Annotated in this window: 112 protein-coding genes, 1 tRNA gene and 3 pseudogenes (1 of these 116 running past the window's edge); 69 read left to right on the top strand and 47 right to left on the bottom strand. The window is 64.7% G+C overall.

The genetic code is table 11. From position 1 onward, the window contains the following. From ACVW17_RS01080 to ACVW17_RS01060, 5 genes are all read left to right on the top strand, one after another. Positions 1-158 carry the 3' portion of a peptidoglycan recognition protein family protein gene (locus ACVW17_RS01080; protein ID WP_456750075.1) on the top strand. It extends 463 nt beyond the left edge of the window, so 158 of the gene's 621 nt are visible here — the last part of the coding sequence; its start codon lies beyond the left edge, outside the window; it ends in the stop codon at positions 156-158. 348 nt (positions 159-506) lie between these two features. Further along, positions 507-1,337 carry a L,D-transpeptidase gene (locus ACVW17_RS01075; RefSeq protein WP_456796684.1) on the top strand — a complete coding sequence of 277 codons (831 nt, stop codon included), beginning with the start codon at positions 507-509 and terminating at the stop codon, positions 1,335-1,337. Positions 1,338-1,720: 383 nt separating this feature from the next. Next, positions 1,721-1,867 carry a hypothetical protein gene (locus tag ACVW17_RS01070; RefSeq protein ID WP_456750073.1) on the top strand — a complete coding sequence of 49 codons (147 nt, stop codon included), beginning with the start codon at positions 1,721-1,723 and terminating at the stop codon, positions 1,865-1,867. Between the two features lie 37 nt (positions 1,868-1,904). Further along, positions 1,905-2,528, top strand: coding sequence for a PAS domain-containing protein (locus ACVW17_RS01065; protein ID WP_456750072.1), 624 nt, complete (start codon positions 1,905-1,907; stop codon positions 2,526-2,528). A gap of 46 nt (positions 2,529-2,574) precedes the next feature. Then, on the top strand, positions 2,575-3,090 hold the full coding sequence (locus ACVW17_RS01060) for a GAF domain-containing protein (protein WP_456750071.1): 516 nt from the start codon (positions 2,575-2,577) through the stop codon (positions 3,088-3,090). 221 nt (positions 3,091-3,311) lie between these two features. Here the strand turns inward: ACVW17_RS01060 and ACVW17_RS01055 are convergent, their stop codons facing one another. Beyond that, a complete protein-coding gene (locus ACVW17_RS01055) occupies positions 3,312-3,722 on the bottom strand; it encodes a lysozyme inhibitor LprI family protein (RefSeq protein ID WP_456750070.1) in 411 nt (136 codons plus the stop codon). Positions 3,723-3,928: 206 nt separating this feature from the next. Here ACVW17_RS01055 and ACVW17_RS01050 point away from each other — a divergent pair, with 206 nt between their 5' ends. The 6 genes from ACVW17_RS01050 (at position 3,929) to ACVW17_RS01025 (ending at position 8,617) form a co-directional block, all read left to right on the top strand. After that, a complete protein-coding gene (locus ACVW17_RS01050; protein ID WP_456750069.1) occupies positions 3,929-4,855 on the top strand; it encodes a hypothetical protein in 927 nt (308 codons plus the stop codon). Between the two features lie 147 nt (positions 4,856-5,002). Continuing rightward, complete coding sequence (locus ACVW17_RS01045; protein WP_456750068.1) at positions 5,003-5,308, top strand: hypothetical protein; 306 nt, start codon at positions 5,003-5,005, stop codon at positions 5,306-5,308. A 39-nt stretch (positions 5,309-5,347) separates the two neighbouring features. Beyond that, positions 5,348-5,716, top strand: a complete 369-nt coding sequence (locus tag ACVW17_RS01040; protein WP_456750067.1) for a hypothetical protein — start codon at positions 5,348-5,350, stop codon at positions 5,714-5,716. A 28-nt stretch (positions 5,717-5,744) separates the two neighbouring features. After that, a complete protein-coding gene (locus ACVW17_RS01035; RefSeq protein ID WP_456750066.1) occupies positions 5,745-6,203 on the top strand; it encodes a hypothetical protein in 459 nt (152 codons plus the stop codon). A gap of 309 nt (positions 6,204-6,512) precedes the next feature. Then, a complete protein-coding gene (locus tag ACVW17_RS01030; RefSeq protein WP_456756286.1) occupies positions 6,513-8,282 on the top strand; it encodes an adenylate/guanylate cyclase domain-containing protein in 1,770 nt (589 codons plus the stop codon). A gap of 44 nt (positions 8,283-8,326) precedes the next feature. Further along, a complete protein-coding gene (locus ACVW17_RS01025; protein WP_456750065.1) occupies positions 8,327-8,617 on the top strand; it encodes a DUF1330 domain-containing protein in 291 nt (96 codons plus the stop codon). 103 nt (positions 8,618-8,720) lie between these two features. Here ACVW17_RS01025 and rpoH read toward each other — a convergent pair whose 3' ends face one another. Together rpoH and ACVW17_RS01015 are read right to left on the bottom strand one after the other, a co-directional pair. Then, positions 8,721-9,617, bottom strand: a complete 897-nt coding sequence (gene rpoH, locus ACVW17_RS01020) for an RNA polymerase sigma factor RpoH (RefSeq protein ID WP_139481257.1) — start codon at positions 9,615-9,617, stop codon at positions 8,721-8,723. Between the two features lie 216 nt (positions 9,618-9,833). Beyond that, complete coding sequence (locus ACVW17_RS01015; RefSeq protein ID WP_456756285.1) at positions 9,834-10,814, bottom strand: RluA family pseudouridine synthase; 981 nt, start codon at positions 10,812-10,814, stop codon at positions 9,834-9,836. A 60-nt stretch (positions 10,815-10,874) separates the two neighbouring features. Here ACVW17_RS01015 and ACVW17_RS01010 point away from each other — a divergent pair, with 60 nt between their 5' ends. Further along, on the top strand, positions 10,875-11,210 hold the full coding sequence (locus tag ACVW17_RS01010) for a hypothetical protein (protein WP_456756284.1): 336 nt from the start codon (positions 10,875-10,877) through the stop codon (positions 11,208-11,210). On the opposite strand, the gene ACVW17_RS01005 is transcribed toward ACVW17_RS01010, so the two are convergent. Then, complete coding sequence (locus ACVW17_RS01005; protein WP_456756603.1) at positions 11,197-11,391, bottom strand: hypothetical protein; 195 nt, start codon at positions 11,389-11,391, stop codon at positions 11,197-11,199. The two genes, ACVW17_RS01010 and ACVW17_RS01005, sit on opposite strands and share 14 nt — an antisense overlap. On the opposite strand from ACVW17_RS01005, the gene ACVW17_RS01000 reads away from it, so the two are divergent. Beyond that, positions 11,363-12,010, top strand: coding sequence for a QcrA and Rieske domain-containing protein (locus ACVW17_RS01000; protein WP_456750064.1), 648 nt, complete (start codon positions 11,363-11,365; stop codon positions 12,008-12,010). The genes ACVW17_RS01005 and ACVW17_RS01000 overlap by 29 nt on opposite strands. Before the next feature lie 70 nt (positions 12,011-12,080). After that, positions 12,081-13,811, top strand: coding sequence for a methanol/ethanol family PQQ-dependent dehydrogenase (locus ACVW17_RS00995; RefSeq protein ID WP_456750063.1), 1,731 nt, complete (start codon positions 12,081-12,083; stop codon positions 13,809-13,811). A 129-nt stretch (positions 13,812-13,940) separates the two neighbouring features. Here the strand turns inward: ACVW17_RS00995 and ACVW17_RS00990 are convergent, their stop codons facing one another. From ACVW17_RS00990 to ACVW17_RS00980, 3 genes and pseudogenes are all read right to left on the bottom strand, one after another. Next, positions 13,941-14,213: a hypothetical protein gene (locus ACVW17_RS00990; RefSeq protein WP_456750062.1), complete on the bottom strand. Its 273-nt coding sequence runs from the start codon at positions 14,211-14,213 to the stop codon at positions 13,941-13,943. Positions 14,214-14,267: 54 nt separating this feature from the next. Beyond that, positions 14,268-16,584: pseudogene (locus ACVW17_RS00985) on the bottom strand (molybdopterin cofactor-binding domain-containing protein). A 1-nt stretch (position 16,585) separates the two neighbouring features. Next, a complete protein-coding gene (locus ACVW17_RS00980) occupies positions 16,586-17,038 on the bottom strand; it encodes a (2Fe-2S)-binding protein (protein ID WP_212011495.1) in 453 nt (150 codons plus the stop codon). A gap of 541 nt (positions 17,039-17,579) precedes the next feature. On the opposite strand from ACVW17_RS00980, the gene ACVW17_RS00975 reads away from it, so the two are divergent. Further along, positions 17,580-17,654, top strand: a tRNA-Glu gene (locus ACVW17_RS00975). Between the two features lie 58 nt (positions 17,655-17,712). Here ACVW17_RS00975 and ACVW17_RS00970 read toward each other — a convergent pair. After that, entirely contained in the window at positions 17,713-18,447 is a 735-nt protein-coding gene (locus tag ACVW17_RS00970) for a hypothetical protein (RefSeq protein ID WP_456750060.1), read from the bottom strand. Positions 18,448-18,485: 38 nt separating this feature from the next. Further along, positions 18,486-18,800, bottom strand: coding sequence for a hypothetical protein (locus tag ACVW17_RS00965; protein WP_456750059.1), 315 nt, complete (start codon positions 18,798-18,800; stop codon positions 18,486-18,488). Positions 18,801-18,803: 3 nt separating this feature from the next. Here ACVW17_RS00965 and ACVW17_RS00960 point away from each other — a divergent pair, with 3 nt between their 5' ends. After that, entirely contained in the window at positions 18,804-19,406 is a 603-nt protein-coding gene (locus ACVW17_RS00960) for a hypothetical protein (protein WP_456750058.1), read from the top strand. A gap of 19 nt (positions 19,407-19,425) precedes the next feature. Here ACVW17_RS00960 and ACVW17_RS00955 read toward each other — a convergent pair. Then, positions 19,426-20,722 (bottom strand): annotated as a pseudogene (locus tag ACVW17_RS00955) (MFS transporter). Positions 20,723-20,817: 95 nt separating this feature from the next. On the opposite strand from ACVW17_RS00955, the gene ACVW17_RS00950 reads away from it, so the two are divergent. Then, positions 20,818-21,414, top strand: coding sequence for a TetR/AcrR family transcriptional regulator (locus tag ACVW17_RS00950; RefSeq protein WP_456750056.1), 597 nt, complete (start codon positions 20,818-20,820; stop codon positions 21,412-21,414). Positions 21,415-21,649: 235 nt separating this feature from the next. On the opposite strand, the gene ACVW17_RS00945 is transcribed toward ACVW17_RS00950, so the two are convergent. Next, the gene (locus tag ACVW17_RS00945; RefSeq protein ID WP_456750055.1) at positions 21,650-22,027 is read right to left on the bottom strand and encodes a hypothetical protein; all 378 of its coding nucleotides are present in this window, start codon (positions 22,025-22,027) and stop codon (positions 21,650-21,652) included. Positions 22,028-22,059: 32 nt separating this feature from the next. Then, a complete protein-coding gene (locus ACVW17_RS00940) occupies positions 22,060-22,617 on the bottom strand; it encodes a DUF3990 domain-containing protein (RefSeq protein WP_456750054.1) in 558 nt (185 codons plus the stop codon). Positions 22,618-22,918: 301 nt separating this feature from the next. Here ACVW17_RS00940 and ACVW17_RS00935 point away from each other — a divergent pair. Beyond that, positions 22,919-23,101: pseudogene (locus tag ACVW17_RS00935) on the top strand (BrnT family toxin); the annotation flags it as partial. A gap of 88 nt (positions 23,102-23,189) precedes the next feature. On the opposite strand, the gene ACVW17_RS00930 reads toward ACVW17_RS00935, so the two are convergent. Beyond that, positions 23,190-23,603 (bottom strand): hypothetical protein, encoded by a 414-nt coding sequence (locus ACVW17_RS00930; RefSeq protein ID WP_456756602.1) that lies wholly within the window; start codon positions 23,601-23,603, stop codon positions 23,190-23,192. A gap of 832 nt (positions 23,604-24,435) precedes the next feature. Next, entirely contained in the window at positions 24,436-24,537 is a 102-nt protein-coding gene (locus ACVW17_RS00925; protein WP_456750053.1) for a DUF3606 domain-containing protein, read from the bottom strand. A gap of 426 nt (positions 24,538-24,963) precedes the next feature. Here ACVW17_RS00925 and ligD point away from each other — a divergent pair, with 426 nt between their 5' ends. After that, positions 24,964-25,887: a non-homologous end-joining DNA ligase gene (gene ligD, locus ACVW17_RS00920; protein WP_456750052.1), complete on the top strand. Its 924-nt coding sequence runs from the start codon at positions 24,964-24,966 to the stop codon at positions 25,885-25,887. Positions 25,888-26,124: 237 nt separating this feature from the next. Here the strand turns inward: ligD and ACVW17_RS00915 are convergent, their stop codons facing one another. From ACVW17_RS00915 to ACVW17_RS00905, 3 genes are all read right to left on the bottom strand, one after another. Next, entirely contained in the window at positions 26,125-26,619 is a 495-nt protein-coding gene (locus ACVW17_RS00915) for a ferritin-like domain-containing protein (protein ID WP_456750051.1), read from the bottom strand. A gap of 618 nt (positions 26,620-27,237) precedes the next feature. Then, a complete protein-coding gene (locus ACVW17_RS00910) occupies positions 27,238-27,504 on the bottom strand; it encodes an HGGxSTG domain-containing protein (protein ID WP_456750050.1) in 267 nt (88 codons plus the stop codon). Further along, on the bottom strand, positions 27,501-28,163 hold the full coding sequence (locus ACVW17_RS00905; protein WP_456750049.1) for a hypothetical protein: 663 nt from the start codon (positions 28,161-28,163) through the stop codon (positions 27,501-27,503). Before ACVW17_RS00905 ends, ACVW17_RS00910 begins: the two co-directional genes overlap by 4 nt. Before the next feature lie 437 nt (positions 28,164-28,600). On the opposite strand from ACVW17_RS00905, the gene ACVW17_RS00900 reads away from it, so the two are divergent. Then, complete coding sequence (locus tag ACVW17_RS00900) at positions 28,601-30,922, top strand: molybdopterin guanine dinucleotide-containing S/N-oxide reductase (RefSeq protein WP_456750048.1); 2,322 nt, start codon at positions 28,601-28,603, stop codon at positions 30,920-30,922. Between the two features lie 102 nt (positions 30,923-31,024). After that, a complete protein-coding gene (locus ACVW17_RS00895) occupies positions 31,025-32,065 on the top strand; it encodes an alpha/beta fold hydrolase (protein WP_456750047.1) in 1,041 nt (346 codons plus the stop codon). On the opposite strand, the gene ACVW17_RS00890 is transcribed toward ACVW17_RS00895, so the two are convergent. After that, positions 32,058-32,564 carry a winged helix-turn-helix transcriptional regulator gene (locus ACVW17_RS00890; protein WP_456750046.1) on the bottom strand — a complete coding sequence of 169 codons (507 nt, stop codon included), beginning with the start codon at positions 32,562-32,564 and terminating at the stop codon, positions 32,058-32,060. The two genes, ACVW17_RS00895 and ACVW17_RS00890, sit on opposite strands and share 8 nt — an antisense overlap. 209 nt (positions 32,565-32,773) lie before the next feature. Here ACVW17_RS00890 and ACVW17_RS00885 point away from each other — a divergent pair, with 209 nt between their 5' ends. From ACVW17_RS00885 to ACVW17_RS00830, 12 genes are all read left to right on the top strand, one after another. Continuing rightward, positions 32,774-33,412: a DsbA family protein gene (locus ACVW17_RS00885; RefSeq protein WP_456750045.1), complete on the top strand. Its 639-nt coding sequence runs from the start codon at positions 32,774-32,776 to the stop codon at positions 33,410-33,412. A 117-nt stretch (positions 33,413-33,529) separates the two neighbouring features. Next, on the top strand, positions 33,530-35,014 hold the full coding sequence (locus ACVW17_RS00880) for a class I adenylate-forming enzyme family protein (protein WP_456750044.1): 1,485 nt from the start codon (positions 33,530-33,532) through the stop codon (positions 35,012-35,014). Between the two features lie 53 nt (positions 35,015-35,067). Next, the gene (locus tag ACVW17_RS00875) at positions 35,068-35,805 is read left to right on the top strand and encodes an SDR family oxidoreductase (protein ID WP_456750043.1); all 738 of its coding nucleotides are present in this window, start codon (positions 35,068-35,070) and stop codon (positions 35,803-35,805) included. A gap of 12 nt (positions 35,806-35,817) precedes the next feature. Next, positions 35,818-36,999 (top strand): acyl-CoA dehydrogenase family protein, encoded by a 1,182-nt coding sequence (locus tag ACVW17_RS00870; RefSeq protein WP_456750042.1) that lies wholly within the window; start codon positions 35,818-35,820, stop codon positions 36,997-36,999. Between the two features lie 77 nt (positions 37,000-37,076). Beyond that, entirely contained in the window at positions 37,077-38,207 is a 1,131-nt protein-coding gene (locus ACVW17_RS00865) for an acyl-CoA dehydrogenase family protein (protein ID WP_456750041.1), read from the top strand. Between the two features lie 14 nt (positions 38,208-38,221). Further along, entirely contained in the window at positions 38,222-39,412 is a 1,191-nt protein-coding gene (locus ACVW17_RS00860) for an acetyl-CoA C-acyltransferase (RefSeq protein ID WP_456750040.1), read from the top strand. A gap of 21 nt (positions 39,413-39,433) precedes the next feature. Continuing rightward, positions 39,434-40,444 carry an NAD(P)H-dependent flavin oxidoreductase gene (locus ACVW17_RS00855; protein WP_456750039.1) on the top strand — a complete coding sequence of 337 codons (1,011 nt, stop codon included), beginning with the start codon at positions 39,434-39,436 and terminating at the stop codon, positions 40,442-40,444. Between the two features lie 11 nt (positions 40,445-40,455). Further along, entirely contained in the window at positions 40,456-41,229 is a 774-nt protein-coding gene (locus ACVW17_RS00850) for an enoyl-CoA hydratase-related protein (RefSeq protein WP_456750038.1), read from the top strand. A 40-nt stretch (positions 41,230-41,269) separates the two neighbouring features. Further along, on the top strand, positions 41,270-42,430 hold the full coding sequence (locus ACVW17_RS00845; RefSeq protein WP_456750037.1) for an iron-containing alcohol dehydrogenase: 1,161 nt from the start codon (positions 41,270-41,272) through the stop codon (positions 42,428-42,430). A gap of 25 nt (positions 42,431-42,455) precedes the next feature. Next, positions 42,456-43,262, top strand: coding sequence for a glutathione S-transferase (locus tag ACVW17_RS00840; protein WP_456750036.1), 807 nt, complete (start codon positions 42,456-42,458; stop codon positions 43,260-43,262). A 33-nt stretch (positions 43,263-43,295) separates the two neighbouring features. Continuing rightward, positions 43,296-43,997, top strand: coding sequence for an SDR family NAD(P)-dependent oxidoreductase (locus ACVW17_RS00835; RefSeq protein WP_456750035.1), 702 nt, complete (start codon positions 43,296-43,298; stop codon positions 43,995-43,997). A gap of 52 nt (positions 43,998-44,049) precedes the next feature. Beyond that, positions 44,050-45,252 (top strand): ABC transporter substrate-binding protein, encoded by a 1,203-nt coding sequence (locus tag ACVW17_RS00830; protein WP_456750034.1) that lies wholly within the window; start codon positions 44,050-44,052, stop codon positions 45,250-45,252. Between the two features lie 100 nt (positions 45,253-45,352). Here the strand turns inward: ACVW17_RS00830 and ACVW17_RS00825 are convergent, their stop codons facing one another. Further along, positions 45,353-46,912 (bottom strand): glucosamine inositolphosphorylceramide transferase family protein, encoded by a 1,560-nt coding sequence (locus ACVW17_RS00825; RefSeq protein ID WP_456750033.1) that lies wholly within the window; start codon positions 46,910-46,912, stop codon positions 45,353-45,355. A 12-nt stretch (positions 46,913-46,924) separates the two neighbouring features. After that, entirely contained in the window at positions 46,925-48,250 is a 1,326-nt protein-coding gene (locus tag ACVW17_RS00820; RefSeq protein ID WP_456750032.1) for a glycosyltransferase family 4 protein, read from the bottom strand. Positions 48,251-48,324: 74 nt separating this feature from the next. On the opposite strand from ACVW17_RS00820, the gene ACVW17_RS00815 reads away from it, so the two are divergent. Beyond that, the gene (locus ACVW17_RS00815) at positions 48,325-48,570 is read left to right on the top strand and encodes a hypothetical protein (protein WP_456750031.1); all 246 of its coding nucleotides are present in this window, start codon (positions 48,325-48,327) and stop codon (positions 48,568-48,570) included. A 17-nt stretch (positions 48,571-48,587) separates the two neighbouring features. Here ACVW17_RS00815 and ACVW17_RS00810 read toward each other — a convergent pair whose 3' ends face one another. Further along, entirely contained in the window at positions 48,588-49,934 is a 1,347-nt protein-coding gene (locus tag ACVW17_RS00810) for a lipopolysaccharide biosynthesis protein (protein ID WP_456750030.1), read from the bottom strand. A 510-nt stretch (positions 49,935-50,444) separates the two neighbouring features. Here ACVW17_RS00810 and ACVW17_RS00805 point away from each other — a divergent pair. Next, positions 50,445-51,632 carry an FAD-dependent monooxygenase gene (locus ACVW17_RS00805; protein ID WP_456750029.1) on the top strand — a complete coding sequence of 396 codons (1,188 nt, stop codon included), beginning with the start codon at positions 50,445-50,447 and terminating at the stop codon, positions 51,630-51,632. A gap of 26 nt (positions 51,633-51,658) precedes the next feature. Here the strand turns inward: ACVW17_RS00805 and ACVW17_RS00800 are convergent, their stop codons facing one another. Further along, the gene (locus tag ACVW17_RS00800; protein WP_456750028.1) at positions 51,659-52,789 is read right to left on the bottom strand and encodes a GNAT family N-acetyltransferase; all 1,131 of its coding nucleotides are present in this window, start codon (positions 52,787-52,789) and stop codon (positions 51,659-51,661) included. Between the two features lie 500 nt (positions 52,790-53,289). Here ACVW17_RS00800 and ACVW17_RS00795 point away from each other — a divergent pair, with 500 nt between their 5' ends. Further along, on the top strand, positions 53,290-54,102 hold the full coding sequence (locus tag ACVW17_RS00795) for a WecB/TagA/CpsF family glycosyltransferase (RefSeq protein WP_456750027.1): 813 nt from the start codon (positions 53,290-53,292) through the stop codon (positions 54,100-54,102). A gap of 22 nt (positions 54,103-54,124) precedes the next feature. Here ACVW17_RS00795 and ACVW17_RS00790 read toward each other — a convergent pair whose 3' ends face one another. Further along, positions 54,125-55,336: an amidohydrolase family protein gene (locus ACVW17_RS00790; RefSeq protein WP_456796683.1), complete on the bottom strand. Its 1,212-nt coding sequence runs from the start codon at positions 55,334-55,336 to the stop codon at positions 54,125-54,127. 133 nt (positions 55,337-55,469) lie between these two features. Here ACVW17_RS00790 and ACVW17_RS00785 point away from each other — a divergent pair, with 133 nt between their 5' ends. Continuing rightward, positions 55,470-56,756 carry an MFS transporter gene (locus ACVW17_RS00785; RefSeq protein ID WP_456750025.1) on the top strand — a complete coding sequence of 429 codons (1,287 nt, stop codon included), beginning with the start codon at positions 55,470-55,472 and terminating at the stop codon, positions 56,754-56,756. 68 nt (positions 56,757-56,824) lie between these two features. Here the strand turns inward: ACVW17_RS00785 and ACVW17_RS00780 are convergent, their stop codons facing one another. The 5 genes from ACVW17_RS00780 to clpB all read right to left on the bottom strand — a co-directional run bounded on the left by ACVW17_RS00780 (position 56,825) and on the right by clpB (position 62,052). Continuing rightward, entirely contained in the window at positions 56,825-57,016 is a 192-nt protein-coding gene (locus tag ACVW17_RS00780; protein WP_456750024.1) for a hypothetical protein, read from the bottom strand. An 81-nt stretch (positions 57,017-57,097) separates the two neighbouring features. Continuing rightward, the gene (locus ACVW17_RS00775) at positions 57,098-57,913 is read right to left on the bottom strand and encodes a family 1 encapsulin nanocompartment shell protein (RefSeq protein ID WP_456750023.1); all 816 of its coding nucleotides are present in this window, start codon (positions 57,911-57,913) and stop codon (positions 57,098-57,100) included. Next, entirely contained in the window at positions 57,906-58,964 is a 1,059-nt protein-coding gene (locus ACVW17_RS00770; protein WP_456750022.1) for a Dyp-type peroxidase, read from the bottom strand. The genes ACVW17_RS00775 and ACVW17_RS00770 overlap by 8 nt, the downstream gene beginning before the upstream one ends. 120 nt (positions 58,965-59,084) lie before the next feature. Beyond that, entirely contained in the window at positions 59,085-59,351 is a 267-nt protein-coding gene (locus ACVW17_RS00765) for a DUF2171 domain-containing protein (protein ID WP_456750021.1), read from the bottom strand. An 88-nt stretch (positions 59,352-59,439) separates the two neighbouring features. Then, positions 59,440-62,052 (bottom strand): ATP-dependent chaperone ClpB, encoded by a 2,613-nt coding sequence (clpB, locus tag ACVW17_RS00760; RefSeq protein ID WP_456750020.1) that lies wholly within the window; start codon positions 62,050-62,052, stop codon positions 59,440-59,442. A 564-nt stretch (positions 62,053-62,616) separates the two neighbouring features. On the opposite strand from clpB, the gene ACVW17_RS00755 reads away from it, so the two are divergent. The 5 genes from ACVW17_RS00755 (at position 62,617) to ACVW17_RS00735 (ending at position 65,779) form a co-directional block, all read left to right on the top strand. Next, the gene (locus ACVW17_RS00755; RefSeq protein WP_456750019.1) at positions 62,617-63,963 is read left to right on the top strand and encodes a hypothetical protein; all 1,347 of its coding nucleotides are present in this window, start codon (positions 62,617-62,619) and stop codon (positions 63,961-63,963) included. Positions 63,964-64,049: 86 nt separating this feature from the next. After that, positions 64,050-64,232: a hypothetical protein gene (locus ACVW17_RS00750; protein WP_456750018.1), complete on the top strand. Its 183-nt coding sequence runs from the start codon at positions 64,050-64,052 to the stop codon at positions 64,230-64,232. Positions 64,233-64,354: 122 nt separating this feature from the next. Beyond that, positions 64,355-65,257: a DnaJ C-terminal domain-containing protein gene (locus tag ACVW17_RS00745; RefSeq protein ID WP_456750017.1), complete on the top strand. Its 903-nt coding sequence runs from the start codon at positions 64,355-64,357 to the stop codon at positions 65,255-65,257. Next, positions 65,254-65,529 (top strand): chaperone modulator CbpM, encoded by a 276-nt coding sequence (locus ACVW17_RS00740; RefSeq protein WP_456750016.1) that lies wholly within the window; start codon positions 65,254-65,256, stop codon positions 65,527-65,529. The genes ACVW17_RS00745 and ACVW17_RS00740 overlap by 4 nt, the downstream gene beginning before the upstream one ends. Positions 65,530-65,554: 25 nt before the next feature. Beyond that, positions 65,555-65,779, top strand: coding sequence for a hypothetical protein (locus ACVW17_RS00735; protein ID WP_456750015.1), 225 nt, complete (start codon positions 65,555-65,557; stop codon positions 65,777-65,779). Positions 65,780-65,841: 62 nt separating this feature from the next. Here ACVW17_RS00735 and ACVW17_RS00730 read toward each other — a convergent pair whose 3' ends face one another. After that, positions 65,842-66,075, bottom strand: a complete 234-nt coding sequence (locus ACVW17_RS00730; protein WP_456750014.1) for a hypothetical protein — start codon at positions 66,073-66,075, stop codon at positions 65,842-65,844. A gap of 60 nt (positions 66,076-66,135) precedes the next feature. Continuing rightward, positions 66,136-67,872, bottom strand: coding sequence for a YbaL family putative K(+) efflux transporter (gene ybaL / locus ACVW17_RS00725; RefSeq protein WP_456796682.1), 1,737 nt, complete (start codon positions 67,870-67,872; stop codon positions 66,136-66,138). A 114-nt stretch (positions 67,873-67,986) separates the two neighbouring features. On the opposite strand from ybaL, the gene ACVW17_RS00720 reads away from it, so the two are divergent. The 17 genes from ACVW17_RS00720 to ACVW17_RS00640 all read left to right on the top strand — a co-directional run bounded on the left by ACVW17_RS00720 (position 67,987) and on the right by ACVW17_RS00640 (position 87,686). Further along, entirely contained in the window at positions 67,987-68,652 is a 666-nt protein-coding gene (locus ACVW17_RS00720; protein ID WP_456796681.1) for an HAD family hydrolase, read from the top strand. A gap of 8 nt (positions 68,653-68,660) precedes the next feature. Then, positions 68,661-69,614 carry a sugar-binding transcriptional regulator gene (locus ACVW17_RS00715; RefSeq protein WP_456796680.1) on the top strand — a complete coding sequence of 318 codons (954 nt, stop codon included), beginning with the start codon at positions 68,661-68,663 and terminating at the stop codon, positions 69,612-69,614. 355 nt (positions 69,615-69,969) lie between these two features. Beyond that, positions 69,970-71,283: an ABC transporter substrate-binding protein gene (locus tag ACVW17_RS00710; RefSeq protein ID WP_456796679.1), complete on the top strand. Its 1,314-nt coding sequence runs from the start codon at positions 69,970-69,972 to the stop codon at positions 71,281-71,283. A 135-nt stretch (positions 71,284-71,418) separates the two neighbouring features. Then, a complete protein-coding gene (locus ACVW17_RS00705) occupies positions 71,419-72,291 on the top strand; it encodes a carbohydrate ABC transporter permease (protein ID WP_456796678.1) in 873 nt (290 codons plus the stop codon). A 4-nt stretch (positions 72,292-72,295) separates the two neighbouring features. Then, a complete protein-coding gene (locus ACVW17_RS00700) occupies positions 72,296-73,126 on the top strand; it encodes a carbohydrate ABC transporter permease (RefSeq protein ID WP_456750008.1) in 831 nt (276 codons plus the stop codon). 15 nt (positions 73,127-73,141) lie between these two features. Next, the gene (locus ACVW17_RS00695) at positions 73,142-74,149 is read left to right on the top strand and encodes an ABC transporter ATP-binding protein (RefSeq protein ID WP_456750007.1); all 1,008 of its coding nucleotides are present in this window, start codon (positions 73,142-73,144) and stop codon (positions 74,147-74,149) included. Between the two features lie 160 nt (positions 74,150-74,309). Beyond that, entirely contained in the window at positions 74,310-75,083 is a 774-nt protein-coding gene (locus ACVW17_RS00690) for an SDR family NAD(P)-dependent oxidoreductase (protein WP_456750006.1), read from the top strand. A 117-nt stretch (positions 75,084-75,200) separates the two neighbouring features. Further along, positions 75,201-76,853, top strand: coding sequence for an FGGY-family carbohydrate kinase (locus ACVW17_RS00685; RefSeq protein ID WP_456796677.1), 1,653 nt, complete (start codon positions 75,201-75,203; stop codon positions 76,851-76,853). A gap of 12 nt (positions 76,854-76,865) precedes the next feature. After that, positions 76,866-77,804, top strand: a complete 939-nt coding sequence (locus ACVW17_RS00680) for a carbohydrate kinase family protein (protein ID WP_456796676.1) — start codon at positions 76,866-76,868, stop codon at positions 77,802-77,804. A gap of 82 nt (positions 77,805-77,886) precedes the next feature. Next, entirely contained in the window at positions 77,887-79,317 is a 1,431-nt protein-coding gene (locus ACVW17_RS00675) for an amidase (RefSeq protein ID WP_456750003.1), read from the top strand. Between the two features lie 76 nt (positions 79,318-79,393). Continuing rightward, complete coding sequence (locus tag ACVW17_RS00670; protein WP_456796675.1) at positions 79,394-80,344, top strand: ABC transporter permease; 951 nt, start codon at positions 79,394-79,396, stop codon at positions 80,342-80,344. Continuing rightward, positions 80,341-81,237, top strand: a complete 897-nt coding sequence (locus ACVW17_RS00665; RefSeq protein WP_456750001.1) for an ABC transporter permease — start codon at positions 80,341-80,343, stop codon at positions 81,235-81,237. Before ACVW17_RS00670 ends, ACVW17_RS00665 begins: the two co-directional genes overlap by 4 nt. Positions 81,238-81,239: 2 nt before the next feature. Beyond that, positions 81,240-82,238: an ABC transporter ATP-binding protein gene (locus ACVW17_RS00660; protein WP_456750000.1), complete on the top strand. Its 999-nt coding sequence runs from the start codon at positions 81,240-81,242 to the stop codon at positions 82,236-82,238. Beyond that, positions 82,235-83,257: an ABC transporter ATP-binding protein gene (locus ACVW17_RS00655; RefSeq protein ID WP_456749999.1), complete on the top strand. Its 1,023-nt coding sequence runs from the start codon at positions 82,235-82,237 to the stop codon at positions 83,255-83,257. Before ACVW17_RS00660 ends, ACVW17_RS00655 begins: the two co-directional genes overlap by 4 nt. A 56-nt stretch (positions 83,258-83,313) precedes the next feature. Continuing rightward, positions 83,314-84,804, top strand: a complete 1,491-nt coding sequence (locus tag ACVW17_RS00650) for an ABC transporter substrate-binding protein (RefSeq protein WP_456749998.1) — start codon at positions 83,314-83,316, stop codon at positions 84,802-84,804. Between the two features lie 418 nt (positions 84,805-85,222). Further along, on the top strand, positions 85,223-86,932 hold the full coding sequence (locus ACVW17_RS00645) for an outer membrane protein assembly factor BamB family protein (RefSeq protein WP_456749997.1): 1,710 nt from the start codon (positions 85,223-85,225) through the stop codon (positions 86,930-86,932). Between the two features lie 184 nt (positions 86,933-87,116). Then, positions 87,117-87,686, top strand: a complete 570-nt coding sequence (locus ACVW17_RS00640) for a c-type cytochrome (RefSeq protein ID WP_456749996.1) — start codon at positions 87,117-87,119, stop codon at positions 87,684-87,686. Positions 87,687-87,884: 198 nt separating this feature from the next. Here ACVW17_RS00640 and ACVW17_RS00635 read toward each other — a convergent pair whose 3' ends face one another. Then, positions 87,885-88,799: an ankyrin repeat domain-containing protein gene (locus ACVW17_RS00635; RefSeq protein WP_456796674.1), complete on the bottom strand. Its 915-nt coding sequence runs from the start codon at positions 88,797-88,799 to the stop codon at positions 87,885-87,887. Between the two features lie 97 nt (positions 88,800-88,896). Further along, entirely contained in the window at positions 88,897-89,814 is a 918-nt protein-coding gene (gene bla / locus ACVW17_RS00630; RefSeq protein WP_456796673.1) for a class A beta-lactamase, read from the bottom strand. A 100-nt stretch (positions 89,815-89,914) separates the two neighbouring features. On the opposite strand from bla, the gene ACVW17_RS00625 reads away from it, so the two are divergent. Next, positions 89,915-90,889 (top strand): LysR substrate-binding domain-containing protein, encoded by a 975-nt coding sequence (locus ACVW17_RS00625; RefSeq protein ID WP_456749993.1) that lies wholly within the window; start codon positions 89,915-89,917, stop codon positions 90,887-90,889. A 188-nt stretch (positions 90,890-91,077) separates the two neighbouring features. Here the strand turns inward: ACVW17_RS00625 and ACVW17_RS00620 are convergent, their stop codons facing one another. From ACVW17_RS00620 to ACVW17_RS00590, 7 genes are all read right to left on the bottom strand, one after another. Further along, a complete protein-coding gene (locus tag ACVW17_RS00620) occupies positions 91,078-92,046 on the bottom strand; it encodes an ABC transporter ATP-binding protein (RefSeq protein ID WP_456749992.1) in 969 nt (322 codons plus the stop codon). Beyond that, positions 92,043-93,023, bottom strand: coding sequence for an ABC transporter ATP-binding protein (locus ACVW17_RS00615; protein ID WP_456798920.1), 981 nt, complete (start codon positions 93,021-93,023; stop codon positions 92,043-92,045). The genes ACVW17_RS00620 and ACVW17_RS00615 overlap by 4 nt, the downstream gene beginning before the upstream one ends. Continuing rightward, the gene (locus tag ACVW17_RS00610; RefSeq protein ID WP_456730724.1) at positions 93,020-93,937 is read right to left on the bottom strand and encodes an ABC transporter permease; all 918 of its coding nucleotides are present in this window, start codon (positions 93,935-93,937) and stop codon (positions 93,020-93,022) included. The genes ACVW17_RS00615 and ACVW17_RS00610 overlap by 4 nt, the downstream gene beginning before the upstream one ends. After that, the gene (locus ACVW17_RS00605) at positions 93,903-94,859 is read right to left on the bottom strand and encodes an ABC transporter permease (RefSeq protein ID WP_456749991.1); all 957 of its coding nucleotides are present in this window, start codon (positions 94,857-94,859) and stop codon (positions 93,903-93,905) included. Before ACVW17_RS00605 ends, ACVW17_RS00610 begins: the two co-directional genes overlap by 35 nt. Before the next feature lie 231 nt (positions 94,860-95,090). Further along, positions 95,091-96,881, bottom strand: a complete 1,791-nt coding sequence (locus ACVW17_RS00600) for a peptide ABC transporter substrate-binding protein (RefSeq protein ID WP_456749990.1) — start codon at positions 96,879-96,881, stop codon at positions 95,091-95,093. Positions 96,882-97,271: 390 nt separating this feature from the next. Beyond that, positions 97,272-98,690, bottom strand: a complete 1,419-nt coding sequence (locus ACVW17_RS00595; RefSeq protein ID WP_456749989.1) for a M20 family metallopeptidase — start codon at positions 98,688-98,690, stop codon at positions 97,272-97,274. A gap of 129 nt (positions 98,691-98,819) precedes the next feature. After that, positions 98,820-99,911: a mandelate racemase/muconate lactonizing enzyme family protein gene (locus ACVW17_RS00590; RefSeq protein WP_456749988.1), complete on the bottom strand. Its 1,092-nt coding sequence runs from the start codon at positions 99,909-99,911 to the stop codon at positions 98,820-98,822. 149 nt (positions 99,912-100,060) lie between these two features. On the opposite strand from ACVW17_RS00590, the gene ACVW17_RS00585 reads away from it, so the two are divergent. Genes ACVW17_RS00585 through ACVW17_RS00575 form a run of 3 tightly spaced genes read left to right on the top strand, consistent with a single transcriptional unit; the run spans position 100,061 to position 101,423 of the window. Continuing rightward, a complete protein-coding gene (locus ACVW17_RS00585) occupies positions 100,061-100,729 on the top strand; it encodes a metallophosphoesterase family protein (RefSeq protein WP_456796672.1) in 669 nt (222 codons plus the stop codon). Beyond that, positions 100,689-100,931 (top strand): hypothetical protein, encoded by a 243-nt coding sequence (locus tag ACVW17_RS00580; RefSeq protein WP_456796671.1) that lies wholly within the window; start codon positions 100,689-100,691, stop codon positions 100,929-100,931. The genes ACVW17_RS00585 and ACVW17_RS00580 overlap by 41 nt, the downstream gene beginning before the upstream one ends. Before the next feature lie 42 nt (positions 100,932-100,973). Further along, positions 100,974-101,423, top strand: a complete 450-nt coding sequence (locus ACVW17_RS00575; RefSeq protein WP_456749986.1) for a hypothetical protein — start codon at positions 100,974-100,976, stop codon at positions 101,421-101,423. Between the two features lie 53 nt (positions 101,424-101,476). Here the strand turns inward: ACVW17_RS00575 and ACVW17_RS00570 are convergent, their stop codons facing one another. From ACVW17_RS00570 to ACVW17_RS00540, 7 genes are all read right to left on the bottom strand, one after another. Beyond that, the gene (locus ACVW17_RS00570) at positions 101,477-101,689 is read right to left on the bottom strand and encodes a hypothetical protein (RefSeq protein ID WP_456749985.1); all 213 of its coding nucleotides are present in this window, start codon (positions 101,687-101,689) and stop codon (positions 101,477-101,479) included. A 309-nt stretch (positions 101,690-101,998) separates the two neighbouring features. Beyond that, positions 101,999-102,373, bottom strand: coding sequence for a response regulator transcription factor (locus ACVW17_RS00565; protein WP_456749984.1), 375 nt, complete (start codon positions 102,371-102,373; stop codon positions 101,999-102,001). After that, entirely contained in the window at positions 102,370-103,236 is an 867-nt protein-coding gene (locus ACVW17_RS00560; protein WP_456749983.1) for a S1C family serine protease, read from the bottom strand. The genes ACVW17_RS00565 and ACVW17_RS00560 overlap by 4 nt, the downstream gene beginning before the upstream one ends. Positions 103,237-103,331: 95 nt before the next feature. Further along, complete coding sequence (locus tag ACVW17_RS00555) at positions 103,332-103,454, bottom strand: hypothetical protein (RefSeq protein ID WP_456749982.1); 123 nt, start codon at positions 103,452-103,454, stop codon at positions 103,332-103,334. Between the two features lie 88 nt (positions 103,455-103,542). Next, positions 103,543-104,256: a response regulator gene (locus ACVW17_RS00550; protein WP_456749981.1), complete on the bottom strand. Its 714-nt coding sequence runs from the start codon at positions 104,254-104,256 to the stop codon at positions 103,543-103,545. Beyond that, the gene (locus tag ACVW17_RS00545; protein WP_456749980.1) at positions 104,249-105,904 is read right to left on the bottom strand and encodes a sensor histidine kinase; all 1,656 of its coding nucleotides are present in this window, start codon (positions 105,902-105,904) and stop codon (positions 104,249-104,251) included. The genes ACVW17_RS00550 and ACVW17_RS00545 overlap by 8 nt, the downstream gene beginning before the upstream one ends. Before the next feature lie 307 nt (positions 105,905-106,211). Continuing rightward, on the bottom strand, positions 106,212-106,790 hold the full coding sequence (locus tag ACVW17_RS00540; RefSeq protein ID WP_456749979.1) for a hypothetical protein: 579 nt from the start codon (positions 106,788-106,790) through the stop codon (positions 106,212-106,214). Positions 106,791-107,230: 440 nt separating this feature from the next. Between ACVW17_RS00540 and ACVW17_RS00535 the strand changes: the two genes are divergently transcribed. The 6 genes from ACVW17_RS00535 to ACVW17_RS00510 all read left to right on the top strand — a co-directional run bounded on the left by ACVW17_RS00535 (position 107,231) and on the right by ACVW17_RS00510 (position 111,337). After that, entirely contained in the window at positions 107,231-108,865 is a 1,635-nt protein-coding gene (locus ACVW17_RS00535; protein WP_456749978.1) for an outer membrane beta-barrel protein, read from the top strand. Positions 108,866-108,926: 61 nt separating this feature from the next. Further along, complete coding sequence (locus ACVW17_RS00530) at positions 108,927-109,670, top strand: outer membrane protein (protein WP_456749977.1); 744 nt, start codon at positions 108,927-108,929, stop codon at positions 109,668-109,670. 39 nt (positions 109,671-109,709) lie between these two features. Continuing rightward, positions 109,710-109,877 (top strand): hypothetical protein, encoded by a 168-nt coding sequence (locus ACVW17_RS00525; RefSeq protein WP_456749976.1) that lies wholly within the window; start codon positions 109,710-109,712, stop codon positions 109,875-109,877. Positions 109,878-109,885: 8 nt separating this feature from the next. Then, entirely contained in the window at positions 109,886-110,143 is a 258-nt protein-coding gene (locus tag ACVW17_RS00520) for a hypothetical protein (RefSeq protein ID WP_456749975.1), read from the top strand. 4 nt (positions 110,144-110,147) lie between these two features. Beyond that, positions 110,148-110,879 (top strand): enoyl-CoA hydratase-related protein, encoded by a 732-nt coding sequence (locus tag ACVW17_RS00515; protein WP_456749974.1) that lies wholly within the window; start codon positions 110,148-110,150, stop codon positions 110,877-110,879. Positions 110,880-111,121: 242 nt separating this feature from the next. Beyond that, a complete protein-coding gene (locus ACVW17_RS00510) occupies positions 111,122-111,337 on the top strand; it encodes a hypothetical protein (RefSeq protein WP_456749973.1) in 216 nt (71 codons plus the stop codon). Positions 111,338-111,366: 29 nt separating this feature from the next. On the opposite strand, the gene ACVW17_RS00505 is transcribed toward ACVW17_RS00510, so the two are convergent. Next, positions 111,367-112,425 carry an AraC family transcriptional regulator gene (locus ACVW17_RS00505; RefSeq protein WP_456749972.1) on the bottom strand — a complete coding sequence of 353 codons (1,059 nt, stop codon included), beginning with the start codon at positions 112,423-112,425 and terminating at the stop codon, positions 111,367-111,369. Positions 112,426-112,631: the final 206 nt, after the last annotated feature.

Genomic DNA, 112,631 nt, shown 5'->3' with positions numbered 1-112,631 from the left:
CCCAGATCGCCGCCTGGCGCGTGCTGGTGCGCGTGCTGCGCGCGCGCTACCGCATTCCGCTCGACCACGTCTATGCGCACAACTGGATCGACTTCAAGGATGCCCGCTACTGCGAAGGTTGCGCGCTTGCGACCATGGCGCGGGAGTGGGGCGAGTAGTGTCATGCTTGGACAGGGTCCGCTCAGCTCAGCAAACAGCCGTCATCGCCCGGCTTGACCGGGCGATCCAGTATCCAGAGGCAGCCGTTATATTACTCGCCCGCCCTCTCTTGACCGCCGCGGCGTACTGGGTCCCCCGCTTCCGCGGAGGACGACAGTGAAGTTGCTGAGAACGCTACCACAAAAGCGAAAAGGCCGGCGTCGCTGCCGGCTTTCGTGTCTGCTAGCCCGGACATTCTCCTTCAGCGTTAACGACGCTTAACGATTTCCAGCCCGAGCGACATCGCTTCGAAGTTTGTTAGAGTTTGCTGAGTAGTTCTCCAGGCACAGGGGAATCTGGGGAAAGACATGGGTCGGCGGGCCAAACGCGGAAAGACAAAGACCGAGGCGCTCGCACTGCCGGTGATGGGGCGAGTTGCAATCGGCGTCATCGCCGCTGCTGCATTGGGGTATGGTTTGCTGTGGCGCCCGGCGAGCGTTCAGCCGACACGCAAGCCGTCGGCGCAGCAGGCCGCGGTGCCGTCAACGCCGGCTCACGCATCGACTGCGGTTCGCGTCGCGGCGCCGGCCCCGGCTCCGGTCCCGGTCCCAGTCCCGGCGCCTGCGCCCCTGGTCGAGCCGCCCAAAGCCGCTGATGGTCCCGGAAAATTCGTTCGACAGGTGGTCGACTACGCCAGCCGTCAGACGCCGGGAACCGTCGTCATCGATACCGGAAACACGTTCCTCTATCTCGTTCTGAACGACAGGCAGGCGATGCGCTACGGCATCGGTGTCGGCCGCGAAGGGTTCACCTGGTCCGGCGAACAGACGGTGGCCCGCAAGACGGAATGGCCGGATTGGCGTCCGCCGCCGGAGATGCTCACGCGGCAACCTTATCTGCCGCGGTTCATGGCAGGCGGACCCGGCAATCCGCTTGGCGCCCGGGCGATGTATCTGGGCGAGACCGAATATCGAATTCACGGCACCAACAAGCCCGATACGATCGGCAGGCGGGTTTCGTCGGGCTGTATCCGGCTGACCAATGACGACGTCACGGACCTTTATGAGCGGGTGAAGGTCGGAGCCAAGGTGATCGTGCTGCCGGCAACCTCAGCCCATCGGCCATCCGAGGCCGCGCCGTCCGACGCTGCCCTCCGGTCGCCGTCGAACCGGCCCTTGGCAGCCAACGCGCAGATGTAGCTCTTGAGGCTCATGCGTATACACGGCCCCGGATGGGCGGAGCCAACGGGTCCGCGCAGCGCGCGGCCCGATGACAAACTCCGCGATACCCATCATCTCCCCGGCAAAAGATTGATGGTTGTCGCCTCGCTTCACCCATTATACGGACCAATGATGACCATTGTCCGAGAGTTCGACGGAATGGCGATGGACATAGTATCGAATGGGAAATCGAGACCGCAGATATTGGTCTATGCTGTTCTTGGCAGTTCCGGTGACAGGTCCGCTCCGGGATCGAACGAACTTGGAGCCACATATTCGACGCGCTGGATTCCACCATCCATGCAGAGCGCGATGCCGTAGCGGTGCGGTCAAGATTTGAAAAGCCGTTCGAGCCTACCTGCATGGCCAACGAATTCTCCAGCTACGTTGCGATGATTGAACTCGTCGGCTCGCTGGATCTGCATCTTCGAATGAGCGGTTCCGTGGCAAGTGAGAGCGGTAATTCTACGGTGCCGCCTTCGATGGTCGAAAAAAGCGATGTGGGCTAAAGTTGAGTTGGGGGCAGTCTGAGCGCACAGGTCGACCATGACGACTAAGCAACCGAACTTCCGTTCGCCGAAGGCATTGATGGCCGGCGCACAAGATGCATGGCATCGGCTATTCGAGCATTGCCCCGTCCCGATACTTTTGCTCACGCCCGACCTGAAGATTGTCAACGGCAATGATGCCTATCTGGGCGGCGTCTCTCGCTCGCGAGATACGCTTGCCGGTTTGGACATGTTCGATGCCTTCCCCGACAATCCACATCTGACACACGCGGACGGCGTTGCCAATCTGGCGGCGTCGTTTGGGAAGGTCCTTCAGGAGAAACGTGGGCAGGTCATGCCTCTCCAGAGATATGACATCCAGCCTGAGGGGCGACCGTGGCAGGTCCGCTATTGGCATCCCAAGAACTGGCCGGTGCTTGATGACGACGGCTCAATCGTCGCGGTGGTCCATCACGTCACCGATGCAACCACCTCTGTTCTGGCTAGAAAGTCCGAGAGAGCGGGTCCGCCTCCTGCTTCGTCAGAAGCCCTCTTGCAATCGGCCGACCAAGCCATTTTCGAAGCGCGCGAAACCGCGAGACAGACCCGCGAGGCGATCTTGGTGTCCCGCGCGCTGATCGAGGAAAGTTTGCCGTCTTCGATGCTCCGCGGCCCAAGCTAAAAGGCGCGGCCGAATTCGACGCGAGGTTTGGCTGAGGGCTTGATCGATGCATGACGTTTCCGAACTGCCGCTCCTGCAATCAGCGCTGAACGAGGCCTTGGCCATTACAGGTCAGGAGCTCGGCAACATTCAACTCATCGACTGGAAGATGGGTCACCTGGAGATCATGGCTCAGCAGGGCTTTACCGAAGAGTTTCTCGACTGCTTTCGTCGTGTAACGATCCGGGACGGGTGTGCGTGCGGTCGCGCTCTTTTCAATCGGCAGCCGGTCGTTATCCATGACGTCACGCTGGACCCACGATTTTTCCCGTTTCGGAATGTCGCTGAACGGGCCGGTTTCAAGGCTGTACAGTCAACCCCGCTTCTCACCAATTCTGGCGCTCTTGTCGGGGTCCTCTCGACACACGGCCCACATGCTCCGAGTGAAGAGCAACTGGGTTCGATCAGAAGCTTGGCCATACGAACAGCTCACAGCATACTTCGCGCGCGCGCCGAGAAATCCAGTTTTCCGGATTTGGACGGCTTTGCCATGCGTCGGCGGCTGCAAACGGTGCTTGCATAACCGCAAACGACGCCCGACTAACCGCGTCGAACGATCGGAACCGCTGCCCTTAGCCGACATGGCCAGGAGCGCCTCTTGACACCATGTCAAAAGCCAGCCGTAGGACGGGTGGAGCGCAGAGCAATACCCATCAATCTTCTGCTGCGAGGTGAGATGATGGGGATCGCGGAGTTATCACCGGGCCGCGCGCTGCGCGGACCCATCCGACAGATGCAGTCATCTCAGCGGCTGAGGCGCTTCCGATCAGCGTGCGTTGCCAGGGCGCGTTCCAATTCGCGGGTGCGTTTGGCGATGTCATCCAACTCGAAGCTCTGCGACGTCATGAAGGCCCCCGAGCCCGCATCAGGGTCGCTCGCGAGACGGCGGGTTTCGCTCAAGTGATGAGAGAGCCAGGCCTTCTGCTCTGCCTGCAGCCTCACGCGCGCTCCGCCGCTTTCTCGCTGCAGCAGCAGTTGGTAGGCAGCGTTCAGCCGGGCATCCCATTTGTCGATCTCGGCTTTACCGCAATCGAGCATCTTGCTCGAAACACCGTCCGAACGCTCAACGCATGCCGCCATCTCGTCGTCCGATTGCGCGTGGGCGCACGCAGCGATGAGCACGAGCAGGCCGGCAAGGCCATATTTGAAGGTCACGGGAGAGGGCGCCTATCGTTTAACGACGCGCGATGGCGCAATGATTTCGTGTCGCTTTTGCGGCGACGACGAAGTAGCCCGTTGGAGCCAACGGGTCCGCGCAGCGTGCGGCCGCGTAGCCCCATTGCATAGCGGCCAGAACTGCAGGAAGGCATTGCCCAGCTAGCGGTGGTCTTATACCATCGGCAAGGTCAAGGGGGGCAGCCTTGGAAAGAGACGAACTTGAGCGCCTGGCGGGCCGCCGGTTGCGGCTGAGCTTCGAGGAGATCGTAAACCATCCTCGGCTGCCGGAAGCGCGGCGCGCCTACATCGCGGCCTTTTGCGACTTGTACGAGGGTGATCCGTTCCTGGTTCGCCTGCTGCTCCAGGCCGGCCGATTCCTCGTTTTTCTGAGCGCAGCGGTGCTCGAAGCCGCACAGGATCCGGCCCGCCGCGAAACCTGGTTCACGGTCACCGCGCTGAAGCGGCAGCTCAATATGCACGGACACGCGAGTGACCGGCAGGTGGATCATCTGCTGGCACGGCTGTGCGAGGTCGGATTCATCTCGCAGAGCCGAGCGCCGGCCGACCGGCGTGTGCGACTGCTGGCGACCACGGACAAGCTGCGCTCGCATCATGCCGAGTGGCTTGCGACCCACTTCGTGCCGCTTGCCAAATTGTACCCCGATCACGACTACAGCCCGGTTCTGTCCCGAAATCAGGCCTTCAATGTCACCCACTGCCGCGTCGGCCTGCCGTTCTTTCCGGTCTCCGTTCGCCTCATGATGACGCTACCGGATACGATGCTGTTCTTTTCCCATGCCGCGGGGCCGCTGATTCAAAATGCGGTCCTGAAGGCTGCCATGGATGCGGGCGATCCGACCGCGGCCATCCCCTACATGGATGTGGCGGAGCGCTTCGGCGTTTCACGAACTCATATCCGCAACCTGATGAACGCCGCGCAGGCGGCCGGTCTCGTCAGGATCCTTGGGCGCGGCGGGCGGAGCATCGAGATCACGCCGCGCCACTGGGTGAGCTACGATCGTGGCCTTGCAGTTGGAATGTACCTGCACGACGCGGTCAACCTCGTCGCGATGCGCGATTGGACCGAGACCCAGCGCCGCTCCGCCGCTCGCCTGTTGACCGTGGGGTGACTCTGTTCGCAGCTTTTCCCGGTGCCTTCGATAGGCGCAAAGTTTTCCGACTGCGTCTCGCTCGGAAAGGCTAGATTTATCTGCGGTCCGACCTTGCCCCCATGGGCCCGTTTATTTTTCAGTTTCATTGCTTGAGGAATTTTTTTGATGACCGAAATCGATAGCGGCGTGCACGGCTCCACTGCGGGGCCGCTCCGTTCGCTTGTATACGCCTTGTTTATTGCGATCATGGCCGCTTTTGGCCTGTACGCCGTCTTCGTCGCAGGTCCTGCCATGCGCGCCGCCGCACACGACGACCTCGTGAGGAGGGTTGCTGACGAAGATCGCCAATTCTGCGGAAAGTTCGGAATCGGCGCGGGCACAGACACGTTCGCTGCATGCAGGGGAGAGCTGTCGATTGTCCGGCAACGGCAGGTCGATCGCGACAACGCCGCCGCCCAAGGTCTGCTTTAGCGCTTCAACCTCGATATTTCTTCCGCAAAGGATTTGTCTATGGTCAAACGTTCGATGTTTGGATTGGGAGTTGCCGCGATCTGGATCGGTTCGGCCTCGGCGCAGGAGGCTCCTCCCTCCTATCAGGCCGATCCGATGGTCTATAAGGTCATCTTCGAAGATCAAAGCTTTCGTGTAATCGCGGCGACCTGGAAGAAAGGCACAACGGACAAGCCGCATTCGCACCCGCTTCCTTTCGTGGTCTACGCGCTCGATGATTGCGCCGTGCGGGTCCACAATCCGGACGGCACGACGCGCGAACTGAAGAACAAGGCCGGAGCGGCCAGCGCGGGGCCCATCACTGCCTCGCATACGGCTGAAAACGTCGGCGACACGGACTGTCGAGCGCTTCTGGTGGAGCGAAAGTAATCCGGCCATGAGACACTGGACTTGCATCATGCGTTACCGGATCGCTCCGATCGTCATCACCCTGGCTGCATTGCTTGGCGCAATCGCGTCGCCGGCACGGGCCGACGAAACGACCGATACACGAGAGCCCGTGCAGCGAACCGACATCGAGAAAGCCTTCGTGCTGGAGCAAATGCGGCTGTTCCTGGCCTCCATCGTGGAGGTCGAGGAAGGGCTTGGCTCGGGCGATCTGGATCTGGTCGCGCGTGAAGCAGCGGCGCGCGGTCGCAAGGCCAATGCCGCGCTGGTCCGGCCGGCGACCCTGGCCGCCAAGGAAAGCGACGCCTGGAAGGCGATGATCGGCTCGGTCCGGAGCGGCTTTGACCAGATCGCTGAGCAGGCGGCTGCGCGCGCGCCGGCGGCAAAAATCAACAAGACGCTTGCCGACACGATGAGGAATTGCGTTGCCTGCCATCAAGCCTATCGCATTTCCGCGGAAGCGCGTTAGGCTCGGCGGTTGAGATCGACTTGTTGTCCATAGCCGGCTTCGGCGGGGCAATGTCCCTCGGTTGGGACATCGGCACGAAGCGTGGCGGCATCTGCGTGCCGGGCGCGGCGTCCTGCGCCGCGCGGTACTGCCGGTTGCCTCGCCGATCGCAGCGCTTCTGACCGCCGGGGGTTGGATCGCTCCCTTCCGAGATGCGGTGCTGAAGCGGTCCTGATCGTCGTATGAACGGGCTCACACGCCCGAAAGGTCGGCCGCGGTATTTTGCAATCCGGTACCTCCGTATATGCTGGCGGGAGCCTTCCCGGAGTGATGCTGTTGGCAGAACGCCTCGATCGGAGATTGTCGGCAATTCTGGCCGCGGACGTGGCCGGCTATAGCCGCCTGATGGGCGCCGACGAAGAGGGGACGCTGGTGCAGTTGCGCGGGCATCGCAACGGCGTCGTCGAGCCCAAGATCACCGAGCACCGCGGCAGGCTGGTCAAGACCACTGGAGATGGCATGCTGGCGGAGTTTGCCAGCGCCGTGGACGCCGTGCGCTGCGCGGTCGACATCCAGCTCGCAACGGCGAGCGCCAATCTCAGTGTCGCCAGTTCTAAACGTGTCGAATTTCGCATCGGCGTGCACGTCGGCGATATCATTTCCGAGGACGGCGACATTTTCGGCGATGGCGTCAACATCGCCGCGCGTCTGGAGGGTCTTGCCGATCCCGGCGGCATCTGCGTCTCAGCGAGGGTGCAGGAGGACGTCGACGGGCGGCTCGACGTCACGTTCCGCGACGGCGGCGAGCAACAACTCAAGAATATCGCGCGTCCAATTCGGGTCTACCGCATCCAGTTTGGCCGGGCCGAGACGGCCGCGGCGCCGGCACCCATGCTGGCGTTGCCGGGCAAGCCATCTGTGGTGGTGCTTCCGTTCCAGAACATGAGCCCGGATCCCGATCAGGACTACTTCGCCGACGGGATGGTGGAAGACATCATCATGGCGTTGTCGCGCTTCAGCAGCCTGTTCGTGATCTCGCGCAATTCCTCCTTCACCTACAAGGGCCGTGCGGTTGACGTGAAGCAGATCGGACGCGAACTCGGCGTCCGCTATGTGCTCGAGGGCAGTGTGCGCAAGGCGGGACAACGCGTGCGGATCTCCGGCCAACTCGTGGACGCGATCACCGGCACTCACCTTTGGGTCGACCGTTTCGAAGGTACGCTGGAAGATGTGTTCGACCTCCAGGACAAGGTGACGTCCCGCGTGGCCGGTGCGCTCGTTCCGACCATCCGCCATGCCGAGATCGAACGCGCCAAGCACCGGCCGACCGAAAGCACCGATGCACACATGACCTATATGCGCGGCATCGGCTCTCTCTATCAATGGACCAAGGCCGGTATTGAAGAAGCGCTGAAGCTGTTCCATGAGGCGATGAGGATCGATCCGGACTTCAGCATGCCCTACGGCATGGCGGCAGTCAGCTATGTCACGCTGCGGTCCACCGGATGGGTGGGCGACCTTGCCTCGCTCGTGCCAAGGGTGCACGAGCTCGTTGCGCGGGCGCCCGAGGTCGGCCGGGATGATGCCTTCACCCTGGGATCCTGCGGCTTTGCCGCAGCCAACATCCTGGGCGATCTCGACACCGGTGCGGCGCTGCTTGATCGCGCCTTGGCTATGAACGTAAATCACGCGCTGATGTGGGCGCAAAGCGCGTACGTGTGCGCTTGGCGTGGCGAACCGGAACTGGCGCTGGCTCACACCGAACGCGCGCGTCGCCTCAGCCCGGTGGATCCGCAGACCTTCACGATCGACGGCGCGGCGGCGCTGGCCCATTTCATCGCTGGCCGGGATGAAGAGGCACTGGCCGTCGCCGAGATGGCCCTGCGACAGAACCCGTTCTTCTCGCCGGCGACACGCATCGCGCTGGCAAGCGCCGCGCTGCTGAACCGGACCGAGCTGACCAAGAAATACCTCGCCCAACTCAAGCTGCTTGACCCGAATCTCTCACTCTCGAATCTGGACACCCGTGTCGGCGTGCGGCGACCGGAAGATATCGCGCGCTTCGGCGCGGGCCTGCGCAAGGCGGGCTTGCCGGAGTAGACAGGGCAGAGATGGCTTTCAACTCAAATGGATCGAGGAATGCAATGGCGGCTTATGTCATCTTCGACGTGGATATTCGTGAGCCCAGGCAATACCAGGAATTCATGTCTGGCGTGAAGCCGGCCCTGGAAGCGGCCGGCGCCAAATATCTTGCGCGGGGCGGAGCTCACAAAGTCTACGAAGGAGATTGGGAGCCGCGTAGGATTGTGCTGTTGGAATTCCCGTCGGTCGCGGCCTGGGAGTCGTTTTACAACGGCGCAACGTATCAAGGACTGAAGCGCCTGAGAGAGGGTTGCAGCTCGGCGCGTTTGGTCAGCGTGGAGGGCCTCGGCTGACGGCTCCGCCATGGGGTTGGGGTGTGCGCACCGAGCACCGCCTTGCAAAAACAAAAAAGCCGGCGTTGCCGCCGGCTTTCGTGTCTGTTGGCTCGCCGCGCGCTTAATGCGCGGCTTCGAGCGCTGCTTCCTGCCGGGCGATCGTACCCTTGACGGCCGACTGCACCTTTTCGAAGGCGCGGACCTCGATCTGCCGCACGCGCTCGCGTGACACGCCGAACTCGGCGGCGAGGTCTTCCAGCGTCATCGGCTCATCCGCCAGGCGCCGCGCCTCGAAGATGCGGCGTTCGCGCGGGTTGAGCACGCCGATCGCACCGTTGAGGGCCTGGCGGCGATGATCGAACTCCTCGCTCTCGGCCATCATGGCTTCGGCGTTAGGCGAGTTGTCGACCAGCCAGTCCTGCCATTCGCCGGCTTCGCCGTCGTCGCGGATCGGGGCGTTGAGCGACGCGTCGCCGCCGAGGCGGCGGTTCATGTCGACCACGTCCTGATCTGTCACGCCGAGGCGCTTGGCGATCAGCTTGACCTGGTCGGGGTGGAGATCACCCTCTTCCAGGGCCGAGATCTTGCTCTTCGCCTTGCGCAGGTTGAAGAACAGCTTCTTCTGGTTCGCGGTGGTGCCCATCTTCACGAGCGACCAGGAACGCAGGATGTACTCTTGTATTGACGCCTTGATCCACCACATGGCGTAAGTGGCGAGACGGAAGCCCTTCTCGGGCTCGAATCGCTTCACCGCCTGCATCAGGCCGACATTGCCTTCCGAGACGACCTCGGAGATCGGCAAGCCGTAGCCGCGATAGCCCATGGCGATCTTGGCCACGAGCCTGAGATGGCTGGTGACGAGTTTATGCGCCGCGTCGCGATCGTCATGCTCGCGCCAACGCTTGGCGAGCATGTACTCCTGCTGGGGCTCCAGCATGGGGAACTTGCGGATCTCGGCGAGGTAACGTGAGAGGCCAGATTCTCCATTGAGAACCGGCAACGTAGCTGTACGGGCCATTCGAGCGCCCTCCAGTGGTTCAGGCCCCCGATAGCGGCGGGCCCGGCAGGTGGCCGCTGGGTTAAAGCCGGCCATGCTGCGATGTTCCGCGCTGGATATTCAGCGCAGGTGCAACATACACCAAACGGTCCGTGATAGGGAAGGATTGCTGACGTCACGTCCCCGTGTGGCAGCTATAACCTGTTGTCATGACGAGCTTTTTCTGGGAGGGGTGCGTCATACCGCCGCTGCCAGCGCCCGTTGCAGGAGAAGCAAATCCTCCGGCAGAGGCGCTTCCCAGTGCAAAAGTTCCCCGGTGCGGGGGTGTTCCAAAGCCAGCAGATAGGCGTGCAGCGCCTGCCGGTCGAGGGCGGTAAGTGCGTCCTTACCTTCCGGCCCGAGATGGCCGGCCTTGGTCTTGAAATGCGGGCCGTAGACGCTGTCTCCCAGCAGGGGATGGCCGAGATGGGCGAGGTGGACCCTGATCTGATGGGTCCGCCCGGTCTCGAGCCGGCAGGCCAGGAGCGAGGCGACCGGCTTGCCATCGCGGCCGGCAAAGCTCGAGAGCACCTCGAAATGGGTGATCGCCTCGCGGCCGCCCTGGCGCACCGCCATCTTCTCGCGGGCGTGCGGGTGGCGGTCGATCGGCGCGTCGATGGTGCCGTGCGGCCGGTTCGGCACGCCCCAGGCGAACGCCATGTAGCCGCGTTCCATCGGGCCGGTGCGGCCATGGTCGGCGAATTGCGCGGTCAGTGACTGATGGGCGTGGTCGTTCTTGGCCACCACCATCAGGCCGGTGGTGTCCTTGTCGAGGCGGTGCACGATGCCCGGCCGCTTGACCCCGCCGATGCCGGACAGGCTGGTGCCGCAATGCGCGATCAGCGCATTGACCAGCGTTCCGGTGGCGTGGCCGGCGGCGGGATGCACCACCAGGCCCCTCGGCTTGTCGATGACGATGATGTCGTCGTCCTCGAACACGATATCGAGCGCGATGTCCTCGCCCTTCGGCTCGGCGGGTGCGGCCTCCGGGACGTCGATTATGATCGTATCGCCCCTGATGACATGATAAGCGGGGTCGCGGACGACGGCGTCCTTGACGGTCACGGAACCGGCGAGGATCAGCGCCTTCAGCCGGGACCGCGACAGCTCCGGAGTGCGCTGTGCGAGCACGCGGTCGAGCCGGGCCGAGCCCTCGTCGCCGGCGACGATGACCTCCAGCTTCCGACCGCCATTCGAAGAGACCTGCTGCGACGTAACTTGCAAAGATAGAGCCTTGTGATGACCGACACCGCTGTGACCGAACCGACCCCCGACCAGGCCGCGCTGATCGCGCGGGTGCGGCGCATGATGCTGATCGCGGGCCTGACCTCGGCATTGGCCGTGGCCGTCGTGTTGATCGCCATCGGCTACCGCCTTTATCGCAGCGAGGGAAGCCCTGTTTCGGTCTCCGATGTCACTGCTGCGCTGCCGAAGGGCGCCCGCATCGTCGCAACCGGCGTCGCCGGCGAGCGTTTGATGGTCACACTCGATATAGGCGGTGCAACAGAGATCCGCACATTTGATGCAAAGACGCTGAAACCTGCCGGCAGGCTGAGCTTCGTCAACGAGCCCTGACGCTCGCAATCGCGAAGCCGCGGCGCTTCGATCGACCAAAGGCTGCAACCAAAAGCTGCAAATCATTCGCTGCATATTTTTTGCGCCTGCGTTCGCGCATCGAGAAGGTGTGCCGCCATCTTTTCGGCCGAGTTGCACGTTCAGCTTGCGCCATGCCGCGATCCAACTCCAACGCTTCCATCGAACAATCCGGTGAATCCGATGCAGCAGGGGCGTGCACCGACCCGACACGCCGTGCGCTGTTGACCGCGCTTGCGGGCTGCGCCTGTCTCGCCGCGATCGAGCCCGCAGCCGCCGACGATGACGAACAGCCCGGCGCCAGTGAGCGGCCGCAAAAGGCCGACGTCCTGGTGCGCGCCGAAGGCGACAAGGCCGGAGAGGTCATCAAGTCGGATGATCTGAAGCTCGGCGGACCACCGCTTCGTGCCTGGCCGCAGGATCCGAAGACCAACGTCATCCGCAAGGGTTCGCGGCTCAACGAGGTCGTGCTAGTCAAGCTCGATCCAAACGAGCTCGACGATGCCACGCGCGCCCACGCAGCCGACGGCATCGTCTGCTACTCGGTCATCTGCTCGCATGCCGGATGTCCGATCACCGCCTGGGTGAAGCAGGATCAAGGCGACAAGAACGTTCTGAAATGCCTCTGTCACAACTCCGAATACGATCCGCGGCAGAATGCGCAGGTCGTGTTCGGGCCGGCGCCACGTCGCCTCGCGGCATTGCCGCTGACGGTGGCCGACGGCGCGATCACGGTCGCAGCGCCATTCGTCGGGAAGGTGGGTGCTCAGCAAGGAGGATGAGGCCGCACCGGGACTTCTGCATGACCTAAACAAAACTGAAAAATAAAACAGAGCAGGGAGGTAGCATCTGATGACAAGCAAGCAGTGGTTACTGTCGAGTTGTGTCGCATTCACGTGCCTGATGTCGACCTACGCCGTCGCGGGGCCGATCGAAAACTACAGTTCGGTGACGTCAGCGCGTCTGGAAAATCCCGAACCCGGCAACTGGATGCTCTATCGCCGGACCTATGACGGACAGGGCTTCAGTCCGCTCACTGAGATCAACACGTCCAACGTCAAGGACCTCAAGCCGGCCTGGACCTTCTCGACCGGCGTGATCGAGGGCCACGAGGCGCCGCCGATCGTCAACAACGGCGTGATGTTCGTCGCGACTCCGATGGGGCAGGTGATCGCCCTTAATGCCAAGACTGGTGAAGAGTACTGGCGCTACAAGCGGCAGCTGCCCGACGATCTGTTCCAGCTGCATCCGACCAGCCGCGGCGTCGGCCTGTGGGAGGACAAGCTCTATCTCGCGACGACCGACGACCACGTCGTCGCGCTCGACGCCAAGACCGGCAAGGTGGTCTGGGACACCAAGGTCCAGGACTACAAGAAGGGTCAGTACATGACGCTGATGCCGTTGATCGTCGACGGCAAGGTGATCGTCGGCGGCTCCGGCGGTGAGTTCGGCGTGCGCGGCTATGTGGTCGGCTTCGATGCCAACAGCGGCAAGGAGCTGTGGCGCACCTTCACCATCCCCGGCGAAGGCGAGCCCGGGCACGAGACCTGGAGCGGCGACGACTGGAAGTCGGGCGGCGGCTCCGCCTGGATGACCGGCACCTACGACAAGGACACCAAGACGGTCTATTGGGGCGTCGGCAACGCCGCGCCGTGGCCCGGCTCGATGCATCCCGGCGACAACCTCTACACCAGCTCGGTGCTGGCGCTCGACCCCGACAGCGGCAAGATCAAGACCCACTTCCAGTATCACCAGAACGATTCCTGGGACTGGGACGAGGTCGATGCACCGATGCTGATCGACATGCAGCGCGACGGGCGATCGTTCAAGAGCCTGGTGCATCCCGGGCGCGACGCGATCTTCTGGGTGCTGGAGCGCAAGCCGGACAAGATCAACTATGTCGCCGGCTGGCCGTTCGTGAAGACCAATGTCTGGAAGGGTGTCGAGGCCGAGACCGGCCGGCCGATCCTCGATCCCGACCACAAGCCGGTGCTCGGCAAGCGGGTCGAGTTCTGCCCGTCGCTGTGGGGCGGCAAGGACTGGCCGTCGGCGGCCTATAGCCCGAACACCAAGCTGGTCTATGTCCCCGCCAACGAGAACTTCTGCGGCGGCTTCACCGGCGAGAAGCAGCCCCTGGTTCCCGGCCAGCTCTGGCTCGGCACCAAGCCGGAGGACATCGGCCTGATCCCGGCGCCGAATGCCGATCATTTCGGCGAGTTGCAGGCGTGGGATCCGGCCACCGGCAAGAAGGTCTGGCAGCACGACTACAAGACCTCGCAGCTGTTCGGCGCGGTGACCGCGACCGCGGGCGATCTGGTTCTCTCCGGCGGCACCAACGACCGCGCCTTCCGCATCTTCAACGCCAAGACCGGCGAGCTGTTGTGGGAGCAGAAGACCAACTCCGGCATCATGGCGATGCCGATATCCTATGAAGTCGACGGCAAGCAATACATCGCAGTCCAGTCGGGCTGGGGTGTCGACGCGCAGCGCATCCAGGACGCGCTCGCCGGCAAGGTTGCGGGCTTCGAGAACAACGTCCCGCAAGGCGGCGTGATCTGGGTATTCGCGCTCGACAAGAAGTAGGCGCGCGAAGAGAGCTTCGGTTCTGATCAGGTCAGAGCCGGAGCTCGAGAGCGCTTTCAACCGACAGGGGGCGATGCGATCGGGAAGCGGCGGCTGGGGAGACCGCCGCTTCCCGGTCCGCGCTTTGCGTTATTTACCCTCTCGCTCGACCTTGCTTTTCGCGTCCTGGTTCATCTGCTTGATCTTGGGATCCTTGCTGGCCTCGCCGGTGGTTTGGTCAGCGGTCGATGGCGGGCCGTTGCTCGGCTCCGACGTCTGGTCGGGCAGCACCCTGGCCGGCCGCGTCGCAGTTGCGGGCGGTGGCGAAGTGGTTTGCGCAAGTGCGGTTTGTGCCGCAAAAACAATGACGCCCGCGGACAGGATGGCCGCGAGCGTCCCGAATGGTTGAGGTGGGGTTCTCATCGATCTGCTCCAGTGGACCGATGAGAACGACCCGTCCCGCCTAACGTTCCAGCCTCAAATCTCCAGCTGCTTGCCGATCGGCAGCGCGCGGATGCGCTTGCCGGTGGCGGCAAAGATCGCGTTGATCAACGCTGGCGCAAACGGCGGCACGCCGGGTTCGCCGACGCCGCTGGGTGGTGTATCCGCGCCGGGCGGCACGATGTAGACGTTGGTGATTGCAGGCGACTCGTCGATCCGGATCACCGGGAAGTCGTCGAAATTGCTCTGCTGCACCTTGCCGTCCTTGAAGCTGATCTCGCCGTATTTGGCGAGGCTCAGCCCCATGATCGCAGCACCCTCGATCTGCGAGTGGATCCGTTCCGGATTGACGTAGGTGCCGCAATCGATCGCGGTGTCGACCCGTGGCACCGTGAGCTTGCCCTTGTCGTCGACCGCCACCTCGACGATGGTCGCGATGTAGCTGACGAACGAGCGATGCACCGCGATGCCGAGACCGTGGCCCTTCGGCACCGTGCGTCCCCACTCGCCCTTTTCGGCGACCAGCTCGACCACCTTGCGCAGCCGCGCGGTGTCGATCGGGTAGCTGTCATAGGGCTCGCCGTAGTTCCAGGGATCCTTCACCGAAGACAGGTTGACGATCCGGGGCGATCCGATCAGCTCCAGCAGCATGTCCTTCTGGTCGCGGTTCGTCGCATGCGCGATTTCCCCGACCATGGATTGCACCGCGAAGGCGCGCGGGATGTTGGAGACCGAGCGGAACCAGCCGATCCGCGTGAACGCGGCCGCTTCCGGATTTTCGCACTGCAGATTGGCGATCTCGAACGGGTTGTCGATCAACCCCATGCCGAGCTCGAATGGCGCCTCGTGGTTGGCGCCGGCGGCGAAGGTCGAGGCGATGGTCGGCGCCACGCTGCGGTGCCGCCACGCAATCACCTTGCCGCTCTTGTCGAGGCCGGCCTCGATCCGCTCCACCGATACCGTGTGCAGGAAGTCGTGATGGACGTCGTCCTCACGGGTCCACTGCACCTTGACCGGCGCGCCGAGTTCCTTCGACAGCAACGCCGCCTCCAGCGCGAAGTCGCATTTCGACTTGCGGCCGAAGCCGCCACCGAGCAGCGTCACGTTGACGGTGACATTGTCCTCGGGAATCCCGAGCGTCTTGGCGACATCCTCGCGGGTGCCGCCGGGGCTCTGTACGGGCGCCCAGATCTCGGCCTTGTCGCCCGTCACATTGGCCACCGCGACCGGCGGCTCCATGCTGACATGGGCGAGATGCGGCAGGTAGTATTCGCCGACAATGACCTTGTCGGCGCTCTTCAGCGCCGCATCGACGTCGCCCTCCTTGCGCACCACGAGGCCAGGCTTGCGCGCGGCCTCTTCGAGCGACGCACGATAGGTGACGGAGTCGTATTTGGCGTTGGCGCCGTCATCCCAGACGATCTTCAGCGCATCGCGGCCCTTGATCGCGGCGCCGGTGTTGCGTGCGATCACGGCGACGCCGGCCGAGCGGCTGGAACTTGGACGGCCACGGCCAGCCCTTGACCTCCATCACCTTCTCGACGCCGGGCACCTTCAGCGCGTCGGCGTCATCGAACGACTTGACCTTGCCGCCGGTGACCGGCGGGCGGGCGATGACAGCGTATTTCATGCCGGGCAGGCGGGTGTCGGCGCCGTAATGCGCCTTGCCGGTGGTGATGTCGTGCAGATCGACGATCGAGACCTGGCCCTTGCCGAGATAGCGGAAGTCCTTCGGGTCCTTCAGCTTGAGGCCCTCGATGCTCGGCACCGATTCCTTGGCGGCGTCGGCCGCGAGATCGCCGAAGCCGATCTTTCGCCCGCTCGCGCTGTGCACGACTTCGTGGTTCTGCGCCTTCACCTCGGTCGCCGGCACGCCCCATTTCTTGGCGGCGGCGGCTTCCAGCATGGTGCGCGCCGAGGCGCCGATCTGGCGCATCGGAATCAGATAGTGCCGCGTCGAGCGCGAGCCGTCGGTGTCCTGGTTGCCGAACTTGACCTCGTCGCCATGCGCCTGCTGGACATGGACGCGCGACCAGTCGGCCTCCATCTCCTCGGCGACGATCAAGGGCAGGCTGGTGCGGACGCCGGTTCCCATCTCGGAGCGATGCGCCAGGATGGTGACGGTGCCGTCGGGCGCGATCGCGACGAACACGCGCGGATCGACCACGACGCCATGCGGCATCTTGCCGGCGCCGGTCTCATAGGCGAACGCCTGGCGCGTCATCACTGGCGCGGCGAGCACGAACGAGCCCGCGATGCCGAGCCCTTTGAGGATGCTGCGGCGCGAGAGGTTCTCGACCTTCGCGTGCTTCTCGAAGCCGCGAAGCTTTCCCGGATTGGTGCGGATATTCATGTCACACCCCCGTCGATGCGAGATGCACGGCATTCTCGATCCGCTGATAGCAGCCGCAGCGGCAGATATTGCCCGACATGGCTTCGCGGATCTGGTCGTGGCTCGGCTTCGGGTTCTGGTCGAGCAGCGCGGCCGCCTGCATGATCTGGCCGGCCTGGCAGTAGCCGCATTGCGGCACGTTGACCTGGCGCCACGCCTTCTGCACCGGATGGTCGCCGGACGGATGCAGGCCCTCGATCGTGGTGACCTCGCGGCCGACCACGTCGGACACCGCGGTGATGCAGGCGCGCACCGCCTCCTTGTCGACGATCACGGTGCAGGCGCCGCACAGCGCCTGGCCGCAGCCGAACTTGGTGCCGGTCAGGCCGGCTTCGTCACGGAGATACCATAGCAGCGAAAGGTTCGGGTCGCCGTCCCAATTCTGTTCCTGGCCGTTGATTTTTAGTTTGATCATGGTCTGTCCTCGCTCTTCTTTAAGCTATTGACCGGTGCGGCGCGGGGCGCGGAACGTCTTCCATCGCCAGCGTCCGCTGATGTCTGTTGTTGCCAAGATGTTGGTGAGCCAAACGGTCGTGCCTGCGGGCCTGCGCTTTGTTCCAAGCACTCCTCTCGCTTGTCCGGCGCCGTGCAGGCGCAGCATGGTGAAGGGCTGCGATGTTAGCAGAGGCGGGCGACGGGTGACTTCACAGCCAGGTGTTTTGCATTTCCATTTGGCGAAAGCAGGGCCGTGCACGATGCAGAGATGACATCCAAGGGTGGTCCATCAAGGGTGGTCATCAAAGGTGGTCATCATGCAATCAGCGCGGGCGGCACCGCTGGCCCGCGCCGATGTGACACGTGCGACCTTCGAGGAGCGCGCGCAGGAAGCGTTCCCGGGCCCATCCGTGCCGAAACCGCGGGCACGGCATGGTAAGCATGGATGACAAAATCCCCGCCGCAATGCACAAGCCACCTTGCGGCGGGGCGATTTCAAGGCTATTGCCTTGCCTCTCAACGCTCCCTTCGTCTAGCGGTTAGGACGCGGCCCTCTCAAGGCTGAAACAGGGGTTCGATTCCCCTAGGGAGCGCCATGCCGGCCAAGACCGTGCCGGCTTTGGCAAGATGGCCGCGAATGCGTTCGATCCGGGGTCAGGCCTCGTCGCCAAGATCCTGATTGCCAGGATCGAAATAGACCACTTTATCCATGACGCCGCCCGCGAGCGCTACCTTGTAGACGGCTTCGGCAAAGCGCCTGTCGTCCGCTGCCCGGCCCGGATTGCCATCGCCGATGCGCTGCGGCAGCAGCATGGAGACCGGCTTGAGCATTCCGATCTCGAACGGGACCAGGACGCCGGCGGTCATCGAGAACGGCCCGGGCGTGAGCAGCCTCGTGGCAAACAATTCTCCATCTTCCATCGAACTCTCGATCCCGATGTCGAGCAGCCACACTTTCGTGTTGCGGAGGATGTCGGTGGCGATCACGCCTATCGCATCGTGGCGCTGCTCGATCAGCAGGATCGCGAACTGCGACCTTCGCATGGCATCCAGCACCAACTCTTGGTCGGACTGCGCCTCGAACCTCGCCGACTTGGCGTAGCGGTCGATCGCCCGCGAACGACCCCGCGGGGCGGTGTAGATCGCAAGGTCGTAGACATAGTACATTTCGTCGATGTCTTCGAGCAGCAGCGTCTTTCCCCGCGCCAATCCGAGCCTGCGGGCCTGATTGAGCAGCGCGTCGCCGGACAGGGATTTGAGAGCCTCCTCGTGAAGGTCCTTGGAGATGTCCCGCAGCTGCAGGTAGCGGGCGAGGAGGTCCTCGGACGTCGAAGGCATCTCGCCGCCCGGGGCGAAGCGCGACTGCTGTTGGGCGAGGGGAAGGGCCATGAAACTCTCTCGAATTGGGCCGCCAGCCTTTCGTATCGTTACCGCTGCGGCTTGATTCGCGAAACCGCGATCTCCATCATCGGCGAACCGATCCGCCCGGTCGAGACGGGCGGCCCGAATCCTGCGTCGATTGGTGTGCCGAGAATTGCAATGAGCCGGAAGAATCGGGTTCCCCTCGCCGATCGTGTCGCGAGGGCGGCGGAAGCGCGCTTGCCGCCGAGCAGCTTGTCAGCGCCGTCGATATTCTGGTCCGGATCGGCTGGCTTGATCCCGGCGCGGTCGAGCGCTGGCGCCGCGGGCAGATCGATTGCCTGGAGGAGGCGATTCAGCTCGATCCGTCGCGCATCGCGCAAGCCATGCAGCTGCTCCAGGCCTGGGCGTCCGCCAGGGGATTGTCCGCGGGAGAGACGGCGTACGTCGATCGCACGCCGCAGCGCCGCCCGTTGCGCTTCAGCCGCAGCGGACATCCCGCGGTCGAGGCGTCATACCGAACCCATTGGGTCTCGTCCGAGCTCTCTGAAACGAAGCGCGCGCGTCTGGAGCAAAGGGCCAGCCGCGCCCCGGAACTGGTGGTCATCCAGCCCTTGAACGAGGAGTGGCGATGTCATCGCTGCGGCGGCACCGGCGATCTCCTGATGATGGAGAATCCCGGTCCGGCGTGCCTGCGTTGCGTCGGCCTCGACGATCTCGAATTCCTGCCGGCCGGCGACGCAAAGCTCACCCGGCGCGTCAAGGCGAGCAGCGCCCGATATGCCGTCGTCGTGCGCTTCAGCCGAACGCGCGGCCGTTACGAACGACAGGGCCTGCTGGTCGAGCCGCGCGCCCTGGCGCATGATCCGGAAAAGGCGAAGCGGTTTTCCGAAAAGATCATGCTCAAACAAAGAGCTGAGCAAGAGCGAAGCGACATCCGGGGAACGGTCCGTCCCCGCATGTCGCGTGAGCTCATGCGTGCTGCCTGATCGCACGTCGTCCGCGGCCTCACGCCGCGGCGAGCACCGGTTGCGCCGGCCTCCGCGTGATCATCAGCGACAGTACGGCGGCGATGATGCCGGTCAGTCCTGCGATCATGAAGGCCTGCAGGTAATCGCCCTGCGCGGAGCGCATGAAGCCGGCGAAGAACGCGGCGCAGGCGGCGCCGAGCTGATGGCCGGCGACCACCCAGCCGAACACCAGCGGCGCGTTCTTGTCGCCGAACGCTTCGTTGGCGATGCGCACGGTCGGCGGCACGGTCGCGATCCAGTCGAGACCGTAGAACACCGCGAACACCGACAGGCTCGCAAGCGAGAAATCCGAGTAGGGCAGGTAGATCAGCGACAGGCCGCGCAGCCCGTAATACAGGAACAGCAGCTTGCGTGGATCGAAACGGTCGGTGAGCCAGCCCGACAGCGTGGTGCCGAACAGGTCGAAGAATCCCATCAAGGCAAGCAGGCTCGCGGCCTGCACCTCGACGATGCCATGGTCACCGCAGAACGCGATCAGATGGGTGCCGACCAGGCCGTTGGTGGTGAAGCCGCAGATGAAGAAGGTCGCGAACAGGAACCAGAACGCCCGCGTCCTGGCGGCGTGCACCAGATTGCTGAGCGCGGCGACGAACGGATTGCCCGCCGCCGGCGGCGCGGGCTGATCGTCGTGCCGGCTGCCGAACGAGCGCAGGCCGACCGACGCGGGCCGCTCGGGCACCAGAACATACACCAGCGGGATCAGCGCCGCGCAGCATGCGGCGACCGTCAGCACCACCGGCTTCCAGCCGCCCCACGCCACCAGCGCCCGCGAGGCCCGGCATGAAGATCAGCGTGCCGGTCGCGGTCGACGCGGTCAAAAGCCCCATGACGAGGCCGCGATTGCTGGTGAACCAGCGATTGACGATGGTGGCGCCGAGCACGTTGGCGACCGCGCCCGAGCCGATGCCCGACAGCAGCCCCCAGCTCAGGAACAATTGCCACGGCGCGGTCATGAAATAGCTCGCGCCGGTCGAGGCCGCCATCAGCATGAGCGCGCCCAGCACCGTGCGGCGGATGCCGAAGCGCTGCATCACCGCGGCGGCGAACGGGCCGGCGAGGCCGTAGAGGAAGATGCCGACCGCGGCCGACGACGAGATCACGCCGACGTCCCAGCCGAACGCCTGTTGCAGCGGCAGCATCAGCACGCCCGGCGTCGCGCGCAGGCCGGCGGAGGCGAGCAGCGCCAGGAAGATCACGGCGACGACGACGAAGGCGTAATTCTGCCCGAACGGGCGTCTCGACACGGGGGCGGCTTGAAGCGGGGTGCTTGGCATGTTACTTACCGGTACGTATTGCGATACGCCGTGTATACGTACCGGTCAGTAACATTGTCAAGCGGGCCGCGTGGAAAAATCCGGGAGGAGCCGTCATGAAGAAAGCCGTCGAGCCAGCCGCGGAGCGTCCGGCCAAAGCCGCCGACCGGATCCGCGCCTCCGCGGCCGAGCTGTTCTACCGCGAGGGCATCCGCGCGGTCGGCGTCGACGAGGTGGTGGAGCGGGCTGGCGTCACCAAGCCGAGCCTCTATCGCAGCTTCGCCTCCAAGGACGATCTCGCCGCCGCCTATATGCGCGACTACGAGGCGAACTTCTGGGAGAATTTCGAGAAGCCCGGCGGAAAATCCTACACTGATCCGCGCGAGCACGTGCTGGCCTATATCCGCGTGCTGTCGACGCGCGCCGTGCGCGAGGGCTATCGCGGCTGCGGCCTGACCAACGCCACCGTGGAATATCCGTCGCGCGACAATCCCGCACGGCAGGTCGCCGAAGCGCACAAGAAGCTGTTCCGCAAGCGCCTGCGCGAGCTCGCGTCCGGCATGGGCGCGCGCCACCCCGCGGTGCTCGGCGATGCCCTGCTGCTGCTGATCGAAGGCATCTACGTCACCGGCCAGCAGTCGGAGGAGGGGCCGGCGCAGTCGGCGCTCGCGGTGGCGAAGCTCCTGATCGATGCGAGCGTGGCGAAGGGGTGAGGCGATCGGTTCAAACCCAACGCCATCGCGCTTCGGCGTTCCGCAGCCCGGGTGAGCGAAGCGACACCCGGGGAGGTCCGCCCCGCATATCGCGTGGGCTCATGCGGGCTACTTGCCGTCATCGCATTTGCATGAGGCGCAACAGGGCGAGCGAAGCGGTGGGCATGCGCCCCTGGTGAGTGGCCGAGAGGCCGGGCGAAGCATTGGAAAACGAGGCACTACAAGTTGGCGCAGATCAGCCGGCCTTCGGTCTCAGGCCGGCGCCACGATACACGTCCAGGACCTGGTCGCGGGTTGGGCGGTCGGGATTTTGGCCGTTCACAAGCGAGTCGTAGGCAAGAAGCTCTTCCTCGGACAATTCACGAAGAGACGCACCAGCCAGGACGGCAGCGGTTTGAAGCGGCGAGTCGTGATAGACGAACAGGTCCCCATTGTCGGGAAGCTCTTCGACACGCTTCCGCATGTTCTGCGCGGCTTGGTGGGCGTCATGCTCCGATTGGTGAAAGACCTTATGGAGGCACACTTCGACGAAGCTCCAGTAGTCCGCCATGAACTGAGGAGAGAGGTCGGCGCGTGTCGCAGCGGACCTGGGAGTTCTTTCGCCTGATGCCATAAGGTACCTCAAGCTCGTCCAGTCAATCCATCCTAGAACAAAGTCCGCTTAGGGTCACTGTCATTTGCTTTCTTGAAAACGATCGGCCGCTTCAGGACGGCGGTCGCCTTCGTGGTATGAAAGCTGATCTGGTCGCAATCCTTGATCACCAGGAGCTGTGGCCAAAGGGTTACCGGGCCGTAGACCACGTCGTAGGCCGCCGATGGTCCCACCCTTTGATGGGGTGGAAAGCCGATCCGGCAGTCTGACACGAGCGCCCAAAAGTCCGGCGTCTCCAGGACAAAAGACAGGCTTTCGAGCGCCGCGAGGTCGTCCCGGCTCAACGTAAATTGGATAATGACGGCGACAGCCGGCGGGCTCGGAGGAGACACGCTCAAATTGATGCCCATCGCGCGGCGGTTCGCCCATTGCTCGGCCTGGTGCAGGGACGTGGTCACGTAAAACCCCTGGCCAAAGTCCGTGCGCGGGCGGCAAAGCGCCAGATTGATCGTGAGGGGCAAAGAGCTTCCGGACGTGATGCCCGACGCCCTGACCGACTGGCTGTCCGTCCCGTGATAGACGATGAGGTCCTTATTCGACCACTGCGGCACGTCGTTCTACCAATCTGATGTCAACGCCAAGGTTTCAAAATCAATCGCGGCTCAATACGGCAGACTGCGCCCGGCGGCTCAACGGCGGCATATGATCATGTGGAACCTTGGGTTGTCCATGGGGGCGCGCTCACCTTTTCGACGTTTGGCAGGCCGCGCCTGCGGCGGGCAGCCGCGTCGGGTGCGAGACTTTGCGAATGCTTCCATTGAACGGCATTTTCAGAACGGAGCAAGCGTAGCCCGGATGAGCCAGCGGGTCGCGCGAACGCGCGCCCGATGACAGGCTCCGCGACATCCGGGAATGGCTCGTCCCCGCATGTCGCTGCGCTCATGCGGGCTACCCGCTAGACTAGACGCCGGTTGGGACGAACCGAAGCGGCTCGCCAATCTCGACAAGCACGACATGGACTTCGCTGATCTCGACGAGCGGTTCTTCGACACGGCTCTGGTTCGCAAGGCCAGGCTCAATCGATACCAAGCGATCGGCATCAACATGCGCGGCGTGATTTCGGTGGTCTTCGCGATCTGCGGCGCGGAAGTGCGCCGCAATTGCTGTCACCACGATTGCCCGGTCAATGCCCGGGCGAACAGCCGAGTGGCTGGCAGGCATGGCCCGGAATGCAGATGCAAATGGTGCTGCCGCCGGGAGGCGGGGGCGGTGGGTCGAGGTGGGTCGGCGGGATCGGCGGCGCGGAAATCGGCAGCCCATCTCCGTCAAAGGTGCAGCTGTCCGTGTCCCCCAACATGATGTAGTGCGGCTTGCCGTCGCTTTGCAGCCAGGTCTTGTTCGGCGATGACGCCGACTGCTGGTAGACGTCCAGTCTCGAATACGAGGTGACGGTGGTCTTGGGCGCGCCGCTCGCGGCGTAGCAAACCGTCGTGCAGCTTCTGTCGGGACAACTGAACGATTCCTGCAGCGTACCTTCGATGGCATGGGCCTGCGTTGCGGCGAACAACAGAAGCACGGTACCGACCACCCACCGCATAGTTCGCCACCCCTGCAAAAAATGAAAGTAAAGCTGCAACCCGGAATTGCAGTGAGCGTGCACTCAATTAGTGCCTGATGCAATCGCTTGCATCATACTTGTCCCCTTGCTTGCGTGATGCGCGCCGTTGACAGCGAAGACCGTTTGTCGGCCGCTTGAGGCCTCAATGGCTCAGGAAGAGCAAAAGACCGGCCGCGATCCACAGCGGCGACAGGCTCAGCAGCATGGTCAGCCAGAACTGCAACTCTCTTTGGATGCGGGTGCTTCCCTGCATGGCTCATTCCTCGCTCTTTGGGGGAAATCAGCCTGCTCCGTGGGGCAGGGCTCATCATTAACCCACATCAGTTTGTGACTGAATTTTCCGCTTTTTCCCGGCCTGTCGTCCTGGGGACACACGCATGGAACCAGCTGCATCTGGTTCCGAGCAGCACCGGAACGCGATGGCATGCGCGCCAAAGAAAAAGACCCCAGATCGGGGAAAACCGCTGGGGTCTGAGTCAACACTTTGGTCGTCAGACGCTGCGATCAACAGCGCCTCCAGCGAATCCACGCGTAATTGGTTCGCATGCGTCACCCTATCGAACTCGGCGGATACGAGCAGTCGGGCGCATTGCATGGCTCCATGCTGCCGATTTTTGTTAGTCCCCGACCAGGAATAAGTCCCAGCGTTCCGGGGAGGAACGTCGGGACTGAACGTGGAGCGCCAACTTGGGGGCCGGAAAACGCATCCACGATCGCCGGATGTTCCCGGCGGCCTGGGATCGTTCCTATCGTGCCGCCTGCTTTGGCTTTGCAGGTGCCCGAGCGCAAAACCGCCAATGTCGTGCCTTCTTCATTGCCCCGGAGCCAAGCCCCGTTCAACGCGCTTGCGGCTGTTGCCGACCTTCTCGACAGCCTTCTGCACCGACGCGGTGGATTTGCCGGTCTTCTGCATCTCGTAGCGTTCGCTCAAATCGATACTACGATTCACATAGTGAAATGACGCCGCCGCCGGCGGATGACCAACTGACGGATTGCATCTGTCTATTGGGGGCGCCCGTGAATTACGTTGTGCAAGCCAGGTTCCTCGTTCGGATGGGAACCTCTGGCTGGATGGTCTATGACCGGGAGCGGAAGGGGCCTGCTCTTCTCAGGAATGGCGATGTCGCCCAGAAACTGACGAGGGAGCGAGCCGAATTCATCAAATGGCATCTCGCAATTGAGGAGCGCAAGCGCGAGGGGCAATGAAATCCTGCTCGATCATTTTGAGCGCGCGCTAGCGATTGTCGACAGGATTTAGGTTTCGGTGACAGTGCACTTAAGTTGAAAGCACTGTCACCGTAATGGCAGTTTGAATCATTCATTGTTTGTGAGTTGCGTCGTGGCGTTTCAGCGGAGGAAGCCCGAGCCGATCGGGACCAAGGCGCGTTTTCCTGGCTTCATTGCGCCGGTGCTAGCGACGCCGATCGACAAGGTGCCGAGCGGCGCCCGCTGGATTCACGAGATCAAGTTCGACGGCTATCGCGTCCAAGCTCATCTCGCCAATGAAGAGGTGAGGGTCTACACCCGGCGGGGCAATGACTGGACCAAGCGATTCAAGAAGATCGCCGACGATGCCTGGCATATCTCCGCGGCCTCCGCGATCATCGATGGTGAAATCGTGGTACCTTCGCCAAACGGCACCACCGATTTTTCAGTGCTGCAGAACGAACTTCGCGGCCACTCGACCCGGATCGTGCTGATTGCCTTCGATCTGCTCTATCTCAACGGCCGCGATCTGCGAAAATTGCCGTTGAAAGTGCGCAAGGCCGTGCTGAAGAAGCTCATCGCTGGCACGGAAGTCCAGTTCAGCGAAAGCTTCGAGGTCGACGGCCGCGAGATGTTCGCCCATGCCTGCAAGCTCGGCTATGAGGGCGTGGTCTCGAAGGTCGCGGACAGCGTCTATCCGACGGGTACGCGCAGCCGCGACTGGGTCAAGAAAACCTGCGCCCAGCGCGAGACCCTGACAATCGCGGGATTTGCACTGGACGGCAACGAATGGGACGGCATCTATCTCGGGAGGCGACAGGGCGATGAACTGATCTACGCGGGCAAGGTCGACCACGGCTTTGACAAGGCTTCGGTCGCTGATTTGCGCAAGCGCCTCACTCCGCTGATCCGCAAGACGCAGCCCTACGCCAAGCGCATCAGGCACAAGGGCATATGGGTCGAGCCGAAGGTGCTGGCCGAGATCGAGTACCGCGCCAAATCCGGCGAGGGAAAGGTACGGCATCCATTCTTTCGAGGCGTGCGAGAAGACCTATGAGCAAGCCTCCCTGCATCTTTTGCGATGACACAGGATGGGTGTGCGAGAACCATCAGGACCAGCCCTGGACCGGCCCGCACGCCTGCATCTGCGGCGGTGCCGGCGTGCCCTGTCCGGCCTGCAACCAGCCGGATGATGAGGGTCTGCCTCGTTTGCCGCAGGGCTTCGAGCCAGATGAATGAAGCGAGGCTGGAGACGGTACCTCAGCTCACATCGCTGCGCGCAACGGGCTGCTTGCTAGGCAGCCTGCTCGTGCGCCACATAGTCCATCGTGACCTTTGCGACATTGGCGTCGACCCAGGCAGCCATGCGCTCCTCCTCGCGAAGCGACGCCTCGAGCGGAGCGCGCGCGGCTTCCATGCCGGCCGCGGGGCAAAGCGCCAAAAGGGACTTGTAGGCGGCGATCTCGAAATGCTCGAACGCGTTATTGGCGAACGTGTTCTTCAGGATCTCGTCACCCGCCATCGAATGAGCCATCGCCATGGCGTTTGCCGCGACGGACTGCGTCGCATCCTTGAGCGTTGAAGTCGTTTCCCCGCATTTTTCCAGGCACTCCTCCAACCGGCTCAGTTGTACTTTTGTCTCCTGGAGGTGATCGGCAAGTTTTTGCTTCACCTCTGGATAATCGTCCAGCCGCCCCGATTGACGTTCCATCAATTCACGCGCCTGGATCTCCATCGCGTGAGCGTTCCTCAAACCGACGACGAAAATGTCGCGAGCTGTCTGTGCCATCTCTTCCTCCGCTGGGTTCACTGAAAGCGAGAACAGCGTGGATCATTCAACGTTCCTAGCCCGGATCACCTTGTCGCGGCCGATGCCGATCGCCGCAGGAACCGGCCTGCGCAATCGATGTTTGTTGATGATGACAGTCCAACGCACAATTCGATGTTTCAGTTTCGGTGACAGTGCACTTAAGTTGGTGTTTAATGCACTGTCACCGTAATGTAATGGGTATTGATAACGGCAAAGACACCGTGATCCATATCGATCAGATTTTGGAGCGCACACTAGCTCAGAAGAAGGCGAAGGCGGGGAGACCGCAAATTAGATCACCGAAAGGTAAGAAGTCGCAGAGGGCAGTTCGCGGGACAACCGAAGCTATTAAGCAAACTCGGCGCAAGTAACCAAGCGAACCTGAAGCGCGGTCAAGTCGATCGGTAAGTCTCTAAAAAAATCTAGAATTGAATTGAGGACGGTTAGTAACGCTCCAGGCGTGCGAACTCCTGACAAGTAAGCTCAACAAATGAGAGCTCCTTCCGAGGCGATTGTTCGATGCGACACACGGCAATGCGGAGACAGGTGCGGAAGGGACTTCATGGGCGGCCGAGGTGTGTCGCTTGCGAGAAGTAATCACTTCATCCGTTCCAGCACCCTCCGCGCCTCCCCCAACAACGCCCGCATCTCCCTCCGCTCCGCGATCGCATCCCCGCTGAACCAGCCGTGTTTCCGCGCATTCTTGTTCGCCCTTGGCGCGCCGGATCCCTCGGCTCCGCCGTGCATGCGACAGCGTCTCTTGCCGTGCACTGCCGGCGCGCGGCACGCGCTGCCGGCGCGGGTCTTGGCGCCGCAGCGCGGGCTCGCCAGCATCGGGCCGATATCTTGGACGCGATCGCTCATGCCGGTGCGTCCTGCGTGCTATCTGCGGCTTCGCGCCGTCGTCTCGCGCCCGCGGCCTGCGGCGCTTGTCGCGGCGCGGATGCCGGGGGCTGGTCGGCGACGATCACGTTCGCATGGTGGGTGACGTTGCCGAGAACCGCGTTGCCGCCGTCCGCCACCTTCACGTTCTGCACCCTGATGGCGGGCTCGCCCTGGCTGCGGTAGCGGTTCAGCGCCTCGATCTGGGCGGGAAAGGTGCGGGTCAGCCGGCTAAGTGCGCGCGCCGCGCTGTCGTGCTGGGCGAGGTCCTCGGCATAGGCGAGCTGATTGGCGCAGCGCATCGCCATCACATGGACCGACACCATCTGCGCCACCAGCATGGCCTCGACGGAATCCCGCGGGCCGATGCTCTTCACCATCGAGAGCATGAAAGCAACGTTGACCTTGTCGGCTTTACGGCGGCTCACGCTGGCCTTGACCAATTGCCTGAGGAGGCCCTCCATCGCGTCGCGGTCGGGGGCGCCGAGTGCGTTCGCCATCAGCTGTTCGCCGAGCACGGGATCAGGATGGTCAATGGCGAAGCCCTGCGGCGAGAATTGCAGCCGCGGCACGGCGGCAGCCTGGGTCGGGCCGGATGCGGCGATCGCCGGTGCCGGTGTGAGGTCGGGAGCGGTGTCCAAAGCGGATTCCATGTCGAGATCTCCTGGCAGGCGCGAGGCCCGCGCGCGGTTGTTGCCACGCAGCGGCGTTCGTTCGCCGCGGCAGGGCGGTGCGGTTGCAGTGGTGTGTGAGGATTGTCGGCCGCAATCGCACGCCGACGCGCCCTACCTGGGGCGGGACGACGCGCGTGTGCACGATTTCGGAATATTGGAAGTGTGCCCCTGAGTTGCCCGACGTGTCAAGTCCTTGTTGAGGCGCCGGCGGCCGCCTGCTCCTTTGCATGGGGTTGTTCCTCCATATTTGATGGGCACGGTGCGATCGGCGCGGTCGCGGGGGGCCTGCGTTTTCAGCAACCCTGAATCCCGACCCTGAATCCAAAGACATCGGGATGTGGATCGTTATACTGGCGACATCTTGATGATGGGGCTCGCTGCCCGCTTTCGAAGGACGCTGCTGAATGTCTGAGACCATTGGCTTCCCCGATCCAGCCCTCGATCTGTCCGATGGCTTCAAGCCGCACACCTCGCATTGGGGCGTGTTCTCGGCACGTTTGGGTAAGGCCGGTCTCGAGGTGCGGCCCTATGGCGGCGATCCCGATCCGAACGGCATCATCAACAATTTCCCCGGCGCGCTGCGCCATCAGGCCCGTATCGCGAAGCCTGCGATCCGCCGCGGCTGGCTGGAGCGCGGCCCCGGGCCCGACGACCGCCGCGGCCGCGACGAGTTCGTCTCGGTCAGCTGGGACAAGGCCCTCGATCTGCTCGGCGGCGAACTGGCGCGGATCCGCGACACGATCGGCCCCGGCGCGGTGTTCGGCGGCTCCTATGGCTGGTCGAGCGCGGGCCGCTTCCATCACGCGCAGAGCCAGGTGCATCGCTTCCTCAACATCGCGATGGGCGGCTATGTGCGTTCGGTGAACACCTATTCCTCCGGCGCGTCCTCGGTGCTGCTGCCGCAGATCCTCACCGGCTATGAGGACATCACCAAGCGCAACGTCACCTGGGAGCAGATCGCCTCAGAGACCGACATCGTGCTGGCATTCGGCGGCATGGCGCTGAAGAACTCGATGGTGGCCGGCGGCTCGATCAGCAAGCATGTCGAGCGCGGCGCGATGGAAGCGGCGCACCGCCGCGGCTGCCAGTTCGTGCTGGTCAGCCCGCTGCGTGACGATCTCCCCATCGAGGCCGGCGCCGAATGGCTGACGGCGGTGCCCGGTACCGACACCGCGCTGATGCTCGGCATCGTCCATACCCTGGTCAGGGAAGACCTGCATGATCAGGCCTTCCTCGATCGCTACACCGAGGGCTGGCCGGTGTTCCTGCGCTATCTCACCGGCGAGAGCGATGGGGTGCCCAAGAGCGCCGATTGGGCCGCTTCGATCTGCGGCATCGATGCCGGCACGATCACGGCGCTGGCGCGGCGGCTCGCCGGGCGGCGCGCCCTGATCACCGTGTCGCATTCGTTGCAGCGCGCCGAGCATGGCGAGCAGCCGGTGTGGATGGGCATGGTGCTGGCAGCAGCGCTCGGCCAGATCGGTCTGTCCGGCGGCGGCTACGCCTATTCGCTCGGCGCGATCGGCTATTACGGGCGCAGAGTCAATGCAGTGCCGGGACCGACGCTGGGGCAGGGCCGCAACGGCGTCGCCGACTTCATTCCGGTGGCGCGTATCGCCGACATGCTGCTCAATCCCGGCACCGCCTATCGCTACAATGGCGAGACACGGACCTATCCGGATATCCGGCTGGTCTACTGGGCCGGCGGCAATCCGTTCCACCATCACCAGGACCTCAACCGCCTGCGCAAGGCGTTTGCGCGGCTCGACACGCTTGTCGTGCACGAGCTCGCCTGGACCGCCACCGCGCGTCACGCCGACATCGTGCTGCCCTCCACCATGACGCTGGAGCGCGAGGACATCGGCTATTCCACCAACGATCCCCTGATGGTCGCGATGCACCGGATTGCCGAGCCGTTCGGGCTTGCGCGCGACGACTACGAGATCTTCGCCGATCTCGCCGAGCGGCTCGGGGCCCGCGAGCCCTTCACCGAGGGCCGCACGTCGCGCGAGTGGCTGGAACATCTCTACGAGCCGACGCGCAAGGCGCTCGCCGCGCGCGGGCTCGAGGCGCCGAGCTTTGATGAATTCTGGGCGCGGGGCAGCCTGGTGGTGCCGCAACAGCCCGACGACGGCGGCTCGCTGCGCCGCTTCCGCGAAGACCCGGTCGCGCGGCCGTTGCCGACGCCGAGCGGGCGGATCGAGATCTTCTCGCAGAAGATCGCTGACCACGGCGATGCGGATTGTCCGGGTCATCCGGTCTGGCTCGCGAAATCAGACACGCCGACATCAGACTCGCCGTGTTTCCTGGTCGCCAACCAGCCGGTGACGCGCCTGCACAGCCAGCTCGATTTCGGCGGCCACTCGCTCGACGCCAAGCATCGCGGCCGCGAGGTCGCGCGCATGAACCCGCGCGACGCCAAGCCGCGCGGCATTGCCGACGGCGACATCATCCGCATCTTCAATTCGCGCGGCGCCTGCCTTGCCGCGGTGCATGTCACCGACCACATCGCGCCCGGCGTGGTGCAGCTGCCGACCGGCGCCTGGTACGACCCGATGGATCCCGAGGACGAGGCGCCGCTGTGTGTGCACGGAAATCCCAACGTGCTGACGCGCGACATCGGCACGTCATCTTTCGCGCAGGGCTGCACCGGCCAGCTGACGACGGTCGAGGTCGAGCGTTTCAACGGCAATCTGCCGCCGATCCGGGCGTTCGATCCGGCTTGATTCACAGCGCGATCACGAACAAATCATCTGTTGGCGCTGGATGGCGCCCACGCGTTCGGCTACGGCATCACGAGACCGCTGCTGATTGTTGGACATTCCGAGATGCACTTCAAAACCCTGTTTCTTGCCGTCGCCGCGACCGTCGCGCTCGGTTCTTGCAGCGCGCTGGCGCAATCGGCCGCCGAGCCGGCCTATGGACCGGAGTTGCAGGGTTTTGACTATCCCTATCCGGTCGAGCATTACCGCTTCAGCTCGCAGGGCCAGCAGCTCGACATGGCCTATCTCGACGTCAAGCCGGCGACGCCGAACGGCCAGACCGCGGTGCTGCTGCACGGCAAGAATTTTTGTGCCGCGACCTGGGACGGCACCATCAAGGCGCTCAGCGGCGCCGGCTATCGGGTGATCGCGCTGGACCAGATCGGCTTCTGCAAATCCTCTAAGCCGGAACGCTATCAGTTCACCTTCCAGCAGCTCGCCGGCAACAGCCGCGCATTGCTGGCTTCGCTCGGCATCGAGCATGCGATCATGGTCGGCCACTCGACCGGCGGGATGCTCGCGATGCGCTACGCGCTGATGTATCCGGAGGCCACCGACCGCCTGGTGCTGGTCGATCCGATCGGGCTGGAAGACTGGAAGGCCAAGGGCGTGCCGTGGCTCAGCCTCGACGGCTGGATGCAGCGCGAGACCCGCGTCACCGCCGACAGCATCCGCGCCTATGAGCGCGCGACTTACTATGCCGACACCTGGGATGCCTCCTACGAGACCTGGGTGCAGATGCTCGCCGGCATGTATCGCGGCGAGGGCCGCGCCGCCGTGGCATCGAGCTCGGCGCGGCTCTACGACATGATCGCGACCCAGCCGGTGTTCTACGAATTCGAGCAGATCAAGCCGCCGACGCTGCTGTTCGTCGGCGACAAGGACACCACCGCGATCGGCAAGGACACCGCGCCGCCCGAGATTCGCAAGACGCTCGGCAATTATCCGGTGCTGGGCAAGGAAGCCGTAAAGCGGATTCCGCATGCGCAACTGATCGAATTCCCCGACCTCGGCCATTCGCCGCAGATCCAGGCCCCGGCGCGCTTCCACGACGCGCTGCTCGGCTGGTTGCAGCATCCGGAAACCGGCGCGATGCTGGTCAAGTAGCGGCGCGCTTGGTGCGTTCCCGCGCGCTGGCGTGCACCGGCGACGACCGCCGGGCGCCGGGGCCCGGGTGCACATGGACGTGCTTCGCGCTCAGCGGCTCGCCGCATTCCGAACAGACCATCACGGGATCGAACATCTTGCCGCAGCTCTTGTGTTCGTGCAGCAACGGCCGGCCGCGCGCATCGACCATGTGGATGTTGCCCCAGTGCACGATCGACATGATGATCGGATAGAGGTCGAGCCCCTTCTGCGTCAGGATGTATTCGTAGCGCTTCGGCGCCTCCTGATAGGGAATCTTGCGCAGCACGCCGAACCGTACCAGCTTCTTCAGCCGGTCGGCGAGCAGATGCCGGGTGATGCCGAGCGATGCCTGGAACTCATCGAACCTGCGGATGCGCAGGAAGCACTCGCGCAGGATCAAGAGGCTCCAGCGGTCGCCGATCACGGCCACGGTACGAGCCAGCGAGCACGGCTCTTCTTCAAGGGCATCCCATTTCATCGGCGTCTCCTGCGGTCTGCGACGACATCGCAAATCAAATTCTAAAACAGAACTTACGCAATCTCAATAGGATGCGCGGCAAACAGCACCAGATCGGCTATTGAATGACAAATATCATATTGACAGTTCTAAAATAGAACTTAAGGTCCGGGCGACGATCAATCCGGCCGGGGCAGACGGCCGATGCCAATCGAAGGGAAGGGCGTTCCATGGCAGCTCCGCTGAAGGTCGAATTCCACTTCGATTTCGGAAGTCCGAACGCCTATCTCGCCGAACTCGCGCTGCCCGCCGTCGAGAAGCGTACCGGCGTGAAGTTCGACTACGTTCCGGTGCTGCTCGGCGGCGTCTACAAGGCGACCGGCAACATGTCGCCCGGCGAGTCGCTGCGCGGCATCAAGAACAAGCCGGAATACAACGCCCTCGAGACCGAGCGCTTCCTGCGCCGCCATAACATCACGAAATTCACTATGAACCCGTTCTTCCCGGTGAACACACTGGCGCTGATGCGCGGCGCGGTGGCCGCACAGTTCGAGGGCGTGTTCGAGCGGTATTTCCGCGCGGCCTATCACCACATGTGGGTCGAGCCCAAGAAGATGGACGACCCGCAGGTGTTCCGCGAAGCCTTCCTGTCCTCGGGTCTCGACATCGATCGCCTCATCGCTCGCGCCCAGCAGGACGACGTCAAGAAGAAGCTGATCGACAACACCAGCGATGCGGTCGCGCGCGGCTCGTTTGGTTCGCCGACGTTCTTTGTCGGGAACGAGATCTTCTTCGGCAAGGACAAGGTGCGCGAACTCGAGGAAGAGATCGTCGCGCAGCTGGCGACGGAGCGGCGCAAGACCGCCTGAGCGGAAAATTCCTCAACACAACAAGCCCCAGAGGGCAGCGACAGGGAGGTTTCAGTGCAGGCGTTGACGCAAGTGACGGAAGGAAGTGTGCAAGGCTTGCCCAACCGGATCCATGAGGTGATCAGTCACCACGTGGTGGCGACGCCGGACCATCCGGCGCTGATCGACGACAAGATGCGGCTGACCTATCGCGAGCTCGATCAGGCGGTCGATCGCGTCGCCGGAGCCCTGCAGGCGCTGGGAATCCGCGCTGGCGACCGCATGATGATCGTGAGCGAGAACTCGATCCCGCTCGCCTGCCTGCTGCTGGCGGCGAGCCGGCTCGATGTTTGGTCGATCGTGGTCAATCCGCGGCTGTCGCCGCGCGAGCTGGATCAGATCAGGGATCACAGCGGCGCCCGCCGCGTGTTGTTGACTGCCGACGTTTCGCAGGAAGCCGCCACACACGCCGCGCGTTATGAGGCCGCTATCCAGGATGTCGGCCCGCTGCGGGGCGTCGCCGTCACCAGTCTCAATCTGGCAACCGTGGCCGAGCCGGTCGAATCCGACGGCGCAAGCCAGGTCGCGGTTCTGATCTACACGTCCGGCACTACGGGCACGCCCAAGGGCGTGATGTTGACGCACCGCAATTTGCTGTTCAGCGCGCGAGCCACCGCGGCGTTCCGCAAGATGGCGGCTGACGACGTGCAGTATTGCGTGCTGCCGATTTCGCACATCGTCGGCATCTCGCTGCTGACGATGACCTTGATGGTCGGCGCCACCGTGCGGCTGGTCGCGAAATACGATCCGGCCGCGCTGGTCAAGGCGATGACCGAGGAGGGCATCACGATCCTGAACGGCGTGCCCGCGACCTATCAGCGTCTGCTGGAATACCGCCGCAACGCCGGCCTGCCGAGGCTCGATCGCGGCCGGTTGCGGGTGATCTCGGTGGCCGGCGCGCCGCTCGATCTTGAGCTCAAATCCCGCGTCGAGCAGGAGCTCGGCCTGCCGCTGCTCAATGGCTACGGCATCACCGAATGCTCGCCGGGCATATCCGGCGTCAGGCCCGACAATCCGCGGGCGGACCACGCAGTCGGCACCGTGATGCCGGGCCTCGAGGCAAAGCTGGTCGGCCGCGACCTCAAGCCGGTTGCGCCGGGCGAAGTCGGCGAGCTGCATGTTCGCGGCCCCAACGTGATGCGCGGCTACTACCGTGCCCCCGATCTCACCGCCAAGGCGATCGATCCCGACGGCTGGTTCAACACCGGTGATCTGGCCCGTTTCGAGAATGACGCACTCTATATCGTCGGGCGGACCAAGGAGATGATCATCCGCTCCGGCTTCAACGTCTATCCGGCCGAGATCGAGGCGGTGCTGAGCACCCATGACGCCGTGGTGCAATGCGCCGTGGTCGGCCGGCCGGTCGAGGGCAACGAGGAGGTCGTCGCCTTTGTGCAGCTGATCAAGGGCTCGACCGTCACCGCGGAGGACCTGATGGCCCATGTTGCCCCGCAACTGACCTCGTACAAGCGCCCGTCGGAGATTATCCTGATGGATGCGCTGCCCGCCACATCGACGGGCAAGCTCCTGAAGCACAAGCTTGCGGAATCGTTGCGCAGCTGAAGCTGCCGCGTCGCCGCTGATCAGTTCACACAGACAAACCACCGGAGAACACCATGCAGAAGAGAAACAGGACGGTTGCCGTCATTGGTGCCGGTGATTTCATCGGCGGCGAGATCGCCAGGAAGTTTGCCGCGGAAGGTTTTACGATCTTCGCCGGCCGCCGCAACGGCGACAAGCTCGCGCCGCTGGTCAAGGAGATCGAGGCCGCCGGCGGCGAGATCCATGCGCGTTCGCTCGATGCGCGCAAGGAGGAGGAGATCACCGCGTTCCTCAACGACGCCGACAAGCATGCGCCGCTCGAGGTCTGCATCTTCAACATCGGCGCCAACGTCAATTTCCCGATTCTGGAAACCACCGAACGGGTGTTCCGCAAGGTCTGGGAGATGGCCTGCTACTCCGGCTTCCTGGCCGGACGCGAGGCGGCGCGGCTGATGACGGCGCGCGGCGAGGGCAACATCTTCTTCACCGGCGCCACCGCGTCGCTGCGCGGCGGCAGCGGCTATACCGCCTTCGCCAGCGCCAAGTTCGGTCTGCGCGCGGTGGCGCAGGCGATGGCGCGCGAGCTCGGTCCGAAAAACATCCATGTCGCGCATCTGATCATCGATTCCGGCGTCGACACCGAATGGGTGCGGCAGCGCCGCCTCGAGGCGCTCGGCCCGAATGCGCTCGACAATCCCGATCTGCTGATGCCGCCGGCCTCGGTCGCCGGCGCCTATTGGCAGCTCTACCAGCAGCCGAAGAGCGCCTGGACCTTCGAGCTGGAAATCCGGCCCTTCGGCGAGAAGTGGTAGGGAGCACGGCAGATGGAGCTCGCGCTATCCCCTGACGATGCGGCGTTTCGCGACGAGGTCCGCGCCTTCATCAAGGACAATTATCCGGCGGAGATGCGCGTCGCCAATCCGGAGACCGACCTCTCCAAGGAGCAGACGCTGCTGTGGCATCGCATCCTGCACAACAAGGGGTGGATCGCGCCGCTCTGGCCGAAGGAATATGGCGGACCGGGCTGGTCGATCACCCGCCGCTTCATCTTCGAGCAGGAGACGACGCGTGCGGGCACGATGCCGCCGCTGGCGTTCAGCGTCACCATGGTCGGTCCCGTCATCTACACCTTCGGCAACGACGCGCAGAAGCAGAGGTTCTTGCCGCGTATCCTGTCCGGCGAGGACTGGTGGTGCCAGGGTTATTCGGAGCCGGGCTCCGGCTCCGACCTCGCCACCGTCCGCACCAAGGCGGTACGCGATGGCGACCACTACATCGTCAACGGCCACAAGACCTGGACCACGCTGGCGCAGCATGCCGACTGGATTTTCTGCCTGGTCCGCACCGATCCCACCGCGAAGCCGCAATCCGGCATCTCGTTCCTGCTGATCGACATGAAATCGCCGGGCGTCACCGTGCGCCCGATCATCACCATCGACGGCTCGCACGAGGTCAACGACGTTTTTCTCGAGAACGTCCGCGTTCCCGCCGAGAATTTGATCGGCGAGGAGAACAAGGGCTGGACCTACGCCAAGTTCCTGCTCGGCAATGAGCGCACTAGCATGGCCGGGATCGGCCGCTCGACGCGCTATATCGAACGCTTGAAGAAGATCGTCAAGGCCGAGATCCCGGAAGACGATCCGGCGCATCTGGAATTTATCAGGGACATTGCGCGTGTCGAGCTCGATGTGCTGGCGCTGGAGGCGACCGAGTTGCGCGTCGTCGCTCAGATGGCGCGCGGCATCGATCCGGGACCTGCGGCCTCGCTGTTCAAGATCCGCGGCACCGAGATATTCCAGAACATCACCGAGCTGACGCATCGGGCGATCGGCAATTACGGGCTTGCGATCCGCGAGCAGCCGGCCAGCGCCAATCACTTCATGCCGGGTCCGGATTACGGCCACACCGCCTCGGAGAAGTATCTCAACTCGCGCAAGCTCTCGATCTACGGCGGATCGAACGAGATTCAGCGCAACATCATCGCCAAGGCGGTGCTTGGTCTCTAGAGCATGATCCGGAAAAGTGTGAAGCGGTTTTCCGAAAGATCATGCTCAAACAATAACTAGTTGGCAACGAGGATCGGATGGATATCCAGTTCACGGAAGAGCAGGAATTGTTGCGATCCAGCGTGCAGCGGCTGCTGCGGGATCAATATGATTTCGAGGCCCGCCGCAAGATCGTCGCGAGCGAGGACGGTATTGGTCGCAAGCAATGGGCCGAATTCGCCGAGCTCGGCCTGCTCGCCGCGCCGTTCTCGGAAGCGGCCGGCGGGCTCGGCGGTGGGCCGCTGTCGACCATGATCATCATGCAGGAGTTCGGCCGGCATCTTGTCGTGGAGCCGTTCGTCGAGACGGTGGTCGTTGCCGGTGGCTTGATCGAGCAGCTTGGCTCCGAGGCGCAGAAGCAGGCGTTCATCGCCGACATCATCGCGGGGGAAAAGCTCTGGGCGCTGGCCTGGACCGAGAAGGGCTCGCGGTTCGATCTCGCCACCGTCACCACGACGGCGCGCCCAGATGGCGACGGCTACGTGTTGACCGGCGAGAAGACGGCGGTGCTGGCCGCGCCCTGGGCGGATTACCTGATCGTCTCCGCCCGTACTTCGGGCCATCGGCACGATCGCGGCGGCGTCAGCCTGTTCGTGGTCGATCGCCGCGCTGCCAATCTCGATTTGCAGAGCTTCAAGACCATCGATGGCCGCCGGGCCGCCGAGATCGGCCTGCGCGGGGTGCGCGCGGAATTGCTCGGCAGGGAAGGCGAGGGCGTCGTCGCGCTTGAGGCCTGCCGCAACCGCGCGATCGGCGCGCTCTGCGCCGAGGCGGTCGGCGCGATCGGCGAGCTGAACGCCGCAACCCTGGACTACTCCAAGACACGCAAGCAGTTCGGCGTCACGATCGGCAGCTTCCAGGTGCTGCAACACCGGATGGTCGACATGTTCATCGCGCATCAGGAGGCGCTGTCGCTGATGCAGCATTTGTCGCTCAGCCTCAGCGAGCGAGACGCCGGCGTCTCCCGGCTGGCGTCGGGTGCAAAATCCAAGATCGGCTATGCCGGCAAGTTCGTGGCTGATCAGGCGGTGCAGCTGCATGGCGGCATGGGCATGACCGATGAGCTCAATGTCGGTCACTACTTCAAGCGGATTTCCTCCATCAACATCCAGTTCGGCGATCCGGCCTATCACGTGCTGCGTTATGCGCAGCTCGATGTGGCCGCCTAATCAGAGAGGCAAGCATGTCATCGTCAGATGCAGTCATCGTTTCCACCGCGCGCACCGGCGTCGGCAAGGCCTATCGCGGCGCGCTCAACAACACCGACGGCCCGACCCTGGCGGGCCATGTGATGGCCGAGGCGGTGAAGCGCGCCGGCATTGCGCCCGGGGAGGTCGAGGACGTGGTGATGGGCTGCGCCATGCAGCAGGGCACCATGGTGATGAACGTCGCGCGCAAGGGCGCGATCCGCGCCGGGCTTCCCGTCACGGTTGCCGGCACCACCATCGACCGGCAATGCGCCTCCGGGCTTCAGGCGATCGCGGTCGCCGCACGTTCGGTGATGCTTGACGGCGTCGAGATCGCGATCGGCGGAGGCATCGAGTCGATCAGCCTGGTGCAGAACGAGCACATGAACCGGTTCCATGCCGTCGACGACGAGCTGATGGCGATGAAGCCCGAGATGTACATGTCGATGCTGGAGACGGCCGAAGTCGTCGCCGAGCGTTACGGGATCGGCCGCGACCAGCAGGACGAGTACAGCCTGGAGTGCCAGCGCCGCGTCGGCGCCGCGCTGCAGGGCGGCCGCTTCAACGACGAGATCGTGCCGATCACGACCAAGATGGCCGTGGTCAACAAGGACACCAAGGAGGTTAGCTTCCAGCAGGTGACCTTGGGGAAGGATGAAGGCCCGCGGCCCGACACCACGGCGGAGGGCCTTGCCAAGATCAAGCCGGTGTTCGAAGGCAAGACCATCAGCGCCGGCAATGCCAGCCAGCTCTCGGACGGCGCCTCGGCCTGCGTGATCATGAGCGACCGGCTCGCCGCGCAGAAGGGGCTGAAGCCGCTCGGCATCTTCCGTGGCTTCGTCGCCGCCGGCGTCGAGCCTGACGAGATGGGCGTCGGCCCGGTTGCAGCGATCCCGCGGCTGCTAAAGCGGCACAATCTCAGGATCGACGACATCGATCTCTGGGAGCTCAACGAAGCCTACGCGGTGCAGGTGATCTATTGCCGCGACAAGCTCGGCATCGATCCTGAGAAGCTCAACGTCAATGGCGGCTCGATCGCGATCGGCCATCCCTACGGCATGACGGGCGCGCGGCTGACCGGCCACCTGCTGATCGAGGGCCGGCGGCGCAAGGCGAAATATGGCGTGGTGACCATGTGCATCGGCGGCGGCATGGGCGCGGCCGGACTGTTCGAAATCATCCACTGATCGGAAACGCGGGAGAGACTTGTGAAGACAGCAATCACTGAACTGTTCGGCATCCAGCATCCGATCATCCAGGGTGGCATGCATTATGTCGGCTTTGCCGAGATGGCCGCCGCAGTGTCCAATGCCGGCGGCCTCGGCATCATCACCGGCCTGACCCAGCGGACGCCGGAGCTGCTGGCCAAGGAGATCGCGCGCTGCCGCGACATGACCGACAAGCCGATTGGCGTCAACCTCACCTTCCTGCCGAGCTTCACTGCGCCGCCCTATCCCGAATATATCGCCGCGATCCGCGAGGGCGGCGTCAAGGCGGTGGAGACCGCGGGCCGCAGCCCGGAGCAGTACATGCCGGCGCTGAAGGCGGCCGGCATCAAGGTGATCCACAAATGCACCTCGGTGCGGCATTCGCTGAAGGCCGAGAAGATCGGCTGCGACGCGGTCAGCGTCGACGGCTTCGAGTGCGGCGGCCATCCCGGCGAGGATGACATTCCGAACATGATCCTGCTGCCGCGCGCGGCGGACGAGCTGACAATCCCGTTCGTCGCCTCGGGCGGCATGGCGGATGCGCGCAGCCTCGTCGCCGCGCTGTCGATGGGCGCGTCCGGCATGAACATGGGAACGCGCTTCATCGCGACCAAGGAAGCGCCGGTCCATCCCAACGTGAAGCAGGCGCTGCTCGATGCCGACGAGCTTGATACCCGTCTGGTCATGCGCGCGCTGCGCAACACCGAGCGGGTGCTGAAGAACAAGGGCGTCGACGAGCTGCTCGAGATCGAGCGCGAGAAGGGCGCCAAGCTCAAGATCGAGGACATCCACGAGCAGGTCGCCGGCGTCTACCCGAAGGTGATGATCGAGGGCGATATGGATGCCGGCGCCTGGAGCTGCGGCATGGTGGTCGGCCTGATCCACGACATCCCGACGGTCAAGGAGCTGATCGACCGCATCATGACCGAGGCCGAAGCGATCATCCGGCAGCGGCTGACCGGCTTCCTCGATGGCAAGTTCGAGACCAGGCCGGCCCGCGCGGTCGCTTAAGGGAGATTGCCATGACCGAGCATGTTCAAATCGAAATCGCCGCCGGCGTCATGACGCTGACCTTGCGGCGGCCCGAGAAGAAGAACGCGTTGACCGGCGCCATGTATGACGCGATGTCGAACGCGCTGAAGCAGGCCGAGGCCGATCCGTCCGTCCGCGTGATCCTGTTCCAGGGCGATGGCGACAGTTTCACCGCGGGCAACGACCTCGCCGATTTCGCCAGCCAGGCGCGCGGCGAGAGCGCGGTCGACAGCCCGGCGCATCGCTTCATCGAGACCATCAGCAAGGTCGGCAAGCCGCTGGTCGCAGCAGTACAGGGCAATGCGGTCGGCGTCGGCACCACCATGCTGCTACATTGCGACCTGGTCTATCTCGCCGAGAATGCCCGGCTGATCACGCCGTTCGTCAATCTGGCGCTGGTGCCGGAGGCGGCATCGAGTTGGCTGCTACCCTTGCGGATCGGGCACGCGCGCGCCTATGCGATGTTCGCGCTCGGCGAGCCAATGGATGCACCGGGCGCGCTGGCATCCGGTCTCGCCAATGCCGTGGTGCCGCAGGCCGAGCTGCGCAAGAAAGCGCATGACGCCGCAGTCGCGCTGACCAGGCGGCCTGCGGGTTCGCTCAGCCTGACCAAGCAGCTGATGCGCGAGCAGCAGCGCATCGCGGCGCAGATCGCCGCGGAGAGTGCGCTGTTCAAGGAACGTCTGACGACACCCGAGGCGCGCGAGGCCTTTGCCGCCTTCGCCGAACGCCGCCAGCCTGATTTCACCAGGCTGTCGGCCTGACCGGCAGCGCCAGTCACGGATACATCGAGGGAGTGAAAGCATGCACGTCACCGGCAGCCATCAATACCCCACCATGGAGACCGTGATCTACGGCAAGCCGGCGGCCGAGGCGCTGCGCGAGGAGGCCGAACGGCTGGGCGCAAAGCGCGTCTATCTGATCGTGAGCCGGACGCTGAACACCACGACCGACGAGATCGAGAAGATCCGCAAAGGTCTCGGCGATCGTCATGCGGCGACCTTCGACGGCGTGCCGCAGCACACGACCAGGGACGTCGTGACGCAGATCGCGCGGCAGGCAGCGGAGGCCAAGGCCGACCTCGTCGTCGCGATCGGCGGCGGCTCGGTGGTCGATGCAGCGAAGATTGTCTTGATGTGCATCGAGCACGAGATCTTCGCGCCCGCAGGGCTCGACGGCTTCGAGACCACGCCGGATCGCCGCTTCGGATCGTTCCGCAACCCGAAAGTCCGCATGATCGCGATCCCGAGTACGCTCTCGGGCGGCGAGTACAATTCCGGCGCGCTGGTCACCGACACCAGCCGCAAGCTGAAGCAGATCTTCAACCATCCGATGATGATGCCGCGCAGCATCATCCTCGACCCCGCGATCACGAAGTACACGCCGGAGAAGCTCTGGCTCGGTTCCGGCACGCGCGCGATGGATCACGGCATCGAGGCGATCTGCTCGAGCCGTCCCAACGTGCTGGTCGATGCGGTGTGCCGGCAGGGGCTGAGCTACCTGTACGACGGCCTGCTGCGCACCAAGGAAAATCCCGGCGACGAGGCGGCGCGGCTGAGCTGTCAGCTCGGCTCCTGGCTGTCCGCCTTCGGATTGCAGTCGCGGGTGCCGATGGGCGCGAGCCACGCCATCGGCCACGTGCTCGGCGGCACCTGCGGCGTGCCGCATTATTTCTGCACGGCTGTCATGATGCCGAGCGTGCTGCGCTACAACCGCCCGGCGACCGAAGTGGCCCAGCAATCGATCGCCGCTGCGCTCGGTGCGCCCGGCCGCGACGCCGGCGAAGCGTTCGCGGCGTTCATCGCCGAGCTCGGCCTGCCGCGGCGGCTCGCCGATGTCGGCGTCGGCGAGGACCGCTTCGAGCTGATCGGCAAGAATGCGATGCTGTCGATCTTTACCCGTGCCAATCCGCAGCCGATCCGCGAGCCCGGTGACGTCGTGAAGATTCTGAAGCTGGCGGCCTGACGCAGCAGCACCCGGAGCAGCCACCATGGCCGCCTTGCGCATCTTCTCTTATCTGCCGAACCCGCGGGTGTGGAAGGCGACCATCGCGGCGCGGTTCTGCGGCGTCGACGTCGAGGTCAGGGGCGCATCCGGCAAGGAGTTGCGCGACTGGTTATGGGATTACGATGCCCGTCCGCTGGCTGAGCAGGAGCGCGCCGAGTTCGCCTCGCTGGCGCGGACCGGCCGGGTCGGGCTGACCGGCGCGCAGCTGTTCAAGACCGACGCGTTCATGGCAACGCAGCCGTTCGGCAACGTGCCGGCGGCGTTCGGCGCTGACGGCAAGGTCGGCATCTTCGAATCGAACAGCATCATGCGCGCGGTGGCGCGGCTTGGAGAAGCGAAGTTTCCGCTCTACGGGCATGACGCCTATGAGGCGTCGCGGATCGACAGCTTTCTCGATGTCAGCCTGGTATTCGCGCGGGACTCGCAGATCTATCTGCTGGCGCTGTCGGGCGGCACGGTCGATGCGGCGATTCATGCGCGCGCGAAGGATGCGTTCGCGATCTATGCCTCCGGGATCGAGCAGGCACTGTCGGCCCAGCGAGAGACGCTGGTCGGTGACGGAATTTCGATGGCCGACATCTGCTTTGCCGCCGAGCTCGCGTTGTTCATGAATGAGCATGCGCGGACCGAGCAACTGGGCAAGCAAGGCTTGGGGAAAATCCTGCATCCGGGCGTACGGGATGAATATCCGCTGACGTTCGCGCACTTTGCCCGGCTGGTCGACCACGCGCATTTCAGACCGGAGCTCAAGCCTTACGTCGAGAAGCTGCTGTCGAAGGCCGCCGCCTGACAGGCGTTGGCCGCAACGCGGAGGACTGATCGCATGACCGCGCCCGTCTGTCTGATATCCGGTGTCGGTCCCGGCACCGGATCGGCGCTCGCCCGGAGGTTCGCAGAGGGCGGCTATCGCGTCGCGCTGCTTGCCAGGAACGAGGAGCGTCTTGCTGCGCTCGCGCAGCAGCTACCCGGCGCCAGGGCCTATCGTTGCGATGTGTCCGATCCCGCGCAGGTCGAGACGGTCGCGTCTGCCGTGGAACGCGATCTCGGCAGCCCCGGCGTCGTGATCCACAACGCTGTCGGCGGCGCGTTCGGCACGTTCCGCGAGATCGATCCCGAAATTCTCAATCGCAACTTCCAGGTCAATACGATGGGCCTGCTGTACCTGGCGCGACGCTTTGCGCCGGCGATGATCGGCGCAGGCAAGGGCGCCATCGTCGCCACCGGCAACACCTCGGCGTTGCGCGGCAAGGCCGGCTTCGCGGGGTTCGCGCCGACCAAGGCGGCGCAGCGCATTCTCGCCGAAGCGATGGCGCGCGATTTGGGACCGCAGGGCGTCCACGTCGCGTATCTCGTGATCGATGCGGTGATCGATCTCGAGTGGACCCGGAAACGCTGGCCGGAGCGGCCGGACGATTTCTTCATCAAGCCCCGGGCGATCGCGGACGAGGTCTGGCACGTCGCCCATCAGGATCGCAGCGCGTGGTCGTTCAATGTCGAGATCAGGCCGTTCGGCGAGGCCTGGTAGGTGCGACGATCGCCAGCGAAAATTCAATTCATAAACGTTCAGGGGGAGTTCGATGGTGTTGAAGACATTTGTCATGTCCGTTGCGGCGCTCGCGGCGTTTGCCGCTGCTCCGGTCCGCGCCGAATCGCTGGGGGTTTCGGAGTCGGAAATCAAGGTCGGGGCGACATTCCCGTTCAGCGGTCCGGCATCCCCGCTCAGCAACACCGGCAGGGGCCTGATCGCCTATGTCCATTCCATCAATGACCGGGGCGGCATCAATGGCCGCAAGATCAACCTCATCACCTATGACGATGCCTATACGCCGCCCAAGGCGGTAGAGCAGACCCGCAAGCTGATCGAGAGTGACGAGGTGGCGTTCCTGTTCAGCCCGCTCGGCACGCCCGGGGTCGGGGCGACCATTAAATACGTCACCGCGAAGAAGGTGCCGCATCTGTTCGTGGTGAGCGGCGCCACCAAATTCGCCAACTTCAGCGAGTTTCCGCTGACCACCACCGGATTGCCGAGCTACAACACCGAAGGCAAGATCTACGCAAGGCACATCGCGCGGACGGCGCCCGATGCGAAGATCGCGATCCTCTACCAGAACGATGATCTCGGCCGCGATTTCGTCGCCGCGTTCAAGGAGGTGCTGAAAGGTGATTTCGAGACCAAGGTGGTGACCTCTCCCTATGAGGTCACCGAACCCACCATCGAATCCCGCGTGGTCACGCTGAAGGCGTCGGGCGCCCAGGCGTTCCTGATCGCCGGCACGCCGAAATTCGCGGCGCAGGCGATCAAGAAGGCGAACGAGATCGGCTGGTCGCCGCTCACCATCGTCAACTACGTGTCGAGTTCGATCTCTGCCACCATCGTGCCGGCGGGAGCCGACAAGGCAGTGGGCGTCGTCGTGGCGACCATCGCGAAGGATCCGAACGACAAGAAGTGGGCCGACGATCCCGGCATCAAATGGTATCGCGCCCATTTCGAGAAGTATCTTCCGGGCGCCGATATCGGCGACAGCAATTATCTGTTCGGCACCCAGCAGGGCCAGATCCTGGAGCAGGTGCTGAAGCAATGCGGCGACGACTTGTCGCGCGAGAACATCGTCAAGCAGGCGCGCAGCATCAAGGGGTTGGTGCTGCCGACCTTGATGCCGGGCATCACCGTCAACACCGGTCCCGACAACAGCATGGCGTACACGCAGTTGCAGTTGCAGCGCTGGACCGGAAGCTCATGGGAGCAGTTCGGCGGCGTGCTGAGCGCCGACACGAACTGAGCGCGTGCGGCGCAGCGCTCTAGCTTCTTTTGAGGGTGATCTTTTCGGAAACCCGCTTCGCACTTTGCGCTAACGCGACCCTCCCGGTCCGGATCATGCGCTAGTGCAGCCGTCGCGCGATCGGTTTCGCCAGCGCGCTGTGCCAATCCGATCGCGGCGGGCGGCTGTCGCTCGACCGCAGGCCGGCCAACAAGGCCGCGGTCTTCGGCTGAACCCGCGAGCCGTCGATCACCTCGAGCTGGCCGCAGCGGTTGAGCGTGTGCAGCTTGCGTCCGGTCCACAACGGCCCGGGCTTGAGCAGGTGTCGCACGGCCTGCCGGTACGTCGTCGGCGACAGTTCGAGCACTTCGGCAAGCCCGAGCGCCGTGCCGTAGCCGTTGCTGCAGTTCTGCACCGGCCGCCACAACCTGCCATTGACGGTCGCGAAGTTGCCGGCCGGCCGCGTGGTCGCGCGATCCATCAGGATCGGATTCGCCGCATGCGGCTGCCAGGGGCCGAACAAATGCTCGGCGTAGTAGATCGCCAGCGTGTCGGAATATCCGCCGGTGCCGTCGCGCCAGGCGCCGAACATGTAGTGCAGGCCGTTGTGCCGCGTGATGGTCACGTCAGCCAGTTCGAGCCCGGAGAGCAGCGTGGAGTGCCGTTCCCATTTGTCCGGAAAGCGGATGCACTTGTAGAGTGGAACGTCGCGATGCGCGGTGCTCTCCGGGATCATCCAGAGTTCGCCGTCGCTCTCGATCAGGAACGGGTAGGACAGATGCCACGGCTCTTCCAGCACGGGCAGCGGCTTGCCGACCGGGCCGTTGCCGTCGAATTCGACCGCGGAGATGATGCCCTTGCCGATCCGGTGCTCGAGGTCTTCGAAGAAGACGAAGGTCCGGCCCTGCCATTTCACCGGGAAGGGATCCGCATAGAAGCGGTTGCCGGGATCGCCGAGCACATTCCAGGACGGACCCGACAGATCGCCGGTGCGCCAGACATCCGCGTTCTCGGCGTAGCGCCAACCGACATGCCAGTGCGGCGCGTAGCAGCAGAGGCGATAGATTTCCTTTGTGATCGAGGTCGCCACCCCCCGCAGGACGAAGGGCGCGGGATTTGGCGCTGTGCCGCCGGTCGTCGGAGCGGCCAACTGCGGCACCAGCCGCGGCGCGCCCGACAGGATCGGCGGCAGCATCGATAGCGTCCGGGTCATCACCGTTTCCAGCCCGCCGCTCAGGCCGGCCGCGATTTCCGCCGAGGGATGGCCGCGGTCCATGACCGTGCCGTTGCGCTCGTCGACGATTTCGATCACCGGCAGATCGCCGCCGAGAATGGCCGCGAGCGCGGCATCTTCTCCGGCGCGCCCGTTGAACCGTGGACGGAGGTAGAGCCGGGCGGCGCAGTTCGGATCGCGCTCGGCCGCAGTGAAGTCGACCACCACGTCGGGATTGCCTGCGCGCGGCCGCTCCGGGATCGTCTTCAACCTGTCGGCGCCGCCGGCCTTGCCCTTGCGCAGAACGATGCGCTCCAGCTCGAACAATGCGTCGAGGCCCGCAGGGCGCGGGACCGCCGTCGTGATCCAGGCGATTTGAACGGGAATATCCTGATCGTTGACGCGCAGCGACTCTCGGCGCATCCAGAGCCGCGCCTGCTCACGATCGCAGCGAAACTCGATAATCATGGCCAGCCCAATCTAGTGCGCATCAGCTCCCACGGCATTGCCGAGAATGCGGACGTATTCCTCTATCATGGCATCCAACGAATAGCGCGACTTGAGGCCCACGGCGCTTTGCCGCAGCTGGTCGCTCAACAAACGGTCGGTCAGGACTTTCGACACGGCAGCCGCAAACTCGGCATCGTTCGCGGCATCAACGAACACAGCGGCAGGCTGTCCCTGATACGACAGCACCTCGCGCAGCACGGGAAGATCGTTGACGACGCAGGGAATGCCTGCGCTCGCGGCTTCCACTGCCGCAAGACCGAAGGTCTCGGCCTGCGAGGGGAAGACGAAGACGTCGAGGCAGGCCAGGAAATCGGCCATCTGGCGCGGCGGGATCTCACCGATGAAGTGCAGCCGGTCCGAGACATCAAGTTCATCGGCCAGCGCGCGCAGCCGGTCCCCATCCGCGCCCTGGCCGGCGAGGGCAAGGTGCCAGGACGGGTCGGCAGCCAGCAGGCGAATGGCCGCATCGAGCCGCTTGTGCGGATGCAACCTCGCGGCGCAGCCGAGCAGGATACGATCCGGCGGCAGCTCGAACCGCTGCCGCGCAATATCCTTTGGCAGGCTGTGCGACTTGTCGTCGAAGCCATGCGGGACGTGCTGCATCCGCGAGCGATAGCGCGCGGGATAGCGGGCGTATTCCCGCTCCATGTCGCGCGAATTCAGCGTGATGCACTGGAAGAAGCCGGTCGAGCCCATGATGATGTCGGCGGCGCGCACCGGCATGCTCATCGACAGCGCTGAGGAAACCTGGTTGGCGACGACCGGAGCGCGGCTGACCAGGCGCGATACGCCGCCGCCGATCACATTGCCGAAATGCTGAAAGGTCAGGACGGCGTCGGGCCTGATGCTCCTGAGATGACCGGCGAGCGTCCACAGCATGCGCAGCAGCGCCACCGGGTTTCCCGGACGGCTCGGCGCGCAATAATACGTGTTGGGCGGCTCATCGAACGAATCCGACTTGCGGAAGAAGAACAGGTTGGTGACGTGATAGCCGCGTGCGGTGAGGCCAGTACCGAGCAGCCGGGATATCTCCTGCGCGCCGGCGTTCTCGGCCTGGGTCTGCACCAGGACAACGCGCAGCTTCGGCTGGCTCTGGCTCGGCCGATCGCGCGATGCGCTCGATGCCTCGCGCAGGTCTGTGCTCAGTTCCGGACTCAGGTCTGTACTTGGCGTGTAATGGAGCACGGATTCCTCACCCGTCGAGGGAGCGGATTGGTCTCCCCCATTTTTGCGCGCGTATTTATCACGCGAAGCGTGCTCGTGCACCGAGTAGCGCGTGGTGAGGTTACTGCTCATTTAGTGCGATCAGACATTGCCAGCAATCGAGAGCCATTGTTTCACACACAGAGTACAGCCGGCTCGTTAACTAATTGGTTACGGCCGCGCAGGGAGAGGGTAACCGCAGGTTAACCATAGATATTACCTCGGACCGGGTGGCTCATGCCGATCTCGTCATCCTGGCTCGCGAGGGCGCGGCCAACGCGGCCGCGATCGGCAAGGCACGGGCCGATCTGGCGAGGTTTGGTTCTGTTCCCACCGCGCTTGTCGTCAATCGTGTGGTGGACAATGCCGCCGTTCGCGGTCCTCAGGGCAAAGCCCTGGGCTTCGCAAGCTGAAGGCGGTTTGGGGAAGTCTAGTCGTTGCTATCCGCAACGCGGACCGTGTAGGTGCCAGCCTTCGACGACGACAGTTGCGACAGCACCAGAACGGACGGGTCGACGCCGGTCCGCCGGCGGCACAGCACATTGAGCGCGATGGTCACGAGCACCAGGGAAACTGTCGCCGAGATCGCCGCACCGAGCACGCCGAGCCAGGGGATCAGCACGACAAATCCCACCAGCCGCAACGCCACGTTGGCAGCGACGACCGGAACATAATCGCTCTCATGCCCCGTCAACTGAAGAACCGCGGCCGACGGCCCGCCTGCCGCCTGGAACGCCGTTCCGATTGCGAGCACGATCAACACCCACTGCTGCGCAGCGAAGTGCGGTCCGAACAGGCCGAGAAGGTAGGGAGCGCCAACCCAGGCGATGACGAGCCCGCTGAAAACGCAGAGCGCGGTGACCTCGGCCATCAGCTTCAGCGTATGCTCGAGCTCACGGTGATTCTTGCTGAAATACAGCGAGGGAAGCCGACGCGCGCCGAATGTGTAGAGCGCAGCCGAGAGCATCGCGAAGATGTTCGCCAGGCGCGAAGCGGCGAAATAGATGCCAGCGGTTGCCGGATCCAGCATCCAGTAGACCAGGATGACGTCGAAATACTGGTTTGCCGCTTCGAGAATGGATGCGAGCCAGAAGCGAAACGCACTCCGGTTCCAGCGTGAACTCTCGAAGCGGGCCGTGACCGAACGCAGGTTCGGCAGCACGCGTACGATCGACACGATCTGCACGATCAGTCCCACGGCCATTGCTGCCGTCATCGCGGCGAACAGTTCGGCTGGAGTGAGCTGCCGGTGACCGAACAGCGCCGCAATCAGGACCAGGACAACGGCAACGCGCCAGAAGAATTCCCGATTGCCTTCGCCCATCAGGATGCTGACCAGGGATCGCGCGATCTGGCTGCCGAGCATCAGCCCGGCATTGACGGCGGTGAACGCCGAGATCGAGAGGATCAGCAGCCACCATTCGCCGCGAATGCTTGCTACGGCTGCGATCGCCACGATCGAAATCAGCATCCCGATCGCGGAGTTCTTCAAGCTCGACAGCAGCACGCCCTTGGTGAACGCGGCCTGACCGCGGACCTCGTATTCATTGAGGAAGCGAACCAGAAGCAGCTCTTGGCCGACCAGGCCCACCACCGAAGCGATCTGGGCGACAGAGAGCAAGGTCGCAAAGCTGCCAAACGCGTCGGGCGTCATCGCCCGCGCGGCCAGCGAGAACAACGCGAACGCAAGTCCGCCGCTGCCAACCTTGAGCAGGATGGTCCCGGCAACGCCGCGCGTGACGTCGCGCCGCAACAATTGGAGAACGGAAGCAATCACCAGAGAGTTCTCAATATCCAGACAGGCCGTTGACCGTAGCAATCGGTGAAGTCAGGAGTGTTAACGTTTTCTTGCTAAAATTCCGTTCCCTCCGGCTGGTCTGCGGGTGCCGCGTAGCTGCGAACCTGGTAGCTGCGAACCTGACCGATACGATACTGCTCCATTCTGGAACGCTGCTGACCGCGCTGTCTCCAAACGGCGCAGATCGGTTTTTTCTCCGGCGCTCGGTCCAGCGGCACGGATCGCGCCGGCCGACGCCAGGTTTGTGCAGCAAAAGCATTCGTCGAAGCTCCACGGCCCTGCAATTGCCCCGCGATTCTGCTGCGGAGCCTCAAAGGATCAGTTTCATCACCGCTCCCGGTGCAAGCGATGTGCCGAAAGCCTGCCGATCGCGCTTCGGTCGCTCTCGTTAACCTCAACGATCGAAGGCGTCCGGTTCGTTCGACAAGGCAGCCAGGGCAGGCAAGGAAATTGCAGTTCTGCGGCCAATTCGCCGTGGGAGCGGACATTATGATTGCTGAGGCTGACATCGTCGAAACGGACGTCGCCATTGTGGGCGCCGGTTTGGCAGGCTCGCTCGCGAGAGCCGTCCTCGCCCGAGCCGGCTACCGGGTCGTCCTGATCGACAAGCGCTCGATCCCGCCGGATGAATTCCGTGTCGAGAAGATCGCGGGACGGCAGGTCGATATCTTCCGTCGCCTGGGCTTCATCGACGACGTCGAGGAGGTCGCCTCGCCATACGACCGGGTGCTCAACATCCGGGGCGGCAGACTGGTCGATATCGGTGTCGGCCGGTCCTACGGGGTTTCCTATGCCGACCTCGTCAACATGGCCCGCAGCCTGACGCCTGATGCGTCGACCTTTCTGCTCGACCAGGTCACCAATGTCAGCTGCAGCGCGGACCGCCAGCAGCTGACGCTGGCCTCCGGCAAGCGCGTCGTCTCTCGGCTGGTCATTCTGGCCACCGGCATGGCGAGCGCACTCGGCTACAATCTCGGAATGCGCCGGCAGGTGATCGCCGCGCGCCACTCGGTGACGTTCGGATTCATGATCGCGCGGCCGGATCATGCTCCGTTCGGCTTCGACGCGCTGACCTGCTACGGCAAGGAGGCGGCCGACGGCGTCGACTATCTCAGCCTGTTTCCGATGTCAGGCGGCATGCGGGCGAACCTGTTCATGTTCCGCGATCCGACCGACCCGATCATGCGCGAATTGCGTCGCGACACCAGGAGAACGCTGCTCCGTCTGATGCCGGGTCTGGAGCGCTACCTCGGTGATTTCCAGATCGTCGGCCAGGTGCAGAATTGGGTCATGGACCTGTCCGTGACCGAGGGCCATCTGCAACCGGGCGTCGTGCTGATCGGCGATGCGTTCCAGACCAACTGTCCGGCCGCCGGTACCGGCGTGAGCCGCCTGCTGGTGGATGTCGAGCGTCTTTGCACCGAATATGTTCCGCGCTGGCTCGAGACCGACGGCATGGGCACGGAGAAGATCGCGCAGTTCTACGCCGATCGGGACAAGCTCGCCGCCGACCGCCACTCACTGCAATCGGCACGCTTCCGCCAGGCCCTGACCTCCAGCACCGACGTGCGATGGGCCATGCAGCGGAAGCTGCACTTCCTGCGCCGCATGATCACGCATCGGGTGGACCGGATTTATCCGGGATGGGTCATGCGCGTCCGCGGTGCGCTTCGCTAGGCGACGACAAAGTCCGTCTCAGCGGCTTACCGCGTGCCGGTCGAGGTACGGATCGGCCTGATGTCGGCCATCCGCTTGGCGGCCTGCTTGATCCAGGGCGCCTGCTTGAGGGTAAACAACGCAAGCGAGCCGGCCGCGCTGCCGGCTTGCGTCACGACCGACATCGGTGTGGGTTGTCCCCCGAACTGCTTCTTGTAAGGTTCGTCACCGATGGTGAAATCGAGCACGCGATCGCCGCGCTCGATGCAATCCCGGGCGACCCGTTCGAACATCAGCGCGCCGATCGACTGGCTCTTATACCCCTCGATGTCGAACGCCGTCATCACGACGAGGAGGCTGTCGCGGTGGGTCAGCCCGAGGGCGGCGGCGACGACGTTGCCGTCCATCTTCATGGCATAGAGCCGGGTGAACGAGCCCATGCCGCGGAGCGCGACGTCGGAGTAGAAGTCGAAATATTCCGGACGCTGCAGCAGGTCGCCGTCACCCTGTTCGTGAAACCGCGGACCGCGGAACCTGCGCATCGTCTCCATCGCTTCGCCGACGGAAGCGCTGTCGTCGCAGCATGCGAAGGTGAGCGTCCCCTTCTTCTGGATCTGGCGCCATTTCTTCGCCAGCTCCTTCAGGTAGGACTTCCCGAGCGCGTTGATCTGCCATTGCTCGAACGGCGGGACCAGCACCGTCGCATAGGCGTTGGTGTCCATCAGGCTGCGGTGAGGTGCCCCGAGCAAATTCTCGATCGGCATCCTTGCATCGAGCAGTTTGGGTACGCGCAGCAGATCGAACGGCCGCACCAGCTGTCGAATCCGCTCGCAGGCCGCCTGATCCTGCAACAGCTCGGCAAATGTCGCGGTGCTGCAGACCGGAGACAAATAATCGGACACGCGAAGATCGGCGAATTCGATCGTGCGCATCGGCCCGCGCCGTATCCGCAGCATCGGCAGCACGGCTGCGAGTGCCTTGCTTGCGCGACGACGGACGACGACGACCAGTGGCTTCGCCGCGGCCGGAGCAGCGAGCTTGCGATAAAGGCTGTCCAGCCACAGCGGATGCTGGAAGGCGGTCGCGTCCGACCCTTCAAACAATTCCGCATATTCTTCGGATAAGAAGTCGAATGCGTCGTCGATGCTGACATCGAACGCGTCATCATTCTTATTCATGTGAGACCAAACAAAACGAAAGTTTTCAAAGCGCCGATCAAGCCGACGCGGCGTTGTTATAGCAAAGGCCGATCGGCTCGGGCAGCGGCAGAATATGATTTGTATTAATGTAATTCATCGACCTTTGCATAGTGTTGCTGGTCGAGCGTCCCTTGGCTAGATCAGTCGCGAACGCTGCCGTCCTGCCGCCGCGCGAGCATCGTTAACAATCTACTTACGGTTCGAGCCGAATCCGGGTGCGACGAGATATCACGCGTGGTCTGGACCGGATATTGCAGTTGAGGGCAAGTAAGTTCTGGAGCCCCGCTGAAATGCTGAGTCACTGCCAAAAAGCCCGTGTTTCCTATGCAATTTCGTCCTCGCAGACCGATCGCGAGTGGCCTCGGCGTCTCAATTCGGACATGGCTGCTCCGCCTGTCCGGATTTGCAACACTTCGCGTGGCGAGCCTGTGTCCGCCGCGAGCGCGCCGGGATCGTCGATGCCCGACGGGGCAACCGGCATGCCAGAGCGTCGCGTCAATCCGATCGGCAGGGCTGCGACCGCCGGCGTTCCGCGGGAAACCATCGGCGGGCTGCGGCTCGCCGTGCTCGATCGCGAGCAGACCGCCGACTTCATGGTCGAGGCGGTGCATCCGAACAGACGGGTCAATCGCCCGCTGTATTTGACCTCGGCCAATGGCGAGGTGCTGTCGCGCTGCTCGACCGAGCCGATGACCGATCGGCTGTTCCGCGCCGCCGACCTCATCAACGCCGACGGGCAGCCGCTCGTCATGGTGTCCAGACTGCGCTCGTCGAAGCCGCTTCCCGAGCGCGTCGCGACCACGGATTTGTTCCATGACGTCGCATGCAGAGCGGAGAAACTCGGGCTGACGTTCTACCTGTTCGGCGCCAACGAGGCCGAGAACAAGGCGGCCATTGCCAATGTCCGCCGCGCGTATCCGGGGCTCAAGATCGTCGGACATTCGCACGGCTATCTGCGCGGCGATGCGCTGCGGGACAAGGTCGACGAGATCAACGCCCTGGCGCCGGATTTCCTCTGGGTCGCGCTCGGCGTGCCCTATGAGCAGGCCTTCGTCGACGAATTCATGCCGCGGCTCGGCAACGTCGGCGTCATCAAGACTTCGGGCGGATTGTTCAACTTCCTGTCCGGCTCGCGGCCGCGCGCGCCGAGATGGATGCAGATCGTCGGCCTCGAATGGGCCTGGCGGGTTTGGCTCGAGCCGCGCCGGCTGTTCTGGCGTTACCTAACGACCAATCCGCACGCGCTCTATCTGCTGTTCAACCGGACCCGGTCGTCGTCCCCCAAAGACTGAAGTCCGCGCGACGGCGGCGGCCTCAGGACCGACTGGCGTCCTTGACGACGCGATTGTCGCGCGCCACCAGGACTCCGCCCTTGTAGACGGAACGCCCGGAGGGCCGCGCGACCACGGCCTCCTGGATGTGCACGGCGTTCAAGGTGACGAAATCCGCTTTCGCGCCGACATGGAGGCCGTAGCCGTCAAGTCGCAGCGCCTTGGCACCGGCCGCGGTGACCATGTCGAACGCGATCGCGAGCTCCTCGTCGGTGTAGAAGCCCGAGCGGTATCCGATCATCATGGCGCGGCCCAGCATGTCGCCATCGCCATAGGGCCACCAGGAGTCGCGGATGTTGTCGTTGCCGCTGAACACCGTGACGCCGGCTTTCCTGAGCGTGGCGACAGGCGGGAACGGCCGCGCCCCCGGCGCATTGGTCATGATCGCGACGCCCGAGCGCGCCAGGCTGTCGGCGGTCTTCTTCAGCGCATCGGCAGGGATATCGCCGAGCCCGTAGGCGTGGCTGACCGTGACGCGGCCCTCCATGCCGAGCGCGCGCGTCCGCGCCGCGATCTGCTCGACCTCGAAGGCGCCGAGCATGCCGCCATCATGGAGATGGATGTCGACATCGACGCCGTGCTTCTGCGCGACGCCGAACACGACGTCGAGATGCCCTTCGACATTGCGGTCGAAGCTCGCGGGATCGAGGCCGCCGACGGCATTGGCGCCGAGCTTGACGGCCTCGTCGAGCAATTGCGGCGTGCCGGGACTGCTGAGGATGCCGCTCTGCGGAAACGCGACGAGCTGGATATCGATCAGACGGCGGTAGTCGTCGCGCACCTTGAGGATGGTCTCGAGCGATTTCAGGCCCACCGAGCCGTCGACCATGACGTGGCTGCGCATCTGCGTCGAGCCATGCCCGATGCAGAGATCGAGCTGGTTCCGCGCCCGCACGTCCATCGGGGCAGCGGCCGCGAGGTTCTCGGCCTGGAACGCAACCCGTTCGTGAACGTCGAATCCATTGGTGCAGGGGCGGTGCGGCCGCCAGGTATCTCCGTAGAAGCTGGTGTCGAGATGGATGTGACCCTCGACGAAGCCGGGTACGACCAGCGCATTGCCGAGATCGACGATGTCGACCCCGGACGGGCGCGCGGCGTTCGCTTCGATCGCAGCGATGCGGCCGTCACGAACCAGCATATCGCGGCGCATGCCGTCACCGAGCCTGGCATTGATGAAGAGCTTGTCAGCCGGCATCGGATCTGTCCTCCCGCTGATTGTGTCACATGCAGATCGCGCGGCGTGCCATGCCTCAACTCGACCATGCCTTGCCTAACATGAGCAGAGGAATAATACTCGCATCGAACGGCCAGACAAGGAACCGAGAGCGTTGCCGGAGATTGCGAGCAGGGAATTCGATGTCAAGCGCGCAGCCTTTGCCGCGACCATCGGCAATATGCTGGAGTTCTACGACTTCATCACCTACAGCTTCTTTGCGACCGAGATCGGGCGCACCTTCTTTCCCGCGCACAGCGAATACGGCAGCCTGATGCTGTCGCTGGCGACCTTCGGCGCCGGTTTCCTGACGCGGCCGATCGGCGGCATCGTGCTCGGGATCTTCTCCGACCGGGTCGGCCGACGGCCGGCGATGCTGCTGAGTTTCGCGCTGATGGGCGGCGCCATCCTGACCATCGCGCTGACCCCGTCCTATGCCGCGATCGGCATCGTGGCGCCCGTTGTCGTGATCCTGGCGCGGATGGTGCAGGGATTCGCGCTCGGCGGCGAGGTTGGCCCGACCACGGCCTATCTGATCGAGATCGCAGCGCCCAGAAATCGCGGCCTGGTGGTGGCCTGGCAGCCCGCCAGCCAGGAGATCGCGGCCACGGCCGGCGCCCTGGTCGGCGTCATCCTGAGCAGCACGATGCCGCCCGACATGCTCGAGGCTTACGGATGGCGCGTCGCATTCCTGCTCGGCGCGGTCTGCCTGCCGTTCGGCATCTGGATGCGTCGCACACTGCCGGAAACGGTCTCGCATGGCGAACATGTCGCCGGGCACGTCGAACGCTCAAGTCACGTCGCACTGGCACGCCGGCACCTTCGCGTGATCGCGCTGGCCGTGATGATCCTGGCCAGCGGCACGATCTCGACCTATGTGACGCAATACATGACGACATACGCCAAGAACACGCTGCATGTGTCGCCGTCGCTGGCGTTCACCGTGTCGCTGGTCAGCAATGGGTTGCAGATCATCGGCGCCGTGCTCGGCGGCTGGCTGGCCGATCGGCTCGGACGCAAGCCGATCATGATCTGGCCGCAGCTCGTCGTGCTGGTGCTGACCTATCCGGCCTTCCTGTGGATCGTGCGCGACCCCGGCGCCTGGTCGCTCTTGTTCGGCTTCGGCGTCCTGTCGTTCATCGGCTCGCTGCCGTTCACGGCCTTCTATGCCGCCTTCACAGAAGCCTTGCCGCAGAACATCCGCGGCGGCGTGTTCGCCACGATCTACGCGATCGCGATCGCGACGTTCGGCGGCACCGCGCAGCTCGTGGTCACGTGGCTGCTGCACGTGACGGGCGATCCGCTGGCGCCGTCCTGGTATCTGCTGCTCGCGGCCGCGGTCGGGATCGTGGCGATGAGCCTGATGCCGGAGACCGCGCCGGTGAAGGCAGGCGAGAAGTAGAGCGTTTTCGAGCGAAGCGGATCCCGGTTCGCGTGAAGGACACGCGTCAAGACAAAACGCCGGCGCGCTCAATCCATGTCGCGGAAGGCGTGGCCGTTGGCCTCGATCTCCTTCACGAGCTGTGGCGGCAGATTGGCCTGCCCGAAGGTGCCGTCGAACACCCAATCCTTGGCATCGGCAAGATCGGGCAGACCGGCGCCCTTGCGAACGTAGAGACCGACCGAGGCCTTCTTCGGATTGATATAGAGATCGTAGTCCATTGCGCGCCTCCTCTCCGTTGAAGCTAGGCGGAAGCTCCGGCCGTGGTCGGAGACTTCCTGGAAGAGTGAACGCCGGAAAGATCAGGCGGGTTTCTTCGCCTCCGGCGCAAGCACCACCGATGCCTCGCTGGTCAGCATCAGGAAGGTCATGGTCTCCTGGAAATACAGCTGGACCGATGTCGCAGAGTGGCTGAGATAGCCGATCGACAGGTCCTGGCCGATCGAGAGCTGGAAATCGCCGCCGCGGGTGGTCAGCAGGACGCCGCCCTCGATCGCGGGCGCCCAGACGATCTTGCCGTCGACCAGGCGCTGGATGTGCTGCAGCACAGGGTAGCCGTCGTCGGTCGCGCCGCCGATTGCGGTATAGGCCTCGGTGCCGAGCAGCAGCGTGTACGGACCGTTGACGCCGGCGAGCCGCAGCTGGCTCACCGCCTGCGCGACCACATTGGGGTAATTCTTGACGCTCGCCGGCAGCGTCAGCACCGGGTTGCTGCTGCCCTGACGGATGCCCTGAATGCCGGCACCGGTGTAGCCGTCGAACACCGCGCGATCCTCGGCGAACGCGATTTTTCGCGCGGCATCCTTGAGCGGGTCCCAGTCGGAATCATTTGCACCGCGCTCGACATCGTCGATCGCCTGACGCGACAGCTCGAACGGCACGCGCAGCTCGACCAGCGCGCGAACGTCGCGCTGCGTCGCCTCGACCCCGTCGCCCGGCGTCGCGATTTTCTTCAGATGGCCGGTGCCCACGGCAGAGAAATCCGTGCCCTTCGGGCCATCGACGTCGACGACACGGCGCGCCGCCAGATGGCGCTTCAACGTGCGCGCGGCTTCCTCTTCGATCTGGGCCCATGCCGCGTCCGAAATGGGGGCCAATCCCCGATGCAGGTTATTCATATCCAGCGTCTCCTTTCAGCGAGCCGATACCAAGTGAGCCTTCGGCCGGCGGTCGTGTCGGTGCGGGTGCGTCGGCCGCGGCGTCATCCGGCGGCGGCTCGGCGGGCGAGGCGACGGGCGCGGTGTTCGCGGCATCCTCAAGGAAGGTGGCCGACGGAACGAAGTACAGCGTCCCGGTCACGGCGCGGCTGAAGTCGAGCAGGCGGTCGTAATTGCCCGGCGGCCTGCCGACGAACATGTTCTCCAGCATCTGCTCAATCCGGTGCGGGGACTTCGCATAGCCGATGAAATAGGTGCCGAACTCGCCCTTGCTGACGCTGCCGAACGGCATGTTGTCGCGGACGATGTCGAGCTCTTCGCCGTTCTCGACGATCGTCGTCAGGGCGTTGTGCGCGTAGCTCGGCTTCACCGCATCGTCGAGCTCGATGTCGGACAGTTTTTTGCGGCCGATGATCTTTTCCTGCATCTCGACCGGCAGCTCGTTCCACTTCTTCAGATCGTGCAGGTATTTTTGTACGATCACATAGCTGCCGCCGGCGAACGCAGCGTCCTCGGCGCCGATGATGGTGGCCTCCAGCGCGGCCTGGTCTTCCGGATTCTCGGTGCCGTCGACAAAGCCGAGCAGGTCGCGCTCGTCGAAATATTTGAAGCCGTGCACCTCGTCCGAGGTGGCAACCGCATCGCCGAGCCGCGACATGATCTGGGTCGCGAGCTCGAAGCACAAATCCATCGGCACGGCGCGGATATGGAACAGCAGGTCGCCGGGCGTCGCGACCGCGTGGTGGACGCCGTTGATCTCGCGGAACGGATGCAGACCCTGCGGCTTCGGCGCGCCGAACAGCCGGTCCCATGCCTCCGAGCCGATGCCCATGACGCAGGACAGCCGGCCTTCGAGATCGCGGAAGCCCACGGCGCGCACCAGCGCGGCCACATCGGCGCACAGCGACCGCACCACCGCATCATGTTCCGGATCGGGCTTGATCGTGACCGCAAGGAAGATGGCCGCGCGCGTCAGCTTCGCAGCGACCGGTTGCGGAACGGCTGATGGCACGCAAGTCTCCTCAACTCAAACGGCACGTCACGACGACGAAAGGCTGGCCGGACGCCGGATCGGCGTCCAGATGCAGGGCAGAGGAGCATGCCATCGGAACCTTTACAAGGGCCCGGATCGCTAGGCTTCCGCGGACGGACCAACCGGCTTGCCGGACTTCTCTTCCTCGAGGGTTACTGCAATCGAGGCATTGGCCGAGAGCCGGACTTTGGAGCCTTCGACACCGGCGACGAAGCCGAGCTCGATATAGTGGTGATGGCCCTTATGGAAGCCGTCGCTCTCGCTTTTCTTGAGCTTGATGCGGTTGCCTTCGACGCGATCGACGGTGCCGACATGCACGCCGTCGGCGCCGATGACCTCCATGTTGTCCTTGATGTTCTGCGTCATGGCGCTCTCCCTGTTGAAGGTCAGCTTGCATATGATGCGCCCTGACGACGCGACGATGACACCGCGTCGTCGGCCATTCCGGCCTGTCTCACACCGGTTCGAATTCGTCCGCCGCCGCGTTCTCGGGCTTCTTGCCGTTGAAGGTGAGGCCGGCCTTGGTGGCGGAGAGTTTGACCTGCGAGCCGTCTCGCACCTCGCCGGCGAGGATCATTTCGGCGAGCGGATCCTGCACGCTGCGCTGGATCACCCGCTTCAGCGGGCGGGCGCCATAGGCCGGGTCCCAGCCTTTCTCCGCCAGCCAGTCGCGCGCCTTGGGCTCGAGCTCGAGATCGATCTTGCGATCCTCCAGCAGCCTGCGCAGCCGCGAGAACTGGATCTCGACGATGCGGCCCATGTCGCTCTTCTGCAGCCGATGGAACAGGATGATCTCGTCGATGCGGTTGAGGAACTCGGGGCGGAAATGCGCTCGCACCATGTTCATCACCTGCTCGCGCACCGCGCTCGTGCTCTGGCCTTCCGGCTGGTTGACGAGATACTCCGCGCCGATGTTCGAGGTCATGATGATCAGCGTGTTGCGGAAGTCGACGGTGCGGCCCTGGCCGTCGGTCAAGCGGCCGTCGTCGAGCACTTGCAGCAGCACGTTGAAGACATCGGGGTGCGCCTTCTCGATCTCGTCGAACAGCACCACCTGGTAGGGCCGCCGCCGCACGGCTTCGGTCAGCGCGCCGCCCTCGTCATAGCCGACATAGCCGGGCGGCGCGCCGATCAGCCGCGACACCGAGTGCTTCTCCATGTATTCGGACATGTCGAGCCGGATCATCGCGGTCTCGTCGTCGAACAGATATTCGGCGAGCGCCTTGGCGAGTTCGGTCTTGCCGACGCCGGTGGGCCCCAAGAACATGAACGAGCCGATCGGCCGGTTCGGATCCTGCAATCCGGCGCGGGCACGACGCACCGCGGTCGACACCGCGCGCACCGCCTCGGCCTGGCCGACGACGCGCTTGCCGAGCATCTCCTCCATGCGCAGCAGCTTGTCCTTCTCGCCCTCCAGCATCTTGTCGACCGGCACGCCGGTCCAGCGCGAGACTACCTGAGCGATATTGTCGGCGGTCACGGTCTCGCTGGCGGACGAGGTCTCGCTGGCTTCGACCGCCGCGAGCTTCTTCTCCAGTTCCGGGATCCGGCCATAGGCCAGTTCGCCGGCCTTCTGGAATTCGCCCTTGCGCTGCGCATTGGCAAGCTCGGTGCGCAGCTGCTCGAGCTCCCCCTTCATCTTCTGTGCATCGGAGAGCTTGCTCTTCTCGGAGCGCCATTTCGACGTCATATCCGCCGACTTCTTCTCCAGCTCGACCAGATCCTTCTCGAGTGTCTGCAATCGGCTCTTGGAGCCGAGATCGGTCTCCTTCTTCAGCGCCTCCTGCTCGATCTTAAGGCGGATGATCTCGCGGTCGAGCGAGTCGAGGTCTTCGGGCTTGGAATCGACCTGCATCTTCAGCCGGGCCGCCGCCTCGTCCATCAGGTCGATGGCCTTGTCGGGCAGGAAACGGTCGGTGATGTAGCGGTTCGACAGCGTCGCGGCGGCGACCAGCGCCGAATCCGCGATGCGCACGCCGTGATGCTGCTCGTACTTGTCCTTCAGGCCACGCAGGATCGAGATGGTGTCCTCGACCGTGGGTTCGGAGACGAACACCGGCTGGAACCGCCTTGCCAGCGCCGGGTCCTTCTCGACATGCTTGCGGTATTCGTCGAGCGTGGTGGCGCCGATGCAATGCAGTTCGCCGCGCGCGAGCGCGGGCTTCAACAGGTTCGATGCGTCCATCGCGCCGTCGCCCTTGCCGGCGCCGATCAGGGTGTGCATCTCGTCGATGAACAGGATGATGCCGCCTTCGGCCGACGTCACCTCCTGCAGCACCGCCTTGAGCCGTTCCTCGAATTCGCCGCGATATTTCGCGCCGGCAATCAGCGCACCGAGATCGAGCGCGAGCAGCGCCTTGTCCTGCAGGCTTTCCGGCACGTCGCCATTGACAATGCGCAGCGCCAGGCCTTCGACGATCGCGGTCTTGCCGACACCGGGCTCGCCGATCAAGACGGGATTGTTCTTGGTGCGGCGTGACAGCACCTGGATGGTGCGGCGGATCTCCTCGTCGCGGCCGATCACGGGATCGAGCTTGCCGTCGCGCGCGGCCTGGGTGAGGTCGCGGGCATATTTCTTCAGCGCATCATAGGCATTCTCGGCCGATGCGCTGTCGGCGGTGCGGCCCTTGCGCAGCGCGTTGATCGCCGCATTCAGGTTCTGCGGATTGACGCCGCCCTTGGCGAGCAGCTTGCCGGCGTCGCTGTCCTTGTCGGCGGCGAGCGCCTGCAGCAGGCGTTCGACCGAGACGAAACTGTCGCCGGCCTTGTCGGCGGCCTGTTCGGCCGCGGCGAAGGCGCGCGCGGTCTCGGGCGCCAGATAGATTTGTCCGGAACCGGCGCCGCTGACCTTCGGCACCTTCGCCAGCGCCTCTTCGGTCGCCTTCAGGATCGCGCGCGAGTTGCCGCCGGCGCGGTCGATCAGGCCGGCCGCGAGGCCTTCAGGGTCGTCGAGCAGCACTTTCAGGATATGGAGCGTCGAGAACTGCTGGTGTCCTTCGCGCATCGCGAGCGATTGCGCCGACTGAATGAAGCCGCGCACGCGATCGGTATATTTTTCTATGTTCATCGTGGCACCTCAAGGCAACGCGGGCTCATCGAGATCTCGTCATGCCACCGCACGCGCATCGTGTGGTCGTTTCAGCGGAGTGTCAATCGCCCGGCGCGGCCGCCGGAATGCTGCGCCTAAGCTCTTGCGCCGGCAGGTGTTCGTCTCTGGCGCTCGGCCGGGCGCACTGCCACGGACGCACCGTCAGACCCGGCGCCCCGCATCGCGCCGACGGCGGTCCGGTGCTCGCCGAAACTTGCGGCTCGACGAGTCTGGATCACGACAATCATATGAAGCCAGAACGCCGTATTCGCGCTTTCGGAAACGGTGACGTCGCATCGAACGTTGCGTGCGATCGATGATGCAGCTGCGCGTGACGATGTTCCATTGAATCGCACGACACGACGCCACTGCACACTCTGAACTGTCGATGAATGGCAGCGTGATTGCGTTTCCGGTTGCATCGACATGTTTCAGGCTGGTGTAAGGTGAAGAGGCTAGCGATGAAGTGTGTCGGTGCATTGCCGATGCGCGGAACTTTTGTTCCGGTTCTCACGTTGAACGTGCTCATCGAAGAGGCTCCAAATGACCACTCGTTTCCTTTCGACCGTGTCGTGTGCAGCGATTGCCGCGGCGCTGTTCTCAGCGACAGCTGTTCCGGCAATCGCGCAGGATGCGGCATGCGCGCCGGTCTCCGCCGTCGAGACCGCGCCGCCGCCATTGCCGACCTACGATCAGCCGCCGATTCCCGGTCCTGGCTACATGTGGTCGCCGGGCAATTGGTCGTGGGACGAAGATCGCGGCGATTACTACTGGGTGCCCGGCACCTGGGTGCAGCCGCCGCGGGTCGGTCTGCTGTGGACTCCCGGCTACTGGGGCGCGTTCGGCGGCGGCTTCATCTTCCATCAGGGCTATTGGGGCGATCGTGTCGGCTTCTACGGCGGCATCAATTACGGCTTCGGCTACGGCGGTGCGGGCTATGAAGGCGGCCACTGGGATCACGGCAATTTCTTCTACAATCGCACCGTGAACAATCTCGGGGGTGCGCGGATCACCAACGTCTACGAGAAGAACGTCACGGTCAATCAGACCACGATCAACAACGTCAGCTACAATGGCGGCCGCGGCGGCATCGAGGTGCGGCCGACCCCGGCCGAGCGCGCGGTCGCCAAGGAGCAGCACTTCGCGCCGACGCCGTTGCAGCGCAAGCAGGTCGAGACCGCGAGCCAGGATCCGAGCCTGTTCAAGCGTGCCAATAACGGCGTGCCGGCCGTCGGCGCGACGGCGCGGCCCGGCGAGTTGAAGGGACCAGGCGTGGTCCGCGCGCGGCCGGCCGGCGAGGCGGTGCCTGCCACCGCTGCAAAGCCGGCTCCCGCAGAGCCGGCGCGGCCGGGCGCTCCAGGTGCACCGGCACCGGCTGAATCGCACGCGCTTCCGGTCCCCGGGAAGGAGGCTCCGGCGGTGCACCCGCAAGCTCAGGAGAACAAACCGGCGGTCGAGGAGAAGCGCGCAGCGCCTGCGCCCGAGACCAAGGTCGAGCCGCGGTCTGCGCCGACTGAGTCCCATGCGCTACCGGTTCCCGGCAAGGAAGTTCCGGCGGCGCATCCTTCAGCTCAGGAGAACAGGCCAGTCGAGGAAAAGCGCGCAGCTCCTGCCGCCGAGCCGAAGGCCGAGCCGCGTCCCGCAACGGAAGCGGCGCATCCCGCCGTGCAGGAGAAGCGACCCGAGGAGGTCCGCAAGGAAGAGCCGCGGGCCGAGCCCCGACCGGAGCCTGCCGCAAGGTCGGCAGCGCGGCCGGAAACGGCTGCACGCCCTGAGCCACATCCGCAGCCGGCGGCACGGCCGGAGCCGCACGTTCAGGCCGCACCGCATGTCCAGGCGCCGCCGCATGCCGCTCCTCATCCCGCAGAGGAGAAGCGGCCGGAGCATTAGGGTCGGATCGCGCTCCGCTGGCCCGTTCCGGCGGAGCGCGGTATCTTCTCTGCCCGCGCGCAAGCGATTATCGCTGGAGGTCGGTCATGGCACAGAGTCACGGTGGCAGCGGACAACTTGACGATGGAAAGCCTCGCCTCAGCGAGGATGATATGCAGCGCGCCCTGCTAGGTCCGCGGGGTGTGCCCGGCAAGGCGGATACCGCCAAGATGACGCCGCAGCAGCAAAAGAACATGCCGAACTATCTGGATCCCGGACATACGTCTTAACGCGGCAGTGACATGTGCGTGCTGCGCCGCCCAGCGCCGGGCGGCGCGTCAGCGCACTTGCAAATCGCCTGCTTTTGCGCCCTCATGACTGCAGGTGCACTCACGGTGTTGCGGAGCAGGTTGTGAGAAATCCGTACGAGATTCTTGGCGTTGCGCCCGCGGCATCTGCGGCCGATATCCAGAAGGCCTATCGCAAGCTCGCGAAGAAACTGCATCCGGATCTCAATCCGGGTGACAAGGCGGCCGAAGAGAAATTCAAGGAAGTCGCCGCGGCGAACGATCTGCTCTCGGATCCCGACAAGCGCAAGCGCTTCGACGCCGGCGAGATCGACGCTGATGGCACCGAGCGGCCGCAGCATCGCTACTATCGCGATTTCGCCACCGCGGGCGAGGGCCATCCCTATGCCGACAGTTCCGGCTACGCCGACTATATGGACCAGGACGACGCATTCGCCGAGCTGCTCCGGCGCAGCGAGCAGGCGCGTGCCAACCGGCGCGGCCGCGATCTGCATTACAGCCTTGCGATCGACTTCGCGGAATCGATCACCGGCGCAAGCAAGCGCCTGACGCTGCCCGATGGCGGCACGCTCGACGTGACGATCCCGGCGGGCCTCGTCGACGGACAAATCATTCGCCTGCGCGGCAAGGGCATGCCGGGCAGCGGCAAGGGCGGTCCCGGCGATGCGCTGATCGAGGTCGAGGTGCGCCCCGATCCGCGCTTCACCCGCGACGGTGACGACATCTCGCTGGAATTGCCGATCTCGCTGTCCGAGGCCGTGCTCGGCGGCAAGGTCAACGTTCCGACGCCGACCGGCGCCGTGACCATGACGGTGCCGAAGGGCTCCAACACCGGCACCACGATGCGGTTGCGCGGCAAGGGCGCGCCCAAGGTCGGCGGCGGGCACGGCGATGAGTTCGTCAAGCTCAAAGTGGTCCTGCCCAAGGGACCCGATCCGGCGCTCGAGGCCTTTGTGTCGAACTGGGATCGCAAGGCGTTCAATCCGCGCGACGATGGTGCATCATGAACAAGCAGCAATTCCTCATCGATGCGGGTCTCGAGGTGCAGACCCTGGAGTTCTGGATCGAGCAGCAATGGCTGGTTCCGGAGGAGACCGCGCAGGAGATCAGCTTCTCCGCCGCCGACGTGGCGCGTGCGCATCTGATCCGGGATCTAAAGGGCGATTTCGGCGTCAACGACGAGGGGATCGACGTCATCCTGCATCTGGTGGATCAGTTGCACGGGCTGCGCCGTGCGTTCGAAGAGTTGCACAGGGATATCGCGTCACCGCCGCGCTAGCTGTCTCGCGAACTGGGAGACCATCATGACGGACAAGCCGATGCCGCTGGCCCATGGCGAGATCGACGTTCTGATCTTGCAGGCACTGGTGCGCAAGCTGATCGCGAAGGGCGTGCTGACACAAGACGACGTCCGCTCGATGCTGTTCGAGGCTGCAAAGAATCTCGATCTGGTCGGCAGCGAACTGACAACGGAAGCGGCCAACATCATCGTGCAGGAAGATCTGGCGCCGGCGTTCCTTGGCGGCTAGAGCATGATCCGGAAAAGTGGAAGCCGGTTTTCCGAAAAGATCATGCTCAAACAAAGAGTCTCTCAGGTCTGACCGCCGCGGGTGGAGACCAGCCGGATCTGCGTGATCTGGTCGGCATTGCCGGCGAGATAGGCCTGCGCGTCGCGCACCAGCCGCTCCACTGCGGCGGCGTCGTAGCCCGGATGGCGGGTGTTCAGATGCAAGTCGGTCTCGATCTGCATCGCATTGGTGGTGCCGTCCTTGCCGATCTCGATCGAGAACGACACCAGCGAAACGTGCGGGCTCTTGAATGCCATGTCCTGATCTCCATTGATCCCGCGCGCGGCGCGGGCCCGCCCCTTCGACCGGTCCTTGTGTCAGGCTGCCGAGTCTTCCCGGGTCGCCTGCGCATGATGCGGGGCAACAGCCGGATGTCTCCGGTCGAGCTCCTCGATCATGCCTCGAGCGATCTCGCGCTCGCCCATGATGACGATGTCGGCCCCGAGCCCTTTCAGGTGATCGACTTCCGCGTCGGAATGCGCGCGCGCGATGATCTGGATCGCGGGATTGGCGGCGCGCGCCTGCTCGACGATCTGTCCGGCCTCGAACGCTTCGGGGATCGCGATCACCAGCGATCGCGCGCCGGCCGGATTGGTCGCACGCAGTACGCTGGCGCGCACGGCGTTGCCCATCAGGGCCTCGATGCCGCGCTGCTTGAGCTTTGCGACCATGTCGTCGGACGCCTCGATCGCGAGGAACGGCGCGTTGCGCTGATGCAGGGCGTCGCCGACGATGCTGCCGACCCGGCCGTAGCCGACCAGGATGGTGTGATTCTGCAAGTTGGTGACCGGGATCGGCTCGGCGGTTGCGGCGGTCGGCGAGGCGGCCTGCGGCTGCTCCAGCCGCGACGTCAGCCAGTCGACCACCGCGAACACCAGCGGGTTGAGCATGATCGAGAAGATCGCGCCCGCCAGGATCAGATCGCGGCCCGCCTTCGGCAGCAGGTTGAGCGCGACGCCGAGTTCAGCGAGGATGAAGGAGAATTCGCCGATTTGCGCGAGGCTCGCCGAGATCATCAGGGCGGTTGCCATCGGGTGACGGAACAGCACGACGATCAACAGCGCGGCGAGCGACTTGCCGACCACGATGACGAACAGCGTCGCGACGAACGGCCAGGGCTCGCGCACCACGCTGAGCGGATCGAACAGCATGCCGACGGAGACGAAGAACAGCACCGCGAAGGCGTCGCGCAGCGGCAAGGTCTCCTGGGCGGCGCGCTGGCTCAGCGGCGATTCGCGCAGCATCATGCCGGCGAAGAACGCGCCTAGCGCCAACGAGACCCCGAACAGCTTGGTCGCGCCGAACGCGATGCAGAGCGCGATCGCGAGCACCGTCAGCCGGAACAGCTCACGCGAGCCGGTATGCGCGATGTAGTGCAGCACCCATGGGATCAGTCGGCGTCCGACCACCAGCATCAGCGCGATGAACAAGGCGATCTTGATCAGCGTCAGCACCAGAACGCCGGTCAGGCCGAGTCCGAAGCGGGCGGCAAGCGGGTCGGAGGTGACCGCCGCACCATCGCCGCCGCCCTGGAAGCTCGCCACCGCCGGAAACAGCACCAGCGCCAGCACCATCGCGAGGTCCTCGACGATCAGCCAGCCGACCGCGATCTTGCCGCGCTCGGTGTCCATCAGTCGGCGCTCCTGCAGCGCGCGCAACAGCACGACGGTACTTGCGACCGACAATGCCAATCCGAACACCAAGCCGGCGCCGACGGTCCAGCCCATCAGCAAGGCGAGGGCGAGGCCCATCAGCGTCGCGACCGTGATCTGCGCGACCGCGCCGGGCACCGCGATCTTGCGCACCGACAGCAGGTCGTTCAGCGAGAAATGCAGGCCGACGCCGAACATCAGCAGGATGATACCGAGCTCCGCGAGCTCGGTTGCCAGCGCCTGATCGGCGACGAAGCCGGGCGTGAATGGCCCGACGGCGACGCCCGCGAGCAGATAACCGACCAGTGGCGGAACCCGGAAGCGCTGGGCGATGGTCCCGAAGACGAAAGCCAATCCGAGGCCCGCGACGACAGTCGCGATCAGAGGTGTGTCATGCGGCATTTCGCCTTGTCGCACAGCGTGGTTGGCGGTGCACCGCGACCATTTGAGGCGCGGCATCGCACCACGGAACTGTGATCTATTGCTCATGACGTGAGCATATGATCTCATGCCGGGATGGATCCGCGGCTCCCGGACACCGATCTGGTCATCTTCGACTGCGACGGCGTGCTCGTCGACAGCGAGGCATTGAGCTGCCGCTGTCTCGCCGAGGCGATGGTCCGGGCCGGCATCGCGATGACGACCGAGCGGGCGCTAGAACTCTTTCTCGGGCGCAGCACCTCCGCCCTGCTTGAGTATTGCCGTGACGTGGGCGAGCCGTTGCCGGCGAATTTTCTACCCGATCTGGCGGTCCAGGTCCGCGAGACGTTCAGCTCCCAGCTCAAGCCGATCGCGGGCGTCGCGGCGGTGCTCGCACAACTGCGGCTGCCGTATTGCGTCGCCTCGTCGAGTGACCTCGCGCGGGTGAAATACTCGCTGGAGCTGACTGGTCTTGCCGCAAGCTTTGGGCCGCGGCTCTACACAGCGCAGATGGTCAGGCACGGCAAGCCGGCGCCGGATCTGTTCCTGCATGCGGCGAGCGCAATGGGCGCCGACCCCGGCCGCACGCTTGTGATCGAGGACAGCGTCAGCGGGGTGACGGCGGCGAAGGCCGCAGGCATGAAAGTGTGGGGATTCGTCGGCGGCACCCACTATCGGTTGACGGACGGCAATGCTCTGCTGCGGCAGGCCGGGGCGGATCGAATCTTCGCCGCGATGACGGATTTCTGGATCAAAGGCTGACACGGACGATGGCTGCGCCCGACAACGAAAAGTCTCGCCTCGACGACGCGGCGCGCGCCGGCTGGCTGTATTTCATCGCCGGCCACACCCAGGATGAAATTGCAAAGATGTTGCAGGTGTCGCGTGCCTCGGCGCAGCGCCTGGTGTCGCTGTGTTTGGCCGAGCGGCTGATCACGTTTCGTCTCGAACATCCCATTGCGGCCTGCATGGAGCTCGCCTCGCGGCTGAAGGCGCGGTTCGATCTGGTGCATTGCGACGTGGTGCCGACGGACCCGGCGGCGCCGCTGTCGAATGCGGGGATTGCAGAGCGCAGCGCCAATCTGCTGGAGACGACGCTGCGCTCGGAGACGCCGGTCATCGTCGCGCTCGGCACCGGCCGCGCGGTGCGCGCCGCGGTCGAGCGGGTCTCGCCGATCGAGCGGCCCGACCACCAGATCGTCTCGCTGGTGGGCAACATCTCCGCCGACGGCTCGGCGAGCTTTTACGACACGGTGGGTCGGCTTGCCGACCGCACCGGCGCACGACATTACCCGATGCCGCTGCCGTTCCTGATGTCGAGCGAGGACGAGCGCAACCGCATGGTCCGGATCGACCCGATCGCGCGGGTGAGGGCGGTCGCCGCCAAGGCCGATCTCAGGCTGATCGGGATAGGCCAGATGGACCAGAAGGCCCAGGTCCATGTCGACGGCTTCGTCACCCGCGAGGAGCTCTTGGAGATGATGCGGCTCGGCGCGGTCGGTGAGGTGACCGGCTGGGCCTATGACGCCAAGGGCCGCCTGATCAAGGGTGGCACCAACAAGCGGCTGACCAGCATTCCGCCGCAGATCCCTGCGGTCTCGACCACGATCGCGGCCGCCGTCGGCATCGCCAAGGTGCCGTCGATCAAGGCCGCACTGGCGGGCCGGGTGATCAACGGCCTGATCACCGATGAGGCCACGGCGCGCGCGGTGCTGGATCGCTAGGGCTGGATAGTTCGAGTCGAGCAGCGCGCCGCTTCACCTCGCCCCGCTTGCGGTCGGAATGCATCGCCAGATGGCATTCCGGGTGAGGGGGACTCTCCACGTACTCGTCTGCTTTCGTATGCGCGGAGAAAGCCCCTCACCCCAGCCCTCTCCCCGTAAGAACGGGGCGAGGGGGCGCAGTCCCGTCGCGGTCACCAATCGCTCTCTTCGCTCCTGCAAAAACTCCATTCCAGCGTGCCGCGGAACCCGCAATCGTGCGGGACGGCGCAGCCGCGCGCTTGACAAAATTTGGCGACAGGATGAACATACGCTCAACACGTGGGCATATGCTCAACGTGGCATAAGGGAGGTCACCTTGAAAAACGTCCTTTGCGCCGTTGCGGGCGCGGCCAGTCTTTTGATCTCTGCCCCCTCGATCGCCCAGACCACGCTGACGGTTGCGACCGTCAACAATGGCGACATGATCCGCATGCAGGGGCTCACCAGCGAATTCACCGCGAAGAATCCCGACATCACCGTGAAATGGGTGACGCTCGAGGAAAACGTGCTGCGCCAGCGCGTGACCACCGATATCGCCACCAAGGGCGGCCAGTTCGACGTGCTCACCATCGGCACCTATGAGGTGCCGATCTGGGCCAAGAAGAGCTGGCTGGTGCCGCTCGACAAGCTCGGCGCCGATTACGACGTCAATGACCTGCTGCCGAAGATCAGGGACGCGGTCTCGGTCGACGGCAAGCTCTATGCCGCGCCGTTCTACGGCGAGAGCTCGATGGTGATGTACCGCACCGACCTGTTCGACAAGGCCGGCCTGAAGATGCCGGAGAGCCCGACCTGGGACTTCGTCATCGACGCCGCCAAGAAGCTGACCGACAAGTCGGCCGGCGTCTATGGCATCTGCCTGCGCGGCAAGGCCGGCTGGGGCGAGAACATGGCGTTCCTGACCGCGATGTCCAATTCGTTCGGCGCGCGCTGGTTCGACGAGAAGTGGGAGCCGCAGTTCAATTCGCCGGAATGGAAGAAGACGCTCACGACCTATGTCGACCTGATGAAGCAGGCCGGCCCTCCCGGCGCCTCCTCGAACGGCTTCAACGAGAACCTCGCTTTGTTCAACGCCGGCAAATGCGCGATGTGGATCGACGCCACGGTGGCGGCGTCATTCGTGACCAACCCGGCGCAGTCCACGGTCGCCGGCAAGGTCGGCTTTGCGCTGGCGCCGAACACCGGTCTTGGCAAGAACGCCAATTGGCTGTGGGCGTGGAGCCTGGCGATCCCCGCCGGCTCGAAGAAGGTTGAAGCGGCCGAGAAGTTCATCGCCTGGGCGACCAGCAAGGATTATTCCAAGCTCGTCGCGTCCAAGGAAGGCTGGTCCAACGTGCCTCCGGGAACACGGACCTCGCTGTACCAGAATCCCGAATATCTGAAGGCGGCGCCATTCGCCAAGATGACCTTGGCCTCTATCGATGCGGCTGATCCGAGTCACCCGACCGTGAAGCCGGTGCCCTATGTCGGTGTGCAATATGCGGCGATCCCTGAATTCCAGGGCATCGGCACCCAGGTCGGCCAGCAATTCTCGGCCGCGCTGTCCGGCTCGACCACGGTCGATGCTGCGCTGTCAGCCGCGCAGTCCGCCACCGAGCGCGAGATGAAGCGCGCAGGCTACATCAAGTAGTCCACGCGATCCGATCGCCAGGGCGTGTCAAAACGCCCTGGCCGCCGACCAGCTTAGACCTCCCGAGCTGGATCACTTGCGACCATCCTGTCCCGCAGCGGGATGGTCGCTCCTTTCCTAGAGAAGGAGGCGGGGATGGCGACCCAGCAGACCCAACTGCTCGCACGCACGCTGCTCACGCCCGCGGTGGCGCTGCTGTTCATCTGGATGATCGTGCCGCTGGCGCTCACGATCTATTTCGCGACCCTGCATTACAATCTACTCGATCCTGGCTCCGAATCCTTCGTCGGGCTGGAGAATTTCCGCTACTTCCTGACCGATCCGGCGTTCCTCGCCTCGCTGCAGAATACGCTGGTGCTGGTCGGCTCGGTGCTCGCGATCACGATCGTCCTCGGCGTGCCGCTGGCGCTATTGCTCGACCAGCAGGTGGTCGGGCTCTCGATCGTGCGCCTGATGGTGATCGCGCCGTTCTTCGTGATGCCGACGGTGAGCGCGCTGGTCTGGAAGAACCTGCTGATGCATCCGGTGTCCGGCCTGTTCGCCTGGATCGCGCATCTGTTCGGCCTGCCGGCGATCGACTGGTTCAACGACGCGCCGCTGTTTTCCGTGATCCTGATCATCTCCTGGCAGTGGCTGCCGTTCGCGACCCTGATCCTCCTGACCGCGCTGCAATCGCTCGACGAGGAGCAGAAGGAGGCGGCCGAGATGGACGGCGCAAGCGCGATCTCGACCTTCATCTACATCACGCTGCCGCACCTGGCGCGCCCGATCACCGTGGTGATCCTGATCGAGACCATCTTCCTGCTCACGGTGTTCGCGGAGATCTTCGTCACCACCGGCGGCGGCCCCGGCCTGCAGACCACCAACATCGCCTTCCTGATCTATTCGCAGGCGCTGATCCAGTACGACGTCGGCAGCGCCTCGGCGGGCGGTCTGGTTGCGGTGGTGCTCGCCAACATCGTCGCGTTCTTCCTCGTTCGCATCGTCGGCCGGAATCTGGAGGCGTAACGTCATGGCACGGATGGTCACGACACGACGCAAGGTGATCTCGACGGCGGCGGCCTGGCTGGTCGGCTTCCTGATCTTCTTCCCGATCCTCTGGATGGTGCTGGCGAGCTTCAAGACCGAGCTCGAGGCGTTTGCGATCCCGCCGTCATTCCTGTTCTTCCACTGGACCACCGAAAACTACGTCACCGTGCAGGAGCGCAGCGATTATTTCCACCACGCGCTCAACTCGATCATCATCGCCGGCGGCTCGACCTTGATCGCGATGCTGATCGCGATCCCGGCGGCGTGGTCGATGGCGTTCTCGCCGACCAAGCGCACCAAGGACGTGCTGCTCTGGATGCTCTCCACCAAGATGATGCCGCCGGTCGGCGTGCTGGTACCGATCTACCTGATCTTCCGCTCCGTCGGCCTGCTCGACACCCGCACCGGCCTGGTCTTCATCCTGTGCCTCGGCAACCTGCCGATCGTGATCTGGATGCTGTTCACCTATTTCAAGGAGATCCCGAAGGACATCCTCGAGGCGGCGCGGATGGACGGCGCCACGATCGGGCGCGAGCTGATCTACGTGCTGACGCCGATGGCCGTGCCGGGCCTGGCCTCGACGCTGCTGCTCAACCTGATCCTGGCCTGGAACGAGGCGTTCTGGACCCTCAATCTGTCGACGCTCGAGGCCGCGCCGCTCACCGTGTTCATCGCATCCTATTCGAGCCCCGAAGGATTGTTCTGGGCGAAATTGTCGGCGGCGTCGACGCTCGCGATCGCGCCCATTCTCGTGCTCGGCTGGTTCAGTCAGCGGCAGCTCGTCCGTGGCCTGACCTTCGGCGCGGTCAAGTAGCAGAAAGGCTTTTCCATGGGTCAGATTACGCTGCAGGGTGTGCAAAAATCATTCGGGCCGGTCCACATCATCAAGGGCGCCGACCTCGACATCGCCGACGGCTCCTTCGTCGTGTTCGTCGGTCCGTCCGGCTGCGGCAAGACAACGTTGCTGCGGCTGATCGCGGGGCTGGAGGACGTCACCGGCGGCGCGATCCTGATCGACGGCCGCAATGTGGTCGACGTGCCGCCGGCCAAGCGCGGGCTGTCGATGGTGTTCCAGTCCTACGCGCTCTATCCGCATATGAGCGTGCGCGGCAACATCGCATTCGGCCTGAAGATGGCGGGCATCGCCAAGGACGAGATCAACCGCAAGGTCGAGGCCGCCGCGGCCACGCTCAACCTGACGCCCTATCTCGAGCGCAAGCCGCGTGAACTGTCCGGCGGCCAGCGCCAGCGCGTCGCGATCGGGCGCGCGATCGTGCGCGAGCCGAAGGCGTTCCTGTTCGACGAGCCGCTGTCGAACCTCGACGCCGCGCTGCGGGTGCAGATGCGGCTCGAGGTGACGCGCTTGCAGAAACAGCTCGGCACCACGGCGATCTACGTCACCCACGACCAGGTCGAGGCGATGACCATGGCCGACAAGATCGTGGTGCTGAACGGCGGCAAGATCGAGCAATACGGCTCGCCGCTTGAGCTCTATGAGAAGCCGGCAAATTTATTTGTCGCCGGTTTCATCGGCTCGCCGAAGATGAACTTCGTCACCGGCGACCTCGCCAAGCAGCAGGGCGCGACCACCATTGGCGTGCGGCCCGAGCATCTGAAGGTCGAGCGCGACGGGCAGGGCGGCTGGCACGGCACCGTCTCGGTCGCCGAGCATCTCGGCAGCGACACCTTCCTCTATGTCGATGCCGGGCCGCAGGGCATGCTGACCGCGCGCTATGTCGGCGAGCTCGACCTGCATCCGGGCGACAAGGTGTCGCTGATCCCGGATCCGGCGCGCATCCATCGTTTCGACGACAGCGGTAAATCGATCCGCGCCTAGGGCATGATCCGGACCCGGAGGGCCGCGTCAGCGCAAAGTATGAAGCGGCTTTCCGAACAGATCATGCCAAAAAAGAGCACGGACGATCTACGCCGTCGATCTCGCTCTGGCCGGGGCGGCACACCCGCGACATGCGGGCTCTAGGCAAAGGAAGAAGAAAATGTATCTCGAGAAATTCAAGCTCGGCGGCAAGACCGCCATCATCACCGGCGCCGGTCAGGGCATCGGGCTCGCCTGCGCCGAAGCGCTGGCGGAAGCCGGCGCCAAGGTCATCATCGGCGACCGCGACGCCAAGGTTGCCAATGACGCGCAGGCGGCGCTGAAGGCGAAGGGTTTTGACGCCGACATTGCGCTGATGGATGTGACGGACTCCGGCCGCGTCGCCGCGGTCGCCGACGAACTGGTGCGCAAATATGGCAAGGTCGACATCCTGGTCAACAATGCCGGCATCGCCCGCAGCGAGACGCCGGCCGAGACCGTAACCGACGAGCACTGGCTCAACGTCATCGACGTGAACCTCAACGGCACCTTCTGGTGCTGCCGCGCCTTCGGCAATCACATGCTGAAGGCCAAATCCGGCACCATCGTCAATGTCGGCTCGATGTCCGGCTTCATCGTCAACAAGCCGCAGGAGCAGTGCTTCTACAACGCCTCCAAGGCCGCGGTGCACCATCTCACCAAATCGCTCGCGGCCGAATGGGGCGCGCGCGGGGTCCGCGTCAACGCGGTGGCGCCGACCTATATCGAGACGCCGCTGAATGCCTTTGTGAAGAACAGCCCCAAAATGTACGACGCCTGGATCGGTGGAACTCCGATGGCCCGGATGGGGCAGGTCGACGAGATCGCCTCCGTGGTCCTGTTCCTGGCCTCCGAGGCGGCGAGCCTGATGACCGGAAGCATCGTCCTGGTCGATGGCGGTTACACTTGCTGGTAGGCTCGCGCCGACGCATGATCCGGAAAAGTGGGGACCGGTTTTCCGGATCATGCTGACACAGAAGTAAGGGCGCGATGACGTTTCAAAGACACGTCGTCACGCTCCGACGGAGCGGACATGCGGCAAGCCTATATCGGGGTGGACGTCGGAAGCACCAGCGCCCGCGCCGGCGTCTTCGACGAGGCCGGCAAGCTGTTGGGCTCGGCCCGGCATCCGATCCGGGTCTGGCATGAGGGTGGCGATATCGTCGAGCAATCCTCCGATGACATCTGGGTGGCCTGCGTCGCCTCCGTCCGTAGTGCGATGCAGGAGGCCGCGGTTGCAGCCGAACACGTCAAGGGCATCGGATTTGACGCGACCTGCTCGCTGGTCGTGCTCGACCGGGCAGGCCGGCCGCTGACCGTCAGCCCGTCCGGCGATCCCGCGCGCAATGTCGTGGTCTGGATGGATCACCGCGCGATGGACGAGACCGAATTCGTCAACGCGACCGGCGACAAGGTGTTGCGCTATGTCGGCGGCGCCATCTCGCCGGAGATGGAGATCCCGAAGATACTCTGGCTGAAGCGGCATCTGCCGGCGACCTTCGACGCCGCTGGGCACTTCTTTGATCTCGCCGACTATCTCTCGTTCCGCGCCAGTGGCTCGCTGGCGCGCTCGACCTGCACGGTCACCTGCAAATGGACCTATGTCGCGGGCGATGGCGGCTGGAGCGAGCCCTTCCTCCAGCGCGTCGGGCTCGATGCGCTCGCCGCTGATCGCTTTGCCCGCATCGGCAACGAGATCGTGCCGCCCGGCTCGCCACTCGGCCGCGGGCTGTCCGAGGATGCCGCGCGCGATCTCGCCCTGATGCCGGGGACAGCGGTCGGCGCCTCGCTGATCGATGCCCATGCCGGCGGCGTCGGCGCGATCGGCGGGCGTGATGGTTCCGGCGCCGAGGTCGATGTCTGCCAGCGGCTGGCCTACATCATGGGAACGTCGGCCTGCATCATGGCGACCACCGTCGAGCCCTGCTTCGTGCCCGGCGTCTGGGGCCCGTATTTCGAAGGCATGGTGCCGGGCTTCTGGCTGAACGAGGGCGGCCAGTCCGCCGCCGGCGCCGCGATCGATCATCTGCTCAAGTCGCACCCGGCGCATGCCGAGGTTTCGGCCGCGGCCAAGACCGATGGCGTCGACGTCATCGAATACCTTGAGAAGCGCATTCTGGCGCGCAGCGGCAGCGCCGGCGCGGCCGCGCTGCTCGCGCGCAACGTTCACGTGCTGCCGGAATTCCTCGGCAACCGCTCGCCCTATGCCGATCCCGGCTCGCGCGCCGTGATCGCCGGGCTCGATCTCGACACCGACGTGTCGGCGCTGGAGCGGCTGTTCGTCGCCGGCCTGTGCGGGCTGGCCTATGGCCTCGCCGACGTCATCGAGGCCTTGCAGGCCCATGGCGTCGACGGCAAGACCATCGTGATCGGCGGCGGCGCCAGCCGCAGTCCATTGGTCCGCCAGATCATGGCCGACACGACGGGCTACACGGTGGCGTTGCCGCAAACCCAAGAACCCGTATTGCTCGGCGCCGCGATGCTGGGCGCGGTCGCCAGCGGCGCGCATAATTCGATCAACGCGGCGATGGCCGGCATGTCGGCGCTCGGGCGGCTGAGCGAACCGACCAAGCCCGAGCTTGCCGATTTCCACCGCCGGAAGCGCGGCGTGCACAGGATGCTGCGGCAGCTCGATCGCGACAGCCGCGAGGCGATGAAGCAGGCGCCCGGCGAGGCGCCGAATTAGGGTGTTTGTTCTATGCTGCTGAGCTGCGGAGATGCGCTGATCGATTTCCTGCCGTCGCGGACGGCGGATGGACGCGAGGCCCTGACGCCCGCGGTCGGCGGATCCTGCCTCAACATCGCAATCGGCAGCGCCCGGCTCGACGTTCCCACCGGCTTTGTCGGCGGCATCTCGACCGACACGTTCGGCCGGATGATCGCCGATCACGCCACGGCCTCAGGTGTCGATCTCGGCCGCGCGGTACGCAGTGATCACCAGGCGACGCTGGCATTTGCTCGTGTGACAGGAACCGAGACGCAATACGCCTTCTATGACGCTGACACCGCATCGCGGAACTGGGCCTACCGGCGCGAGGCGATCGCGCTTGACGGCGTCACCTGCCTTCACACCGGCTCGACCACACTCGTCCATGACAAGGGCGCCGCCGAAACGCTGGCCTTCGTCGACGACGCGCGTTCCAATGTGACGATCTCGCTTGATCCGAACTGCCGTCCGAATTTGGTCAGGGACAAGGAGGCCTATCGCACACGCATGCTGGCGTTCTGCGGCAAGGCCGGCATTGTGAAGATGTCCGACGTCGACTTCGCCTATCTGTTTGGCGATGAGGCCTACACTGCGCGCGCCGACGCGCTGCTGTCGGCGGGCGTATCGCTCGTCGTCATCACCCGCGGCAACGACGGCGCCGTGGCCTGGCATCGCAAGGCCGGATCAATCGAGGTCAAGGCGCCGGTGGTGACGGTCGTGGATACGATCGGCGCCGGGGACAGCTTTCAGGCGGCGCTGCTCGCCGCGCTGCATCGGCTGGACCGGATCGGGCGGCCGCGGCTCGCCGAGATCTCTACCGCCGAGCTCACCCGTGCGCTGTCCTTCGCCTGCACATGCGCCGCCTTCACCTGCACCCGCGCCGGCGCCGATCCGCCGCGCAGCCGGGAGTTGCCCGCGGGCACCTGGTAAGCCATGCGCCCGGAGCGATGGACTTGCTCCACGAGGCACGGCACGATGTCGTCATCGAAGACCGATGCGAGCCCGTGCCGGAATGAGCGACGACCTGTGCCTGCTATCAGCCGTTGAACTTCGCGCCCGGATCGCCCGCAAGGACGTGTCTCCCGTCGAGGTCACGGCTGCGGTGCTGGCCCGTGCCGAGCGGCTGCAGCCCGAACTGAACTGCTTCATCACGCTGTGCGGCGACGAAGCGATGGCGCAAGCCAAAATCGCCGAGCGTCAGGTCATGGCCGGCGAGCCGCTCGGTCTGCTGCACGGCATCCCCTTCACCGTGAAGGACATCGTCAGCACCAGCGGTGTGCGCACGACGTTCGGCGCGGTGCCGTACAAGGACAACGTGCCGGACCATGATGCCGTGGCGGTGGCCAGGCTTCGTGCGCAGGGCGGCATATTGATCGGCAAGACCACGACGCCGGAGTTCGGCAGCAAGTGCCTGACCGACTCGCCGCTGTTCGGCCGCACCCGCAATGCGTGGAGCGCCGAGCGCTCGAGCGGCGGCTCCAGCGGCGGCGCGGCGGTCGCGGTCGCAAGCGGCATCGCGCCGCTGGCGGTTGCGACCGACGGCGGCGGCTCGACCCGGATTCCCGCGGCCTGCAATGGCGTGGTCGGGATCAAGCAGAGCAACGGCGTGATTCCGCACAGCCAGGTGCAGGATGCCTTCGGCAACCAGACCTATGTCACGCCGACCACGCGCACCGTCGCCGACACCGCGCTGATGATGCAGGCGATGGCGGGCGAGGATCCGTCCGATCCCTGGTCGATCGGCGTGTCGGTGCCCGCCTATCTCGCCGTTGCCGCGCCGCGCGGCGATCTCCGCGGCAGGCGGGTGCTGTTCTGCCTGTCGCCGCCGGGGCGGCCGGTGACCGCGGATGTCGCAGCAGCGTTCCGGTCGAGCCTCGACCGGCTGGCCGGCCTCGGCGCCGAGCTCGAGGAGTTCTCCGGCGAGGGCTTTGACATCGAGCCGATCTGGCGCGCCATCAATCACACCGTCTGGCGCACCCGGTTCGAGACACTGGCGGCCGATCATCCCAACGATCTCAGCCCAACCTTCCTGAAACAGCTCGCGCTTGCCGCCAAGGTGAGCGGTGTCGATTACCAGCAGGCAATGTTCGACCGCACCGCGCTGTTCCGCCGGGTGCAGTCGCTGCTCGCGCGCGGCGACCTCCTGGCGATGCCGACCCTGACCCGCACGGCGCTGCCGATCGACCAGGATCTGTTCGGCAGCATCGATATCGATGGGCAGAGCTTCGACAGCGTGCGGCCGCACTGGTTTCCCTGGACCATGCTGTTCAACATGACCGGACATCCCGCAGTCAGCATCCCCGCAGGCTTCGGCCGCGACGGCCTGCCGATCGGCCTGCATCTGGTCGGCCGCTTCCGGGCCGATGCGGAACTGCTGCGTGTCGCGGCGCTGTTCGAAGAAGCGAGCGATTTGCTGGGCCGTTGGCCGGCTGTCGCGTCGTGAACGGCGCGGCGAAGGGCTTGCATTCGCGCGCGAACATGGTGAAACCTGCGCTTCGTTCCTTACTCCTCGGGCGCGCATGAGCGTATTCTTCCTGCGGCGGATCCTGACCCTGGTGGCGACGCTGTTCGCGGCCTCGCTGATCATTTTCCTGGTGCTCGACGCACTGCCCGGCAATGCCGCCCAGATGCTGATGGGCGCCGACGCCTCGCCGGATGCGGTGCGCGCGCTCACCGTCAAGCTCGGGCTCGACCAGCCGTTGACGGTTCGCTATCTGCTCTGGATCAAGGGCATGGCGGTCGGCGATCTCGGCAACAGCTATGTCTACGGCACGCCGGTCGCCGGCCTGATCGCGGAGCGGCTGGTGCTGACGATCCCGCTCGCGATCATGTCGATGCTGATTACGGTGGTGCTGGCGCTTGCCGCGGGCATCTACACCGCCGCCAACCACAACAAGCTTGGCGATGTCGGCGTGATGTCGCTCACCCAGATCGGCATCGCGCTGCCGAACTTCTGGTTCGCGATCCTCCTGATCCTGCTGTTCTCGGTGAAGCTGCAATTGCTGTCGGCCGGGGGCTTCGCCGGCTGGGATGACGGCATCTGGCCGGGGATCCGCTCGCTGCTGCTGCCGGCGATCTCGCTTGCTGTGGTGCAGGCCGCGATCCTTGCCCGCGTCACGCGCTCGGCGGTCCTTGAGGTGCTGCGCGAAGACTTCGTGCGTACCGCACGCGCCAAAGGGCTCGGCAAGCGCGAGGTGCTGTGGCGCCACGTACTGCGCAACGCCATGATCCCGGTGATGACGGTGATGGGCCTGCAATTCGCCAACCTGTTGGCCGGCACCATCGTGATCGAGAACGTGTTCTACCTGCCGGGTCTTGGCCGGTTGATCTTCCAATCGATCGCCAACCGCGACTTGATCGTGGTACGCAACTGCGTGATGCTGCTGGCGGCGATGGTCGTGATCGTCAATTTCGTGGTCGATGTGCTCTACGCCTTGATCGATCCGCGCATCAAGGTGTCCAACCTGTGAGCGCGCCGCTGACCGCATCCGCCGGCACGCCGGCCATCGTGCCGGGCGCGAGGCCCGCGACCGGGTTCTGGCGCCGCGCGCTGCGCCATCGCAGCTTCGTGCTCGGCGCGGTGCTCAGCCTGCTGGTGCTCGGTGCGGCGATGTTGTCGCTGGTCTGGACGCCGTGGTCGGCTTACGACATCGATGTCGCCTCGAAACTGCATCCGCCGTCGGCGGCGCACTGGCTCGGCACCGATGCACTCGGCCGCGATATCGTCTCGCTGCTTTTGGTCGGCGCGCGCTCCACCATCCTGGTCGGCGTCATCGCCGTTGGCATCGGCCTCACCTTCGGTGTCTGCCTCGGCCTGATCGCAGCAGCCCGCAAGGGCTGGACCGAGGAGCTCATCATGCGGCTGAGCGACTTCACCTTCGCGTTTCCCGCGGTGCTGTCGGCGATCATGCTGGCCGCCGTCGCCGGTCCCGGCATGCTGACCTCGATCACTGCGATCGGCATCTTCCAGATCCCGACCTTCATCCGCGTTACCCGCGGCTCGGCCAATGCGATCTGGGCTCGCGAATTCGTGCTGGCAGCGCGCGCCGCGGGCAAGGGCTCGTTCCGGATCACCGTCGAGCACGTGCTGCCGAACATCCTGTCGATCCTGATCGTGCAGGCGACGATCCAGTTCGCGCTCGCGATCCTCGCCGAGGCCGCTCTGTCCTATCTCGGGCTCGGCACCCAGCCGCCGCAGCCTTCCTGGGGCCGCATGCTCAACGATGCGCAGACGCTGCTGTTCCAGTCGCCGATGCTCGCGGTCTATCCCGGTGCTGCGATCGCGATCGCGGTGCTCGGGCTCAATCTGCTCGGCGATGGCTTGCGCGATCTGCTCGATCCGCGCCTGGCGCGGGAGCGTTGAGCATGAGCGAGGCCCCGCTGATCGAGGTGAAGGATTTGGGCGTTCGGCTCAACACCAGCCGCGGCCCGGCGCAGGCGGTACGCGGCGTCAGCTTTGCGCTGCGCCGCGGCGAGACACTGGGGCTGGTCGGCGAATCCGGCTGCGGCAAGTCGGTCACCGCGCTGGCCCTGATGGGGCTGCTGCCGGACAGTGCCGTGATCAGCGGCAGCATCCGGCTCGATGGCTCGGAGCTGGTCGGCTTGCCGGATAAGGCCTATTGCAAGCTGCGCGGCAACCGCATCAGCATGATCTTCCAGGAACCGATGACCGCGCTCAATCCGATGCACACGATCGGGCATCAGGTCGCCGAGCCCTTGCTGCGCCACACCGGCGTCTCGGCCGCGCAAGCGCGGCAAGAGGCGATGGCCTTGCTCGATCGCGTCGGGTTGCCTGATGCAGCCAAGCGTATCGATGCCTATCCGCACCAGTTTTCCGGCGGCCAGCGCCAACGCATCACGATCGCGATGGCGCTGGCCTGCCAGCCCGATGTGCTGATCGCGGACGAACCGACCACCGCCCTCGACGTCACGATCCAGGGCCAGATCCTCGATCTGATCGCCGGCCTGGTCGAGGAGCGCGGCATGGCGATGATCCTGATCTCGCACGATCTCGGCGTGATCGCCGAGAATGTCGCGCGCATGATGGTGATGTATGGCGGCACCGTCGTCGAAAGCGGCGAGACCAACACCGTATTCACGCGGATGGGCCATCCCTATACGCAGGGCTTGTTCCGCGCCCGCCCACGGCTCGGCGCGCGCAAGGGGACGCGGCTCAAGACCATCGCCGGCACGGTGCCGGAGCTTGCCGATCTGCCGGCTGGGTGCACCTTCGCCGATCGCTGCGCGATCGTGGAGCGCCGTTGCCGCGCGGCTCTGCCGGCCGTGGTCGATGTCGGCGCCGGCCATGGCGTGCGCTGCATCCGGACCGATATCTCGATGGCTGCCGGAGGCGTCGGCGCATGACGGCAGCAACCGTATCCGCAGTGCCGCTGCTCGAGGTCATCGATCTCGCGCAACGCTACACGCTGCCGCGTGAGAGCCTGTTCAAGCCCGCAACACAGGTGCATGCGCTCAACGGCGTCACGGCGCGGGTGATGCCGGGCAAGAGCCTCGGCGTCGTCGGCGAATCCGGCTCGGGCAAATCGACCTTTGCGCGGCTGGTGATGGCGCTGGAGCGGCCGTCGTCGGGGCAGGTCGTCATGCTGGGCAGCGACCTCAACCAGCTGCCGCCCGATGAGCTGCGCCGCGCCCGCCGCCATTTCCAGATGGTGTTCCAGGATCCCTATGGCTCGCTCGATCCGCGACAGACCATTGCGCGGATCGTCGCCGAGCCGCTGACGGCGCTCGGGCGCATCGATCGCGCCGGCCTGCGCGAGCGCGTCGCCATTGTGCTGCGCCAGGTCGGGCTGCGCGATGCCGACATGGACAAGTTCCCGCACGAGTTCTCCGGCGGCCAGCGCCAGCGCATCGCTATTGCGCGCGCGCTGATCACGCAGCCGAAGCTGATCGTCGCCGACGAGCCGGTCTCGGCACTCGACGTCTCCGTGCAGGCGCAGGTGCTCAACCTGATGCAGGACCTGCAGGACGAGTTCGGCCTGAGCTACATCCTGATCAGCCACGACCTCGCGGTGGTCGATCTGCTCTGCGACGAGATCGCGGTGATTTATCTCGGGCGGATCGTCGAGCAGGCGCGGGCTGCCGATCTGTTCGCGCACGCTGCCCATCCCTATACGCGCGCGCTGCTCGATGCGGTCCCGCGAGCGCGCCCCGGTGGCGGCAGGCGTCGCCGCGGCGCCCAGGCGATCGGCTCGCAGGCGTCGGTGACGGCTGGCTGCCCTTATGCGCCGCGCTGCCCGCTCGCCGATCGGCATTGTCGCGAAACCGCGCCTGCGCTACGCACGATAGGAGACGGCCATCTCGCGGCCTGCCATCACGCGGAAGCTGTGATGGCGCTGCCGCCAGTGGTCGCGGAGGCCGGTTAGTGTTTTGTGTCGGGCTGGCCTAGATTGAGCAAAGAACACGTCCGGGGAGCAGAGCAATGTTGAGGAAATTGTGCGTTATCGCGGCGGTTGCCGCGCTCGCCGCAGCGCCGCTGCCGAGCTTCGCGCAAGGCAAGAAGGACAGCGTCGTGATGGGCATGACGCTGGAGCCGCCGGGGCTCGATCCGACCAACGCGGCGGCCGCGGCCATCGCCGAGGTCACGCTCTACAACGTCTACGAGACGCTGACCAAGATCAACGAAGATGGCTCGGTGTCGCCGCTGCTCGCCGAGAGCTGGCAGGCCTCGCCCGATCTCAAGACCTACACGTTCAAGCTGCGCAAGGGCGTCAAATTCCACAATGGCGAGCCATTCGATTCCGCGGCGGTGAAGTTCTCCTACGAGCGCGCCGCAGCGCCGGCCTCGACCAACAAGGACCGCAGCCTGTATCAGGCGTTCGCGTCGGTGACGGCGCCCGATGCGGACACCATCGTCATTGCACTCAAATATTCCGAGCCGAACCTGCCGTTCCTGCTCGGCCAGGCGTCGGGTTCGATCGTCGAACCGAAGAGCGCGCCGACCGATGTGACGCAGCCGGTCGGCACCGGGCCCTATACGCTCGGCAGCTGGACCAAGGGCTCGTCGATCACGCTGGTGAAATGGCCTGATTATCGCAACGCCGCCGCGATCAAGCTTGCCAAGGTGACGATTCGTTTCATCGGCGATCCCGCAGCCCAGGTTGCGGCGCTGCTGTCGGGCGATGTCGATGCGTTTCCCAGGGTGGGCGCGGCGCGCAGCCTGGCGCAGTTCAAGGCCGATCCGCGCTTCAGCGTCCTGATCGGCGGCTCCAAGGCCAAGACCATCGTCGGCATCAACGAGCGCAAGAAACCGCTCGACGATGTGCGGGTTCGCCGCGCCATCCTGGCCGCGATCGACCGCAAGGCGATGATCGACGGCGCGGTCGACGGTTTCGGCACGCCGATCGGCAGCTTCTACACCCCGGGCTCGCTCGGCTATGTCGATACCACCGGCATCAATCCCTACGATCCGGAGCTCGCCAAGAAGCTGCTGACGGAGGCCGGCGTCAAGACGCCACTCGAGCTCAGTCTGAGGCTGCCGCCGCCGGCCTACGCCCGGCAGGGCGGCGAGATCCTCGCCGCGCAACTCGCCAAGGTCGGCATCATTGCCAGGATCGAGAACGTGGAATGGGCGCAGTGGCTGTCGCAGGTCTTCACCGGCCCGCACAACTACGACCTCACTATCGTCTCGCATGTCGAGCCGTTCGATCTCGTGAAGCTGACCGAACCGGACTACTATCTCGGCTACAAGTCCGAGGCATTCAACGCGCTGTACCAGCAGATCATGGCGACGCCCGACGAGGCTGGCCGCGCAAAACTGCTCGGCGACGCACAGCGCATGCTGGCGACCGACGCGGTGGCCGGCTTCCTGTTCCAGCCGCAATGGATCACGATCGCCAGCAAGAAGCTGAAGGGCGTGTGGAAGGACGTCCCGCAATTCGAGAACGACTTTTCGGCCTTGTCCTGGGAGTAGACGGTCGCCGGCGGAGGTCGATGGCCTCTGCCGGCGCTGCTCCACGCGCGATGTCGTCGCTTGACGCTTAGTCTCATTTTGCTTGCTGCGCCTGCGAAGGCGAATGTCGCCCGCGATGCGTGAAAGCTGCGGAAGCGCCCGATATCGCTTGGATTGATGCCAGCCCGCGTTTGCCGCATTGGGCCGCGCGGCCGCCTCCGGTTGCGGCTTCGCATTCAGCGCATCGGTTGTCTTTGTGAAAGACGGCGCTAACATGGAACCCATCCATCGATACCTGTCGTTGTTCTTTTTTTGATCATCTATTGCAGCGCAACCAAGCCACGCGACGGTTGCGCGCTCGCTACGGCGGCCAGGCCTCGAAGGGGAAGTAGCAAACACCCATCCCTGACATCGCAACCAAGAAATAACGGGGGAAGACATGTATGTGAAAGGGCTTGCGGCATTTGCCGCCGCGGTCGGCGTGGGCCTGTTGTCGGGCGCCGCCATCGCACAGGAAGTCAAGCAGGAGAAGCAGTCGGTCCTCGGTAACGCCAATGTATCGCCGGTGACCCAGGAGCAGCTCAACGCCGCCGACAAGAACAGCAAGGACTTTCTGCTCACCAACGGCAATTACGCGCAGACCCGGTTTTATCCAGGCAAGCAGATCAGCCGCGACAATGTGAAGAACCTGCACGTCGCCTGGATCTTCCAGACCGACGTCAAGGAGTCGCTCGAGACATCGCCGATCGTCGTCGACGGCGTGATGTATGTCACGACCTCGTTCAGCCATGTCTATGCGCTCGACGCCAAGACCGGCCAGCAGCTCTGGCACTACGCCCACAAGATGGGCCCGATCACCGTCTATTGCTGCGGTCCGAACAATCGCGGCGTTCAGGTGCTCGGCGACCGGGTCTATCTGGCGACGCTGGATTCCAAGCTGCTGGCACTGAATGCCAAGACCGGAGAGGTGGTGTGGACCACCAACATCGCCGATCCCGAGCTCGGCTACAGCGAGACGATGGCGCCGACCGTGGTCAAGGACAAGGTGCTGATCGGCACCAATGGCGGCGAATACGGCATCCGCGGCTTCGTACGTGCCTATGACGCCAAGACCGGCAAGCAGCTGTGGAATTTCAACACCATTCCGGAGAATTCGGTCGGCGTCTGGGCGACCAAGGACGCCACCGGCCGCGACATGCATCGCAATATCCAGGCCGAGAAGGATATGCTCGCCAAGATCGGCGATCCCTATGCCAAGCTCGGCGGCGGCGTGTGGCAGAACCCGTCGATCGATCTCGCGACCAACCGGATCTACTTCGTGGTCGGCAATCCGTCGCCCGACCTCGACGGTTCGAACCGGCCCGGCGACAATCTCTACACCAACTCGTTGGTCTCGCTCGATCTCGACACCGGCAAGTATGTCTGCCACTTCCAGTACATCGCCCATGACGTCTGGGATCTCGACGCGGTCAGCCCGACGGTGCTGGTCGACGTCAAGGACAAGGGCGGCAAGACGATCCCCGGCGTCATCCATGCCGGCAAGACCGGGCACATCTATGTGCACGATCGCAAGGACTGCAGCCTGATCCGCTTCTCCGAGGCGATGGTGCCGCAGGAGAACATGTGGGTGCTGCCGACCAAGGAAGGCGCGCGCATGCTGCCCGGCGCCAATGGCGGCGTCGAATGGTCGCCGATCGCGACCGATCCGGGACAGGAGCTGGCCTACGCCATCAACCTGCACCAGCCGATGACCTACCACGTCGAAAGCTCGGCCTATCCAAACGGCAAGCTGTGGCTGGGCGGCGCCTTCAAGGTGATCCCGAGCGAGAAGCAGTCGGGCAACATCACCGCGGTGAACTACAACAACGGCAAGATCAAATGGCAGGTCAATACGCCCGAGCCGATGATCGGTGGCATCCTCGCCACCGCCGGCGGCCTCGTGTTCACCGGCGAAGGCAACGGCAAGTTCGCGGCTTACAACTCGTCGAACGGCAAGGAATTGTGGAGCTTCCGCGCCGGCGCCGGCGTCAACGCGCCGCCGTCGAGCTACATGATCGGCGGCAAGCAATATGTCGTGGTCGGTGCGGGCGGCAATACCCAGCTCGACTACAAACGCGGCAACAACATCATCGCCTTCACGCTCGACTGAGCGAGAGACAAATAAAGGTGGGGAAGCGGGACCGGTATGGTCCCGCTTCTGTTTCTTCGGATGAGCGATCAGGCCGCGTCACTGCGAGCGCAGCGAAGCAATCCATCGCGCCGCATATGTGGAAGGATGGATTGCTGCGTCGCTGTCGCTCCTCGCAATGACGATTGCGCTTCAGGATGAGTGGATGTCTTGTAAATTATTGATCTGCGCTACCGCGCTGCTGCTGTTGCTCGCGGCCGAGGCGTGCGCCGAGACGATCGAGGACAAGGTTGCGGTCTGCGCCGGCTGTCACGGTGCGGACGGCAAGCCGGTCGACAAGACCATTCCGACGATCTGGGGGCAGCAGGCCGGCTATCTCTACATCCAGCTCCGCGATTTCAAGCGCGGCGATCGAAAGAGCGACATCATGCAGCCGATCGCGACGCAGTTCGAGCGCGACGACATGCTGGCGATCGCCGAATATTTTTCGCAGAAGCCGTGGCCCGACCTCGGCCAGCCGCGCGCGCCGAAGGACGTCGCGGCGAAGGCGATGACGGCCAGCGCGTCGGTCGGCTGCCCGGCCTGCCATCTCGATCGCTTTCAGGGTGACGGCACGGTGCCGCGGCTCGCCGGGATGGGACGCGACTACCTCGCCAAGACCATCGCCGATTTCCGCAGCCGCGCGCGCGGCAACAATCCCGGCATGTCCGATCTGATGCTGGCGACGTCGCCCGACGACCTCGCCGCGCTGGTGGAGTATCTGGCGGGGCTGTGAGCGGCGTGCCTAACGTCGCCCCGCGTGCGGGGAGAGGTCGGATCGCATCGTGAGATGCGATCCCGGTGAGGGGGAGAGTCTCCGCAAACGCATCTCCTGCTGAGTGCGCGGTGACAGCCCCTCACCCCAGCGCTCTCCCCGTAAGAGCGGGGCGAGGGAGCGCAGCACCGCCGCTGTTCAAACCGGTTCTATTGTTTCTCACCGCGGCGTCAGCTCTTCGCGCAGCGCCGACAGGATGGTGAGGTCGGCGGCATGCTTGCCGGTCTTGTCGGCCAGCGAAGCATCGGCGCCATGGGCCAGCAGGGTCTTTGCGATCGCCGGATGATTGCCTTCCGCGGCGATCATCAGCGCGGTGCGGCCGCGCGCGTCGCGATCGTCGATGCTGGCACCGGCGTCCAGCAGATACGACACAACCTCGAGCGCCTGCGCTTCCGGTACGGCCTCGTCCGGCCCGGCGGCCCACATCAACAGCGTCAGATCGTTGGCGTAGCGCGTGTTGACGTCGATCTCGCGCGCGAGCAGCTGCTTGACGATGCCGAGCTGGCCGGCGGCGGCGGCATACACGATAGGCGGCTTGCCGGTGTCGTCAGCCTTGCGGCCGTCGGCGCCGTGCGCCAGCAGCAGGCGCACCACCATGTCCCGGCCGGCATACGCGGCGGCCGCAATGGGGGAGGCACCGCTGCGCCCGGTGAGGTTGACGTCGGCGCCGCGGTCGATCAGCCGCTGCACGATCGCGACATGGCCGCGCTCGGCGGCAAGATACAGCGCGGTCGATCCCGCGAGGTTGCGGGCATCGACCGGCGCGCCGCGCGCCAGCAGCAGATCGACCATGTCGAGATGGCCGGAGCGGGCGGCGTGACTCAGCGGCTTGGCGCCGAGCCGGTCCCGCGCGTCGACCGAGGCGCCGTGGTCGAGCAGATCGGTGGCGAGGTTGACGCAGTCGGCATTGGCGGCCGCGAACAAGGTCAGCGAGATCTCGATTGCGCTGAGCTGGGCCTTGTCGGTCTCATACTTGCGGATCAGCTCGCGGCACCGCGCCGGGTCGGGCGCGGCAAAGCTGCCGTGGACGTGGCCTGCGACAAGCAGCGCGGCGAGGGCGATGCGACGAACCAAGACAAGTCCTCCGGATGGCCTGCCGAGCGCATCGCCATTCGGATCGAGCCTCGCATGAACCTTTGTTATTGCCAAGCCGCGCGGGGTAGTCCTGCCGCTAGCCGCTCTGCCCGGTGCTGGCATTGGCAACGGCGCGCGCGACGTTGGCGATCACCTCGTTGCACGTCTCCATCGGCGCGCTGGCCCCGGTCAAGTAGACCGTCACAATGATCGGCTTGCGGCCGGGCGGCCAGAACACGCCGATATCGTTATAGGTGCCGCGCTCGCCGGTGCCAGTCTTGTCGCCGACCCGCCAGCCGCGCGGCACGCCGGCGCGCAACCGCGTGTCGCCGGTCTTGTTGGCGACCATCCAGTCCACGAGCCGCTCACGCGAGGCTGCCTGCAACACATCGCCGAGCACCACGCGTTGCAGATCCTTCAGCATCGCGACCGGGCTCGTGGTGTCGCGCGGATCGCCGGGCACGGCTTCGTTCAACGCGACTTCCCAGCGGTCCAGCCGGCTGACATTGTCGCCGATGGTGCGGAAGAAGCTGGTGAAGCCGGCCGGTCCGCCGATCTCGCGCAGCAGCAAATTGGCGGCGGTATTGTCGCTGAGCGTGATGGCGGCCTCGCAGAGTTCGGACAGCGTCATGCTCGATCCGACGTGTTGTTTGGCCACGGGCGCGTAGGCCAAGATGTCCTTGGCCTCAACCTGAACGCGCTGGTCGAGGCTGGATTCGCCACGGTCGACCCGGTGCAGCACGGCGGCCGAGGCCAGCGCCTTGAAGGTGCTGCACATCGGGAACCGTTCGTCGCCGCGCTGGCTTACGCGCAACCCCGTCTCCGTGTCGAGCACAGCGATGCCGAGCCGGCCGGTGGTCGCCAGCTCGATGCGCGCAAATTCCTGCTGCAGCCCTCGCGCCGCCCCGCTTGCTCCCGCCGCGGCGCTCTGTTCTGCCGCAGCGCTTGGCCGCGGCAGGGTGCACGAAGCCGCAAGGCCCAGCGCGCGCCATCCAAATGTCCGTCTCGTCAGCATGTCTAACCTCCCGTTGGCGGCGCGAACCTGCCGAACCGCGTGACGGCCGACAAACAATCATTTATACAACGAGGCATGAGAAAAACTTGGTCATGATGCCGTGCGCCGGCATCTCCCGCTGAACGCGCTGCGCGCCTTCGAGGCCTCCGCGCGGCTGCTCAGCTTCACTCGCGCGGGGATGGAGCTGCGCGTGACGCAGACCGCGATCAGCCATCAGGTCAAGCAGCTCGAGGATACGCTCGGCGCAAGCCTGTTTCGCCGGCTGCCGCGCGGATTGGTGCTGACCGACGAGGGGCTGGCGCTGCTGCCGGTGCTGACCGACGCGCTCGATCGGATCGGCGCTGCCATCGACCGCATCGAGGCCAAGGGTACGCGCGAGGTCGTCACCGTCGGCTGCGTCACGACGTTCGCGACCGGATGGCTGCTGCAACGGGTCGATCGCTTCAAGCGCGCGTATCCCTATATCGACCTGCGCCTGCTCACCAACAACAACCGCGTCGACATCGCGGGCGACGGGCTCGATCTCGCGCTGCGGTTCGGCGACGGCTCCTGGCACGGCACCGAGGCGATCCATCTGCTGTCGGCGCCGCTGTCGCCGGTGTGCTGCCCCGATGTCGCGGGCCGGCTGCGCAAGCCGTCCGATCTCGCGCAGGAATTCCTGCTGCGCTCCTACCGCGCCGAGGAATGGCCGTTGTGGTTTGCGGTCGCCGGCGCGCCGTGTCCGAAGATCCAGGGTCCGATCTTCGACAGTTCGGTGGCGATGGCCGAGGCCGCCGCACGCGGCGTCGGCGTTGGATTAGTGCCGATCGCGATGTTCAACAACGAACTCGTGTCCGGCCGGCTGATGCGGCCGTTCGCGGCCGAGGTCCCGGCGGGCTCGTACTGGTTGACCTGGCTGAAGTCGCGCGAGGTGACGCCGGGCATGCGTGCGTTTCGCGACTGGCTGCTCGAGACGTTGCGGGCGGAGGCGAGTGAGGGGGAGGAGGTAGGAGGTGAACTTCCTTCACGACCGAAGGCAAACACCAAGGCCAAACCGAAGGCCACGACGAAGGCCGCGAAGAAGCGGAGGCGTTAGCCTTCCGAGTAATGCTCTCTAACACCGTCATCCTGAGGAGCCGCGAAGCGGCGTCTCGAAGGATGCACGGCCCGGCCGGTTGCCGTCGACCCTTCGAGGCGCTGCGCGCTCCTCAGGGTGACGGTGAGGAAGTGGAATGCACGGCAAATCGATGCAGTGCTCGCCGTTGTCCTGCAGTGCGATCCATCCTACGCCAGATGGCACGCCACAAAATGCCCGTTGCTGCCTTCGCGCAGCTCCGGCGCGGATTGGCGGCAGCGCTCTTCGGCGATCGGGCAGCGGGTGTGGAAGTGGCAGCCCTTGGGTGGATTCATCGGGCTCGGCACGTCGCCCTTCAGGCGGATGCGGTCGCGCTTCGCCTTGGGGTCGGCCACCGGCACCGCCGAAAGCAGCGCCTTGGTGTAGGGATGCTGCGGGTTGCGGTAAAGATCGCTGGCCTTGGCGAGCTCGACGATGCGGCCGAGATACATCACCGCGACGCGGTCGGAGATGTGCTCGACGACCGAGAGATCGTGAGCGACGAAAAGATAGGTGAGGTTCAACTCCGCCTGCAGGTCTTCCAGCAGGTTGATCACCTGGGCCTGGATCGAGACGTCGAGCGCCGAGACCGGCTCGTCGCACACGATCAGCTTCGGCTCCAGCGTCAGTGCGCGAGCGATCGCGATGCGCTGGCGCTGGCCGCCGGAGAATTCGTGCGGGTAGCGCCGCATGTGCTCGGCCTTCAGCCCGACCTTGACGAGCAGGCTTGCGACGCGGTCTTCGCGCTCGCTGGCCGAACTCACGAGATTATGGATGATGAAGGGCTCGCCGAGGATCGCGCCGACCGTCATGCGCGGGTTGAGCGAGGCGAACGGGTCCTGGAACACCAGCTGCATGTTGCGCCGCATGGCGCGCAAATCGCCGCCGCCGAGACCCGTCACGCTCTGGCCGTCGAATACGACATCGCCGGAGGTCGGCTCGATCAGCCGCAGCACGCAGCGGCCGGTGGTCGACTTGCCGCAGCCGGATTCGCCAACCAGCCCCAGCGTCTCGCCGCGGTTGACCGAGAACGACACGCCATCGACCGCATAGACCTGGCCGACCTCGCGCGACAGCAGGCCGCCCAGCACCGGAAAGTGCTTCTTCAGATTGGACACGCGCAGTAGCGGTTCGCTCATGACGCGTCTCCGAGGTGGCAGGCGATGCGATGGCCGGGCGCAATCTCGCGCAGTCGCGGCTCCTCTTCGGTGCAGATGCTCATGGCGTGCTTGCAGCGGGGCGCAAACCGGCAGCCGGGCGGCGGGTTGATCAGGATCGGCACCGAGCCGCCGATCGCCTCCAGCCTCGTCTTGTGCTCGGCATCGAGATCGATGCGCGGGATCGAGCGGATCAGGCCCCGGGTGTAAGGATGGCCGGGATTGCCGAACAGCTCGTCGACCGGCGCCTCTTCCACCACCTTGCCGGCATACATCACGACGACACGTTGCGCGGTCTCGGCGACCACGCCCATTGCGTGCGTGATCAGCATCACCGCCATGCCGAAGCGTTCCTTCATGTCCTGCAAGAGGTCGAGGATCTGCGCCTGGATGGTGACGTCGAGCGCGGTGGTCGGCTCGTCCGCGATCACGAGCTTGGGCCGGCAGGCCAGCGCCATCGCGATCATCACGCGCTGGCGCATGCCGCCGGAGAACTGGTGCGGATAATGATGCACGCGGCCCGCAGCATTGGGGATCTGCACCAGCTTCAGCATCTCGATGGTGCGTTCCAGCGCCTGCTTCTTGGTCACCGCCTCGTGGCGGCGCAGGCTCTCGGAGATCTGCTTGCCGATCGTCAGCACCGGGTTGAGCGAGGTCATCGGCTCCTGGAAGATGAAGCCGATCTCCTTGGCCCTGATGTCGTCGAGCTCGTGGCTGGTCAGCGGCACCAGGTCGCGGCCTTCGAAGATGATCTCGCCTGCGACGATCCTGCCCGGCGGCATCGCGATCAGCTTCAGGATCGACATCGCGGTCACGGTCTTGCCGCAGCCGGATTCGCCGACCACGCACAGCGTCTCGCCGCGGTTGATGCTGATGTCGACGCCGTCGACCGCCTGGAGGATGCCGTCGTCGGTCGAGAAATGGGTCTTCAGGCCCTTGATGTCGAGCAGCGCCATCAGATCACCTTGCGCGCGTCGAGCGCGTCGCGCAGCCCGTCGCCGATGAAGTTGATGGCGACCACCGCGATGAAGATCGCGCCACCGGGAAACAGCGCCCAATGCGGGCCGATGTCGAGGAAGTCCTTGGCGTCATAGAGGATGCGGCCCCAGGTCGGCGTATCCGGCGGGAAGCCGAGGCCGAGGAACGAGAGCGTCGATTCGGCGATGATCGCGGCGGCGACGTCGATCGTGCCGGCGATGATCACCGGGCCCAGCGCGTTGGGCAGGATGTGGCGCACGACCTGGCGCACCGGGCTTGCGCCGAGCGCGCGGGCCGCCTCGACGAACTCCTTCTCGCGCAGCGACAGGAACTGGGCGCGCACCAGGCGGGCGACCGGCATCCAGCGCAGGCCGCCGATCACCAGCACGATCAGGATGAAGATGCCGCCCTCGGGGCCGAACACCGCCTTCAGCCCGTCGCGGAACAGATAGATCAGCATCAAGAGCAGCGGCAGCTGCGGCAGCGACAGGAACAGGTCGGTCAGCCACATCAGCGCATAGCCGAGCGCGCCGCGCGACATGCCCGCGAGCGCGCCGATCAGCGTGCCGACGAACACCGAGACCAGCATCGCGGCAAGGCCGACCGCAAGCGAGATACGGCCGCCATAGATCATGCGGGCGAGCAGGTCCTGGCCGAGATCGTCGGTGCCGAACGGATGCGCCAGCGACGGTCCCTGCATGCCGGCCAGCACGTCGATGTCGCTGATCGAGACGCGCCAGACGAACGGCCCGATCACGACGGCCGCGATCAGCAGCAACAGCAGCACGGCGCTGACCACTGCCGGCTTGTGCCGGCGGTAGCGCCGCCAGGTTTCGCGCAGGGGCGAATAGCCGCGCCGCTCAGCGGAAGGAGATGCGAGGGTCAAGCCAGCCATAGAGGACATCTGCGATCAGGTTGAACAGCACCACGAGACACGCGAACACGAAGGTCACGGCCATCACGACCGGCGTATCGTTGGCGAGGATGGAGGAGATCAGGAGCGAGCCGATGCCGGGAATCCGGAAGATCTGCTCGGTGACGATGGCGCCGCCGAACACGGCGGGCACTTGGAGCGCAACGAGCGTGACCACCGGGATCATCGCATTGCGCATCACATGCTTGACGATCACCTTGGCCTGCCCGAGCCCCTTGGCGCGGGCGGTGGTGACATAGTCGAGCCGGATCACGTCGAGCATCGCCGAGCGCACGAACCGCGTCATCGACGCCGCCTGGAACAGGCCGAGCACCATCACCGGCATGATGGCCTGCCGGATCATCTCGAGCGCCCATTTGATGCCGCTGCCCGGCACCTCGGTGTAGACGAACGGCAGCCAGTCGAGCTTCACCGAGAATACCAGGATGAACAGGATGCCGGTGAAGAAGGTCGGTAGCGAGAAGCCGATGAAGGCGAAGGTGTTGGCAAGCTGGTCGAAGATCGAATAGGGCCGGGTGGCGGCATAGACGCCGACCGGGATCGCGATCAGCAGCGCCAGCAGCTGCGACGAGCCGACGACGTAAAGCGTGGTCGGCAGCCGCTGCAGGATCAACGTGTCGACATCGACCCGGCTGACAAAGGAGAAGCCCCAGTCGCCCTGCGCCATCGCCGCGAGCCAGTGCAGATAGCGGAGATAGATCGGATCATCGAGGCCGAACTTGGCGCGCAGCGCCGCCTGCACCTCGGGCGGCACGTTCGGATTGGTCGCGAGCTCGCTGAACGGATCGCCCGGCGCGAGCGCCAGCACGACGAACAGGACGAGCGAGATGCCGAGCAGGCTCGGGATCGCGATCATCAGGCGGCGCAGGATATATTGACTCATCTGGAGGTCATTTGACTAACGCTCGCACAGAGCATGATGATTATGCTTCCCATCGAGAGGCGAGCCTCACCTCGCCCCGCGTGCGGGCCGGAATTCAAGCGCAACTTGAATTCCGGGTGAGGGGGACTCTCCACGAACTCATCTCTCACGGTATTTGCGGTTAAAGCCCTCGCCCCAACCCTCCCCGCAAGGACGAGGAGAGGGAGGAGCAAAGCTCAAGCCTCTCGCGGCTCAGGTTTCACGATACCAGTCTTGCAGATTATCGGTTTGGTTGGCCCAACCGGAGAGTGCGGGCCGCACCGTGTTGGAGCAGGCCTCCACCGCGAGGCGATGCATCACAGGGATCACCACCGTGTCCTGCCACATCAGATCGTTGCACTTGATGTAGAGGTCGGCGCGCTTGATCGGGTCGATCTCGGTATCGGCGGCGTCGATCGCGGCGTCGAAATCCTTGTTGACCCAGCGCGGGAAGTTCTGGCCCTGCCACTTATTCTCCTTGGTGGCGACGTTGCGCGAATGGTAGCGGCGCATGTGCAGGGCCGGGTCGGGTTGCGTCATCGGGATCTGGAACATCTCGATGTCGGCGTAGAACTTGGAATAGGTGTCGGGGTTGGCGACGTCGGAGGAGAAGAACACCGAGGCCACCACCGATTTCAGCTCGACGTCGATGCCGGCCTTCTGACAGGCCTGCTTGACGATCGCCTGGGTCTTCTGGCGCGGTCCGTTGATCGAGGTCTGGTACAGGAGCTTCAGCTTCTTGCCGTCCTTCTCGCGGATGCCGTCGGAGCCTGCCTTCCAGCCCGCCTGTTCGAGCAGCGCGCTCGCCTTCTCGACCGAGAATTCCCATTTGGTGTTCTTGGAGACGAACTCCTCTGGGCCGTTGAGATAGTTGGCGGTGGTGCGGCCGGCACGGCCGTAGATCGCCTTCTTGACGGACTCGCGGTCGACCAGCAGCGCCAGCGCCTTGCGCACCGCCGGATCCGACAGGATCGGATGCTTGGTCTTCATCGACGAGCGTTCGCCGTCGATTTCGGTGTTCGGGTCGGTGAAATTGATGGCGATGAATTCGATATCGCCGCCGACGGCGTAGAGCGTCTTGCCCTTGCCGCCCTTTTCCAGCCGCAGCAGCACCTCGTCCTCGACCTGGATGTTCCAGGCGAAATCATATTCGCCGGTCTGGATCACGGCGCGCGCCGCCGACACGGCATCGCCGCCGCCCTTCATCTCGATCGTGTCGAAATAGGGCCGGTTCGGCATGTGATAGTCTTGATTGATTTCGCCGCGGATCAGGTCACCCGGCTTGAACTCGACGAACTTGTAGGGGCCGGTGCCGACCGGCTTGAGGTTGTTGGGCGCCTCGCGCGACTTGCTGCCCTTGTACTCGGCGAACAGATGCTTCGGGATGATGCAGCCATAGGCGCCGACGAACGCGTTGGCCCAGAACGGCGTCGGCTCCTTGAACTTGATGCGGACCGTGAGCTCGTCGACCTTCTCCACGGTCATGCCGGAATAGGTGCCGCTCGAGACGGCTGCGGTTGCCGGATCACTGGCATATTCCCAGTTGAACACGACGTCGTCAGCGGTGAACGGTTTGCCGTCATGCCATTTGACGCCGGGCTTGAGTTTCCAGACCACCGTTTTGGCGTCGGCGGAGAGCCCGCCGTTCTGGATCGAAGGGATTTCCGCGGCGAGGATCGGATTGAGATGGCCATCGACGTCCCAGCTGGCGAGCGGCTCGTAGAACAGCCGCGAACCGTCCTGGTCCTTGGTTCCGGTTGCGAAATGCGGATTGAGCAGGGTCGGGCCCTGCCACCACAGCAGCTTCAGCGGGCCGCCGCCGCCGCGCTTGGTCGGCTTGTAGGGATTGGGGCTCTGCGCCATCGCGACGCCGCCGATCGCCAGAATCTGGTTTGCCATCGGCGCGGTGAGGCCGACCGCAATCATTCGCTTGACGAAAGCGCGGCGATCCATCCGCCCGTCCTTCACGTCGTCGATCATGCCTCGCAGATTGTTGTCGAACATAGTCCCCTCGGTCCGGCTCACGTGTGATTGCGGCGGGCCGTGGAACCGGCCGCCGTGCTGGCGGGAGATGGCACACCGAATGACCGCGAAGGTCAACGCCTCCCGGGGGCCAACGCCTAGGTCTTTTGGCTATCGCTTGTGCAGAAGTTGTCCCGGTCGCACAGGAGTTCGGCATTTCGGCGCCAAACCGCGGCATACGTCCCTCGCAGCTGCGGAAAATTTGTTCGTTATCCTTTGTTCTGAGATGCTTTTTTGCCACGCAACCGCGTTTTCACGCGAAGGGACTGCGCCCTTCGCGTGATGCAAACGCCTCAAAAATCCAGAGCCTGGTTCCGATCTGATCGGACCGAGGCTGCCGCCGGATTTCGCGTCGACGAGGAGACGCCGCCCTCAGGCCACCGACATATCCAACGGCGGTGCAACATTCGCCGGCAGCGGGCTGACATAGGGCGTTCGTGCGGTCCGCTTCTTGAGGTCGGCCTTGGCGGCCGCGATCAGCTCCGGCTCCAGCAGCGCCTTGACGCCGAGACCGGCCATCGCCTTGGCGGCCTGCACCATCGCCTTGTGCGCGGCAGGGGTCTTGCCCTGCGCCACAACCTGCCAGGTGTGGAACGGCGTACCGATTGCAACCGTCGGTGCGTGAACCTGCACCGTCGGCACCACCCAGCTGACGTCGCCGACATCGGTCGAGCCGATCAGCGGATTGCGCTTGGCATCCATCGGCACCAGGAAATCGGCCAGCGGCCGGTCGGTCGGCTCCATGCCGATCGCGTAATATACCGAGGCGATGTCCTTGTCGGTCAGGGTGGCGCGGATCTTGCCGGCGAAGTCCTTGTCGGCATCGTCGAAATGCGGCGGTCCGAGTTCTTCCATGATCCGGTGCAGCGTCGCTTCCAGCGGCGTGTTGGGCAGGATGTTGGAGACCGCGGAGATGATCTTCATCTCGACCTTGGTCTCGGTCATCAGCGCTGCGCCCTGCGCGATCTTGTGCACGCGCTCGACCAGTTCGTTCATGCCGGGCAGGTCACGGGCGCGGATCGAGTAGCGGACGCGGGCATGGGCCTGCACCACGTTCGGGGCGATGCCGCCGGTGTCGAGCAGCGCGTAATGCACCCGCGCATCGCTCGGCATGTGCTCGCGCATGTAGTTGACGCCGACATTCATCAATTCCACCGCATCGAGCGCGCTGCGGCCGAGATGCGGCGAGGCCGCGGCATGCGAGGTCCGCCCGGTGAAGATGAAATCGGCGCGGGTGTTGGCGAGCGACGGCGTCACCGCCACCTCCCAGAAGCTGTGCGGATGCCAGGTGATGGCGATATCGGCATCCTCGAACGCGCCACAGCGCACCATAAAGGCCTTGGCCGCGCCGCCTTCCTCGGCGGGACAGCCATAGTAACGCACCCGGCCCGGCACCTTGTTGGCGGCGAGCCAGTCCTTCACCGCGGTGGCGGCGAGCAGCGCCGAGGAGCCGAGCAGATTATGGCCGCAGCCATGGCCGTGGCCGCCGCTCTCGACCGGGCGGTGCTCGGCGATGCCGGCCTCCTGGCTGAGGCCGGGCAGGGCGTCGTATTCGCCGAGGAACGCGATCACCGGGCCGCCTTCGCCCCATTCGCCCATCACCGCGGTCGGAATGTCGGCGACGTTCTCGGTGATGCGGAAGCCCTGATGGCGCAGTTCGGCCAGATGTTCGGCGGATGAGCGCGCCTCGGTGTAGCAAACCTCGGGCATCGCCCAGACGCGGTCGCTCAATTCGATGAAACGCGGCTTGATCGCGTCGACGCCGCGCCAAACATCACTACGGTTGTCCATTTGCTCCGATCCTCGAGTAAGGCAATCTGAAGCGCGAAACGCTAGCAGCTTGCCGCGACCTCGCCTAGCGCCTGGCGGCAGACCTGCTTTTCCGAAAGTCACGACTTGGTGTGCAGAAATATCTCTGCGTCAGGCGGCGTTGAGCCGCTCCAGGCCCTTCCAGTCGAAGGCGATGCCGTGTCCCGACCGATCCGGCGCAATCGCCATGCCCTGATCCAGAACTAGTGGATGCTCAATGTAACGATCAAGGCCGAAACCGTGCGCCTCGAGATACGATCGATTCGGGCACGCAGCCAGCAGATGCACGGTGATGTCATGCGCGCCATGGCTGGTCACCGGGATGTTGAAGGCCTCGGCGAGCCGCGCGATCTTCATGAAGCTGGTCACGCCGCCGCAATTGGTGACATCCGGTTCGGCATAGGACAGCGCGCCGCCGGCGATATAAGGCTTGAACTCCCACAGGCTACGCAGATTTTCGCCCGCCGCGATCGGCACGCCGCCGGCCTGCAGGATGCGGGCGTGGCCTGCGACGTCGTCAGGAATGGTCGGCTCCTCGAGCCAGGTCAGGTCGAATGGTTGCAGGGCGCGCGCGGCGCGGATCGCTTCCTCGACGCTCCATTTCATGTTGGCGTCGGCCATCAGCGGAAACTCGTCGCCGAGATGGCCGCGCATCGCCTTCACGCGCGCGACGTCGGACGCCAGGCTCGGGCGGCCGACCTTCATCTTGATGGCGCGAAAACCCTTGGCCAGATTGTCGTCGGTCTGCTTCAGCAAGCCATCCAGCGGCAGATCGAGATCGATGCCGCCGGCATAGCAGGGCACGCGACGGTCGAAGCCGCCGAGCAGCCGCCACAGCGGCAGCGACGCCCGGCGCGCCTTGAGGTCCCACAGCGCGATATCGAGCGCGGACAGCGCAAGCACCGCCGGCCCGCCGCGGCCGCCGTAGTGCAACGCCCACCACACTTTGTGCCAAAGCTGCTCGGTGTCGTCCGCCTCCATCTCGCGCGCGATGCCGGGGATTTCGCGGCGCAGGATGTCGGCGACGGCACCGCCATTGCGGCCGACCGTATAGGTGTAGCCGGTGCCCTCCGCGCCGTCGGCGTCGCGGGCGCGGATCGTGACGAGCTCGAACGCCGTGATCTCGCCATGCGTGCTGTCGCTCAATACGACCGGAAGCGGGATCTTGTAGAATCCGATGCTGAAGTCCTTGAGGATGGCCACGCCGGAACTCCTTGTCACAGGATGAATGCAATGCGCGGCACACGATCCCAAAAGTGTCCGCCCTCCGCAACCTTGCGCACGCGAATGTCTGCCTTGAGCGATCGGCGTGCCTGCCCCTATGATGTGGTTCGCGGGACGTGGTTCGATCAATGCATGATGCAATTCCGTCGCTATTGCCGAGAAGTCCGGGCCACCGGTTCGTGATCTATGCCGACGCCTGCTCGGGCGTTGCCGGCGCGCCGCATGAGCGCAGCTTCGCGTCGGTGAACAATGTGGTCCGCCGGCTGCATCCGGCGCCCGAATTCATTCTGTTCCCCGGGGACGAGATCATCGGCCTCACCGCTGACGCCGACGCGTTGCGCGCGCAATGGCGGCATTGGTTCGAGGTCGAGATGAGCTGGCTCGATCGGCGCGCGGTGCCGCTGTGGCACACGACCGGCAACCACACTGCCTATGACGAGATGAGCGAGGCGGTGTTTCGCGAGGAGCTGAAGTTGCCGCGCAACGGCCCGCCCGGTCAGGACGGGCTGTCCTACTGGGTGCGCCGCGACGATCTCGTGATGGTGTTCGTGCACACGCTGTGGAGCGGGCTCGGCGGCGAGGGGCATGTCGAGACCGACTGGCTGCAAGCGGTGCTCGAACAGCACAAGGATGCCAGGCACAAGCTCGTGCTCGGCCATCATCCCGTGTACCCGATCAACGGCTTCAGCGGCAGCTATCAGCGCGAGATCGGCCACGAATACAGCGCGCGATTCTGGGATATCCTCGTGCGCGCGGATGTCACTGCCTATCTATGCAGCCACCATTCTCGCCTTTGACGTCCAGGTCCATCGCGGCGTGCTGCAGATCTGCACCGCAGGCGCTGGCACCGCGCACCGGATGCCCGAAGGCGTCGAGTATCTGCATTGCGTGCAGGCGACGCTCGATCAGCGTGGCCTCCGCTATCAGGTGCTCGATACCGAGGGTGCCGTGCGCGAGCAACTCGCATGGCCGCTGCCACCCTTGGACAGCGCCGCGTAGTCGCCGCTGCCGCGCGGCACCAGCCCTGCACCGCTGTCCGGGATGCCGGCGCCCGCGACGGTGGTCGCCCTGAAATTGTCGGGCCGCACCGCCGCCGGCGTCGCCGCGCCGCAAACGCTGCTGTGCACGCCGGTGCCTGACATGATCGCACCGCTGTGGCTCGGCTTGCGCGGACCGAACCAGACGCTGACCCTGATCCTCGGGCGCGAGCGCGGGCGCAGTCCGCATTACTGGATCGGTCCCGATCTCGGCGCCGACAGCGATTTCGGCCTCGATGTCGCCCTTTATCCGGACATGGGTCCGGGCGGCGTGCTGTGGCGACACAGCGGTGAGGCGCGCTGGACGTCGTGCACGGCGATCTCGGCGACCGGGCTCGAACGGTTTTCATGGCCGGCCGACTGGCGCGTCGGCCACGGCGAGGGCGGGCCGGATCACAAACGCTATGCCGGCCCACGGCTGGATGTCGCGGCGGCGGTCATCGCATTGTCTTGAACGAAGGCAACGTCTGCGCCGTCGAGCAACAGCGCTGCATCTCCGTGTGCGCTTCAATCAGGCGCTTTCGGCTTGGTCCGTCCCGCGCGCTTCAATTCGCGATCGATCAGCGTGCAGACCCGGCGCTGCGCCAGCAGGTCGAGCCGCGCGCGCGTGACGCCCTGCCTGGTCTTGCCGTCGATCTCGAATGACCAACTCCAGAGGTCGGGTTCGATGTTGGTGAGTGAGTATTCAATGTCCCGGTGACGATAGATCAGCTTCTTCATGCCGTTTCTTTTTGTGAGCTGAGCTTGCATAGCCAGATCGGTAACGCGTCAGTATCCGGTCGACTACTTACGCATTTGGTCTAAGCGAGGTCCGCAAGGCGGAATTTTCGCAGAGCTCGCGCAGATCATGGCGCGAAATGCGAGTTGTGCTCACACACTCATTGTCGTCCCGGGCTTGACCCGGGATAACCACAGGGTGCAATTGTTGTGCGATGCTGTGGCCCCAGCGAAATCCGCTTACACAACGCGGTGGTTATGGGTCCCTGCTTTCGCAGTGACGACGCGACCATCGACGACCGCGGCCACCCTTCACAGGTTGATCACCCCGCGCCGCGCCGCATGCGCGACCGCGTCGGTGCGGCCGGTGGCGTCGAGCTTGTCGAGCAGGGAGCCGACGTGAAACTTGGCCGTGTGGACGGAAATCCCGAGCCGCTGCGCGATCATCTTGTTGGATGCACCTTCGGCCAGCAGCGCCAGCACGTCGAGCTCGCGCGGCGTCAGCTCGAAATCGCCGGCGCCCGCGGCCTCCCGGTTGCGGGCGACGATTGCCGCCGTGGTCGGCTCGCCCGGCGCGGCAAGCCGCAGGCCGGCGACGCTGCCGAGCAGGGTCGCCAGCCGGTCGGCGAGCACAGGATCGTCGATCTCGAGCGCGATGACGATATCGGGGGCAGGCTCGCTGCTCACGTCTCGGGCCTCTCGCCGACCGTCACCTTGAAGCTCAACGGTTCGCCGCCGCGATGCACCGTCAGCTCGACGACGCTGCCGAGGCTCTGCGGCCCGAGGCCGCGCGACAGCGCCCGCACGCCCGACAGTTTCTCGCCGTTGACGGCAACGATCACGTCGCCCTGGCGGATGCCGGCGGCGGCCGAGGGCCCGGCCTTGTCGACATTCATCACCATCGCGCCGAGACCGTCGTCGAGACGGACCGGCTGCAACCCGACGCCGAGATATCCGCGCGCGATGCGGCCGCTCTTTTCGAGCTGGGCTGCGACCCGCTCGATGGTGGCAGACGGAATCGTCAGCACGCGGCGGGGGCCGAGCACGGCCATGCCGAACGGCTCGCCCGCGGCATTCAGCGCCAGCCCGCCCTGCTGGCTGTGGCGCAGGCGGACGTCAAGCTCGATCCGCGCCTCGATCTCGCCGCCGCGCAGGCTGCGCCAGGCCGGCCCCGACAGCGCGACCATGCCGAGCCGCGCGCTCGCCGCGCCGCGGTCGGCCGCGGCGATCACCGCGAGCGATCCGAGCGGCGGGATGTCGCTCGACAGCTTGACCGGTGCGATATCGCTATCGACACGCAGCAAAGCGATGTCGGTGGTGTGGTCGCGTCCGGCGACGACGGCCGGCTTGCGGCTGCCGTCGGGGAGCTGGATCTCGATCTCGCCCTCATCGGCGAGCGCCTCGTCGGCGGTAACGACAAGGCCCGTCTTCCAGATGAAGCCGGATGCGCGGGCGCGATGCGAATGTACGGAGACGATCGCGGGGGCGGCACGCGCGATGGTGTCCGCAAGGGCTGATGACAGCGAGGAAAGGATGTTCGGTTCGGTCATGGGAAACTCCGTTGGCTTCCCTCAATCTGGGATGTTGCGCCTGGAGACGAAACTGGCCGGATGGGCAGGGCCGGGACCAGGACCGTCCGTGCACCTCAGCCGCGGTCCCGGGTCCGCCAGCCGAGCAAGCCGAACACCGCCACCAGTGCGGGCACGATCAGCATCCAGTTCTGACCCTCGAAGCCGAGGAAGTGAAATGGTTGAATCAGGAACTGCACCACGTGCCCCTTTTGCGGGCACGCTAAGGCTTTCCGGAGCGAAAATATATTATTTTTGTATATATGCCGGTCGGCAGGCGACCGATCTTCAATCGGCGACGCTGGTCTCCAGCCGGTTCTCCAGCCGATAGCCGACCCCGGACTCCGTTACCAGCAGCCGCGGCTGGTTCGGATCGGCTTCGATCTTCTGGCGCAGCTTGCGCACCAGGATGCGCAGATACTGGATGTTGTCGCGCTGGTTGCCGGTCCAGATCTCCTTCAGCAGCTGATCGTGCGTCACCACCAGTCCGACATGGACCGCAAGCACGTGCAGCAGGCGGTACTCCTTCCGCGTCAGCTTGATCCTGGCCTGGTTGAGCGAGACGGCGCGGCTGACCAGATCGACCGACAGCGAGCCGACCACGACGACCGGATTTTCGGTCGGGCTCTTGAAATAGCGGCGCAGCGCGGCGTCACTGCGCGCCAGCAGCTCGGCCATGCCGAACGGCTTGACGACATAGTCATCGGCACCCGCCTGCAGCAGGCGCACCTTCTCGTCCTCGTTGGATTCGACGGAGAGCACGATCACCGGGACATTGGACCAGGAACGCAGCCGCTCCAGCGTCTCGCTGCCGTGCAGGTCCGGCAAGCCGAGGTCGAGGATCACGAGGTCGGGCGCATTGAAAGTCGCGATCTTCAGGCCTTCGGCGGCATTCTCGGCCTCGACGACGGAGAAGCCGTGAATTTCAAACCCGGCGCGCAGGAAGCGGCGGATCTTCGGCTCATCGTCGATCAGCAGGACAAGGTTACGCGGCTTACTCATCGTCGCAGGTCACCAGTTCCGAATCTGTAGGTAGCTGCGCCGGTAGCAAGATCGATGCCGTCGTGCCGAGGCCGTGGCCGCGGCTCGCTATCTCCACGGTGCCGTCATGTGCCCTGATGAAGGTCGATGCGATCCAGAAGCCGAGCCCCGAGCCGGGAACGCTCGCCTGGTGGCGCGGGCTGCGGAACGACTTGCGGCCGAGGTGGCGCTGCTCGTCCGGCGTGACGCCGACGCCCTGATCGATGATCGACATCACGACGCGTCCGTTGTCGTGGCGGGTCTGCACGGATATCGTCGACCCGGATGGCGAGTATTTGGCGGCATTCTCCAGCAGTTGGCCGCAGGCTTCCTCGATCAGGCCGCAATCGACCTTGAGCAGCGGGAGATCGTCGTCGAACCCGATCTCGAGGCGGTGCGCTGCGAGCCGCCGCGCCCGCGCCTTGACCGCGGCATTGACGATGTCGCGCGGGTCGGACCATTCGAGACGGGGCGTTAATCCGCCGGCCGTGACCCGCGTCGCGTTCAGGAGATTGCGGATGTGGCCGTCGAGCCGGACCACCTCGTCGGTGACTGCCTCGATCAGCGAGCGCAGTCGGTCGTCGGCCGCGACCGCCGGCATCTCCCGCATCACACTCACCGATCCCTGGATGGCGGCGAGCGGCGAGCACAGTTCGTGCGACAGCGTGCCGTGGAAGGCGTCGCGTAACAGCTCGGCCTGCAAATGCAGACGGGCATCGTCCATCGCCTTGCCGATGTCGAGCCGTTGCAGAGTCAGCGAGACCTCCTCGAGCACGGCCTCGATCCGGCGCGCGCGCAATTTGAGCGCATCGCGCGTACCGCGCCCGACGTTGATGGCGATGACGCCGTGCACCGCGGTTTTCGAAGCCACGGCGCGCAACAGCCAAACATCCTGGGTGGTCTCATCGACGACGCTGCGATCGGTCGCGCCGACCGCGGCCGTCATCGCCGCCGCGCTGTCCCGGACGGCGGGCGGAGCCACGGCCGATTCGGGCGCGGACTCGAAATGACCGCCGGCAGATGCGACGAACAATGCGGCGCGATGGCCGAGTGTGTGCGCCAGATAGTGCCTGACCGCGCCGATCAGATCCGCGATCGTGAAACAGGCGGCGAGACGCTTGGAGAATTCGTAGAGGTGCTGCATCTCGCGTTCGCGACGCCGCAACCGCTCGGTCTCCTGACGCAGGCGCGACGCCAGGTTGCTGCTCGCCAGCGCGACGATGAGGAACACGAGGAGGTCGATCGCCTCCTGCGGGCTGTCGACCCGCAGGCTGTAGAGCGGCGTGAAAAAGAAGAAATCGGCGGCTGCGATCGCCGCCAGCGACGCCAGAGTGCCCGACCAGATGCCCCATCTCGTGGCGGCAAAGATGACGGGGATCAGGTAGGCGATCGGCACCAGGTTTGCGGCGATCGGCTCGTCGAGCGCGAACAGGATCGCAGTGATGGCGGCGATCGATCCGACCGATCCCAGCAGGGGCAGCACGTTGCTCCAGATCAGCGGTCTCTGCTTCTCGTCGAAACCGGACGCGACGATGTGCTCCGCTTCGGTGCGGCGCGCGCGGACATCAGCGAGCCGTTGAAACAGGGGCAGGGAGTAGATCAAGGATTTTGCCTTCGTAGAGAACGACACCGGATGATCCTCGTCACGGCCATTGCGGCCCGCACGAAATCCGCCCCGGCAACATCCAATGGGAGCGCTGAAGACGCGGGCGCAGTGCCGTCAGAACGGCGCATGTCCTCGCGAATGGTTCAACGTTCGACCGTCGGTTGCTGCTCCGATGTCACCAACTACCCAGCGATCCGAGCATTCCCCAGGAACGGATAGAAAATCCATGTTGTTGCGGCGGGCGAGAAATATAAAAGAAATAGTCGAATCCCGGACTCCGGCCTTGCCGAGTGGATCGATGGGCTGCTCGCCATGGCGCGGCGAGGCGCCTTCAGCGTTGCTCGAGCAGGGCGGCATCATCCGATTTCTGCAGCATTTCGCTGACGTAGCTCAGCGCCAACCGTTCTCCGGCGAGCTCCGGCTTCGAGGTGCCGTAGAGGCCGAATTCGCCGGTCTGGCTCGCCCGCGGCGGAGTGAGCTTGGCGATCGCGGCGGCGCTGAAATATTTCGGCGGATAGAGATAGAAGTCCATCAGCGGGGTCTGTGAACCGCCCGCTTGCCGCTTCAGCACGGCAGCCGCTCTCGCGCCTTGCTCCGGATAGAGCGCAGCCCAGCCCGCAAAGCTGCTGGCCAATATCTCCAGCGACAGGATCGCGGTTGCGATCTCGACGAAGCCGCGATTCGACTTCTTGGCGCTTCGCGTCGTCGAGGCCTTGCGCAGCTGCTGCCTGAATTCGTCGTGCCGCTCGATAAACGGCCCGAGCCGCGCCCGCCACAACATGTCGGGCAGACAGGCATAGCCATGGATGTCGTGATAGCTCTCGATCAGGTTGCGGCACTGCGCCGTGAGATTGGCCGGCAGAAAGTTCAGATCGATGTCGCCGATCTCATCGCCGCTCGCACAGTTCATCACGTTGACCACGATGCGCGGCGCTCCGTTGCTACCGCGGCGAAGGATTCGCCGGATGAAGTGAGCTTAGCCGCTGCGCGCGTATATCTTCGATGCGGATTCACTGCGATCTGCGTAGCAATAAAATAGCGTCCGCGTTGACGATGATCGCGAGACCGATCGAGCTATGGCAGAAATGGCACAGGTCGCGCGGATTCTCTCGCATCGCAACGCGCGGCTGTCACAAAACCTTACGGTTCTTGCCGGGTTCTTCAGCAATCGCCAATGCAAATGACGCTTATCTGCGCAAGCCGGGCGAAGCCTGTCGTTCCGGCTATTTTATCTTAATGAAAGCGCGGCGAGACCCGTATCGCCTTTTTCTCGAGCCCCCACGAAAGATTACGCAGACGTTACACGCGAGAGCGCTCGAAGCGTCGGTAGCAATAGCTTGGGGCAAAATCATGAAGAGACTGTTTCTGGCGGGCGTATCGTTGGCGGCGGTGGGCCTGGTCAACGCGGCACACGCTGCCGACGCCAATCCGCCGCTGCTGAAGGCGCCGGCGGCGAACTGCGATCCATACAAGAATTACGCCTGCCTCGACGGCTATCTCGGCAGCGACTTCTTCACGCGTTTCATCAATTACTACCGGCTCGAATGGGGGCATGACTCCGCGCCATCGGATCCGAAAGCGCCGCCGTCCCGCCGCGACTATTGGCCGGCGACGCCGCAGAGCACGCCGCCGATGCCGTTCACGGAATGGCCGTATGGCGGCACGACCAGCATCGGCGTGACGCGGCCGAGCTCGGTCGACAGCCCGCTGATGGCGGCGCTCGGCACCACGCCCGCCGGACAGTGGATGAACGATGCGCATATCCAGGTCTATGGCTGGATCAACGCCGGCGGCAATCTGAGCTCCAACTCGGTTCGCGGCGGCAACGCGCCGGCCGCCTACGATTACAATCCGAATACGGTGCAGCTCGACCAGGCGGTGCTCTATATCGAGCGGCTGCCCGACACGGTCCAGAAGGATCACGTCGACTGGGGCTTCCGCATCGCGCCGATCTACGGCGAGAACTATCGCTATACGACTGCCTACGGCCTGTGGAGCAACCAGCTCCTGAATCAGAACAAGAACTACGGCTACGACCTGCCGATGGCTTACGGCGAGGTGTTCATCCCGCAGATCGCCGAAGGTCTGCTGCTGCGGTTCGGCCGCTTCATCTCGATCCCCGACATCGAGGCGCAGCTCGCGCCCAACAACTACATGTATACGCACTCGATGACGTATACGTTCGACAACTACACCAACACGGGTCTGCAGAGCACGCTGGCAGTCACCAAGAACTGGATGCTGCAACTGGGCGTCTCGGTCGGCAGCGACACCATGCCGTGGAATGCCGGCGCCAAGATCGCCAACCCGTTCCCCAATCCGCTGTTTCCCGGCACCACCATGCTGAAGGATCCCGGCGCGATCCCGAGCGTCACCGGTGGTGTGCGCTGGACCAGCGACTCCGGCAACGACAGCGTCTACGTCGTCGCCGACGCGATCAACAGCGGCACCTGGGGTTACAACAACCTGCAATGGTACGGCCTGACGGCGTACCACAAGTTCAACGACCAGTGGCACATCTCGTTCGAGACCTACAATCTGCATCAGAACAATGTGCTGAACGCCAACAATCCGGCGGCGATGGCTGCCTATGCCGCGGGCGGCACGCCGTTCTCGCCGCAATATCTGCCGTTCAATGCGCCGGGCCTCGCCCAGTGCAGCAGCGCGACGGTGTTCGCCTGCACCGCGTCGGTGCAGACCTATCTGGCCTACCTGAATTACAAGGCCTCGCCGCTCGACAACATTTCGTATCGCATCGAGTTCTACGACGACAAGCAGGGACAGCGCACCGGCGTCAAGACGCGCTACGTCGAGACCGGCATCGGCTGGCAGCACTGGTTCTCGCCGCAGATCGAGATCCGGCCCGAGGTCTCCTACTACAGGTCGCTGGATGCGAATGCGTTCAACGGCAATTCCAATCTCGGCATCGCCCCGACCAAGAATTTCGCTCTGATCGGTTCGGCGGACATCATCATTCACTTCTGATCGTGAGCGCGCCCGGCATGCCCGCCGGGCGCTTCGTCAGAACAAGGGACAGGGGAACAACATGAAGCGAATTCTTCTCACATCCGCAGCGCTCACGCTGCTGGCTGCAGCCTCGCCGGCGCTCGGCGCCGACCTTCCGATGTACACCAAGGCGCCCGCGATCGCGGCGCCGGCCTACGACTGGTCCGGCTTCTATGTCGGCGTGTTCGGCGGCGGCGGTTACGGCAACCACAATCTCAACAACGCGCTCGGCCCGGCGGGCTTCGCCGACTACACCATCAACTACTCGTCGACCGGCGGAATCGCGGGCGGCGAAATCGGCTACAACGTGCAGAGCGGGAGCATCGTGGTCGGCGTGGAGGCCGACGGGTTCTGGTCCGGCATCAAGGGCAGCGATGTCGATCAATTCAACGCCGGCACCTTGCCGATCGCCTCGGTTGACGCGACCAGCCTGCGCGACGGCTTCACGCTGCGCGCCCGCGGCGGTATCGCGCTCGACCGCCTGCTGCTGTTCTTCACCGGCGGCTGGGCCTATGGCGACTTCCAGCATACCAACAGCGATCCGGTGTTCGGCGTCGATCAGTTCAGCGCCAACAGGAGCGGCCTGACCGCAGGCGGTGGCATCGCCTATGCGCTGACCAACAACCTGATCGGCAAGTTCGAATATCGCTACTACGACTTCGGCCGCTACGAGCGCGCCGCGCCGCTCAATGGCCAGATTCCCTACACCGTCGATAACACCTACTCGGTCGTGACGCTCGGCCTCGACTACAAGTTCGGCGGTCCGGTGGTCGCGAAATACTGATCGGTCAAAGCACAGGTGCAACGCAGGAAGGAGGACAGCATGGGGATCTCGACATTGAGGCAAGCATTGTTGCGCATCGTCATGATCGCGGGGCTCTGTGCCACGGCTGCCGGCTGCATCAGCGACGCGGCGGCACCGACGGCGGATGGCGCCACGCCGATGCGCTACTACGGGGGCCCGAAATCCCCGATGTGGGCGAGCCAGTAGGCCCGCCGATGCGACGGCTTCGCTTTCACGCGAAAGGGCGCGCCGGCATCAGGCTCGCCATTCATGTCGGCGTGCTGCTCGCTGTCGGGGCGGGGAGCGAGGCGATAGCAAAGTCCAGGCGCTACTGCCATGCCCACCGGCCGCACCGCCATTCGATGCACACGGCAGCAGTGCCGACGCCGGTGCAGCCGGCGCTGCATCTTGGGCCGATGCGCTACTACGGCGGTCCGAAGTCGCCGATGTGGCGCGCGCCGTTGGAGTTTTGAACCGATGGCCGGACGCGTCGCGGTCCGCGAGCAGGGAGCGGTGCTGACGATCGTGCTGCTGCAAGCGGACGGCACGAACGCGGCCGGCGATGGGCTGTATCTCGCCATGACAGGCGCGATCGAGGCGGCACAGTGCAATCCCGCTATCCGTTGCATCGTTGTGATCGGCGGGTTCGATGTGCTCGCGGCCGGCAGCGACCCTGCCGATCATCATGCTGCCGGGGGCGCAGCGACGGAAGCAAGCTCTCCGCAGACGGTAGGCAGGTTTCTGCAGGCGCTCGCCAACAACACGAAGCCGATCGTTGCCGCCGTCGAAGGTGCGGCGACGGGCATCGGCACATCCCTCGTCTTCAGTTGCGACCTTGTCATGGCAGCCGCATCCGCGACGTTTGCCTCGCCGCTGGAGTCTCATGATCTGGTCCCGGATGGTGCGATCGGCTTGTTGATACCCCGGCGCCTGGCTCACCACCGCGCCCTCTCGATGCTCGTTTCCGGACGGCCGATGCGGGCGGAGCGAGCCTGTGATGCGGGTCTGATCGACGTGACCGTTGCGCCGGGACAAGCGGCGATCGAAGCGGAGCGGATCGCGCAGCAGCTCTGTCGGTTGCCGGCCGGCGAAATCTCGGGAATCCACACCCTGCCGAAGTCGTCGGCGCAGGATGTGCTGCGGCGGATGGCGGCGGACGACGATCATCGCAGCATGGCGTTGGAAGCGACCGCAGCGCGGCGTAGGTGACGCGAGTGGCACGGGCTGTCCCGTCCGCGACTTGTGCGGCGCCGCAATCGGCTGGGCCTCGTCGCATTCGGCTTTCCTGATCGACGCGGCGGCTTGCCCAAAAAATCAGCAGCTGATGATTATTGTTGCGATTCATAGGAATCGGGACCAGCATTCCTCATCGTCAACAAGACGCCGGGCAGAGGCGTCGATTGGAAACGCCTATCGCTGTTCGGATGTGTCTCAGCCTCCTGGAGGGTGCGATGCTGAAGTCCCTTGCTATCCTGATTAGTGCCGTCGCGATTGCCGCCTTGATGGCGCCCGCCGCCCATGCCGGTGCATCAGCCAGTGCGCCGACAAAATACGCACAGCATTCACAGCAGGTGACGAGCGTGCGCATGGTCAGGCAGACCAAGCGGATCGACACGCCGGTCACGGATTTTTCGGCCCAGGCGAAGACGGCGCCATTTCACCGCTAGACTAGCGGCGGATCGTTGCCCAGATCGGCTCAACTCAGCCGCTGCAACGTCGCCTTCGGCGTCTCGCCGAACTTGGCGCGATAGGCGCTCGCCATCCGGCTCAGATGGGTGAAGCCGAGGTCGAATGCGATATCGACGATGCGTTCGCCCGGCCGCGCCGTCTTGAGCCGGGCGTTGAGATGGGCGAGGCGGATCTCGAGCAGCATCTCGGAGACCGTGGTGCCGAAGTGGCGGCGGAACCCGAGTTGCAGCGCCCGGACACCGGTGCCCGCGATCTCGGCAAGCTCGGCGAGATCCAGCGGCTCAGTCGCGCGGCTCTCCAGATACGCGCGCACCCGCTTCAGCGCCGCAGGCTGCGCCTCGGTGCGGCCGTTGAAGACGTCGATCGCCGTACTCAGGCTGTGGCGCTGCTCGTTGAGCAGGGCGTTGAGAAACTGCTCGCGCCAGTCGGCTGCCGCAAGCGCAGACAGCGTGCGGCGTGGCCCGAGCTGCTCGGCTGCCATCACGAGATGTTCGATCCTAGCCGAGAGCGTTTGCCCGAGCGGTCCGTTCAGCGCGACGGCAGGATCGAACTCGACCGGCCGGACCGCCACGCCGCCCAGCGCGGCGGCGCGATGCTCCACCAGCTTGCGGTCGAGCAGCACGATGAGCTGGGCGCAGTCATCGCGCCAGGTCATCTCGGTCGGAATGGTCGGCGACAGCAGCGAGGCGCAGTGTTGCGGCCCGGTGGTCAGCTCGCGCGCCGCGGTCCGCACCGAAGCCGAGCCGGACAGCGGCATCTGCAACAGGAAGAAGCGGTCGAGGCAACCGGGATTGATCGCGACCGATCCGCCATAGGCGACATAGTTGACGGAGAAGCCGTCGAAATTAGCGCAATTGTGGTGTGCGGAGAAATCGCGCTCGGAATGATCGACCGGCGTCAGATCGTGCGGACAGAAGATGCGGCCGATCGCTTCGGCCGCGTCATCGACCCGTGCGGTCGCAACGCGCGCGAAATCCTTCAGCCTTGCCTTTGCAGGATTTGCCTTGCCAGGATTTACCTTGGCAGGATTGGCCCTTGCCGTAACCTCGTTGCCAACAGCAGTCACGCCGGCCGTCCGAGTTGTTTGAGGTCTAAAATATCTGATAGCGTAATCCATTCGTCGGCAAAGGGGAACGCTGTTTTGTCGCGCAAACTGCCCGATCGGCGCGCAGGCCGATGCGACGGCCTTGGGCAGAATTTGCTCCCGCATTGCAGCATGAGCGTGCCGGCTGCGGATTCGTTTAGCGGCTAGACAGTCCCACCCGCTGGCGA

The organism is Bradyrhizobium sp. USDA 4473 (genome assembly GCF_054063335.1).
The sequence above is the reverse complement of the archived record's forward strand: the minus strand, read 5'-3'. Positions and strand labels throughout refer to the sequence as shown.

What these genes read in the sequence shown, in the direction of transcription:
- ACVW17_RS00990 (WP_456750062.1), bottom strand. Translation starts at nt 14,213, where the DNA reads ATGAGAACCCCACCTCAACCATTCGGGACGCTCGCGGCCATCCTGTCC.
- ACVW17_RS00960 (WP_456750058.1), top strand. Translation starts at nt 18,804, where the DNA reads ATGCAGCTGCTCCAGGCCTGGGCGTCCGCCAGGGGATTGTCCGCGGGA.
- ACVW17_RS00520 (WP_456749975.1), top strand. Translation starts at nt 109,886, where the DNA reads ATGCGACGGCTTCGCTTTCACGCGAAAGGGCGCGCCGGCATCAGGCTC.
- ACVW17_RS00650 (WP_456749998.1), top strand. Translation starts at nt 83,314, where the DNA reads ATGTTGAGGAAATTGTGCGTTATCGCGGCGGTTGCCGCGCTCGCCGCA.
- ACVW17_RS00800 (WP_456750028.1), bottom strand. Translation starts at nt 52,789, where the DNA reads ATGAATAAGAATGATGACGCGTTCGATGTCAGCATCGACGACGCATTC.
- ACVW17_RS00820 (WP_456750032.1), bottom strand. Translation starts at nt 48,250, where the DNA reads ATGAGCAGTAACCTCACCACGCGCTACTCGGTGCACGAGCACGCTTCG.
- ACVW17_RS00580 (WP_456796671.1), top strand. Translation starts at nt 100,689, where the DNA reads ATGTCACTGCCTATCTATGCAGCCACCATTCTCGCCTTTGACGTCCAG.
- ACVW17_RS01045 (WP_456750068.1), top strand. Translation starts at nt 5,003, where the DNA reads ATGACCGAAATCGATAGCGGCGTGCACGGCTCCACTGCGGGGCCGCTC.
- ACVW17_RS00790 (WP_456796683.1), bottom strand. Translation starts at nt 55,336, where the DNA reads ATGCCGGCTGACAAGCTCTTCATCAATGCCAGGCTCGGTGACGGCATG.
- ACVW17_RS00750 (WP_456750018.1), top strand. Translation starts at nt 64,050, where the DNA reads ATGGCACAGAGTCACGGTGGCAGCGGACAACTTGACGATGGAAAGCCT.
- ACVW17_RS01075 (WP_456796684.1), top strand. Translation starts at nt 507, where the DNA reads ATGGGTCGGCGGGCCAAACGCGGAAAGACAAAGACCGAGGCGCTCGCA.
- ACVW17_RS00610 (WP_456730724.1), bottom strand. Translation starts at nt 93,937, where the DNA reads ATGGCTGGCTTGACCCTCGCATCTCCTTCCGCTGAGCGGCGCGGCTAT.
- bla (WP_456796673.1), bottom strand. Translation starts at nt 89,814, where the DNA reads ATGCTGACGAGACGGACATTTGGATGGCGCGCGCTGGGCCTTGCGGCT.
- ACVW17_RS00885 (WP_456750045.1), top strand. Translation starts at nt 32,774, where the DNA reads ATGGCAGCTCCGCTGAAGGTCGAATTCCACTTCGATTTCGGAAGTCCG.
- ACVW17_RS00865 (WP_456750041.1), top strand. Translation starts at nt 37,077, where the DNA reads ATGGATATCCAGTTCACGGAAGAGCAGGAATTGTTGCGATCCAGCGTG.
- ACVW17_RS00870 (WP_456750042.1), top strand. Translation starts at nt 35,818, where the DNA reads ATGGAGCTCGCGCTATCCCCTGACGATGCGGCGTTTCGCGACGAGGTC.
- ACVW17_RS00830 (WP_456750034.1), top strand. Translation starts at nt 44,050, where the DNA reads ATGGTGTTGAAGACATTTGTCATGTCCGTTGCGGCGCTCGCGGCGTTT.
- ACVW17_RS01030 (WP_456756286.1), top strand. Translation starts at nt 6,513, where the DNA reads ATGCTGTTGGCAGAACGCCTCGATCGGAGATTGTCGGCAATTCTGGCC.
- ACVW17_RS00640 (WP_456749996.1), top strand. Translation starts at nt 87,117, where the DNA reads ATGTCTTGTAAATTATTGATCTGCGCTACCGCGCTGCTGCTGTTGCTC.
- ACVW17_RS00895 (WP_456750047.1), top strand. Translation starts at nt 31,025, where the DNA reads ATGCACTTCAAAACCCTGTTTCTTGCCGTCGCCGCGACCGTCGCGCTC.
- ACVW17_RS00835 (WP_456750035.1), top strand. Translation starts at nt 43,296, where the DNA reads ATGACCGCGCCCGTCTGTCTGATATCCGGTGTCGGTCCCGGCACCGGA.
- ACVW17_RS00675 (WP_456750003.1), top strand. Translation starts at nt 77,887, where the DNA reads ATGAGCGACGACCTGTGCCTGCTATCAGCCGTTGAACTTCGCGCCCGG.
- ACVW17_RS00550 (WP_456749981.1), bottom strand. Translation starts at nt 104,256, where the DNA reads ATGAGTAAGCCGCGTAACCTTGTCCTGCTGATCGACGATGAGCCGAAG.
- ACVW17_RS01065 (WP_456750072.1), top strand. Translation starts at nt 1,905, where the DNA reads ATGACGACTAAGCAACCGAACTTCCGTTCGCCGAAGGCATTGATGGCC.
- rpoH (WP_139481257.1), bottom strand. Translation starts at nt 9,617, where the DNA reads ATGGCCCGTACAGCTACGTTGCCGGTTCTCAATGGAGAATCTGGCCTC.
- ACVW17_RS00570 (WP_456749985.1), bottom strand. Translation starts at nt 101,689, where the DNA reads ATGAAGAAGCTGATCTATCGTCACCGGGACATTGAATACTCACTCACC.
- ACVW17_RS00530 (WP_456749977.1), top strand. Translation starts at nt 108,927, where the DNA reads ATGAAGCGAATTCTTCTCACATCCGCAGCGCTCACGCTGCTGGCTGCA.
- ACVW17_RS00890 (WP_456750046.1), bottom strand. Translation starts at nt 32,564, where the DNA reads ATGAAATGGGATGCCCTTGAAGAAGAGCCGTGCTCGCTGGCTCGTACC.
- ACVW17_RS00925 (WP_456750053.1), bottom strand. Translation starts at nt 24,537, where the DNA reads ATGCAGAAGACCGGCAAATCCACCGCGTCGGTGCAGAAGGCTGTCGAG.
- ACVW17_RS00715 (WP_456796680.1), top strand. Translation starts at nt 68,661, where the DNA reads ATGGCTGCGCCCGACAACGAAAAGTCTCGCCTCGACGACGCGGCGCGC.
- ACVW17_RS00600 (WP_456749990.1), bottom strand. Translation starts at nt 96,881, where the DNA reads ATGTTCGACAACAATCTGCGAGGCATGATCGACGACGTGAAGGACGGG.
- ACVW17_RS01010 (WP_456756284.1), top strand. Translation starts at nt 10,875, where the DNA reads ATGACCGACACCGCTGTGACCGAACCGACCCCCGACCAGGCCGCGCTG.
- ACVW17_RS00655 (WP_456749999.1), top strand. Translation starts at nt 82,235, where the DNA reads ATGACGGCAGCAACCGTATCCGCAGTGCCGCTGCTCGAGGTCATCGAT.
- ACVW17_RS00515 (WP_456749974.1), top strand. Translation starts at nt 110,148, where the DNA reads ATGGCCGGACGCGTCGCGGTCCGCGAGCAGGGAGCGGTGCTGACGATC.
- ACVW17_RS00875 (WP_456750043.1), top strand. Translation starts at nt 35,068, where the DNA reads ATGCAGAAGAGAAACAGGACGGTTGCCGTCATTGGTGCCGGTGATTTC.
- ACVW17_RS00720 (WP_456796681.1), top strand. Translation starts at nt 67,987, where the DNA reads ATGGATCCGCGGCTCCCGGACACCGATCTGGTCATCTTCGACTGCGAC.
- ACVW17_RS00930 (WP_456756602.1), bottom strand. Translation starts at nt 23,603, where the DNA reads ATGCGGTGGGTGGTCGGTACCGTGCTTCTGTTGTTCGCCGCAACGCAG.
- ACVW17_RS00660 (WP_456750000.1), top strand. Translation starts at nt 81,240, where the DNA reads ATGAGCGAGGCCCCGCTGATCGAGGTGAAGGATTTGGGCGTTCGGCTC.
- ACVW17_RS00915 (WP_456750051.1), bottom strand. Translation starts at nt 26,619, where the DNA reads ATGGCACAGACAGCTCGCGACATTTTCGTCGTCGGTTTGAGGAACGCT.
- ACVW17_RS00560 (WP_456749983.1), bottom strand. Translation starts at nt 103,236, where the DNA reads ATGACCGAACCGAACATCCTTTCCTCGCTGTCATCAGCCCTTGCGGAC.
- ACVW17_RS01005 (WP_456756603.1), bottom strand. Translation starts at nt 11,391, where the DNA reads ATGGAAGCGTTGGAGTTGGATCGCGGCATGGCGCAAGCTGAACGTGCA.
- ACVW17_RS00900 (WP_456750048.1), top strand. Translation starts at nt 28,601, where the DNA reads ATGTCTGAGACCATTGGCTTCCCCGATCCAGCCCTCGATCTGTCCGAT.
- ACVW17_RS00995 (WP_456750063.1), top strand. Translation starts at nt 12,081, where the DNA reads ATGACAAGCAAGCAGTGGTTACTGTCGAGTTGTGTCGCATTCACGTGC.
- ACVW17_RS00735 (WP_456750015.1), top strand. Translation starts at nt 65,555, where the DNA reads ATGACGGACAAGCCGATGCCGCTGGCCCATGGCGAGATCGACGTTCTG.
- ACVW17_RS00860 (WP_456750040.1), top strand. Translation starts at nt 38,222, where the DNA reads ATGTCATCGTCAGATGCAGTCATCGTTTCCACCGCGCGCACCGGCGTC.
- ACVW17_RS00795 (WP_456750027.1), top strand. Translation starts at nt 53,290, where the DNA reads ATGCCAGAGCGTCGCGTCAATCCGATCGGCAGGGCTGCGACCGCCGGC.
- ACVW17_RS00645 (WP_456749997.1), top strand. Translation starts at nt 85,223, where the DNA reads ATGTATGTGAAAGGGCTTGCGGCATTTGCCGCCGCGGTCGGCGTGGGC.
- ACVW17_RS00620 (WP_456749992.1), bottom strand. Translation starts at nt 92,046, where the DNA reads ATGAGCGAACCGCTACTGCGCGTGTCCAATCTGAAGAAGCACTTTCCG.
- ACVW17_RS00775 (WP_456750023.1), bottom strand. Translation starts at nt 57,913, where the DNA reads ATGAATAACCTGCATCGGGGATTGGCCCCCATTTCGGACGCGGCATGG.
- ACVW17_RS00845 (WP_456750037.1), top strand. Translation starts at nt 41,270, where the DNA reads ATGCACGTCACCGGCAGCCATCAATACCCCACCATGGAGACCGTGATC.
- ACVW17_RS00585 (WP_456796672.1), top strand. Translation starts at nt 100,061, where the DNA reads ATGCATGATGCAATTCCGTCGCTATTGCCGAGAAGTCCGGGCCACCGG.
- ACVW17_RS00740 (WP_456750016.1), top strand. Translation starts at nt 65,254, where the DNA reads ATGAACAAGCAGCAATTCCTCATCGATGCGGGTCTCGAGGTGCAGACC.
- ACVW17_RS00595 (WP_456749989.1), bottom strand. Translation starts at nt 98,690, where the DNA reads ATGGACAACCGTAGTGATGTTTGGCGCGGCGTCGACGCGATCAAGCCG.
- ACVW17_RS00755 (WP_456750019.1), top strand. Translation starts at nt 62,617, where the DNA reads ATGACCACTCGTTTCCTTTCGACCGTGTCGTGTGCAGCGATTGCCGCG.
- ACVW17_RS01000 (WP_456750064.1), top strand. Translation starts at nt 11,363, where the DNA reads ATGCCGCGATCCAACTCCAACGCTTCCATCGAACAATCCGGTGAATCC.
- ybaL (WP_456796682.1), bottom strand. Translation starts at nt 67,872, where the DNA reads ATGCCGCATGACACACCTCTGATCGCGACTGTCGTCGCGGGCCTCGGA.
- ACVW17_RS01035 (WP_456750066.1), top strand. Translation starts at nt 5,745, where the DNA reads ATGCGTTACCGGATCGCTCCGATCGTCATCACCCTGGCTGCATTGCTT.
- ACVW17_RS00970 (WP_456750060.1), bottom strand. Translation starts at nt 18,447, where the DNA reads ATGGCCCTTCCCCTCGCCCAACAGCAGTCGCGCTTCGCCCCGGGCGGC.
- ACVW17_RS00535 (WP_456749978.1), top strand. Translation starts at nt 107,231, where the DNA reads ATGAAGAGACTGTTTCTGGCGGGCGTATCGTTGGCGGCGGTGGGCCTG.
- ACVW17_RS00840 (WP_456750036.1), top strand. Translation starts at nt 42,456, where the DNA reads ATGGCCGCCTTGCGCATCTTCTCTTATCTGCCGAACCCGCGGGTGTGG.
- ACVW17_RS01040 (WP_456750067.1), top strand. Translation starts at nt 5,348, where the DNA reads ATGGTCAAACGTTCGATGTTTGGATTGGGAGTTGCCGCGATCTGGATC.
- ACVW17_RS00685 (WP_456796677.1), top strand. Translation starts at nt 75,201, where the DNA reads ATGCGGCAAGCCTATATCGGGGTGGACGTCGGAAGCACCAGCGCCCGC.
- ACVW17_RS01070 (WP_456750073.1), top strand. Translation starts at nt 1,721, where the DNA reads ATGGCCAACGAATTCTCCAGCTACGTTGCGATGATTGAACTCGTCGGC.
- ACVW17_RS00525 (WP_456749976.1), top strand. Translation starts at nt 109,710, where the DNA reads ATGGGGATCTCGACATTGAGGCAAGCATTGTTGCGCATCGTCATGATC.
- ACVW17_RS00670 (WP_456796675.1), top strand. Translation starts at nt 79,394, where the DNA reads ATGAGCGTATTCTTCCTGCGGCGGATCCTGACCCTGGTGGCGACGCTG.
- clpB (WP_456750020.1), bottom strand. Translation starts at nt 62,052, where the DNA reads ATGAACATAGAAAAATATACCGATCGCGTGCGCGGCTTCATTCAGTCG.
- ACVW17_RS00850 (WP_456750038.1), top strand. Translation starts at nt 40,456, where the DNA reads ATGACCGAGCATGTTCAAATCGAAATCGCCGCCGGCGTCATGACGCTG.
- ACVW17_RS00705 (WP_456796678.1), top strand. Translation starts at nt 71,419, where the DNA reads ATGGCGACCCAGCAGACCCAACTGCTCGCACGCACGCTGCTCACGCCC.
- ACVW17_RS00510 (WP_456749973.1), top strand. Translation starts at nt 111,122, where the DNA reads ATGCTGAAGTCCCTTGCTATCCTGATTAGTGCCGTCGCGATTGCCGCC.
- ACVW17_RS00730 (WP_456750014.1), bottom strand. Translation starts at nt 66,075, where the DNA reads ATGGCATTCAAGAGCCCGCACGTTTCGCTGGTGTCGTTCTCGATCGAG.
- ACVW17_RS00540 (WP_456749979.1), bottom strand. Translation starts at nt 106,790, where the DNA reads ATGAACTGTGCGAGCGGCGATGAGATCGGCGACATCGATCTGAACTTT.
- ACVW17_RS00780 (WP_456750024.1), bottom strand. Translation starts at nt 57,016, where the DNA reads ATGGACTACGATCTCTATATCAATCCGAAGAAGGCCTCGGTCGGTCTC.
- ACVW17_RS01025 (WP_456750065.1), top strand. Translation starts at nt 8,327, where the DNA reads ATGGCGGCTTATGTCATCTTCGACGTGGATATTCGTGAGCCCAGGCAA.
- ACVW17_RS00980 (WP_212011495.1), bottom strand. Translation starts at nt 17,038, where the DNA reads ATGATCAAACTAAAAATCAACGGCCAGGAACAGAATTGGGACGGCGAC.
- ACVW17_RS01060 (WP_456750071.1), top strand. Translation starts at nt 2,575, where the DNA reads ATGCATGACGTTTCCGAACTGCCGCTCCTGCAATCAGCGCTGAACGAG.
- ACVW17_RS00805 (WP_456750029.1), top strand. Translation starts at nt 50,445, where the DNA reads ATGATTGCTGAGGCTGACATCGTCGAAACGGACGTCGCCATTGTGGGC.
- ACVW17_RS00825 (WP_456750033.1), bottom strand. Translation starts at nt 46,912, where the DNA reads ATGATTATCGAGTTTCGCTGCGATCGTGAGCAGGCGCGGCTCTGGATG.
- ACVW17_RS00950 (WP_456750056.1), top strand. Translation starts at nt 20,818, where the DNA reads ATGAAGAAAGCCGTCGAGCCAGCCGCGGAGCGTCCGGCCAAAGCCGCC.
- ACVW17_RS00700 (WP_456750008.1), top strand. Translation starts at nt 72,296, where the DNA reads ATGGCACGGATGGTCACGACACGACGCAAGGTGATCTCGACGGCGGCG.
- ACVW17_RS00605 (WP_456749991.1), bottom strand. Translation starts at nt 94,859, where the DNA reads ATGAGTCAATATATCCTGCGCCGCCTGATGATCGCGATCCCGAGCCTG.
- ACVW17_RS00765 (WP_456750021.1), bottom strand. Translation starts at nt 59,351, where the DNA reads ATGACGCAGAACATCAAGGACAACATGGAGGTCATCGGCGCCGACGGC.
- ACVW17_RS00910 (WP_456750050.1), bottom strand. Translation starts at nt 27,504, where the DNA reads ATGAGCGATCGCGTCCAAGATATCGGCCCGATGCTGGCGAGCCCGCGC.
- ACVW17_RS00680 (WP_456796676.1), top strand. Translation starts at nt 76,866, where the DNA reads ATGCTGCTGAGCTGCGGAGATGCGCTGATCGATTTCCTGCCGTCGCGG.
- ACVW17_RS00575 (WP_456749986.1), top strand. Translation starts at nt 100,974, where the DNA reads ATGCCGGCGCCCGCGACGGTGGTCGCCCTGAAATTGTCGGGCCGCACC.
- ACVW17_RS00690 (WP_456750006.1), top strand. Translation starts at nt 74,310, where the DNA reads ATGTATCTCGAGAAATTCAAGCTCGGCGGCAAGACCGCCATCATCACC.
- ACVW17_RS00945 (WP_456750055.1), bottom strand. Translation starts at nt 22,027, where the DNA reads ATGGCATCAGGCGAAAGAACTCCCAGGTCCGCTGCGACACGCGCCGAC.
- ACVW17_RS00695 (WP_456750007.1), top strand. Translation starts at nt 73,142, where the DNA reads ATGGGTCAGATTACGCTGCAGGGTGTGCAAAAATCATTCGGGCCGGTC.